The organism is Chromobacterium amazonense (genome assembly GCF_001855565.1).
In the GTDB taxonomy this organism is placed as follows: Bacteria; Pseudomonadota; Gammaproteobacteria; order Burkholderiales; family Chromobacteriaceae; genus Chromobacterium; species Chromobacterium amazonense.
On record NZ_MKCR01000004.1, the window covers coordinates 112,325 to 219,514 of the forward strand.

103 protein-coding genes (1 of these 103 running past the window's edge) are annotated in these 107,190 nt (G+C 62.9%); 51 read left to right on the forward strand and 52 right to left on the reverse strand.

Annotated features, from left to right (window positions below; genetic code table 11):
• A protein-coding gene (rsmH, locus tag BI343_RS03650) for a 16S rRNA (cytosine(1402)-N(4))-methyltransferase RsmH (protein WP_071108701.1) crosses the window boundary here: on the reverse strand, positions 1-417 show its 5' portion. The gene continues 546 nt to the left of window position 1, outside the view; only the first 417 of its 963 coding nucleotides appear in the window; it begins with the start codon at positions 415-417; the stop codon falls past the left edge of the window.
• Positions 414-860, reverse strand: coding sequence for a division/cell wall cluster transcriptional repressor MraZ (gene mraZ, locus BI343_RS03655; protein ID WP_043623778.1), 447 nt, complete (start codon positions 858-860; stop codon positions 414-416). Before mraZ ends, rsmH begins: the two co-directional genes overlap by 4 nt.
• 256 nt (positions 861-1,116) lie before the next feature.
• On the opposite strand from mraZ, the gene BI343_RS19940 reads away from it, so the two are divergent.
• The gene (locus BI343_RS19940) at positions 1,117-1,272 is read left to right on the forward strand and encodes a hypothetical protein (protein WP_169828974.1); all 156 of its coding nucleotides are present in this window, start codon (positions 1,117-1,119) and stop codon (positions 1,270-1,272) included.
• Here the strand turns inward: BI343_RS19940 and gatB are convergent.
• From gatB to gatC, 3 genes are all read right to left on the reverse strand, one after another.
• Positions 1,257-2,684 carry an Asp-tRNA(Asn)/Glu-tRNA(Gln) amidotransferase subunit GatB gene (gatB, locus tag BI343_RS03660; protein WP_071108702.1) on the reverse strand — a complete coding sequence of 476 codons (1,428 nt, stop codon included), beginning with the start codon at positions 2,682-2,684 and terminating at the stop codon, positions 1,257-1,259. The genes BI343_RS19940 and gatB overlap by 16 nt on opposite strands.
• A gap of 159 nt (positions 2,685-2,843) precedes the next feature.
• Positions 2,844-4,295 (reverse strand): Asp-tRNA(Asn)/Glu-tRNA(Gln) amidotransferase subunit GatA, encoded by a 1,452-nt coding sequence (gene gatA / locus BI343_RS03665; protein ID WP_071108774.1) that lies wholly within the window; start codon positions 4,293-4,295, stop codon positions 2,844-2,846.
• Positions 4,296-4,378: 83 nt separating this feature from the next.
• On the reverse strand, positions 4,379-4,666 hold the full coding sequence (gene gatC, locus BI343_RS03670; RefSeq protein WP_043623772.1) for an Asp-tRNA(Asn)/Glu-tRNA(Gln) amidotransferase subunit GatC: 288 nt from the start codon (positions 4,664-4,666) through the stop codon (positions 4,379-4,381).
• 350 nt (positions 4,667-5,016) lie between these two features.
• Between gatC and BI343_RS03675 the strand changes: the two genes are divergently transcribed.
• The 5 genes from BI343_RS03675 (at position 5,017) to rodA (ending at position 10,577) form a co-directional block, all read left to right on the forward strand.
• A complete protein-coding gene (locus BI343_RS03675; RefSeq protein ID WP_043623769.1) occupies positions 5,017-6,060 on the forward strand; it encodes a rod shape-determining protein in 1,044 nt (347 codons plus the stop codon).
• 65 nt (positions 6,061-6,125) lie between these two features.
• On the forward strand, positions 6,126-7,034 hold the full coding sequence (mreC, locus tag BI343_RS03680; RefSeq protein ID WP_071108703.1) for a rod shape-determining protein MreC: 909 nt from the start codon (positions 6,126-6,128) through the stop codon (positions 7,032-7,034).
• A 6-nt stretch (positions 7,035-7,040) separates the two neighbouring features.
• Positions 7,041-7,544, forward strand: a complete 504-nt coding sequence (gene mreD, locus BI343_RS03685) for a rod shape-determining protein MreD (RefSeq protein WP_071108704.1) — start codon at positions 7,041-7,043, stop codon at positions 7,542-7,544.
• Between the two features lie 14 nt (positions 7,545-7,558).
• The gene (mrdA, locus tag BI343_RS03690) at positions 7,559-9,499 is read left to right on the forward strand and encodes a penicillin-binding protein 2 (RefSeq protein WP_043623761.1); all 1,941 of its coding nucleotides are present in this window, start codon (positions 7,559-7,561) and stop codon (positions 9,497-9,499) included.
• A complete protein-coding gene (gene rodA / locus BI343_RS03695; RefSeq protein ID WP_071108705.1) occupies positions 9,480-10,577 on the forward strand; it encodes a rod shape-determining protein RodA in 1,098 nt (365 codons plus the stop codon). Before mrdA ends, rodA begins: the two co-directional genes overlap by 20 nt.
• Here rodA and dinB read toward each other — a convergent pair.
• The 3 genes from dinB to BI343_RS03710 all read right to left on the reverse strand — a co-directional run bounded on the left by dinB (position 10,499) and on the right by BI343_RS03710 (position 12,965).
• Positions 10,499-11,818, reverse strand: a complete 1,320-nt coding sequence (gene dinB, locus BI343_RS03700) for a DNA polymerase IV (protein ID WP_244886561.1) — start codon at positions 11,816-11,818, stop codon at positions 10,499-10,501. The genes rodA and dinB overlap by 79 nt on opposite strands.
• 13 nt (positions 11,819-11,831) lie before the next feature.
• Positions 11,832-12,134: an Rdx family protein gene (locus BI343_RS03705; protein ID WP_043623754.1), complete on the reverse strand. Its 303-nt coding sequence runs from the start codon at positions 12,132-12,134 to the stop codon at positions 11,832-11,834.
• 372 nt (positions 12,135-12,506) lie between these two features.
• Positions 12,507-12,965 (reverse strand): copper chaperone PCu(A)C, encoded by a 459-nt coding sequence (locus tag BI343_RS03710; RefSeq protein ID WP_071108706.1) that lies wholly within the window; start codon positions 12,963-12,965, stop codon positions 12,507-12,509.
• Between the two features lie 192 nt (positions 12,966-13,157).
• Between BI343_RS03710 and BI343_RS03715 the strand changes: the two genes are divergently transcribed.
• Positions 13,158-13,805 (forward strand): MarC family NAAT transporter, encoded by a 648-nt coding sequence (locus BI343_RS03715; RefSeq protein WP_043623749.1) that lies wholly within the window; start codon positions 13,158-13,160, stop codon positions 13,803-13,805.
• Between the two features lie 24 nt (positions 13,806-13,829).
• Here the strand turns inward: BI343_RS03715 and BI343_RS03720 are convergent, their stop codons facing one another.
• Together BI343_RS03720 and BI343_RS03725 are read right to left on the reverse strand one after the other, a co-directional pair.
• Positions 13,830-15,143: a sodium-dependent transporter gene (locus BI343_RS03720; protein WP_071108707.1), complete on the reverse strand. Its 1,314-nt coding sequence runs from the start codon at positions 15,141-15,143 to the stop codon at positions 13,830-13,832.
• Between the two features lie 226 nt (positions 15,144-15,369).
• On the reverse strand, positions 15,370-16,740 hold the full coding sequence (locus tag BI343_RS03725; protein ID WP_071108708.1) for an amino acid permease: 1,371 nt from the start codon (positions 16,738-16,740) through the stop codon (positions 15,370-15,372).
• A 343-nt stretch (positions 16,741-17,083) separates the two neighbouring features.
• Here BI343_RS03725 and BI343_RS03730 point away from each other — a divergent pair, with 343 nt between their 5' ends.
• The gene (locus tag BI343_RS03730) at positions 17,084-17,785 is read left to right on the forward strand and encodes a glycine zipper 2TM domain-containing protein (protein ID WP_083340781.1); all 702 of its coding nucleotides are present in this window, start codon (positions 17,084-17,086) and stop codon (positions 17,783-17,785) included.
• A 59-nt stretch (positions 17,786-17,844) separates the two neighbouring features.
• Here BI343_RS03730 and BI343_RS03735 read toward each other — a convergent pair whose 3' ends face one another.
• From BI343_RS03735 to bioB, 10 genes are all read right to left on the reverse strand, one after another.
• A complete protein-coding gene (locus BI343_RS03735) occupies positions 17,845-18,732 on the reverse strand; it encodes a sterol desaturase family protein (protein ID WP_071108709.1) in 888 nt (295 codons plus the stop codon).
• 130 nt (positions 18,733-18,862) lie between these two features.
• Positions 18,863-19,513 (reverse strand): glutathione S-transferase family protein, encoded by a 651-nt coding sequence (locus BI343_RS03740; RefSeq protein ID WP_043627445.1) that lies wholly within the window; start codon positions 19,511-19,513, stop codon positions 18,863-18,865.
• An 86-nt stretch (positions 19,514-19,599) separates the two neighbouring features.
• Positions 19,600-20,493, reverse strand: coding sequence for a patatin-like phospholipase family protein (locus tag BI343_RS03745; protein ID WP_071108710.1), 894 nt, complete (start codon positions 20,491-20,493; stop codon positions 19,600-19,602).
• Between the two features lie 15 nt (positions 20,494-20,508).
• Entirely contained in the window at positions 20,509-21,060 is a 552-nt protein-coding gene (locus BI343_RS03750) for a GNAT family N-acetyltransferase (protein ID WP_071108711.1), read from the reverse strand.
• 32 nt (positions 21,061-21,092) lie between these two features.
• A complete protein-coding gene (gene bioC / locus BI343_RS03755) occupies positions 21,093-22,001 on the reverse strand; it encodes a malonyl-ACP O-methyltransferase BioC (protein ID WP_043627443.1) in 909 nt (302 codons plus the stop codon).
• A complete protein-coding gene (gene bioH, locus BI343_RS03760; protein ID WP_043627441.1) occupies positions 21,998-22,762 on the reverse strand; it encodes a pimeloyl-ACP methyl ester esterase BioH in 765 nt (254 codons plus the stop codon). Before bioH ends, bioC begins: the two co-directional genes overlap by 4 nt.
• Positions 22,763-22,786: 24 nt before the next feature.
• Positions 22,787-23,404, reverse strand: a complete 618-nt coding sequence (locus tag BI343_RS03765) for a class I SAM-dependent methyltransferase (protein ID WP_083340782.1) — start codon at positions 23,402-23,404, stop codon at positions 22,787-22,789.
• Positions 23,394-26,237, reverse strand: coding sequence for a bifunctional diguanylate cyclase/phosphodiesterase (locus BI343_RS03770; protein WP_083340783.1), 2,844 nt, complete (start codon positions 26,235-26,237; stop codon positions 23,394-23,396). The genes BI343_RS03765 and BI343_RS03770 overlap by 11 nt, the downstream gene beginning before the upstream one ends.
• A gap of 152 nt (positions 26,238-26,389) precedes the next feature.
• Positions 26,390-27,541 carry an 8-amino-7-oxononanoate synthase gene (gene bioF, locus BI343_RS03775; protein WP_071108713.1) on the reverse strand — a complete coding sequence of 384 codons (1,152 nt, stop codon included), beginning with the start codon at positions 27,539-27,541 and terminating at the stop codon, positions 26,390-26,392.
• Positions 27,542-27,655: 114 nt separating this feature from the next.
• Positions 27,656-28,639 (reverse strand): biotin synthase BioB, encoded by a 984-nt coding sequence (gene bioB, locus BI343_RS03780; RefSeq protein ID WP_083340784.1) that lies wholly within the window; start codon positions 28,637-28,639, stop codon positions 27,656-27,658.
• A 92-nt stretch (positions 28,640-28,731) separates the two neighbouring features.
• Between bioB and BI343_RS03785 the strand changes: the two genes are divergently transcribed.
• From BI343_RS03785 to BI343_RS03795, 3 genes are all read left to right on the forward strand, one after another.
• Entirely contained in the window at positions 28,732-29,442 is a 711-nt protein-coding gene (locus BI343_RS03785; RefSeq protein WP_071108715.1) for a ComFC family protein, read from the forward strand.
• A gap of 40 nt (positions 29,443-29,482) precedes the next feature.
• Positions 29,483-29,947 carry a tRNA (uridine(34)/cytosine(34)/5-carboxymethylaminomethyluridine(34)-2'-O)-methyltransferase TrmL gene (gene trmL / locus BI343_RS03790; RefSeq protein WP_071108716.1) on the forward strand — a complete coding sequence of 155 codons (465 nt, stop codon included), beginning with the start codon at positions 29,483-29,485 and terminating at the stop codon, positions 29,945-29,947.
• A gap of 103 nt (positions 29,948-30,050) precedes the next feature.
• The gene (locus BI343_RS03795; protein WP_223253587.1) at positions 30,051-30,860 is read left to right on the forward strand and encodes a septal ring lytic transglycosylase RlpA family protein; all 810 of its coding nucleotides are present in this window, start codon (positions 30,051-30,053) and stop codon (positions 30,858-30,860) included.
• Positions 30,861-31,052: 192 nt separating this feature from the next.
• Here BI343_RS03795 and yihA read toward each other — a convergent pair whose 3' ends face one another.
• Positions 31,053-31,673 carry a ribosome biogenesis GTP-binding protein YihA/YsxC gene (gene yihA / locus BI343_RS03800; RefSeq protein WP_043627427.1) on the reverse strand — a complete coding sequence of 207 codons (621 nt, stop codon included), beginning with the start codon at positions 31,671-31,673 and terminating at the stop codon, positions 31,053-31,055.
• Between the two features lie 92 nt (positions 31,674-31,765).
• Here yihA and BI343_RS03805 point away from each other — a divergent pair, with 92 nt between their 5' ends.
• The 6 genes from BI343_RS03805 (at position 31,766) to BI343_RS03830 (ending at position 38,149) form a co-directional block, all read left to right on the forward strand.
• Positions 31,766-32,380 carry a c-type cytochrome gene (locus BI343_RS03805; protein ID WP_071108717.1) on the forward strand — a complete coding sequence of 205 codons (615 nt, stop codon included), beginning with the start codon at positions 31,766-31,768 and terminating at the stop codon, positions 32,378-32,380.
• 112 nt (positions 32,381-32,492) lie between these two features.
• Positions 32,493-34,514 (forward strand): cytochrome c biogenesis protein ResB, encoded by a 2,022-nt coding sequence (locus tag BI343_RS03810; RefSeq protein ID WP_071108718.1) that lies wholly within the window; start codon positions 32,493-32,495, stop codon positions 34,512-34,514.
• On the forward strand, positions 34,514-35,659 hold the full coding sequence (ccsB, locus tag BI343_RS03815; protein WP_071108719.1) for a c-type cytochrome biogenesis protein CcsB: 1,146 nt from the start codon (positions 34,514-34,516) through the stop codon (positions 35,657-35,659). The genes BI343_RS03810 and ccsB overlap by 1 nt, the downstream gene beginning before the upstream one ends.
• A gap of 135 nt (positions 35,660-35,794) precedes the next feature.
• The gene (locus BI343_RS03820; protein ID WP_071108720.1) at positions 35,795-37,378 is read left to right on the forward strand and encodes a TerC family protein; all 1,584 of its coding nucleotides are present in this window, start codon (positions 35,795-35,797) and stop codon (positions 37,376-37,378) included.
• A complete protein-coding gene (locus BI343_RS03825; protein ID WP_052246899.1) occupies positions 37,365-37,664 on the forward strand; it encodes a GIY-YIG nuclease family protein in 300 nt (99 codons plus the stop codon). Before BI343_RS03820 ends, BI343_RS03825 begins: the two co-directional genes overlap by 14 nt.
• A 143-nt stretch (positions 37,665-37,807) precedes the next feature.
• Positions 37,808-38,149 carry a hypothetical protein gene (locus BI343_RS03830; protein ID WP_071108721.1) on the forward strand — a complete coding sequence of 114 codons (342 nt, stop codon included), beginning with the start codon at positions 37,808-37,810 and terminating at the stop codon, positions 38,147-38,149.
• Between the two features lie 177 nt (positions 38,150-38,326).
• On the opposite strand, the gene BI343_RS03835 is transcribed toward BI343_RS03830, so the two are convergent.
• Positions 38,327-39,163, reverse strand: a complete 837-nt coding sequence (locus tag BI343_RS03835; RefSeq protein WP_071108722.1) for an isocitrate lyase/PEP mutase family protein — start codon at positions 39,161-39,163, stop codon at positions 38,327-38,329.
• A gap of 140 nt (positions 39,164-39,303) precedes the next feature.
• On the opposite strand from BI343_RS03835, the gene BI343_RS03840 reads away from it, so the two are divergent.
• Positions 39,304-40,617, forward strand: coding sequence for a bifunctional transcriptional activator/DNA repair enzyme AdaA (locus BI343_RS03840; protein ID WP_071108723.1), 1,314 nt, complete (start codon positions 39,304-39,306; stop codon positions 40,615-40,617).
• A 163-nt stretch (positions 40,618-40,780) separates the two neighbouring features.
• Here BI343_RS03840 and ybgF read toward each other — a convergent pair whose 3' ends face one another.
• The 9 genes from ybgF to BI343_RS03885 all read right to left on the reverse strand — a co-directional run bounded on the left by ybgF (position 40,781) and on the right by BI343_RS03885 (position 47,486).
• Complete coding sequence (gene ybgF / locus BI343_RS03845) at positions 40,781-41,524, reverse strand: tol-pal system protein YbgF (protein ID WP_071108724.1); 744 nt, start codon at positions 41,522-41,524, stop codon at positions 40,781-40,783.
• A 132-nt stretch (positions 41,525-41,656) separates the two neighbouring features.
• On the reverse strand, positions 41,657-42,178 hold the full coding sequence (gene pal, locus BI343_RS03850; RefSeq protein ID WP_043627451.1) for a peptidoglycan-associated lipoprotein Pal: 522 nt from the start codon (positions 42,176-42,178) through the stop codon (positions 41,657-41,659).
• Between the two features lie 14 nt (positions 42,179-42,192).
• A complete protein-coding gene (gene tolB, locus BI343_RS03855) occupies positions 42,193-43,479 on the reverse strand; it encodes a Tol-Pal system beta propeller repeat protein TolB (RefSeq protein ID WP_071108726.1) in 1,287 nt (428 codons plus the stop codon).
• A 28-nt stretch (positions 43,480-43,507) separates the two neighbouring features.
• On the reverse strand, positions 43,508-44,404 hold the full coding sequence (locus BI343_RS20535) for an energy transducer TonB (protein WP_071108727.1): 897 nt from the start codon (positions 44,402-44,404) through the stop codon (positions 43,508-43,510).
• Positions 44,401-44,814, reverse strand: coding sequence for an ExbD/TolR family protein (locus tag BI343_RS03865; RefSeq protein ID WP_071108728.1), 414 nt, complete (start codon positions 44,812-44,814; stop codon positions 44,401-44,403). Before BI343_RS03865 ends, BI343_RS20535 begins: the two co-directional genes overlap by 4 nt.
• Positions 44,815-44,928: 114 nt before the next feature.
• Positions 44,929-45,594 carry a class I SAM-dependent methyltransferase gene (locus BI343_RS03870; protein WP_071108729.1) on the reverse strand — a complete coding sequence of 222 codons (666 nt, stop codon included), beginning with the start codon at positions 45,592-45,594 and terminating at the stop codon, positions 44,929-44,931.
• Positions 45,595-45,655: 61 nt separating this feature from the next.
• A complete protein-coding gene (locus BI343_RS03875; protein WP_043627403.1) occupies positions 45,656-45,835 on the reverse strand; it encodes a DUF3460 family protein in 180 nt (59 codons plus the stop codon).
• 66 nt (positions 45,836-45,901) lie between these two features.
• Complete coding sequence (locus BI343_RS03880; RefSeq protein ID WP_071108730.1) at positions 45,902-46,489, reverse strand: TMEM175 family protein; 588 nt, start codon at positions 46,487-46,489, stop codon at positions 45,902-45,904.
• 19 nt (positions 46,490-46,508) lie between these two features.
• Complete coding sequence (locus BI343_RS03885; RefSeq protein WP_139165629.1) at positions 46,509-47,486, reverse strand: sensor histidine kinase; 978 nt, start codon at positions 47,484-47,486, stop codon at positions 46,509-46,511.
• Positions 47,487-47,635: 149 nt separating this feature from the next.
• Here BI343_RS03885 and BI343_RS03890 point away from each other — a divergent pair, with 149 nt between their 5' ends.
• The 7 genes from BI343_RS03890 to BI343_RS03920 all read left to right on the forward strand — a co-directional run bounded on the left by BI343_RS03890 (position 47,636) and on the right by BI343_RS03920 (position 54,282).
• Entirely contained in the window at positions 47,636-48,400 is a 765-nt protein-coding gene (locus BI343_RS03890; RefSeq protein WP_071108732.1) for a substrate-binding periplasmic protein, read from the forward strand.
• A gap of 347 nt (positions 48,401-48,747) precedes the next feature.
• Positions 48,748-49,908 carry a Re/Si-specific NAD(P)(+) transhydrogenase subunit alpha gene (locus BI343_RS03895; RefSeq protein ID WP_071108733.1) on the forward strand — a complete coding sequence of 387 codons (1,161 nt, stop codon included), beginning with the start codon at positions 48,748-48,750 and terminating at the stop codon, positions 49,906-49,908.
• Positions 49,901-50,200, forward strand: coding sequence for a proton-translocating transhydrogenase family protein (locus BI343_RS03900; RefSeq protein ID WP_043627395.1), 300 nt, complete (start codon positions 49,901-49,903; stop codon positions 50,198-50,200). The genes BI343_RS03895 and BI343_RS03900 overlap by 8 nt, the downstream gene beginning before the upstream one ends.
• Before the next feature lie 3 nt (positions 50,201-50,203).
• Positions 50,204-51,577 carry an NAD(P)(+) transhydrogenase (Re/Si-specific) subunit beta gene (locus tag BI343_RS03905; protein ID WP_071108734.1) on the forward strand — a complete coding sequence of 458 codons (1,374 nt, stop codon included), beginning with the start codon at positions 50,204-50,206 and terminating at the stop codon, positions 51,575-51,577.
• A 78-nt stretch (positions 51,578-51,655) separates the two neighbouring features.
• Positions 51,656-52,324 carry an META and DUF4377 domain-containing protein gene (locus BI343_RS03910; protein WP_071108735.1) on the forward strand — a complete coding sequence of 223 codons (669 nt, stop codon included), beginning with the start codon at positions 51,656-51,658 and terminating at the stop codon, positions 52,322-52,324.
• 54 nt (positions 52,325-52,378) lie between these two features.
• Complete coding sequence (locus BI343_RS20130) at positions 52,379-53,047, forward strand: DUF4377 domain-containing protein (RefSeq protein WP_071108736.1); 669 nt, start codon at positions 52,379-52,381, stop codon at positions 53,045-53,047.
• A 413-nt stretch (positions 53,048-53,460) separates the two neighbouring features.
• Positions 53,461-54,282 (forward strand): class I SAM-dependent methyltransferase, encoded by an 822-nt coding sequence (locus BI343_RS03920; RefSeq protein WP_071108737.1) that lies wholly within the window; start codon positions 53,461-53,463, stop codon positions 54,280-54,282.
• Positions 54,283-54,309: 27 nt separating this feature from the next.
• Here BI343_RS03920 and BI343_RS03925 read toward each other — a convergent pair whose 3' ends face one another.
• Positions 54,310-55,938, reverse strand: coding sequence for a methyl-accepting chemotaxis protein (locus tag BI343_RS03925; protein ID WP_071108738.1), 1,629 nt, complete (start codon positions 55,936-55,938; stop codon positions 54,310-54,312).
• A gap of 220 nt (positions 55,939-56,158) precedes the next feature.
• Between BI343_RS03925 and BI343_RS03930 the strand changes: the two genes are divergently transcribed.
• Positions 56,159-56,980 (forward strand): HDOD domain-containing protein, encoded by an 822-nt coding sequence (locus BI343_RS03930; RefSeq protein ID WP_043627388.1) that lies wholly within the window; start codon positions 56,159-56,161, stop codon positions 56,978-56,980.
• Positions 56,981-57,105: 125 nt separating this feature from the next.
• Here BI343_RS03930 and BI343_RS03935 read toward each other — a convergent pair whose 3' ends face one another.
• From BI343_RS03935 to BI343_RS03965, 7 genes are all read right to left on the reverse strand, one after another.
• Positions 57,106-58,980: a ribonuclease catalytic domain-containing protein gene (locus tag BI343_RS03935; RefSeq protein ID WP_071108739.1), complete on the reverse strand. Its 1,875-nt coding sequence runs from the start codon at positions 58,978-58,980 to the stop codon at positions 57,106-57,108.
• Positions 58,981-59,161: 181 nt separating this feature from the next.
• A complete protein-coding gene (locus tag BI343_RS03940; protein WP_071108740.1) occupies positions 59,162-59,944 on the reverse strand; it encodes an outer membrane protein OmpK in 783 nt (260 codons plus the stop codon).
• 247 nt (positions 59,945-60,191) lie between these two features.
• A complete protein-coding gene (locus BI343_RS03945; RefSeq protein ID WP_071108741.1) occupies positions 60,192-60,509 on the reverse strand; it encodes an MGMT family protein in 318 nt (105 codons plus the stop codon).
• Positions 60,509-61,159, reverse strand: a complete 651-nt coding sequence (locus tag BI343_RS03950; RefSeq protein WP_071108742.1) for an MBL fold metallo-hydrolase — start codon at positions 61,157-61,159, stop codon at positions 60,509-60,511. The genes BI343_RS03945 and BI343_RS03950 overlap by 1 nt, the downstream gene beginning before the upstream one ends.
• 315 nt (positions 61,160-61,474) lie before the next feature.
• A complete protein-coding gene (locus BI343_RS03955) occupies positions 61,475-63,385 on the reverse strand; it encodes a B12-binding domain-containing radical SAM protein (protein WP_071108743.1) in 1,911 nt (636 codons plus the stop codon).
• An 88-nt stretch (positions 63,386-63,473) separates the two neighbouring features.
• Entirely contained in the window at positions 63,474-63,830 is a 357-nt protein-coding gene (locus BI343_RS03960) for a carboxymuconolactone decarboxylase family protein (protein ID WP_071108744.1), read from the reverse strand.
• On the reverse strand, positions 63,827-64,045 hold the full coding sequence (locus tag BI343_RS03965) for a YgaP family membrane protein (RefSeq protein ID WP_071108745.1): 219 nt from the start codon (positions 64,043-64,045) through the stop codon (positions 63,827-63,829). Before BI343_RS03965 ends, BI343_RS03960 begins: the two co-directional genes overlap by 4 nt.
• A 103-nt stretch (positions 64,046-64,148) precedes the next feature.
• On the opposite strand from BI343_RS03965, the gene BI343_RS03970 reads away from it, so the two are divergent.
• From BI343_RS03970 to BI343_RS03985, 4 genes are read left to right on the forward strand one after another with little or no spacing between them, the layout of a single operon-like run.
• The gene (locus tag BI343_RS03970) at positions 64,149-64,463 is read left to right on the forward strand and encodes an ArsR/SmtB family transcription factor (protein WP_071108746.1); all 315 of its coding nucleotides are present in this window, start codon (positions 64,149-64,151) and stop codon (positions 64,461-64,463) included.
• 2 nt (positions 64,464-64,465) lie between these two features.
• Positions 64,466-64,894, forward strand: coding sequence for a YeeE/YedE family protein (locus BI343_RS03975; protein ID WP_071108747.1), 429 nt, complete (start codon positions 64,466-64,468; stop codon positions 64,892-64,894).
• A 3-nt stretch (positions 64,895-64,897) separates the two neighbouring features.
• Positions 64,898-65,314 (forward strand): DUF6691 family protein, encoded by a 417-nt coding sequence (locus tag BI343_RS03980; protein WP_071108748.1) that lies wholly within the window; start codon positions 64,898-64,900, stop codon positions 65,312-65,314.
• 53 nt (positions 65,315-65,367) lie between these two features.
• Entirely contained in the window at positions 65,368-65,949 is a 582-nt protein-coding gene (locus BI343_RS03985) for a c-type cytochrome (RefSeq protein ID WP_083340785.1), read from the forward strand.
• Positions 65,950-66,095: 146 nt separating this feature from the next.
• Here the strand turns inward: BI343_RS03985 and prfA are convergent, their stop codons facing one another.
• Entirely contained in the window at positions 66,096-67,172 is a 1,077-nt protein-coding gene (gene prfA, locus BI343_RS03990) for a peptide chain release factor 1 (RefSeq protein WP_071108750.1), read from the reverse strand.
• A complete protein-coding gene (gene hemA, locus BI343_RS03995) occupies positions 67,172-68,425 on the reverse strand; it encodes a glutamyl-tRNA reductase (RefSeq protein WP_071108751.1) in 1,254 nt (417 codons plus the stop codon). The genes prfA and hemA overlap by 1 nt, the downstream gene beginning before the upstream one ends.
• Positions 68,426-68,802: 377 nt before the next feature.
• On the opposite strand from hemA, the gene BI343_RS04000 reads away from it, so the two are divergent.
• Complete coding sequence (locus BI343_RS04000; RefSeq protein WP_071108752.1) at positions 68,803-71,451, forward strand: TonB-dependent receptor plug domain-containing protein; 2,649 nt, start codon at positions 68,803-68,805, stop codon at positions 71,449-71,451.
• A gap of 189 nt (positions 71,452-71,640) precedes the next feature.
• Here the strand turns inward: BI343_RS04000 and BI343_RS04005 are convergent, their stop codons facing one another.
• Positions 71,641-72,099: a GNAT family N-acetyltransferase gene (locus BI343_RS04005; RefSeq protein WP_071108753.1), complete on the reverse strand. Its 459-nt coding sequence runs from the start codon at positions 72,097-72,099 to the stop codon at positions 71,641-71,643.
• A gap of 99 nt (positions 72,100-72,198) precedes the next feature.
• Between BI343_RS04005 and parC the strand changes: the two genes are divergently transcribed.
• The 4 genes from parC (at position 72,199) to BI343_RS04025 (ending at position 78,292) form a co-directional block, all read left to right on the forward strand.
• Entirely contained in the window at positions 72,199-74,550 is a 2,352-nt protein-coding gene (gene parC, locus BI343_RS04010; protein ID WP_071108754.1) for a DNA topoisomerase IV subunit A, read from the forward strand.
• Positions 74,550-76,106: a two-component system sensor histidine kinase NtrB gene (locus BI343_RS04015; RefSeq protein WP_043628219.1), complete on the forward strand. Its 1,557-nt coding sequence runs from the start codon at positions 74,550-74,552 to the stop codon at positions 76,104-76,106. The genes parC and BI343_RS04015 overlap by 1 nt, the downstream gene beginning before the upstream one ends.
• Positions 76,099-77,421, forward strand: coding sequence for a sigma-54-dependent transcriptional regulator (locus BI343_RS04020; RefSeq protein WP_071108755.1), 1,323 nt, complete (start codon positions 76,099-76,101; stop codon positions 77,419-77,421). The genes BI343_RS04015 and BI343_RS04020 overlap by 8 nt, the downstream gene beginning before the upstream one ends.
• A gap of 73 nt (positions 77,422-77,494) precedes the next feature.
• Positions 77,495-78,292, forward strand: a complete 798-nt coding sequence (locus tag BI343_RS04025) for a DUF1835 domain-containing protein (protein ID WP_169828975.1) — start codon at positions 77,495-77,497, stop codon at positions 78,290-78,292.
• Positions 78,293-78,753: 461 nt separating this feature from the next.
• Here the strand turns inward: BI343_RS04025 and mnmE are convergent, their stop codons facing one another.
• The 5 genes from mnmE to rpmH all read right to left on the reverse strand — a co-directional run bounded on the left by mnmE (position 78,754) and on the right by rpmH (position 82,659).
• Positions 78,754-80,106, reverse strand: a complete 1,353-nt coding sequence (gene mnmE, locus BI343_RS04030; protein WP_071108757.1) for a tRNA uridine-5-carboxymethylaminomethyl(34) synthesis GTPase MnmE — start codon at positions 80,104-80,106, stop codon at positions 78,754-78,756.
• Positions 80,107-80,317: 211 nt separating this feature from the next.
• The gene (gene yidC, locus BI343_RS04035) at positions 80,318-81,952 is read right to left on the reverse strand and encodes a membrane protein insertase YidC (RefSeq protein WP_071108758.1); all 1,635 of its coding nucleotides are present in this window, start codon (positions 81,950-81,952) and stop codon (positions 80,318-80,320) included.
• A gap of 18 nt (positions 81,953-81,970) precedes the next feature.
• Complete coding sequence (yidD, locus tag BI343_RS04040) at positions 81,971-82,180, reverse strand: membrane protein insertion efficiency factor YidD (RefSeq protein ID WP_043628227.1); 210 nt, start codon at positions 82,178-82,180, stop codon at positions 81,971-81,973.
• Positions 82,156-82,518, reverse strand: a complete 363-nt coding sequence (rnpA, locus tag BI343_RS04045; protein ID WP_043628229.1) for a ribonuclease P protein component — start codon at positions 82,516-82,518, stop codon at positions 82,156-82,158. Before rnpA ends, yidD begins: the two co-directional genes overlap by 25 nt.
• A 6-nt stretch (positions 82,519-82,524) precedes the next feature.
• Positions 82,525-82,659: a 50S ribosomal protein L34 gene (gene rpmH, locus BI343_RS04050; protein ID WP_021477546.1), complete on the reverse strand. Its 135-nt coding sequence runs from the start codon at positions 82,657-82,659 to the stop codon at positions 82,525-82,527.
• 331 nt (positions 82,660-82,990) lie between these two features.
• On the opposite strand from rpmH, the gene dnaA reads away from it, so the two are divergent.
• From dnaA to gyrB, 3 genes are all read left to right on the forward strand, one after another.
• Entirely contained in the window at positions 82,991-84,391 is a 1,401-nt protein-coding gene (dnaA, locus tag BI343_RS04055) for a chromosomal replication initiator protein DnaA (protein WP_043628231.1), read from the forward strand.
• Between the two features lie 45 nt (positions 84,392-84,436).
• A complete protein-coding gene (gene dnaN, locus BI343_RS04060) occupies positions 84,437-85,546 on the forward strand; it encodes a DNA polymerase III subunit beta (protein WP_043628233.1) in 1,110 nt (369 codons plus the stop codon).
• Positions 85,547-85,655: 109 nt separating this feature from the next.
• On the forward strand, positions 85,656-88,046 hold the full coding sequence (gyrB, locus tag BI343_RS04065; RefSeq protein WP_071108759.1) for a DNA topoisomerase (ATP-hydrolyzing) subunit B: 2,391 nt from the start codon (positions 85,656-85,658) through the stop codon (positions 88,044-88,046).
• 177 nt (positions 88,047-88,223) lie between these two features.
• On the opposite strand, the gene BI343_RS19195 is transcribed toward gyrB, so the two are convergent.
• The gene (locus BI343_RS19195; protein WP_083340787.1) at positions 88,224-88,622 is read right to left on the reverse strand and encodes a type II restriction endonuclease; all 399 of its coding nucleotides are present in this window, start codon (positions 88,620-88,622) and stop codon (positions 88,224-88,226) included.
• Between the two features lie 384 nt (positions 88,623-89,006).
• On the opposite strand from BI343_RS19195, the gene dcm reads away from it, so the two are divergent.
• From dcm to BI343_RS04090, 7 genes are all read left to right on the forward strand, one after another.
• Positions 89,007-90,275: a DNA (cytosine-5-)-methyltransferase gene (gene dcm / locus BI343_RS04070; protein ID WP_071108760.1), complete on the forward strand. Its 1,269-nt coding sequence runs from the start codon at positions 89,007-89,009 to the stop codon at positions 90,273-90,275.
• Between the two features lie 10 nt (positions 90,276-90,285).
• A complete protein-coding gene (locus BI343_RS19200) occupies positions 90,286-90,807 on the forward strand; it encodes a very short patch repair endonuclease (protein ID WP_083340788.1) in 522 nt (173 codons plus the stop codon).
• Positions 90,753-92,063, forward strand: coding sequence for a type II restriction endonuclease (locus tag BI343_RS04075; RefSeq protein ID WP_071108761.1), 1,311 nt, complete (start codon positions 90,753-90,755; stop codon positions 92,061-92,063). Before BI343_RS19200 ends, BI343_RS04075 begins: the two co-directional genes overlap by 55 nt.
• Before the next feature lie 35 nt (positions 92,064-92,098).
• Positions 92,099-92,614 (forward strand): hypothetical protein, encoded by a 516-nt coding sequence (locus BI343_RS19535; protein ID WP_139165630.1) that lies wholly within the window; start codon positions 92,099-92,101, stop codon positions 92,612-92,614.
• 373 nt (positions 92,615-92,987) lie between these two features.
• On the forward strand, positions 92,988-93,773 hold the full coding sequence (locus tag BI343_RS04080) for a hypothetical protein (protein ID WP_139165631.1): 786 nt from the start codon (positions 92,988-92,990) through the stop codon (positions 93,771-93,773).
• Between the two features lie 305 nt (positions 93,774-94,078).
• A complete protein-coding gene (locus BI343_RS04085) occupies positions 94,079-94,543 on the forward strand; it encodes an antitoxin Xre/MbcA/ParS toxin-binding domain-containing protein (protein ID WP_071108775.1) in 465 nt (154 codons plus the stop codon).
• Positions 94,540-94,983, forward strand: a complete 444-nt coding sequence (locus BI343_RS04090; protein ID WP_071108763.1) for an RES family NAD+ phosphorylase — start codon at positions 94,540-94,542, stop codon at positions 94,981-94,983. Before BI343_RS04085 ends, BI343_RS04090 begins: the two co-directional genes overlap by 4 nt.
• 195 nt (positions 94,984-95,178) lie before the next feature.
• On the opposite strand, the gene BI343_RS04095 is transcribed toward BI343_RS04090, so the two are convergent.
• Together BI343_RS04095 and BI343_RS04100 are read right to left on the reverse strand one after the other, a co-directional pair.
• Positions 95,179-96,615: a S8 family peptidase gene (locus BI343_RS04095; RefSeq protein WP_071108764.1), complete on the reverse strand. Its 1,437-nt coding sequence runs from the start codon at positions 96,613-96,615 to the stop codon at positions 95,179-95,181.
• A 38-nt stretch (positions 96,616-96,653) separates the two neighbouring features.
• The gene (locus tag BI343_RS04100; RefSeq protein ID WP_139165634.1) at positions 96,654-97,871 is read right to left on the reverse strand and encodes an RCC1 domain-containing protein; all 1,218 of its coding nucleotides are present in this window, start codon (positions 97,869-97,871) and stop codon (positions 96,654-96,656) included.
• A 192-nt stretch (positions 97,872-98,063) separates the two neighbouring features.
• On the opposite strand from BI343_RS04100, the gene BI343_RS19540 reads away from it, so the two are divergent.
• Positions 98,064-98,522 carry a hypothetical protein gene (locus tag BI343_RS19540; RefSeq protein ID WP_139165635.1) on the forward strand — a complete coding sequence of 153 codons (459 nt, stop codon included), beginning with the start codon at positions 98,064-98,066 and terminating at the stop codon, positions 98,520-98,522.
• A 304-nt stretch (positions 98,523-98,826) separates the two neighbouring features.
• On the opposite strand, the gene BI343_RS04105 is transcribed toward BI343_RS19540, so the two are convergent.
• Both BI343_RS04105 and edd read right to left on the reverse strand, forming a co-directional pair.
• The gene (locus tag BI343_RS04105) at positions 98,827-99,453 is read right to left on the reverse strand and encodes a bifunctional 4-hydroxy-2-oxoglutarate aldolase/2-dehydro-3-deoxy-phosphogluconate aldolase (protein WP_071108766.1); all 627 of its coding nucleotides are present in this window, start codon (positions 99,451-99,453) and stop codon (positions 98,827-98,829) included.
• Positions 99,454-99,515: 62 nt separating this feature from the next.
• Positions 99,516-101,348 carry a phosphogluconate dehydratase gene (edd, locus tag BI343_RS04110; protein ID WP_071108767.1) on the reverse strand — a complete coding sequence of 611 codons (1,833 nt, stop codon included), beginning with the start codon at positions 101,346-101,348 and terminating at the stop codon, positions 99,516-99,518.
• Between the two features lie 255 nt (positions 101,349-101,603).
• Here edd and zwf point away from each other — a divergent pair, with 255 nt between their 5' ends.
• The 5 genes from zwf to pgi form a co-directional block, all read left to right on the forward strand.
• Positions 101,604-103,082, forward strand: coding sequence for a glucose-6-phosphate dehydrogenase (gene zwf, locus BI343_RS04115; RefSeq protein ID WP_071108768.1), 1,479 nt, complete (start codon positions 101,604-101,606; stop codon positions 103,080-103,082).
• A gap of 124 nt (positions 103,083-103,206) precedes the next feature.
• A complete protein-coding gene (gene pgl / locus BI343_RS04120) occupies positions 103,207-103,884 on the forward strand; it encodes a 6-phosphogluconolactonase (protein ID WP_071108769.1) in 678 nt (225 codons plus the stop codon).
• Positions 103,865-104,911, forward strand: a complete 1,047-nt coding sequence (locus tag BI343_RS04125) for a glucokinase (RefSeq protein WP_071108770.1) — start codon at positions 103,865-103,867, stop codon at positions 104,909-104,911. The genes pgl and BI343_RS04125 overlap by 20 nt, the downstream gene beginning before the upstream one ends.
• Positions 104,904-105,752 (forward strand): transcriptional regulator HexR, encoded by an 849-nt coding sequence (gene hexR / locus BI343_RS04130; protein WP_043627289.1) that lies wholly within the window; start codon positions 104,904-104,906, stop codon positions 105,750-105,752. The genes BI343_RS04125 and hexR overlap by 8 nt, the downstream gene beginning before the upstream one ends.
• An 11-nt stretch (positions 105,753-105,763) precedes the next feature.
• The coding region (gene pgi / locus BI343_RS04135; RefSeq protein ID WP_071108771.1) for a glucose-6-phosphate isomerase at positions 105,764-107,190 on the forward strand (1,427 nt) is incomplete at its 3' end.

The following is a 107,190-nucleotide window of genomic DNA, read 5'->3' on the forward strand; positions in this document are numbered from 1 at the left end:
GGCGGCGGTCATGCCGCGCGTGGTGTCCATGCGCATGTCCAGCGGCGCGTCGAAACGGAAACTGAAACCGCGGCTGCCGTCGTCGATTTGCGGCGAGGACACGCCCAGATCCATCAGCACGCCGTCGACGCGGCTCACGCCCAGGCGGGCCAGCTCGGCCGACAACGTCTCGAAACCGTTGTGGACAATGTTGAAACGGGCATCTTCCGTCGCCAGTTGTTCGGCGACGGCGATGGCTTGCGGGTCCTTGTCGAAAGCGATCAAGCGGCCGTTCGGGCCGAGCTTCGACAGGATCAGACGGCTGTGGCCTCCGCGGCCGAAGGTGCAGTCGACATATACCCCATCGTCGCGGATGGCGAGCGCGTCGACCGCCTCGGTCAGCAGTACCGTGCGGTGCACGAAGGTAGGGGTGGTCACAGCGTGAAATCTCCAAGGTGTTGGGCCAAATCGGCCTGATCGAGGGCCAGCGCGTCAGCAGTTTGGCTGTCCCACTCCTCGGCGTTCCACAGTTCGAAGCGGTTGCCCATGCCTACCAGGGCAACGTCTTTGTCCAGCGCGGTCAGTTCGCGCAGGCGGGCCGGCAGCAGAATGCGGCCGGCGGCGTCCATTTCCAGCGTCTCGGCATGGCCGAGCACCAGTCTTTGATAGCGTTTCAGGGTGGGATTGCCGGTGGGCAGGGCCAACAGACGGGCCTCGACCGGGCGCCAATTGGGTTCGGGGTACAGCAGGAGGTGGTCCTGGGATTCGAGGGTAACGATGAGCTTGTGGCCGAAAGCGGACAGCAGCGTCTCACGGTGTTTGGCCGGAATAGCCAAACGCCCCTTGCTATCGAGAGACAAGATGCTGACGCCACCAATCATGATTTGAAGAATCCGCTGACCGAGAAAACGGAGCCGTCGCTCCGGAGGGCAATTGCCCCACTTTCACCCACTTTACCCCACTTTTCGCCACTATAAGAAAGAACCGCCCCACGGTCAACATCGGAATTCCCTAATTCGCCTTTTGAGACAATGACTTACGGGAGAGCATAAAAATGGAATGCTTGACAAATCAGGGACTTAAATTCACCTATAAAAGTGGGACATGAAGATTGCGGATCACAAGAGATGCAACACGATGGAAACAATCAATGACGGAAGTATTTGGCTCGGCGACATCTTCAAGAAAAACAAAAAAATCCGCGCGGGGATTTTCATCTTGCATTTAAAAAAACAGCATGGCGGCTTAAATAGCCGCCATGCTGTTCAAACCAAAGCTCAAGCCAACTTTTGACGCAGAATATCCTGCACCTGCGCCGGATTGGCCTTGCCCTTGGACGCCTTCATCACCTGGCCGGCCAGGGCGTTCAGCGCCTTTTCCTTGCCGGCGCGGAACTCTTCCACCGCCTTGGGATTGGCGGCGATGGCTTCTTCCACCATCTTCTCGATGGCGCCGACGTCGGACACTTGCTTCAAACCGTCGCGCTCGATGATCGCGTCAGCGCTCAGATCGCTGTCCCACAGCGCGTCGAACACCTGCTTGGCCAGCTTGCTGGACAAGGTGTTGTCGGCGATGCGCGCGATCAGGCCGGACAAACGCTCGACCGAGATCGGGCAATCGGCGATGTCCTTGCCGTCGCGGTTCAGGCGGGCGGCGATTTCGCCATTGATCCAGTTGGCGGCCAACTTGCCCTGGCCGGAGGCCTTGGCAACGGCTTCGAAATACTGCGCCAGCGCTAGGCTCCCAGTCAGCAACGCCGCGTCGTAGGCCGACACGCCGTAGCTTTCCACGAAACGGGCCTGCATCGCGCCCGGCAGCTCGGGCATCTCGCCCTTGATGCGGGCGATCTGCTCGTCGGAGATGCGCACCGGCAGCAGGTCCGGATCCGGGAAGTAGCGGTAGTCATGCGCGTCTTCCTTGCTGCGCATCATGCGGGTTTCGCCGGTATCCGGGTCGAACAGCACGGTGGCCTGCTGAACTTTGCCGCCGTCTTCCAGGGTGTCGATCTGCCACTGGATCTCGTACTTGGCGGCCTGCTCCAGGAAGCGGAAGGAGTTGAGGTTCTTGATCTCGCGACGGGTGCCGAATTCCTTCTGGCCTTCCGGACGCACCGACACGTTGACGTCCATGCGGAAGCTGCCTTCCTGCATATTGCCGTCGCAGATGCCCAGCCACGTCACCAAGGTGTACAGCGCCTTGACGTAGGCCAGCGCCTCGTCGACCGAGCGCATGTCCGGCTCGGACACCACTTCCAAGAGCGGGGTGCCGGCGCGGTTGAGGTCGATGCCGGACAGGCCATGGAAGTCTTCATGCAAGCTCTTGCCGGCGTCTTCTTCCATGTGGGCGCGCGTCACGCCGATGACTTTTTCCTGATCGCCGACCAGGATTTTCAGCTTGCCGTGCTCGACGATGGGCAGCTCCATCTGGCTGATCTGGTAGCCCTTGGGGAGGTCCGGGTAGAAGTAGTTCTTGCGGGCGAACACGTTCTTCTGGTTGATCTTGGCGTCCAGCGCCAAGCCCAGGCGGATGGCCTTGTCCACCACGGCGCGGTTCAGCACCGGCAGCACGCCGGGCAGCGCCAGCTCCACCGCGGAAGCCTGGGTGTTCGGTTCGGCGCCGAAAGCGGTGCTGGCGCCGGAGAAAATCTTGGAGGCGGTATTGAGCTGCACATGCACCTCGATACCGATTACGACTTCCCATTTCATAGTCGAGTCCTAATCACTATTTTTAGCCACGGAAGCACACGGAAAAACACGGAAAACTGCTGAGGTCGAATAGATCAAGCTTGCGGCTTTGCTCCGCTCCGTGTTCTTCCGTGTGCTTCCGTGGCCAATTCATCGCTTTTTCGTGGCTAACTCATTCAATCACAATGCTGGCGCGCGGGTGTGCCAGTCAGTCGCCTGCTGGAACTGGTGCGCCACGTTCAGCATCCTGGCTTCGGCAAAGTAGTTGCCGATGATCTGCAGGCCGATCGGGCGGCCGTTGGCGGCGAAGCCGGCCGGCACGCTCATGCCCGGTAAACCGGCCAAGTTCACCGACAGCGTGTAGATGTCGGACAGATACATCTCTACCGGATCGGACGACAGCTGGCCCAGGTCGAAGGCGGCGGTCGGCGCCACCGGCCCCAGGATCACGTCGCACTGCGCGAAGGCGGCCTTGAAATCGTTGGCGATCAGGCGGCGGATCTTCTGCGCCTTGATATAGTAGGCATCGTAGTAACCGTGGCTCAGCACGTAGCTGCCCACCAGGATGCGGCGCTTGACCTCGTCGCCGAAGCCTTCGGCGCGGGTCTTTTCGTACATCTCCACCAGGTCCTTGTACTCCTTGGCGCGATGGCCGTAGCGCACGCCGTCGTAGCGGGACAGGTTGGTGGAGGCCTCGGCCGGCGCGATCACGTAGTAGGCCGGGATGGACAGCTCGGTGTTCGGCAGGCTGATTTCCACCGCCTCGGCGCCCAGCTTCTTCAGTTCGCTCACGGCGTTATCGACCGCGCGGGCGACGTCGGCATCGAGGCCGGCTGCGAAGTATTCGCGCGGCAGGCCCACCTTCAGGCCGGCCAACGACTGGTTCAGATCGCGGGTGTAGTCTTCGCGGGCGCGTTCCAGGCTAGTGGAATCGCGCTCGTCGAAGCCGGCCATCACGTTCAGCATCAGCGCGCAGTCTTCGGCAGTCTGGGCGATCGGGCCGCCCTGATCCAGCGAGGAGGCGAAGGCCACCATGCCGTAACGCGACACCACGCCATAGGTCGGCTTGATGCCGGTGACGCCGCAATGGCTGGCCGGCTGACGGATGGAGCCGCCGGTGTCGGTGGCGGTGGCCGCCGGCGCCAGGCGCGCGGCGACGGCCGCGGCGGAGCCGCCGGAGCTGCCGCCCGGAATGGCGTTCAGATCCCACGGGTTCTTCACTGCGCCGTAGAACGAGTTCTCATTGGACGAACCCATGGCGAACTCATCCATATTGGCGCGGCCCAATGTCACCATGCCGGCGGCGGCGCACTGCTCCACCACGTGGGCGCTGTAAGGCGAGACGAAGTTGTCCAGCATCTTGGAGCCGCAGCTGGTCTTCCAGCCCTCCTGGCAGAACAGGTCCTTGTGCAGCAGCGGCACGCCGGTCAGCGCATGGGCGCTGCCCGCGGCGAGGCGCGCGTCGGCCGCCCGCGCCTCGGACAAGGTTTTTTCGCGATCAACGGAGATGACGGCGTTGAGTTGCGGATTCAGCGCCTCGATGCGATCGAGGTACTGGCTGGCCAGTTCTACGCTGGAAACTTGCTTTGCCGCCAATTGCTGCGACAATTGCTTGAGAGTGGCTTGTGTCATTTCGATCAAAATCTTGCTATCCGGATAGTCGGGCCCGGTCGGCAGAATGGAGGGAACCATTGGCGCCGGGACGGCTCACAGGCTTACTCGATCACTTTGGGAACGAGGAACAGGCCTTTTTCCACTTGCGGGGCGACCGCCTGGAAACGTTCGCGCTGATTGGTTTCGGTGACCACGTCGTCGCGCAGACGCAACGACACGTCCTGCGGGTGGGCCATAGGCTCGATGCCGTCGGTATTCACCCCCTGCATCTTTTCGATCAGGCCGAAAATGTTGTTAAGCTGATCCGCCGTGGCGGCGATTTCCGCCTCGCTCACATCGATGCGGGCAAGCTTGGCGATCCGTGCGACATCCTGGTGCGTCAGCGACATGGCTTCCTCGTTAAAACCTTTAATATTTCAAGCTTTATAGGGTATCATACCCCGTTTGATTCTCCCAAGATCGACATTGCGCCACGACGCATTCCGCAGGCATTTTCTGCCACAAGGAAGCATGCGCCGGGGCGCAGAAAAAGCAGGCCTGCTACCGCCGCCCGGGACGTTTCGGACAAGCACCGCAAAGGCCAGCCGACCGGGCGTACCATCCGCCCGCATGACGAAGCCGATTGCGGTGGTTTCATGCCACGCCAAGGGGGCCGCAGCATGGGCCGAAAACAGATGAACTGGATTTACCCGAACGCCGCCGGCGTTCGCCACTGACGAAAACTGACCAGGACCGCCCAATGTTTCGTTCGCTGACCGGATACTTTTCCAACGACCTCGCCATCGACCTTGGCACCGCCAATACCCTGATCTACATGCGCAGCAAGGGCATCGTGCTGGACGAGCCCTCGGTCGTCGCCATTCACAGCGACGCCCCGACCAACAAGAAATCCATCCTGGCCGTCGGCCTGGAAGCCAAGCGCATGCTGGGCCGCACCCCGGGCAGCATCCAGGCCATCCGCCCGATGAAGGACGGCGTGATCGCCGACTTCACCGTGACCGAACAGATGCTGAAGCAGTTCATCAAGAAGGTGAACCCGAACCGCTTCTTCGCCGCCAGCCCGCGCATCGTTATTTGCGTGCCCTGCGGCTCCACCCAGGTGGAGCGCAAGGCGATCCGCGACTCCGCGCTCGCCGCCGGCGCGCGCCGCGTCGAGCTGATCGAGGAGCCGATGGCCGCTGCCATCGGCGCCGGCCTTCCGGTGGAAGAGCCGACCGGCTCCATGGTGGTGGACATCGGCGGCGGCACCACCGAAGTCGGCGTGATTTCGCTGGGCGGCGTGGTGTACTCCAACTCCGTGCGCGTGGGCGGCGACAAGTTCGATGAAGCCATCATCAACTACATCCGCCGCAACTACGGCATGCTGATCGGCGAAACCACCGCCGAGGAAATCAAGAAGACCATCGGCTCCGCCTTCCCCGGCGCCGAAGTGCGCGAGATGGAAGTCAAGGGCCGCAACCTGGCCGAAGGCATTCCGCGCGCCTTCACCGTGTCTTCCAACGAAATCCTGGAAGCGCTGACCGAGCCCTTGAACCAGATCGTTTCCGCGGTCAAGATCGCGCTGGAACAGACCCCGCCGGAACTGGGCGCCGACATCGCCGAAAAAGGCATGGTGCTGACCGGCGGCGGCGCGTTGCTGAAGGACATCGACCGTCTGCTGGCCGAAGAAACCGGCCTGCCGGTGTTCGTGGCGGAAGAGCCGCTGACCTGCGTGGTGCGCGGCTCCGGCAAGGCGCTGGAGAAAATGGATAAGATCGGCACCATTTTCACCAACGTGCCCTAAACTTCCACCAATACCACCGATAAAGCGAGCGAACCCCGCGCCGTCAAGGCGCGGCGGCTGTGCCCATGGATTTCGCCAACACCCCCAGCTTTTTCCGCTCCGGGCCGCCTGCTGGCGCGCGCCTGGCGATGAGCGTTGCCGCGTCCATCGTGCTGTTGATCGGCGACAGCCGTTACGGTTTGATGGAGCAGGCGCGCGAAGCGCTGTCGCTGGCGCTGTACCCGGTTCAGCGCGCCGTGAATTTGCCGGCGCAGGCCATGCGCCACGTCGGCGACTACCTGACCTCGCAAACCGAGCTGAAGCTGGAAAACACCGAACTGCGCGCGCGCCAGATGCAGATGACGGCGCAGCTGAGCCGCCTGCAGACATTGGAACGCGAGCTGAACGAACTGCGCCGGATGAATGAAATCCGCAGCCAGCGCGACGACGCGGCCCAGATCGCCGAGACGCTGTACACCGGCCGCGACCCCTTCTCGTACAAGATCATCATCGACAAGGGCGCGGACGCCAAACTGCTGCCCGGCCAGCCGGTGGTGGACTCGCGCGGCCTGCTAGGCCAGATCACCCGCGTGCAGCCTTTGACGGCCGAGGTGACGCTGATCATCGACAAGAACCAGATGGTGCCGGTCATGGTGGAACGCACCGGCGAGCGCGCCATCCTGTACGGCTATGGCGGCGGCGTGGAGCTGCGCTATCTGCCGCAGAGTTCGGACATCAAGGAAAACGATCGCATCGTCACCTCCGGCCTCGACGGACTGTTCCCGGAAGGCATCCCGGTGGCGATGGTGACCAAGGTGGACCGCAATGCCGGCGCCGCCTTCACCCGCGTCAGCACCCAGCCGCTGGCCGGCGTGCAGCAGACCCGCTACGTGCTGGCCTTGCAAGCCAAGCAAACAGCGGCGCGGCCGGCGGAACCGCCGCCGCTGCCGGAGAAAAAGACCAAGGGCGGCAGAAAGTCCGCCGACGAGGAGTAAGCGCCGATGTCGTTGGACCGACCCAAGGAACTGCTCAAGCCGGTCAAGCGCCGCTTCATTTTCCTGACTTTCGTGCTCGCCGTGCTGATAGAGCTGGTGCCGCTGCCGCACGGCAGCACCCGCTGGCTGCCCGATTTCATCGGCCTGCTGATTCTGTACTGGGTGATCAACCAGCCTCGCCGCGTCAGCATCGGCATCGCCTTCCTGATGGGCATCGTCGCCGACGTGTCCACCGCGGGGCTGTTCGGCCAGCACGCGCTGGCCTACTCCATTACCGCTTTCCTCGCCATGAGCCGCCAGCGCCAGCTGGTGATGTTCAATCTGGGCCAACAGGCGCTGGTGGTGCTGGGCCTGATGTTCACCAACCAGCTCATCATGGTGGTGGTGAGAATGCTGACCGGCTCGGCCTTCGTCGGCTGGAGCTATTTCCTGCCGCCCTTGATCGGCGCGCTGCTGTGGCCGCTGCTGACCAAGCTGATGCTCGTACCTTACCGCCAACACTCGGCATGAAACCTGACTGATCCATGCGCCGCCCAACCCGCTTCAAGAACCCGCAGAACGACGAGGAGCAGTTCGAGCTGCGGCTGGTCATCGCTTACGCGCTGATCATATTGATGTTCCTGGTGCTGCTGTCGCGCTTCATCTGGCTGCAGGTGTTGCAGCACGACCACTTCTCCACGCTGGCGCAAAACAACCGCATTTCGCTGGTGCCCATCCTGCCCAATCGCGGCCTGATCCTGGACCGCAACGGCGTGGTGCTGGCGCAAAACTATTCGGCCTATACGCTGGAGCTGACGCCCAGCAAGATGCCGGACCTGGACGCCACCATCAAAAAACTCAAGACGCTGGCCGACGTGACCCCGCGCGACGAGAAGCTGTTCAAAAAGCTGCTGGCCGAGAGCAAGAACTTCGAATCCATCCCGCTGAAAGTCAAGCTGACCGACGCCGAAGCGGCCCGCGTGGCCTCCCACGCCTGGGAACTGCCCGGCGTGGAGGTCAAAGCGCGGCTGTTCCGCGACTATCCGTACAAAGAGATGACCAGCCATGTGCTGGGTTATATCGGCCGCATCAACCAGAAGGACAAGGAGCGGCTGGACGACGAGGACAAGACCACCAACTACAAGGGCACCAACTACATTGGCAAGACCGGTCTGGAAGCGGTGTACGAGGATGATCTGCATGGACAGGTGGGCTTCGAGGAAGTGGAAACCGACTCCGGCGGCCGCGCGGTGCGCACGCTGCGCCGCACGCCGCCGATCAACGGCAACACGCTGAAGCTGGCGCTGGACATCCGGCTGCAGGAAATGGCCGACAAACTGTTCGGCGACCGCCGCGGCGCGCTGGTGGCGATAGACCCGAACACCGGCGGCGTGCTGGCCTTCCTGTCCAAACCGGGCTTCGACCCCAGCCTGTTCATCGACGGCATCGACAGCCAGACCTGGTCCTCGCTGAACGCCGATTGGCAAAAGCCGCTGGTCAACCGGGCGCTGCGCGGCACCTATCCGCCTGGCTCCACTTTCAAGCCCTTCATGTCGATGGCGGCGCTGGTCACCCATAGCATAGGCATGCACGACATCCGTCCGGCGCCCGGCTATTTCACCCTGCCCGGCTCCAGCCACCAGTTCCGCGACAGCAAGAAGGGCGGCAACGGCATGGTCAATCTGCAACGCGCCATCACCGTATCCAGCGACACCTTCTTCTACAAGCTGGCCTGGGACATGGGCATAGACAAGATCCACCCGGTGGTCGGATCGTTCGGCCTGGGCAGCAAAACCGGCATCGACCTGGACGGCGAGGCCAGCGGCGTGCTGCCGTCCAAGGAGTGGAAGGCCAAGCGTTTCGCCCGCTACAAGCCGGAAGTGCGGCGCTGGTATCCGGCCGATGTGGTCAGCGTCGGCATCGGCCAGGGCTTCAATTCCTACACCCCGCTGCAGATGGCCAACGCCACCGCCATCATGGCCAATAACGGCATCGCCTTCAAACCGCACCTTGTGCAACAAGTGGTCGACTCCAAAACCGGCCAGGTGCGCCTGATTGAACCCAAGCCGGTCAAGCAGCTGCCCTACCCGCAGGAGTACTTCGACTACATCAAGGAAGGCATGCACAACGTGATGATCTCCGGCACCGGCGCGCGCGTCGGCCAGGGGCTGCAATACACCATGGCCGGCAAGACCGGCACCGCCCAAGTGGTGGCGATCAAGCAGGGCGCCAAGTACAACGCCGCAGCGCTGGCAGAGCAATACCGCGACCACAGCTGGTTCATCGCCTTCGCTCCGGTGGAGAAACCGAAGATCGCGGTGGCCATCATCGTGGAGAACGCCGGCTTCGGCGCCGCCGCCGCCGCGCCGGTGGCGCGCGGCCTGTTCGACTTCTATCTATTGGGCAAGGTGCCCAAAGACATGAATGGCCTGCTGAAGACCATCCCGCAGGAAAACGGAGACGTGAGTGAAGACGCCGCTGATTAAGCAAATCTGGCAACAGATCAAGGAACCGCTGGATGGCTGGTTGATGCTGTTTCTGGGCTTGCTGTTCCTGGTCAGCATGGTGCTGCTGTATTCCGCCAACAATCAGTCCTTCGACAAGATAGACAACAAGCTGATCTACACCGCGATGGCGCTGACGGTGATGTGGCTGATCGCGCGAATGCGTCCGCAGAGCGTGATGAACTTCGCGCCGCCGATCTACGCGCTGGGTGTGCTGCTGCTGCTGGCGGTGCATTTCAAGGGCATCACCGTCAATGGCTCCACCCGCTGGCTCAGCCTGGGCGTCACCCGCATCCAGCCGTCGGAAATCCTGAAGATCGCGCTGCCGATGATGCTGGCCTGGTTCTTCCAGAAGAACGAACTGTCGCTGCGCTGGTGGCATTATCTGGTGGCCGCGGCGCTGATGCTGGTGCCGGTAGGCCTGGTGCTGAAACAGCCCGACCTCGGCACCGCCTTATTGATCGCCGCCGCCGGCTTCTTCGTGCTGTTCTTCGCCGGCCTGCCGTGGAAGGTGATCCTGGGCGGCATCGTGCTGGCCGCCGCCAGCATGCCCCTGGTGTGGAACCACCTGCACGATTACCAGCGCAAGCGCGTGCTGACGCTGATCGACCCCACCACCGACCCGCTGGGCACCGGCTACCACATCATCCAGTCCATGATCGCCATCGGCTCCGGCGGGCCTTGGGGCAAGGGCTGGCTCAATGGCACGCAGACTCACCTGGATTACATCCCGGAACGCACCACCGACTTCATCTTCGCGGTGTACTCCGAAGAGTTCGGCCTGGCCGGCAACCTGGTGCTGCTCACGCTCTATCTGCTGATTCTGAGCCGCGCCATGATGATCACCGCCAGCGCGCAAACGCTGTACGGCCGGCTGATGGCAGGCTCCATCACCATGTCCTTCTTCGTCTACGCCTTCATCAATATGGGCATGGTGTCCGGCATCTTGCCGGTGGTGGGCGTGCCCTTGCCTTTCATGTCCTACGGCGGCACCGCTACCGTGACGCTGTTCATCGGCATGGGCATGCTGATGGGCATCAGCAATCTGCGCAGGCTGTAAGCCGCTGGCAAAAGCCCTGATCCTGCGTTGCGCCTCCTTGCCGCACTCAATGTACTGCCTGCATCGGCGCGCCTTGGCTCGGGACTTTCTCCAGCGGCTTGGCGTTGAACAAGCGCGGGTCCCCGCTTGCGCCGTCCGGCGTCAGTCGGCAGCGCGCTGTCCGGCAGCGGCCGGCCGTGGCGGTCGAACAGCCTGAGCTGGCGCGGCAGATCGTGCTCGTCGGCCAGCTTCACGCCGATGCCGAGCAACCGCACCGGCCGCGCGCCGCGCGCGAAGCCGGTGCGCAGCAACTGGGCGAACACAGGCATCGACAAGGCCTGGCCCAGTTGCTCCACCGTGGTCTGGCTGAAATCGTCGAACTTCAACTTGACCGACAAACCCTTGAATTCCGGGTTGCCGTTGCGCGCCAGCCTGGCCTGCAGCCGCTCCACCAGCTCCGGCAGCTTGGACAGGCAACTGGTCAGGTCCGGCAGGTCCTGGGCATAAGTCTCCTCCACGCTGATCGACTTGCGGCTGCGGTCCGGCGACACCGGCCGCTCGTCCACCCCGTGCGCCATCGCCAGCAATTGTTCGCCGAAGCGTCCGAAATGGCGAAACAGGTCGGCCGGCGTCCAGCGCCGCAAATCGCCGCAGCTGTGGATGCCTAGCCTGTGCAAGCGCTCCGCCGTCACCTTGCCCACGCCATGCACTTTTTCCACTGGCAAGGCGGCGACAAAGGCGTCCACGTCCTGCGGCCGCACCAGGAATTGCCCATCAGGCTTGTTCCAGTCGCTGGCCACTTTGGCCAGGAATTTGTTCGGCGCGATGCCGGCCGAGGCGGTGATGCCGACCTCGTCGCGAATCTGACGGCGGATGGCCTCGGCCATCCGCGTGGCGCTGCCCTGCTCGTGCGGCCGGCCGCTGACGTCCAGATACGCCTCATCCAGCGACAAGGGCTCGATCAGTTCGGTATAACGCTGGTAGATGGCCATGATCTGCTGACTGGCCAGGCGGTAGCGCGCCATGTCCGGCGGCAGGATCACCAGCTCCGGGCACAGCCGCAGCGCGCGCGCCGAAGCCATCGCCGAATGCACGCCGAAACGGCGCGCCACATAATTGCAGGTGGCCACCACGCCGCGCGTTTCAGGCCGCCCGCCGATGGCCAGCGGCACCTCGCGCAAGCTGGGATCGTCGCGCATTTCGATCGCGGCGTAGAAGCAGTCGCAATCGACATGGATGATCTTGCGCTGGATGGCGTTCATGGCGATAGGGTTCTCAAGCGGGGCGGTCGCTATGGCCCAGCGGCTTGTCCGGGGCGATGCGGTCGCGCAGCCGCTGCTTGAGCAGCTTCAGTTCCGGAAAGCCGTCATCCTGTTTGCGGTCCCACAGGCACTCGCCGTCTACCTCGACGCGGAACACCCCGCCGCTGCCGGGGCGCAGGGCGACTTCGGACACTTCTTTTTCAAACGTGGTCAGCAGTTCCTGGGCCAGCCAGCCTGCGCGCAGCAGCCAGCGGCAACCGGTGCAGTAATGAATGACGACTCGGGGAAGGAAAGCGGGAGTGGCGGAATCAGACATGGCGGGAAGGCGACGAGACAAAACGAAAGCATAACGCAGAAAAATGACGCCGGCCCCCTGTCTTAATTTGTTTTCGGGTGCATGGCACCCGCTCCTCCATCATTCTCTTTTGTATTGGCAGACTTGGCGCAAAACCAGTTTCGGGAGCCGGCGGCCAGGGTAAAGTCTTGTTCAAAACTCGTCGCAGAACCGAGTGTGCCCAGTCGCAATCTGGCTGTAAAGCGAGCGCTAAGCATATAATTCATTGCTGCAAAGCAATATGTAACTTCGGCGCAACGAAACCCGATACGCATAAAAAACAGCAGCTTGCCCGATTATCCGATGCAAGCTGCCGTTTACCGAGATCCGGCCGGAATAGTCCAGCCGCAACGCTCAGTGGCTATGTTCCGCGGCCGCGCCGCCATCCTGCACGACGACGTCCACTTTCACGCTGCCGGCCTTCTCGAACTTCAGCGTCAGCGGGAAATGATCGCCGGCCTTCAGCGGCTGTTTCAGGCCCATCAGCATCACATGGTAGCTGCCGGGGGCGAACTTGACGGTTTTGCCCGGCGCCAGCTCCACGCTGTCCACTTTGCGCATCCGCATCACGCCGTTGTCGTTGACGTGGGTGTGCAGTTCGGCGGTGTCGGCGCGCGGCGTGCTGGCCGATACCAGCTTGTCAGTCTCCTTGCCCTGGTTTTCCAGAGACAGGTACACGCTGCCGGTGGCGCTGGTTTCCGGCATCGCGCGGCTCCACGGATGGCCGATGTGGATGGAACCGAGCTGGAAAGAATGGGCGGCAACCAGACCGGACAGGCACATGCCCAACAGGGCGGCGGCAAAACGTTTCATCGCGGACTCCATGAAATGATCGAAAATACCTTTGACTGTACCATCGCGCGCCCATCGCGGGGCGCGACAAAATGTCGCAGCCCGTCGCCGATGCAACACCTCTTCATGCCATCGTTTTAAAGCGCGTCTAGTCGCTACCCGCTGGCCGCGGAACCCTCTACAATCGCATGGCTTCTCCATCGGCCCTGCATCATGTTCAAAACGTTGTCGCTGCAATTCCTGTTTGGCGGTCTGCTCAGCCTGATCACCATCACCAATCCCTTGTCCAAGATTCCGCTGTTCATCACGCTGACGCGCGAAATGAGCGACTCGCACCGCGACTCGCAAGCCAAGCGCGCCTGCGTGTTCGCAGCAGCCATCATGGCGGTGAGCCTGTTGGCCGGCAACCTGATCATGGCCGCCTTCGGCATCTCATACGGCGCGCTGCGCATTGCCGGCGGTTTCGTGGTGGCGGTGCTGGGCTACCGCATGCTGTTCCTTTCGCAAGACCCGGGCCAGGCGCCCAAGCAATCCGGCGAGCGCGAGGACTACGCCTTCTTCCCGCTGGCCATGCCCGGCATCAGCGGCCCCGGCACCATCGCGGTGGTAATCGGCATCTCCACCGAAATCGCCGAACTATCCACCTTGCCGGCCAAGGCCATCGCCTTTTTCATGACCTTCGCCGCCATCGGCCTGACCTGCGTCGGCATGTGGCTGACGCTGAAGTCGTCCTTGCTGATCTCGGAGCGGCTGGGCCGCGGCGGCCGCGAAGTGATGACCCGGCTGATGGGCTTCTTGCTGATCTGCATCGGCGTGCAGTTCGTCGGCTCCGGCATCCGCACCTTCATGGCGGGTTCGTGAAACGCCATAGCCTGATTTGCACGGCTACAAGTTGTATACCAGCACCACCCCGATCAGCAGCGGCGCCAACCAGCGGCAACTCAAGCGCATCCACGCCTCAGCCCACGCCGACAGCCGCAGCTGATCGCTGACTGCCGGCCAGGCCACCCGACCGGCAAACAAGGCAGTGCCGATGCACCCCAGCGGCAGCAAGATGTTGCAGGCGGCATAGTCCATCAGCTCGAAGATATTACGGCCAAACAGCTTGCAATCGGCCAGCGGGCCAAAGGACAAAGCCGCCGGCACGCCGGCCAGAAACACCAGCGCAGTGACGGCGAGGGTAGCCTTGCGGCGGCTGACGCCGAATTCGTCGATAGGCAGAATCACCACCACTTCCAGCAACGATACCGCCGAGGTCAGCGCCGCCATCAGCAGCAGAATGAAGAAAACGATGGCGAACAGCTGGCCGTAGGGCAAATGGTTGAACACCACCGGCATCACCATATAGGTCAAGCCCGGCCCGGCCTGCGGGTCCAGACCGAAGGCGTAGATGGCCGGAAAAATCATCAGCCCCGCCAGCACCGAAGTCAGCGCGGTCAACCCCGTGACCCACAGCGCCGAATTGCCCAGCCGCGTGTCCTGACCCAGATACGAACCGTAAGCCAGCATGCAGCCGGCGCCCACCGACAGCGAGAAGCAGGCCAGCCCCAGCGCCTCCACCAGCATGGCCGGCGTCAGCCTGGAAAAATCGGGGCGAAACAGCGCCTCCGCCCCAGCCAAGGCGCCGGGCAGCGTCAGCGCGCGCGCGATCAAGCCCAGCATCAGCAGGAACAGCAGCGGCATCAACACCTTGCCGGCGCGCTCTATGCCCTGCTGCACCCCGCCCACCACCACCAGCAAGGTCAGTCCGGCGAACAAGGCATGGGTGAGCAGCGCCTCCACCGGATTGCCGACGTACTGGCCGAACAGCTGGCCCAGCGCCGACATATCATCGCTCATCACCCGGCCATCAACGGCGCGCAACAGATAGCCCAGGGTCCAGCCGCCCACCACGCTGTAGAAGGCGAACACCAAGAAGCAGCACAACACGCCGCTGTAGCCCAGCAGCTTCCAGCGGCGCGAACCCAGCCTGGCAAACGCGCCCACGGCGCCGCAACCGGCGGCGCGGCCGATGGCCAGCTCGGCCTGCAGCAGCGCCAGGCCCAAGGTAAAGGTAAATGCCAGATACACCAGCAAGAAAACGCCGCCGCCATTCATCGCGGTGACGTAAGGAAACTTCCAGATCGAGCCTAAACCGACGGTGGCGCCGGCCGAGGCCAGAATGAAACCGAGGCGGGAACCCCACTGCGTGCGCTGCATGAATACTCCTGAACTAGCTGAAGCTGCCGCCGCGCGGGGTGAGACTGGATAAAACAAGGCCGCCCTGTGCGGCGGCCCGGAACAACAAACGACAACTCCCCTGGCGCGCCGATCAGCTGCGCCACCACCAGTTGCGGTTGAAAGAGGGAGTGGGTTTCGTTTGCATCATTTTCACAGCATGCCGGTTTTGACGACGCCTCGTCAAGCCCGGCATGCCCTTCAACGATCAGACGTTCTCGCTGGCAAGACGGGCATCGGCGCCGGATTTGCCCTTCAAGCGGAAGCCCACCCACAGCAGGCCCAACCACAAGGGCAGCACGTAAACCGATACCGCCATGCCCGGCGTGAACAGCAGAATGCCGAGGATCATCACCATGAACACCAGGCACGCCCAGTTGGAAACCGGATGCCACAGCGACGGGAACACCATTTTCAGGCCGCCCTTAGCGCGGCGGAACTTCAGATGGGTCAGGCTGATCATCGCCCAGTTGGTCACCAGCGCGGCCACCACCAGCGACATCAGCAAGCCCAGCGCCTCGCCCGGCAGCAGATAGTTCAGCAGCACGCAGGCCACGGTGGCCAGCGCGGAGAACAAGGTGGCGTTGACCGGCACGCCGCGCTTGTCCAGCTTCTTCAGCGCGCGCGGCGCGTTGCCCTGCTCGGCCAGGCCGAACAGCATGCGGCTGGTGGCGTAGACGCAGCTGTTGTAGACCGACAGCGCGGCGGTCAGCACCACGAAGTTCAGCGCGTGCGCGGTAAAGCCGGCGCCGATCTGCTGGAAAATCATCACGAAAGGGCTGCCGCCGGCGGCGACTTTGTTCCACGGATACAGCGACAGCAGCACCACCAGCGAGCCGATGTAGAAAATCAGGATGCGGTAGATCACCTGATTCACCGCCTTGGGGATGGTTTTCTGCGGGTCGGCCGCTTCGGCCGCGGTCATGCCGATCAGCTCCAGGCCGCCAAACGAGAACATGATCACCGCCATCACCATGAACAGGCCGCCGAAACCATGCGGGAAGAAGCCGCCGTCATTCCACAGATTGCTGACCGAGGCCTGCGGGCCGCCGGTGCCGGACAGCAGCAGGTAGCCGCCGAACAGGATCATGCCGATCACCGCCGCCACCTTGATCAGCGCGAACCAGAACTCGGTCTCGCCGTAGGATTTGACGTTGGCCAGGTTGATGGCGTTGATGCAGACGAAACACACCAGCGCGGTCAGCCAGGTCGGCACATGCGGCCACCAGTACTGGACATAGGCGCCCACCGCCGTCAGCTCGGCCATGCTCACCAGCACGTACAGCACCCAGTAGTTCCAGCCGGACAGGAAGCCGGCGAAATTGCCCCAGTAGCGGTAGGCGAAATGGCTGAACGAGCCAGCCACCGGTTCTTCCGCCACCATCTCGCCCAATTGGCGCATGATCAAAAAGGCGATGAAGCCGGCGATGGCATAGCCGAGAATCATCGATGGCCCCGCGGCCTTCAGCACGCTTGCCGAGCCGAGAAACAGGCCGGTGCCGACCGCGCCGCCCAGCGCGATCAACTGTATATGGCGGTTTTTCAGCTGGCGCTGCAAACCGGTATCAACTTCACTCACGATTTATTCTCCTGTGGTGCAGGCGGCGGGCCGCCTGTAAGGTGCAATGTGCATCTAACCACCTGCCGGGCGCACCGTCAAACCGCTGGATACAATATATATGCTCACATTATGATGATTGGTTGCATTTTAGAAATTAAAAACCATTGAATATGGCTTTTTTTGACATAAATTGCCAATAATGGCGCATCACGCTGCAAATTCCCTAGCCAGCACCCTGGCTGCCCCGCCGCTAACGTTTCGTTACCCGTGGTGACAAATGCTGTACACAGTTCTTGCAACTGCCAACTGATAATCGCGTCCAAGCCATATGTGACCGCAGCGTCACTTCAGGGAGAGAATAATGAAACAGTCCGTACTCATCGCCAGCGTGCTGGGCGGCGGCATCGCGCTGGGCGCCATCGGCGTAGCCGGCATCCAGGCACTCAAACCATCCAAGCCGGAAACCGTCGCCGCGGCCAGCGCGCCGCTGGCCCAGGCATCGGCCCCGGCCGTCCAGGCGCTGCCGCCAAGCGCGGCCTCCTCCACGGAGGCTCAGGCGGCCGCCGTAGCGGCCCCGGCCGCGGCAGTAGCGCCCGCTGCGCCGAAACCCGCGCCCAAGCCGGTCCACGCCAACCACGCCAAGATACTGGCCGTGACCCCGATCAAGGAAACGGTGAGCGAGCCGAAGCAGGTTTGCCATCAGGAGCAAGTCGTCCACCAGGCGCCGGTACAGGACAATAACCGCATCGCCGGTTCGGTGATCGGCGGCGTGGTCGGCGGCCTGCTCGGCAACCAGGTCGGCGGCGGCAACGGCAAGAAGGCCGCCACCGTGCTGGGCGCGCTGGCCGGCGGCCTGGCCGGCAACAAGGTGCAGGAAGGCATGCAGGAGCGCGACCAGGTGGCCAGCACCCGGACCATCTGCAATACCGAGAACGTGGACAAGGAAAAAGTCGTCGGCTACAACGTGCGCTACTCGCTGGACGGCAAGACCGGCACCGTGCGCATGGACCAGAAGCCGGAAGGCAAGACCTTGCCGGCCAAGGACGGCAAGCTGCTGATCTGATCCCTCTGACCCCAGCCCGAAAAGCACAAGGCCCGGAAACCGGGCCTTGTGCTTTATGTTCACGCCACCTGACGCGGCGCCTCGACTCGCAAGCGCTGGCGCGCCGCCACCTCTTCCGCCGCCTCCGGCGGGCCGAACAGCGACACCAACCGGTCGCGCCAGTTATCCGCCCGCCAGGCCTCCGCCAGCATGTCGCGCCACTCCACCACGCTGACCCACAGCGGATTGAAGCTGCTCACCGGCTTCACCGTGCCGTATTCGCAGGGATCGCTGTCCCGCTCCTCCACGAAGGTGCCGAACAGCCTGTCCCAGACCACCAGCACGCCGGCGTAGTTGTGGTCGATGTAGCGCGGGTTCTTCGCATGATGCGCGCGGTGGATGGACGGCGTGTTGAAAACGTATTCCAGCCAGCCCAGCTTGGGCACGATCTGGGTATGCACAAAGAACTGGAAGGCGAGATTCAGCAACACCACCGCCACGACCTGCTGCGGCGGAAAGCCGAGCCAGGCCAGCGGCAGCCAGAATGCCCACATCCCGGCAAGCGGATACATCAGGCTCTGGCGGAAGGCGGTGGTGAAATTCATGCGCGTGGAGCTGTGGTGCACGCTATGCGCCGCCCACAGCCAACGCACGCGGTGGCTGACGCGGTGGAACCAGTAGTACAGGAAGTCCTGGCCGAGAAACAGCAGGAAGAAGCTCAGATAGCTGTCGGCAAAATCGAATAGCCGGTGCTGCTGGTAAATCCAGCCATATAAAGGCAGCACGAACACCCAGGCCAGCTTGTCGGCGCCTTGGTGCAGCAAGCCCAGCGCCGCGCAGCAGGCCGAATCGCGCCAGTCGTACACGGACAACCGCCCCTGACGCCGCAGCCTAAACAGCTCCCAGGCGACAAACAGCAAAAAGACCGGCACCAGCGCCAGCAGTATCAGTTCCACCGGAAATTTCATCGATCATCCCCTCGCCAGACAAAGCAAACACTCGATTGGAGTTTAGGCTCTATCCAGCAAGGGCTGTCAACCGCCATGTCATGGCATCCAGGCAGGACCGGCTGACTGTGGCGCGAAAACCATAGCCAGGCTATTCGCGCCTGGCCATATAAGCCGCCAGCGCGGCGTCGCGGTCCGCCCATACGCGGGCCACGCTGGGCCGCTGTCCCAGGCGCTGCAGATAGTCGGCGCAACCCGACAGCCGCAGCGTCATGTCCTCGCCGAGGAAAGTCTGGCTCAAGCGCCCCACCGTCGGCAGGATGCCGGCGGCGCTGAGATCGGCGAAGCTGAAGTCTTCGCCGGCCAGCCACGGCGCCTGCCGCGCCAGCTGCGCCACCGCGCTGATGCCGCGGGCCAGAGCCTGGCGTATTTCCTCGGCCTGCTCCGCGCTAGGCTGGCTGCCTTTCATCATGTGGCCGATCAACGGGGCCGCCGGCCGCATCACATACAGCTCCAACATGGTCATCAGCTCGCGCGCCAGGGCACGGCCGTTCGGGGTCGGCGGCAGCAGCGAAGCGGTGGGATACGCATCCTCCAGCCACTCCAGGATCACCGTCGATTCGGCCAGCGGGTGGCCATTGATCTCCACAAACGGAATCTTGCCCATCGGGCTCTTTTCCAGCAGCCAGTCCTCCTGCGAGGGCGGGGTCAGCACCTCCTGGAAATTCACGCCCTTCTCCAGCAAGGCGATCTTCACCTTGTTGTAGTACGGCGACAAAGACAATCCGTGCAGTTTGATCATGCCATCTCCAAAAAACATTGGGAAAGCGGCGGGGCGGAATGCGGCCCGCCCCGCCGCGACTTGCGACATCATCGCAGCCTACAACCTTATTTAGCCAGCTCCAGGCTTTTTTGCTGCAACAATTTGCGGATTTGCGGCAGCATTTGCTGCGCTGCCTTCTCGCCTTCCAAAATAGCCTGATTGCGCGAATCAAAGTCGGCGGAGCCGATGTCCAGCACATCGGGGCGAATCACCACGTCGGCCTGCTTCAGCTCCAAGGCCAGCGCCGGACCGTTCATGATGTTCAGGCTCTGGTCCAGCATGGACAGGAAGCCGACCGCCTTGCCCGGCTTGGGACGGGCGGTGATGTCCACGGCGATGACGAACTGCGCGCCCATTTCCTTGGCCGCGCTGACCGGCACCGGGCTGACCAGGCCGCCGTCGACATAGCGCTTGCCGCCAATTTTCACCGGCAGGAACACATTGGGAATGCTGGCCGAGGCGCGCACTGCCTGACCGGTGTTGCCTACGCGGAACACCACCTTGCGGCCGGAGTCCAGCTCGGTCGCCACGGCGCCGAACGGCCTGGGCAGTTTTTCCAGCGGCTTGTTGCCCACCTGGGCATTGATCCAGTTCTGCAGCTTCTCGCCCTTCAGCACGCCCTTGGTGGACAGCGTCCAATCGGTCAGGTCGGCCTGGTCCAGCGCCATGGCGCGCTGCTGCAATTGCACGCCGTTGAGGCCGGACGCGTACAGGCTTCCCACCACGCTGCCGGCGCTGGTGCCGGTGATCACGTCGGGCGCGATGCCCGCGCCTTCCAGCACCTTGATCACGCCGATATGGGCGAAACCCTTGGCCGCGCCGCCGCCCAAGGCCAGGCCTATCTTCACTTTCACCGGGGCAGGGGCCGGCGCTTCCGGCGCTTTGGACGTCGAACAGCCGGCCAATAGCGCGGCCAGGCCCAAGGCCAGCCAGGGACGCATTGCTTTCTTGCTTATCATGATTCCATCAGTCTTTCAGACATTGGCGGCCGGCAAGGCCGCCCCAACGGGCGCGGGATCGAGCATCACGTAATTGAGATGCCGCGCGCCCTCCAATTCGAAATACGTTTCGCCATGCACGGCCATGCCGACCCGGCGGTAGAAGCCGATGGCGCGCGCGTTGCCGTGCCAAACCATCAGCCACAAGCGCGGCTGGCCGGGCTGGAGGCGCGTCCATCGCCGCGCCGCGTCCAGCAAACGCCGGCCCAGACCCTGTCCGGCATGGCTTTCCAGCAGATAAAGCCGGTCGACTTCCACCGTCGGGAAATCGCAGCCCTGGCAGGCGCTGTCCAATTTCAACAGCGCGTAGCCGAGCAGATGGCCTTCATCCTCCAGCAGCAGCAGCCGGCGCGCGGGATTGGCGATCAACGCCTCGAAATGGGCCGGCGAGAATTCGGACAGCACATAATCGGCGATGCCGCGGCGGATGCCGCCGCCGATCAAATAAGTATTCAGCCACACCTGAATCGACAGGGCGGCCAGACACGCCGCGTCATCGGGACAGGCGCTGCGGATTTCCACGTCCATGACACAGACTCCGGTTCGCGCCGCCGGTTCGCTCAATCGGCCCGCGGCGCTTTCTTGACGAATTCGATCACTTGCCGGCCATCGTCCGTCATCTTGGCCAGCTTCTTGCCGGTGCCCTTCCAGGCATGGCCGTAGACCACCTCGTAGCTGGCGGGCAGCTTGCCGTCGCGGCGGTGGCGCTCGTACGCTTCCTCCACCTTGCGCCAGGCCTGCTTGCCCATCAGGCCGCGGCCGCGGCCTGCCGTGGCGTTGTGCGCGCCGATGGCTTTGAGGTCGCGCATCACCGCCTTGGCGTCGTCGTAAGTCAGCACGATTTTTTCCATGTCCATCACCGGCTCGGCGAAACCGGCGCGCATCAGCGCGTCGCCGATGTCGTGCATGTCGATGAACTGGTTGACGTGGGTGGCGCCGTCGATGCCGGCAAACGCGCCGCGCAGCTCGAACAGCGTGTCCGGCCCCAAGGTGGAGAACATCAGCAGGCCATCCGGCTTCAGCACCCGGCGCAGTTCGGCGAACATCTTGTCCGGCACGTTGATCCACTGGATGGTCAGGTTGGACCAGATCATGTCCACGCTGTCGTCGGCCAAGGGCAGTTTTTCGATGTCGGCGTTGATCTGCCACGGCTGGCTGGGCTTGAACAGCTTCTTCAACAGGCCGTCGCCCTCGCGGGCGCGTTCGCGCGAGGCCAGCAGCATGGCGTGCGCCAGGTCCAGCTCGATCACCCGCGCCTGCGGATAGCGTTGGCGCAAATGCGCCGCGCCGTAGCCGGTGCCGGCGCCGGCATCCAGAATCACCGCTGGCTGGTGCTTGATGTAATCGAGCCGTTCCGCCATGCGGTCGGACACCTCGCGCTGCAGCACGGCGGCCGAATCGTAACTGGCCGCGGCCTTCTCAAACGAGGCGCGCACGCGCGCCTTGTCGGTGTAAAACGCTTCACTCATGCCTGGGTTTCCAGATGCTCGGCAAGCGCGCGCACAAAGTCCGGCTCATGGGACAGGAAAGGCGCATGCGACGCTTGCGGGAATTCATAAAGGACGGCGTCGCCAAGGGTGTCGGCCAGCCAACGGCCGGCGCCTATCGGGGTGATGGCGTCGCGCACGCCATAGAACAAGGCGGCGGGGCAGCGGATGCGATCCGCCAGCTCGCGGGCGTCGGCTTCCAGCAACAGCTCCAGCGCCGGCAGCAGGCCCTGCGGCCGGCCGTGGGCAAACAGCTCGCCGCGCAAGGCTTTCAGCGTGTCGCGCGCCGCCGGCGCGCCCATCATCTGCAAGGCCAGGAAGCGCTCGAGCGTCTGCTCGAAGGCGCCGTCCAGGCTTTGCGCCACCGCCTCGATCGACTGGCGCGCCTGCGCGTGCGGCCAACTGTCGTCGCGGACGAAGCGCGGACTGGTGGCGATCAGCGCCAGGCTCTTGACGCGATCCGGATGGCGGGCCGCCCAGTGCTGGGCGATCAGCCCGCCGAGCGACCAGCCCACCACATGCGCCGGCAGCGGAAAATGGGCGGCCACGATGTCGGCCACCGCATCGGCGTCGAAGCGCGCCAGCGCCGGCGAGGCGCCATGGCCGGGCAAATCCACCAGATGGACGCAGAAGCGGGCGGCCAATTGCTCGGCCACGCGGCTGAACACTCCGCCGTGAAGGCCCCAGCCATGCAGCATGACCACGTCCGGGCCCTGGCCCAGCGTTTCGACAAACAGATTCATGAACGGTCAGATGGGGGGAAAACGCTATTTTCGCAAGAGTGCGATGTGAAGGAAACCACCTAAGCCGGCGTCTTCGTCGTGAATGCGTTGCAATTTGGTAACGGAAACGATGTCGCCGAGGCGGCGGTTGATGTCGGTGGCGACGAAGCGCGCCACGAGATTGCCGGCGCGGCGCCACAGCGGGGCGCGCGAACGGTCCGCCAGGAACTTGTCGAAGACGGCCACCCGGCCGCCCGGCTTCAGCACGCGCTCCACCTCGCGGATGCAGGCCTGCGGGTCTGGAATCACCGCCAGCACCAGATGCAGCGCCACCGCATCGAAACTGGCGTCGGGAAAGTCCAGCCGCTGGCCGTCCATCTCCAGCGCGCGCACCGCCATGCCCAGCCGCTCGGCGCGTTCCTTCAGCTGCTGCAGCATGGCCGGCGCGATGTCGATGGCGGTGACATGGCGGCAGCGCACCAGAAAATCCAGGTCCAGCCCCGTGCCGGCCCCCACCAGCAGCACCTGCTCCCCCGGCTGCGGATTGAGCAGGCCCAGCGAGCGGCGGCGCTGCGCGGCAAAGCCCTGCGCCAGCTTGTCGTACCAGGGCGCGTACACATCATAGCGCCAACGATTGAAACGGGTCGCCCATTCACGCCGCACTGCGGATGTCCTGTTCAAAACGGGCCAAGCGCTCCCAGTCCAGGCCCTGCGCCGGCGCCGGGGCGGCAAAATAGAAGCCCTGCAGCTTGCTGCACCCCATCTCCTGCAGCATCGCCAGCTGCGCGGCGGTTTCCACACCCTCCGCCACCACGTCCAGATCCAGCGCCTTGGCCAGCGCCAAGATGGCGCGGACGATGGCCGCCGATTCCTCCTTGCGGTCCAGGTCGAACACGAAGGACTGGTCTATCTTCAGCACGTCGAAACGGTAGCGGTGCAGATAAGACAGCGCGGAATAGCCAGTGCCGAAATCATCCAGCGCCAGCTTCACGCCCAGGCCGTGCAGCCCCTGCATCACCGTCGCCGCGGTCTCCGGCTGGTCGATCAGCGCGCTTTCGGTGATTTCCAGATGCAGCATGGCCGGCGGCAGCTGGTAATGGGCGATGCGGCCGCCTATCCAGGCGACCAGGTCCGGATCGTGGAAATTGGCCGACGACAGATTGATGTGCAGCGAAATGTGCTCGTCCACCCGCCCTTCCGCGCGCCAGGCTTGCAGTTGCGCGCAAGCCGCGTTGACCATGTAACGGTCCAGGCGATTGATCAGGCCGCTCTCCTCGGCCATCGGCAGGAACAGCGCCGGCGGGATCAGCCCGCGCTGCGGATGCTGCCAGCGCACCAGCGTTTCGAAGCCGGACAGCTTGCCGGTCTTGGCATCGATGAACGGCTGATAATAGGGAATCAGCTGCTTGTCCTCTTCCAGCGCGCGGCGCAGCTCGGTTTCCAGCGCCAGTTGGTCGGCCTGGTCGATGCGCAACTGATGGCTGAACAAGGTATAGCCCTGGCGGCCTTGCTGCTTGGTGCAGTACATCGCATGGTCGGCGTCGCGTAACAGCTCGTCGGCATTGCGGTAGTGGTCGCGGTCGGCCAGCACCACGCCGACGCTGGCGGTGGAAAAGACTTCGCGCCCGGCCAGGATCACCGGCCGCTCGAACTCTCTGACGATGCGGCGGGCGATGATCTCGCAGTCTTCCGGCCCTTCCATGCCGAACATCACCACGGCAAACTCGTCTCCGCCCAAACGCGCCAGAAAATCATAGTGGCGCAGGCAGGAACGGATGCGCGCGCCCGCCTCGAACAACAGGTGATCGCCGGCCAGGTGGCCCAGGGTGTCGTTGACCAGCTTGAAGCGGTCCAGGTCGATGAACAACAAGGCGAAACGGTCGCCGGAGCCGGCGACGAAGCCATCCCAGGCCCGATTCAGCGCCTTGGCGAAGTAGTTGCGGTTGGGCAGTTTGGTCAGGGGATCGTGCAGGCTGTCGAACTCCAGCTGGGCATTGACTGCGTCCAGCTCGCTGGTGCGCTCTCGCACCCGCTGCTCCAGCTCGGCATAGGCCTGCTGCAGGCTCTCCAGCGCGCGCACCCTCGCCAGCGCCGCGCCGATGTTGTTGGCGACGAACTCCAGCACTTCCTGATCGCGGAAATTGTAGCTGACCTCGCCGTCGTAGCTCTGCACCGCCAACACGCCCAGCAGTTCATTGTCGCAGTACAGCGGGACGCCCAGCCAGCTTTGCGGCTTTGCGCCTCCGTCTTCCACCGCGGCCGGCACCTGGCTGTACGGGTCGACCAGCAGCGGCCGTCCGCTGTGCAGCACCTGTTCGATATAGCCCTGGGCCGGCTTGCGCGGGTGCAAGACCTCGACATATTCGTCGGCGCAATACGGAAACGTGATGCGGTCGCTGAGCTTGTCGTATAAGGCCACCACGCAATTGCGCGCCGACACCATCTCCGACAGCAGCCGGTGCAGCCCGCTGAGAAACGCCTCCAGCGACAGGCTGGAGTTGGATAATTCCGCGATGCGGAACAAGACATTCTGGAACTTCTCCACCTGCTTGCGGCTGGCCACCTCGGCCCGCAATCTGGCATTGGCCCCTTCCAACTCGCAGGTGCGCAGCCAGACCTGACGCTCCAGTTGGCTGCGATACAGCACCCGGTCCAAGGCGAAGCCGACATGGCGCGCGGCGAACATGAACAGCAACTGCTCGGACGAGGTCAGCGCCGCCTGGTCTTCATAGGCATGCAGCATGACCGCGCCGATGGGATTGCCGTCGGCGTTCACCAAGGGCGCGCCCATCCAGAACGCCGGCAACACGGCCGGTTGCGCCAGTTCCTCATCGCGGCACAGCTCGGCAATGCGTTCGCCGGTCAGCACCATGGGCTTGCCGCCGCGCAACAGCCAGGCCGCCAATGCGGCATGCCCGTCATCCAGCGGCAGCATCGCTTGCGGCGAAGGCGGCGCGGGATCGCGCCGGTCGACGTAGAACGGAAAATGCAGGGTGGCGCCGTCGTCGCCATACAGCGCGATGGCGAAATTGCTGGCATCCATCAGCTGCTGCATCAGTTTGTGCAAGCGCGGCAGCAGCCGATCCAGACTGGCGCACTCGCCGGCCAGGAGACTGATTTCAAGCATGGTATCGTTGGCCAGCCGGGCCGCCGATTGCTCGCCGCGCAGCGCGGCGCAATACAAGTGGCCGCCCAAGAGCGCGGCGACGTCGGCCGCCTCCGCCGGCGCCTGTCCGCGCCACACCAGCCAGCCCACCGTGTTATCCGCCATCCGCAACGCCAGCGCGCCGCCATCCGGCCCCGGCAGGCGGCCGCCGGCCAAAGCCTCGGCGCTCGGCAAACCGTCGGCCGCCCCCAAGCTGGCCAGGCGCTGCCAGGTCACGCCGGACAGCCCCCATACCGCGGCGGCGGACAAGCCGCCGCCTCGCCCCAACAGCGCCAAGGCGCGCTCGGCGGCTTGCGCCGGACTTTCCAAATATTCAGCCGTGCTCATCATGTCATTATCGTAGTACGAGTTAGCCGGAAAATCCGCATGCCACGCCCGGGCCGCTTCCCCACGGCCGCGCCTGCTGACGGACATGCAAAAGCCCGGAGCATAAGCTCCGGGCCGATGGATTCGCTGCCGCAGCGCACACGCGCCGCCGGTATTCAATCCTGCGCTTGCAACAGCAGATCGAGCAGCGCGTCCAGCTGCGCTGGCTCATGCTGCGCCGACAAGGAAATCCGCAAACGCGCGCTATTTTCCGGCACGGTAGGCGGACGGATGGCGGGCACCCAAAAGCCTTGCTGTTTCAAGCGCTCAGCCTGCCTTATGGCATGAGCATCTTCACCCATGATAATGGCTTGGATCGGTGTGCGGGAAGCCCTGTCTGCAAGATGCGTGCCGGCCAGCCGCTCGCGGCAGCGCGCCGCCAGTTGCCGCAGCCGCTCGCGGCGGTCGTCGCCCTCGACAATCAGCCGCAGGCTGGTTTCCACCGCGGCGGCCAGCGCCGGCGGCTGCGCGGTGCTGAAAATATAGGTGCGCCCGCGATTGACCAGCCATTCCACCAATAGCCGGCTGCCGGCGACGAAGGCGCCGGCGAGACCGGCCGCCTTGCCCAGCGTGGCCATGTAGATCAGCCGCTCCGAGGCCAGCCCATGCTCCGCCGCCGAGCCGCGGCCGCCGCCCAGCACGCCGAAACCGTGCGCGTCATCGACATACAGCCAGGCGTCGTAGCGTTCGGCCAGCGCCAGCAAGGCCGGCAGCGGGGCCTCGTCGCCATCCATGCTGTACACCGCGTCCACCGCGATCAGCTTGGTACAGGCGCGGCTCGCCGCCAGCAGCTGTTCCAGATGTTCCAGATCATTGTGGCGGAAACGCTGGAAATCGGCGCGCGACAGCAGGCAGCCATCGTTCAGCGAGGCATGGTTCAATTTGTCGGCGAACACCGCGTCGTCGCGGCCGACCAGGCTGGTGATCACCGCCAGGTTGGCGGCATAGCCGGAACCGAACAACAGCGCCGCCTCGCGGCCGACGAAGCGCGCCAGCGCTTCCTCCGCGCGCTGGTGGGCTTCGCTGTGGCCGGTCAGCAGATGCGACGCGCCGCTGCCGGCGCCCCAGCGCTCTACGCCCTGCTGCAGCGCACGCACCAGGGCCGGATGATCGGCCAGCCCCAGGTAATCATTGCTGGCAAACGATAGGTAAGATTGACCTTCAATGACGATGTCAACGCCCTGCGGCGACTCCAGGGTGGCGCGTCGGCGCAGGCGGTGATTCGCATCCAGTTCATTCAGGGCGGCGGACAAATCTTGCAGGCGCATGATGGTTGCACTCTTTTGCGTGGGTTGACCAAACCGCGGCGGCGAACCACCTCGGTACGACACACTATATATAGGTTCGCATTTAAGCAGACAGCGCAGAATTGCTAAAGAATATTACAGGGCCCGCAAGTCCAGTTTGGCCATCAGTGTCTGGTCGGCCAGTACATCGGGGTTGCCCGTGGTCAACAGCTTATCACCATAGAATATCGAGTTGGCGCCGGCCAGGAAGCACAAGGCCTGGGTCGCTTCGTCCATCTCGCGCCGGCCGGCGGACAAGCGGACATAGCTCTTGGGCATGGCGATGCGCGCCGCGGCGATGGTGCGCACAAACTCGGTCCAGTCCAGCCGGCTGGCATCCGCCAGCGGCGTGCCCACCACCTGCACCAGATTATTCACCGGCACCGACTCCGGCTGCGGGTCCAGATTGGCCAGTTGGGCGATCAGCCCGGCGCGGTCGCGCCGGGTTTCATTCATGCCGACGATGCCGCCGCAGCATACCGACAAGCCGGCCTTGCGCACTTTGCCCAGCGTCTCCAGCCTGTCCTCGTACTCTCGAGTATGAATGATATCAGCATACTTGTCGGGCGCGGTATCCAGATTGTGGTTGTAGTAATCCAGACCCGCGTCTTTCAGTTGTTCGGCCTGGCCATCGCGCAACAGGCCGAAAGTGGCGCAGGTCTCCAGCCCCAACGCCTTCACCTCGCGCACCATGTCCAAAGTCTTGGCCAGATCGGCATCCTTCGGCCCGCGCCAGGCGGCGCCCATGCAGAAGCGGCCCGCGCCATTGGCCTTGGCCTGCCGCGCGGCCGCCACCACCTCGTCGACCGTCATCATCGGCTGATCGGCTACCGGCGTGTCATGGTGCAGCGACTGCGGACAATAGCCGCAATCCTCCGGACAGCCGCCGGTTTTGATCGACACCAGCGTCGACAGCTGGATTTTGGTTGGATCGAAAAACTGCCGATGGATCTCTGCCGCGCGGAACACCAGCTCCATGAAAGGCAGCCCGAGCAGGGCCTCCACCTCGTCCACGCTCCAGTTGGCTTGTTCCGGGTGCGGCGCGGCCGGGCGCTTGAACTCCATCGGTACAGTATGCATCGTACGCTCCATTCATCTAATGTCATTACAGGGGGACGCATTGCCCATCCCGCCGATAGGGCGGGCGGCAAAATCTTGGAGGGCCAGGCCCGATGCTGTCAAACTTAATTACATCAACAATTGACAACTGCTCACTAATTAAGCAGAACTGCCTGCTTTGCGGACAATCCGGCACGCGCCGCGGCCTATGTCCACCTTGCCGCGACATGCTGCCCGCCCTGCCCGCTGAACAGTGTCCGCGTTGCGCCGAGCCGACGCTTGGCGGCATGCTGTGCGCCCACTGCCAACGGCGTCCGCCGCACTTCGACGCGCTACACGTTCCTTATCTTTTTGACTACCCCCTGAGCGGGCTGATTCATGCCTTCAAGTATGGCAAACGGCTGCCTTTGGCGGGGGTTTTGGGCGGCTTGCTGAGCGATTTCGCACGGGGCTTCGGCCATGAATACGACTTTGTCATTCCGGTTCCATTGGCAAATGAACGACTTGCGAAAAGGGGCTTCAATCAGAGCGGCGAGCTTGCCAAAGCGTTCGCTGGTACAATAAATACCCGTTTTTCGGATAATCTGTGTTGGCGAAAATACAACACAGCGTCGCAGGCCTCGCTCGGCCGCGCCGAAAGACTCACAAACGTGCGCCATGCGTTCGGCGTAAAACGCCGCTGCGACGGGCTTTCCATCGCCATCATCGACGACGTCGCCACCAGCGGCGCCACCCTCTCCTCCCTGGCTCGAGAGCTCAAAAAACAGGGTGCGAAACGGGTCGACGGATGGGCGCTGGCCCGGGCGTTTTCCCCAAAAACTTGACCAAGATTTTGATTCCTTGGAACAATCCAGCCTGCCAACGATGTTCACTGTTGTTCTATTTCAGCCGGAAATTCCGCCCAACACGGGCAATGTGATCCGTTTATGTGCCAACACCGGCTGTGAACTGCATCTGGTCAAACCGTTGGGCTTCCCGCTTGAGGATGCCAAGTTGCGGCGAGCGGGGCTCGATTATCACGAGTATGCCCGCGTCGTGGTCCACGAAGATTGGCCTGCTTGTCTGCAGGCCCTTCACGGACGACGGATTTTCGCCGCGACGACGAAAGGCGCCACGCGCCATGACCGGATTTCCTACCAACCCGGGGACGTTTTTCTGTTCGGTCCCGAATCCCGCGGCTTGCCGCAAGAGGTGCTGGCTGCCCTGCCGGCGCAACAAAGGATTCGCCTGCCGATGCGTCCCGAGTCGAGAAGCCTCAACCTCTCCAATGCCGTCGCTGTGACGGTGTATGAGGCTTGGCGCCAAATCGACTTCGCAGGGGGGGCATAGCAGTTCGCAAGGTTGGCCCAACAGCATAGGGAGGTTTATGCAACCTGTACTCCGATGGCTGTGGCTTGTATTTGTCAGTCTCGTGCTTGTGGCCTGTTCCACCGTGAAGACGGCCAGTGCCACAAACCAGTCGGCTACGCCGACAAACAAGAAGACCGTCGCCAAGAACGGGGCTTATTTCCAGAACGATGGCCCGGCCGATCATATCCCGGTCAACCTGAATCTGGTGCCCGACGCCGTGCCGCAGGAAGAGCCGCTGATCAAGTCGGCCAACCTGCCGTACTCTGCGCTGGGCATGAGCTTCCGTCCTGACGTGCGCGAAAAGCCTTACCACGCCACAGGCCGTGCCTCTTGGTACGGCAAACAGTTCCACGGTCGCAAGACGACCTCGGGCGAACGCTATGACATGTTCGCCATGACCGCAGCGCACCCGACGCTGCCGATCCCGAGCTATGCCCGGGTGACCAACCTGACCAACGGCAAGTCCGTGGTGGTCCGCATCAATGATCGCGGTCCGTTCCACAAGAGCCGTTTGATGGACCTGTCGTTCGCAGCCGCCTACAAGCTTGGCTTCGTCAAGCAAGGCAGCGCCAAGATCGCGGTGGACCGCGTCTGGCCGGCCGCCGACGATACTTATGTCGCTTCGGCGCAACCGGTGACCGAACCGGTCCGCGAACTGAAGGCAGGCGACAATCCGAAATATCTGCAGCTGGGTTCATTTACCAAGCTGGCCAACGCGGAAGCGCTGCTGCAGAAGATGCTGGACCAGCTGGATGACAAATATGATTCCAAGCTCGGCATCGTCAACCAGGAAGGCCTCTACAAGGTGCGCCTGGGCCCGTTCCCCTCGGACGAGGCCGTACGCACCGTAGCGGAGAATCTTCACGTCGAAACCGTGATCTCCAGCTTGTAAGGCTGACTGCTGAATCGTATGGCACAGGGCGAAAGGCGAAGGATGCATCCTTCGCCTTTTTTCATGCCCACCGCCCAAGAAAAAACCCCGGCCTTTCGGACCGGGGCAATGCCTAAATATCAACGATTCAGGCCCCGCTCAGGGAGCCAAGCGGGAGGTGTGAACACCTTATGCTTAGGGGGCGGACCGCGATCAAAGTTCCTGCTGCGGCTCGTCCACCGGCGGCAAGGCGTCGAACCAGCCCTTCACGACCTGCTCCACCTCGTCCACCCCGGCCTTCTTCAGGCTGGAGAACATCTGCACGCTGACGGCCGGATAATCGGCCAGCTCGCGCTTCACCAGCGCCAACACCTTGGCCTGCTCCTGGCGCGACAGCTTGTCGGCCTTGGAGAGCAGGATATGCACCGGGCGGCCGGTTTCGCGGAAAAAATCCAACATTCTGCGATCAAGTTCCTTAAGCGGGTGGCGAGCGTCCATAATCAACAGGAGGCCGATCAGGCTCTGCCGCGTCTGCAGGTAGCGACCCAGCAGCTCCACCCAGTGCGCGCGCACCGCCTCCGGCACCTCGGCGTAGCCGTAGCCTGGAAGGTCCACCAGGAAGCACTCCTCGCCCAGCTCGAAGAAGTTGATGTGCTGGGTCCGGCCCGGCGTCTTGGACACGTAGGCCAGGCGCGTGCGGTTGGCCAGCGTGTTGATCGCGCTGGACTTGCCGGCATTGGAGCGTCCCACGAAAGCGACCTCGGCGCGCGTGGCCGGCAGATCCTTCATGTGGTTGACGGTGGTATAAAATCTGGCGTTCTGAAAAATCGACATGGTAGTAAGGTTGAAATCAGTTGGTATAGAATAACAGGTTTGGAATTGCTACTTTTACAGATATTTTAGGGCTCACCCCTAAAGGAGCGACCATGAAACGAATTATGCTGTTGGCGATGGCAACCTTTTCCCTGGCCGGCTCAGCGCTGGCGGCCGCTCCGGGCCCGCAGGGCGACCCGGCGAAAGGCAAGCAGATCGTCGATACCGTCTGCGCGGCCTGCCACGGAGTGGACGGCAACAGCGCCGCGGCGGCCAACCCCTCGCTGGCAGGACAGAGTTCCCAATATCTGTATAACCAGTTAAAAGCATTCAAGAGCGGCCAGCGCAAGAATCCGACCATGCTCGGCATGGCGTCCACGCTGTCCGACGACGATATGCGCAACGTCTCGGCCTACTTCAGCGAACAGAAGCCCAAGGAGCGCGAGGCCGCCGACAAGGCGCGGATGCCGCTGGGCGCCAAGATTTACCGCGTCGGCAACGCCGCCACACATGTGCCGGCCTGTATGGCTTGCCACGGCCCGGCCGGCAAGGGTCTGCCCGACGAATTCCCGCGCCTGGGCAGCCAGCATGCCGCGTATGTCGCCAAGCAACTGGCCGACTTCAAGGCCGGCGCCGATCGCAAGAATCCCATCATGTACGACATCGCCAGCCGCATGACGGACGAGGAGATGAAGGCCGTCGCCGAATACATCTCCGGCCTGCGCTGAGCGCCATGCCCGCCCGGCACGCCTCCGCCAAGCGCGCGCAGCCGCAACTTTGCCGACCCGGCTCGTTCAAAAGGGAAGCCCCAGGCGGGCTTCCCTTTTTGTGTTCCCGACCATGAATAAAAATCAACGCCGCCATTCCACCGTCCACGCGCTGTATGAGCTGCTCAGTTCGATGCGTTTCGCCATCGGCCTGTTGACCATCCTGGCCATCGCCTCGGTCATCGGCACCGTGCTGAAACAGAACGAACCGTATCCTAACTATGCCTTCGAGTTCGGCCAGTTCTGGTTCCAGGCCTTCGAACGGCTGGGCTTGTTCGACGTCTACCATTCCGGCTGGTTCCTGACCATCCTGGCCTTCCTGGTGCTGTCCACCACGCTGTGCGTGCTGCGCAACGGCCCGGGCTTCATCAAGCAAATGCGCTCGTTCCGAGAAAAGGCCAGCGACGGCTCGCTGGCCGCCATGGCGCACAGCACCGCTTTTACCGCCGAGCAGGCCGATCCGCAGCGGCTGTACGGCTATCTGCAGGCCCAGGGCTTCCGCTGGCGGGAGACCGAGCGCGGCAGCGGCGTGCGGCTGATCGCGGCCAAGAAGGGCGCGGCCGGCAAGCTCGGTTACTTCTTCGCCCACATCGCCTTGATCGTCATCTGCGTCGGCGGGCTGATAGACGGCAACCTGCCGCTGAAACTGGCGGAAATGGCCGGCCGCATCGTGCCGGAAACCCGCGACATTCCGCAAAGCCAGATTCCCGCCGCCAGCCGCCTGAGCACCGCCAACCTGTCGTTCCGCGGCAACGTCAACATCGCCGAGGGCAAGAGCGCCGACGTCACCTTCCTGAACTCCGGCAACGGCTATCTGGTGCAGGAGCTGCCGTTCATCGTCTCGCTGAAGAAATTCCATGTCGACTACTACAGCAACGGCATGCCCAAGCTGTTCGCCAGCGACATCGTGGTGACCGACAAGGCCACCGGCAAGCGCACCGAGGCGACGGTCAAGGTCAACCATCCGCTGATCGTGGACGGCGTGGCGATTTACCAATCCAGCTTCGGCGACGGCGGCTCGCCGCTGCGCTTCTCCGCCTGGAACCTGGCCGCGCCGCAGGCGGCGCCGGTGCCGCTCGCCGGGGTATCGATGAGCAGCCAGCCGCTGCGCGCCAACGGCAAAGACTACACGCTGGAATTCGGCGAGCTGCGCGTATTCAATATCGAAAACATCGGCAAGCCGGACGCGGCCGACCCCACCCTGCGGCAACGCATGCAGGACGCGCGCGAAGTGAAGCACGAAAAGTCGCTGAAAAACTTCGGCCCCTCCGTCAGCTTCAAGCTGCGCGACGCCCAAGGCCAGGCGGTGGAGTACCTGCATTACATGGCGCCGATCGAACAGGACGGCGCGCAATATCTGATGGCCGGCATGCGGCGCACCCCGGCGGAGCCGTTCCAGTACCTGCGCCTGCCGCTGGACGACGATATGAAGCTGGACCGCTTCATGCGCCTGTACGCCGCGCTGCGCGATCCGGCGCTGTACGACGAAGCGGCGGCCCGCGCCGCCAGCAAGGCCCAACAGGGCGGCGTGATCGACGCCAAGCTGGCCCGCCAGTTCGGCGACAGCGTCAAGGGCGTGCTGCAACGCTTCGCCGACAACGGCTTCGCCGGACTGGAAAAATTCCTGGACGAACGGGTGCCGGCCGACAAGCGCCAGGCGGTGGCGCAAACCTATATCAAGATCCTGCAAGGCGCGGTGATCGATGTCATGGCGGTGGCCGATGAGAAAGCCGGCGCCAAGCCGCTGGCCGCCGACGCCGCCCACTACCGCTTCCTGCTGGACGGCCTGGTGGCCGCCAGCGGCCTGCATGACTACGGCGCGCCGGTCTTCCTGCAGCTGGACGGTTTCGACCAGGTGCAGTCGTCCGGCCTGCAGCTGACCCGTTCCCCGGGCAAGATCCTGGTGTACTTGGGATCCGTCCTGCTTGTGCTCGGCATCGTGCTAATGTTCTATGTGCGGGAGCTAAGACTGTGGATACGCCTGGATGGCCGCCATCTGCGGGTGGCCATGACGTCGAATCGACACAATCGCGATCTGGATACCGACTTTCAGCGTCACGTCGACGCCATCCAACACCTGACAAGGGGAGCCTGATGGAGCTTGTCAATTCCGCTTACGCACGCATGCCGCTATGGCGGCGGCTGAACCTGTGGGACTGGGCCTATGCGCTGCTGATCGTGGCGGCCGCCGGCTATGCCTTCAAGCTGTACCACCTCGATATGGACGGGTACGAGCAGGCCATTCTGGCCGGTTCGGCGCTGGGCCTGATCGCGCTGGGCTGGTTCTGGAAAGCCTGGCGCTGGTATTTCCCGCTGGCCGGCGCCTTGGCGCTGGCCGCCATCCCGCTGTACCAGCATGATCTGGCGCGCGGCCAGCAGGCGTTCTGGCTCAAATACGCGCTGTCCAGCCAATCCGCCATCATGTGGATGTGCACGCTGTTCTTCCTCGCCACCGGGGTCTACTGGGTGGCGCTGCTGCGCCGTTCGGACTCGCTGGCGCGCATGGGCGGCGGCCTGACCTGGTCCGCCGCGGTGATGGGGCTGGCCGGCCTGTTCGTGCGCTGGTATGAGAGCTATTTGATCGCGCCGGACGTCGGCCACATCCCGGTGTCCAATCTGTACGAAGTCTTCGTGCTGTTCACGCTGATCACCGCGCTGATGTATCTGTACTACGAGGCCAAGTTCGCCGCGCGCCAGGCCGGCGCGCTGGTGCTGCTGGTGATCAGCGCCGCGGTCATCTTCATCCTGTGGTACACCTTCGACCGCAAGGCGCATGAGATCCAGCCGCTGATCCCGGCCCTGCAATCGTGGTGGATGAAGATACACGTGCCGGCCAACTTCGTCGGCTACGGCGCCTTCTCGCTGGCGGCGATGTTGGGCGTCGGCGAGCTGATGGCGCAGAAGGGCTGGCTGAAAGACCGCCTGCCCAGCGCCGAGGTGCTGGACGAAATGATGTACAAGGCCATCTCGGTGGGCTTCCTGTTCTTCACCATCGCCACCATCCTGGGCGCGATGTGGGCGGCGGACGCCTGGGGCGGCTACTGGAGCTGGGATCCGAAGGAAACCTGGGCGCTGATCGTCTGGCTGAACTACGCCGCCTGGCTGCACATCCGCTTGGTCAAGGGCTGGCGCGGCGCGCCGTTGGCCTGGTGGGCGGTGATCGGCCTGGCCGTCACCTCCTTCGCCTTCCTCGGCGTCAATATGTTCCTGTCCGGCCTGCACTCCTACGGCGGCTTGTAATCCTTCCCGGTTATCATGCGCGCCCCGCCTAAAACGGGGCGTTTTGCATTTCTCCGGCCCGGAACGATGGCATTTGGTATCCTTGTAACGCTTTTATCGATTTTTTATCCCTTTTAAGGAACGTTCTACACCATCATGGACTTATCGTGGCTGTCCGACCCCGCCGCCTGGCTGGGCCTTTTGACGCTGATCATCCTCGAGATCGTACTCGGCATCGACAACCTGATTTTCGTGGCCATCCTGGCCGAGAAACTGCCGCCGGAACAACGCGATCGCGCCCGCATCACCGGCTTGTCCCTGGCGCTGATCATGCGGCTGGGCCTCCTGGCCAGCATCTCCTGGCTGGTGACTCTGACCACGCCGCTGTTCTCGGTCTGGGGCCAATCGTTCGCCGGCCGCGACCTGATCATGCTGGGCGGCGGCATCTTCCTGCTGTTCAAGGCCACCACCGAGTTGCATGAACGGCTGGAAGGCGTGGAGCATGCCAAGGGCGCCACGCAACGCGCCTATGCCGCCTTCGGCACCGTGGTGGCGCAAATCCTGGTGCTGGACGCCGTGTTCTCCATCGATTCCGTCATCACCGCCATCGGCATGTCCGAACATCTGCCGGTGATGATGCTGGCCGTCATCGTGGCGATGATTCTGATGATCGCCGCCAGCAAGCCGCTGACCGCCTTCGTCAACGCCCACCCCACCGTGGTGATGCTGTGCCTGGGCTTCCTGCTGATGATAGGCTTCAGCCTGATCGCGGAAGGCTTCGGCTTCCACATTCCCAAGGGCTATCTGTACGCGGCCATCGGCTTCTCGGTGTTGATCGAAGCCTTCAACCAGGTATCGCAGGCCAACCGCATCCGCTACCTGAACCGCACGCAAAGCTTCCGCGAACGCACGGCCAACGCCGTGCTGAGCCTGATGGGCAGCCGCTTGGCCGATAGCGCGGCGCCGGAGGCCAAGCCAGAAGCCGGCCCGCAGCCGGTGGAAGACACCGCCTTCGGCCACAACGAGCGCGCGATGATACACAGCGTACTGACCCTGGCCGAGCGGCCGATCCGCGTCATCGCCACCCCGCGCGCCGACATCCACCGTCTGGATTTGAGCCAACCGGAAGCAGCCCAGCGCAAAGCCTTGCGCGACAGTCCGTACTCGCGCCTGGTGGTGATCCGCAGCGGCAGCATCGACGAGCCGCTGGGCATCGTCGCGCGCAAGGACCTGCTGGCGCAGTTGCTGGACGGCCGCCCGCTCGACATCGACGCCGCGCTGCGCCAGCCGCTGGTGCTGCCGGAAACCGTCACCGTGCTGAAGGCGCTGGAAAGCTTCCGCCAGCACGCCGCCGACATGGCCTTCGTGGTGGACGAATTCGGCAGCCTCGAGGGCATCGTCACCCAGAAAGACCTGATGGAAGCCATCGCCGGCGAATTCCCGGAAGAGCACGAGCGCCACGAGCTGCCGGCCATCGTCGTGCAAGACGACGGCAGTTACGATGTGGAAGGCAGCCTGGAGCTGGTCACGCTGGAGCAGTACCTGACGCTGGGCGATTTCGAGGACGAGGACTTCCACACCGTAGCCGGCCTGCTGATGGACTGCCTGGAACGCATCCCGCGCGAGGGCGATGAAGTGACGGTTGGCGACTGGAAACTGCGCGTCACGGCGCAGAAGGGCAACCGCACCGAGCGGGTGCGCATCAGTCCCGCCGCCAGCGACTTCGATGCCGGCATCTAAACCCTGCCAGGGCCAGCCCAGGCCCTGGTTCCTCTATGTGCTGCGCTGCGAGAGCGGCGCCCTGTACACCGGGGTCAGCACCGACGTGGCGCGCCGCTACGCGCAACACGCCGCCGGCAAGGGCGCGCGCTACACCCGCCTCAATCCGCCGGTCTCCATCGAAATGGTGGTGGAATACCCGGACCGTTCGGCCGCCCTGCAGGCCGAACATGCCTTCAAATGCCTCTCCAGCGCTGCCAAACGGGATTTTCTAGCCCGGCACGGCCATGACGAACACGCAAGCTGATCCCGTCCGCGCAGCAATGATGAACAGTCGTAAAACAGCGGCCGTTTACATATATGTACATATGTCTTGACCCAGCCCGACTCCCCGCCCTGGCATAGGCTGGGTTCAGGTAATCCTTACCTGAACCCATTCGGGAGAACATCATGAAAAAGCTCGCTCGCCACATCCTGTCCGCCACTCTGCTCTGCGGCCTCGCCTTCGCCAGCGCCGCCCAAGCCGACGAAACCCAATGGCAAAAGCACCACCCGCGCCGCGAGGAGGTGAACAAGCGGCTGGCCCACCAGAACAAGCGCATCGACCAGGAAGAAAGAAGCAAAAAAATCAGCCAGGCCGAAGCGCGCAAGCTGCACCGGGAAGACCAGAACATCCGCCAGCAGGAACGCGACATGGCCAAGCTAGATCACGGCCACATCACCAAGCCGGAACAAAAAGTGCTGAACCAGGAAGAAAACCAGGTCAGCCAGCAGATCCGCAACGGATCCTAAACACCGACAACATTGTCGCCACCGGCAAAACGCGCCGGCGCGCGCCTGGCCGCCGCGCCAAGGCTGTTGACGTTTGCTGATCCAGAGAGCATGGCCGGGCGGGCCGCGGCCCATCTATCTGTGGATAAAAAGCAAATTTCGGCCGCCCTGTGCATAAGTCATCCGCAAGCTGCGCGCTCAAGCCCTCTCAAACAGCGCCTCCGCCTCGGCAAAGCCGTAATGGTGTTCCGCCATAGCCGTCCAAACACCCGCTCGCGCCTCGTCCGCCATCCGCCGCGCCAAACCCATCACCGCCAGCATGGGACCTACGCCCAAGCTGACCCGGGCGACGCCGGCATCGAACCAGTCAGACGCGCCGGCCACGCCAGGCAAGGCCATCAGATTCAGCGGGCCGTTCAAACTGGCGGCCAGGCGCCTGGCCTCGCCAGGATCGGCCAGGCCAGGCACAAACACCATGTCCGCGCCGGCCGCCAGGTAAGCGTTGCCGCGCGCCAGCGTTTCGGCGAAGCGCCGCTCGGCGCTCAGGCTCAAGTCCAACAAATAGGTATCGACGCGGGCATTGATCCACAACGGCGCGTTCAACGCGTCGGCCATCTGTCTGGCGGCTGCCAGGCGCGCGCATTGCGACTCGATAGAGAACAAGGGCTGAGCCAAAGCGCCATGGCCGTTGTCCTCCAGATTGACGCCAACCGCGCCGGCCTCCATCGCCCCCCGCGCGGTCGCGGCGACATCCTGCGGCGACAAACCATAGCCTGCCTCGATGTCGGCGCTGACAGGGACGTCCACGCTACCAACGATGGCGGCGATCTCGCTCAGCATCGCCTCGCGTCCTATGCGCTGAGCATCGCGCCAACCTCGGGCGTAGGCGATGCCGCCGCTGGTGGTAGCAAGGGCGGGATGGCCGGCGGCTTCGAACAACCGGGCGCTGGCGGCGTCCCAGGCATTGGGCAGCAGCAGCTTGCCTTGAATGTTGAGTTGGCGGAAATGCTGGAACTGGGTCAGCGGCGCGATCATGACGACTCCTGTTGTGGGAAACGCCGTCATCGTCTCGCAAGCATCGCCCGCCTGCTGGCGGATTCCGGACGTGGACAGCGCCCGCCATTCGGGTCCGAAAACCGCTGGCTGCGACGGGGAATTGGCGCGATCATCAGGCGATGGAATTCGATCCCGATACTTGCCATCGCGCCCTGGCCAGCCGCGATGCCCGCTTCGACGGCCGCTTCTTCATCGGCGTGCGCACCACCGGCATCTACTGCCGGCCGATCTGCCCGGCCCGCACCGCCAAGCGCGAAAACATCCTGGTCTACCCCACCGCGGCGGCGGCGCAGGAGGCGGGATTCCGTCCCTGCCTGCGCTGCCGGCCGGAAGCCGCGCCGGATTCCGGCGCTTGGCGCGGCGTATCCAACAGCGGACACTCGCATACCGTGGCGCGCGCGCTGGCGCTGATCGAGCAGGGCGCGCTGGATGAAGCCAGCCTGACAAACTTGACCGACAAGCTGGGCGTGGGCGAGCGGCAATTGCGCCGGCTTTTCGCGCAATATGTGGGCGCTTCGCCGCAAGCCGTGGCGCAAACGCGCCGGATACTGCTGGCCAAGCAGTTGATCCATGAAACCCGCATGCCGCTGACCGACATCGCCTTTGCGGCCGGTTTCGGCAGCGTGCGTCGTTTCAACGAGGTATTCCAGCAGCTGTATCGCCGTCCTCCTGGCGCGTTGCGCCGCGACGCCGACGCCGCCGCAGCGGCGTCAGACCATATCAGCCTGCTGCTGCGCTACCGTCCGCCCTACCACTGGCCAGCCATGCTGGATGACTTGCGGCGACAGGCTGTTCCCGGCTTGGAAGCCGTGCGGGATGAATGCTATGTCCGAGCCATCGCCCAGGATGGCGAATGCGGGGTGCTGACGGTCAGCCACGAACCGCGCAAGCACGCCCTGCGTGTCGGACTGCATCTTCCCCGTCTGCGCGCCTTGCCGCAGCTGCTGGCGCGCGTCAGGGCCATGTTCGACCTTGCGGCGGATATGGAAGCGATAGAACGTCAACTGGCGCGAGACCCCTTATTGGCGAAGCTGGTCCCGCGGCAAACCGGCTTGCGGCTGCCCGGCGTCTGGGAGGGCGAGGAAATCCGCTTCCGCATGCTCTCAATTCCGGACAGGCTGGCGTGGCTGGAAAAGCGCGGCCTGCCGCTGTCCCATCCAACCTTCCCCACCCTGCGCTTCGCGCTGCCGGAATCAATCGAGCCGCCGCCGGACGGGCCAGACGAACTGCCGCCGGAGTCTGACTGGCAGACCGCCCTGCGCGTACTGGAAGGCAAAGGCGCTGATTTGTCGTCCGCCAGGATGGAAAGCTGGCGCCCGTGGCGCGCCTATGCCGCGCGCCACTTGCTTATGGCAGGGAACAAGGATGACGCATGCGAAACCGCCGCCCCCGCTCAGGGGCCCCAGGAATACGCCTTGCGCGCGCGTTCTTGACCCGAGCGCAACACCAGCGCGGCGCCGGCCAGCCATAGACTGAATCCCGCTGCGGCCAGACTACGCCTGCGCGCAGAACGGCTGTCTTGCTGGAACAGGCAGGAGGCAACGAGGGGAGGCGAAGCGGCGCGCTCCCGCGCGGCGGCGGGAACGCGCGGAGACATTACATTCTGGCCAGCGCTTGCTTGGCCTTCAGCGCGGCGTCGCTCTTCGGATACAGCTTGATCAGGCGGCGATAGGTGTTCTTGGCCTGATCCACCTGGCCCAAATCGCGTTGGCAGTTGCCGATATTGCGCAGCGCGTCCGGCGCGAAATGGTTGTTGGGATATTGCTCGACGAAGCGGCGGTGGATGTCGATGGCGGCGTCGTACTGGCGCAAGGCGGTGTGGGCGACGCCCAGCCAGTAAGTCGCTTCGGCCGCTTGCGGCGCTTGCGGATTTTGCTGGATGAACAGCGACAGCGCGTTGACGGCATTAGGAAAGTCGCGCGCGCGCAGCAGATTCAGCGCCTTGTCGTAGTCCGGCGAGGCCTGGCTGTCGCCGGCGGCCTGCTGCTGCGCGGCTGCGGCCGGTTGCGAGGCGTCGTGCTTGCCGGTGCCTTCCAGGCGGCCCAGGCGGCCGTCCAGATCGTTGTACAGGTCGTTCTGCCGCTTCTGCGTGGTTTGCAGATTGTAGTTCAGCACTTCGATGTCGCCGCGCAGCTTGGCGACTTCGGCCTTCAGGTTATCCACTTGGCTGACCATTTCCAGCAGCTTTTCATTGGACAGCTTGCTCTCCACCGCGGCGATGCGCGTCGTCGCCTGCTGGCTCACTTGGTCCAGTTGGCGGCGGGTGGCTTCCAGGTCGCTGGTGCTGGCGCAGCCAGCCAGCGTCAACAGCAAGGCGCTACTGATGGCGATGCGATTCATGGGCTTTCCGATGGATGAAGACTGCCGGATATCATAACGGTTTGGCCGCCGCTTGGCAGCGGCCACTTAGATATGGATATCCGGCAGGAGTGACAACGGCGGGCGGCCTATGCGGCCCCCCGCGGCAGGCGCTTAATGGCCCTGATAAACGATGTCGGCGCGACGGTTCTCGGCATAGTCGGCGTCGGTATGGCCGGTAGCCTTAGGCTTTTCCTTGCCGAAGCTGACCGCTTCCAGCTGGCTTTCCTTCACGCCCAGCACTTCCATCGCGTGCTTCACGCTCTCGGCGCGGCGCTGGCCCAGGGCCAGGTTGTATTCGCGGCTGCCGCGGGCGTCGGTATTGCCCTGGATGATCACTTTCTTGTCCGCCTGGCCCTTCAGGTACTCAGCGTGGTTGGCCACGGTGGTCTTGCCTTCGCCGTCAACGGCGGAGGAATCGAAGGCGAAGTAGACGCTGCGCTTGGCCAGCGGGCTGTTCGGGTCGTTCAGCGGGTCCATCGCCGCATTGCTCTGGGTGGCCGGAGCCGTTACCGGAGCCTGGGTCTGCGGGGCTTGGGTAACCGGAGCGGCCGGGGTTTCGGCCGGTTTGGTGCTGGCGCAAGCGGCCAGCAGGGTAGCGACTGCAGAAGCAAGGGCGAGTTGTTTCAGATTCATCATTTGGCTCCCGATCAAGGATTGTTGAATGGACCCCATGCCGGGTCCTGTACATCACCGTTAAGCACTGCCAGTTTCACCTTGCTGCTGCCGTCGGCGGTGGCCGCGTACAGCACGCTCTGCCCGCCGACAGCGCTGGAATACAACACCATTCGGCCGTTCGGCGCGAAGCTGGGGCGCTCACTGTAACTACCATCTGACAATAGACGCGTGTCATTAGTTGCCAAATCCTGCGACATCACACGGAAATTGCCGGCGGAACGACGAATATAGACCAATGTCTTGCCATCGGGCGACAATTTGGGCGAAACATTGTAATTGCCTTCCCAGGTGACGCGCTGGGCGTCGCCGCCGTTCACCGGCACGCGGTAGATCTGCGGATTGCCGCTGCGGTCGGACACGAAATACACCATGGAACCGTCCGGACTGAAGGCCGGCTCGGTATCGATGCCGCCGTTGTACATCAGCCGCCGCGCCGCGCCGCCGTCGGCGCTGATAATGTAGATTTGCGAATTGCCGCTTGTGGTCAGCACCACGGCCAGCTTGCTGCCGTCCGGGCTCCAGGCCGGCGCGGAATTGCTGCCCTTGAAGTTGGCCACGGCGCGACGCTGGCCGGTGGCCAGATCCTGCACCCATACCACCGGTTTCTGGCTGGCGAACGACACATAAGCGATATAGCGGCCGTTCGGACTCCAGCTAGGCGAGATGATGGGCTCGGTCGAGCGTAGGATGGTCTGGCTGCGCTGGCCGTCCACGTCGGAAATCTGCAGCGCGTAGCTGCGGCCGCTCTTCAGCACATAGGCGAGCCGCGTGTTGAAGAAGCCCTTCTGCCCGGTAATGGCCTCGTAGATCAGGTCGGCGATGGCGTGCGCCACTTGGCGGCTGCGGTCCGGCGTCACCGTGAACTCCCCGCCGGTCAGCTGCTTCTGCTGCGACACGTCCATCAGCCGGAAGCTGATCTTGATCTGGCCCCCAGCCGCGTTCTCCACCTTGCCGATGGCGATGGACTGCGCCCCGGCCGCCTGCCACAGCGGATAGCGCACGTCCGCCGGGGCGAACGGCACATTGGCGACGGCGGACGGGTCCACCAGGCGGAGTGCGCCGGACAAGGCCAGGTCATTGCGGATCACCGGCGTCAGATTGCCCTGGGTCGGCCCCTCGTCCTTGAACGGCACCACGGCAATGGCGTGGCGGCTGGCGCCGCCGCCGACGATCTCGATGTTCAGTTCGGCGCGCGCGCTGCCGGCGACCAGCATGGCCGCCACCAGCACGCCCCGCAACAGGGCTTTCAAACTGGGCATGTTTTCCTCAAGTCTTCGCTTTGTCCGTTCAACGCGGACGGAATTTCAGGACAAATGTCCGGTAACCATCATTGAAATTGGCGCCGGCCGGCAGTTTCGGGAAAGTCTTGGCTTCCCACACCGCTCTTTGCACGGCATCGTCGTAAGCCGGCACGCCGCTGCTCTTCACCAGCTGCACCGACTTCACTTCCAGCGTGGGCAGCAGCGTCACCCGCAGCTGCGCTTCCGGATTGCCGGCCATGGCCGGCGGAATCTGCACCAGCGGCGTCACCTTGGCCTTGACCAGGTCTATCCAGCCGGCGCTGACGCCGGAGCCGTTGACCGCGCCGCCGGCCACGCCGTTCTTGCTGCCGGCCTGATCGCTGCGCGCGTTAGGCTTGCCGCTGGTGCGCGCGCTGTCCAGGCTGGACAATAAATCATCCGCCTCGCTGTTATAGGCTTTGGCGGTCCGGTGTCCAGGTTTCGCCGCCGGCGGCGTCTGCGCGGCCTTGGGTTCTTTCTTCTCCGGCGCCTTCTGCGCCGGCTTGGCTTTGTCGTGCGGTTTCGGTTCCGGCTCGACGGGCTTAGGTTCCGGCTTAGGCTTTTTCGGCTCCGGCTTGGGTTCGGCCGGCGGCTTGGGTTCCGGCTTGACCACTTCGGGCTTGGGCGGGGTTTTCTTGCCCAGATTCACCTCGGCCGGCGGCATCGCCACCGCCGGTTGCGGCTCGGGCGCCGGTTCCAGCGCGGGAGGCGGCGTCACCGGCGCGGCAATCGTCGCCGGCGGCGGCGGCGCGGTCGTCCACAGCTCCAAGGCCAGCGGCGCGGGATTCTGCGGCTGCGAGGACTGAAAACCGCCCCACAGCAGCAGGCCGATCACCACAGCGTGAAACAGCGCCGAGGCGATCAGGGTCCAGGGACGCAGCGAGGAAGACGATTGCGAACTCATTGCTTCGGCGTTTGTTTGACGGTCAGCGCCACGCGCTTGATGCCGGCCTGGTGCAGGCGATCGGCGATCTTCACCACTTCGGCGTATTTGAGGTTGGCATCGGCGGAGATCGCCACCGGACGCTGTTCGTTGCCGACCAGGGCCTGCAACTGGGTGGCCAGATCGTCCAGCGAGTCGACGCGGCTTTTCTGCTCGCCGTCTATCAGCTCGATCTTGCCGGCGGCGTCCACGGTGACTTCCAACGGCCGCACATCGATGGACGCGGCCTGGGACACGCTGGGCACATCGATCACGCCGGGGGTGAACATCGGGGCGGTGACCATGAAAATCACCAGTAGCACCAGCATCACGTCGATATAGGGCACGACGTTCATCTGGTTCATCTGGCGGCGGGGACGGCGATTCAGCATGACGGATTCAGATTCGGCTCGGTCAAATGGCCATCATAGCATCGGCAACGGTGTCGATGCTGCGGCCAAAACGTTTCAGACTGCGTGGATTCATCGAAAGTTCATGCCACGCGTTTAACGCCGCGTGCACAGCGTCAAGCCATCGCCTATCGGCAGCACGCACATATTGATGCGCGGATCGGCCTTCAGGCTGGCGTTGAAGGCATGCACCAGATGCACGCCCGGCGGATCCTCCGGCTTGGGCGCCACCACGCGGCCGGACAGGAAGATATTGTCGATGGCGATGACGCCGCCCGGCCGCACCAGTTCGAGGCAGGCTTCGTAGTAATCGCGGTAGCTGGGCTTGTCGGCGTCGATGAAGGCCAGATCGAAACTGCCGGCGCGGCCGGCGTCCAGCAGCTCGCGCAGCGTGGCGAGCGCGGGTTGCAGCCGCAAGTCTATGCGCTCCGCCACTCCGGCTTTTTGCCAATATTCGCGGGCGATGCTGGTGAAGGTTTCGCTGACGTCGCAAGCCACCACCGCACCGTCCTCCGGCATCGCCAGCGCCACGGTCAGCGCGCTGTAGCCGGTGAACACGCCGATCTCCAGATAGCGGCGCGCGCCGATCAGCCGCGCCAGCCAGCCCATGAACTGGCCTTGGTCCGGCGAGATCTGCATCTTGGCCAGGCGATGGCCGGCGGTGAATTCGCGCAGCTCGCGCTGCACCGGATGTTCGGTGACGGCGATGTCGAACAGATAATCGGAGAGGGCGCTGTCCAGCGCCACGGTGCGGCGGGTCATGATGGGCTTTCCAGAAATGACAAAACGCCCGCATGGGGCGTCGATCGGATCCGGCCGGGGCTTATTCCGGCTGGTAGACGTAAGGCTTCTGCGGCACGCGCGACTCCTTCCAGCGACGCTGGTCGTCCAGGTCGACCTGGCGGTCCCACAGCGTCAGGCGCAGCTCGCGGCGCTCGTTGTCCACTTCCGGGTTCTTTTCCAGGAAGCCGTTGATGAACTTGGTGAAATCGGACTGGTACATGGTACCTACCCCCTGATGGATGGATAGCGACATTTTAAACGAATACGGCTGCCGCCGCCACGCGCTTCAGCCTCCGCCCTCCTCGTACAACATGCACTCGATGCGCCGGTCCGGCACCAGCCACATCAAGGCCACCGCCAGGTACAGCGCGCCGGCCAGCCAGGGATGCCACCAGGCCAAGGCGATGGCCAGCACATAGCACACGGGCGAGAGCTTGCCTTTGATGTCGCCGCCCAGCGCCTCCGACAGCCGCGTGCGGTTGCCGGGCAGGCACAACAGCGCCTGCTGCATGATCCACCAGGCGATGGAGCACATCAGCAGCACCGCGCCGTACAGCGCCACCGGCAGCGGCTCGTAGTGGTTCTGCCCCATCCAGCCGGTGACGAAGGGAATCAGCGACAGCCAGAACAGCAAGTGCAGATTGGCCCACAGCACGCGGCCGTCGATGCGGCGGGTGGCATGGTAGAAATGATGGTGGTTGTTCCAATAAATGCCGACGTAGACGAAGCTGAGCAGATAGCTCAGAAACACCGGCAGCAACGGCGCCAGCGCCTGCCAGTCGGTGCCATGCGGCACTTTCAGCTCCAGCACCATGATGGTGATGATGATGGCGATCACGCCGTCGCTGAACGCCTCCAAACGATTCTTTTCCATGCATGACTCCCGAGTTGTCTCATTCAGCCGCCCGCCGGTACGGCAGGCGCAGGCGCGTGTGGTAGCGGTCGCCGCGGCGCTCGGTCGCCAAGCTGGCTTCGGCGTCGAAAAACAAGGCCAGGCGCTCGCGCAGATTGGACAGGGCCATGCCGCTGCCTGGGCTGGCGGGGTCGGACTCGTCCGGCACCGGGTTATCCAGCGCCAGCTCCAGCAAGCCGCCGGCCAAGCGTGCCGCCACCCGGATCTCCACCTCGCCGGCCAGCCGTTCCGCGCCGTGATAGACGGCGTTTTCCACCAAGGGCTGCAGAATCAGCGGCGGCAGCGCGGCATCCTGCGGCGCATCCAGCTGCCAGGCCACGCGCAAGCGCGGCCCCAGGCGTTCGGACTCTATCGCCAGATACATCCGCGCCAACTCCACCTCGCGCGCCAGCGTCGACGCGCGCGCCGGGTCCGCCATCTGCGCCCGGAACAGGTCTGACAGATTCTCCAGCACGCTTTCCGCCTTGGCGGGCTGCAGCCGGATCAGCGCAATCGCCGCGTTCAGCGTATTGAACAGGAAGTGCGGCCGGATGCGCGCCTGCAAGGCCGCCAGCCTTGCCTCGGCCAGCGCCGGCGACAAGGCGCGCTGCCGCAGCGACAGATAATGCAATAACAGCACCGCCGCCAGCACGGCCACCCACGGCGCGGCCCAGCCTTGGCCCAGTTCGCCGTGCAGCGCGTACTGGCACAGCGCGAAACAGCCGCCGGTCAGCGTCAGCGCCCACAGCGGCCCCAGCCTTTGCCTGGCCAGCCATGGATGGGCCAACGCCAGCAGCGCCAGCGTCAACAGGCTGCCGGGCACGATGGCCAGCGCCGTCTGCAGCCAATGCCACAAAGGCTCCGGAGCGCCCAGCGCCAGCAGCCCATCGGCGAACAACAGCAGCAAAGGCAATAGCAGAACGCGCAGCATCACGCCCAGATTGCGGAAATCGGGCAATGGCGTCATCAGGGATAGCAAGCGGCCTCCTCAACCGTGGCTCATGTCGCGATCATAGCAAGCCAGCCGGCGAGCCGGCGCGACAGATTCATACGAATCAATACATTCGATCAGAAAATATTCCGCACGGTGTATAACTTTAGGATGAGTCGATCCGAACCGAGTCCGCCATGAAATTCTTGCTGGCCGTCCTGCGCCTGCTGTGGCTATGCGCATGGGCCGCTTCCGCGCTGGCTGCCGAGCTGCTGATCTCCACTGGCGAATACGCGCCATGGAGCGGCGAGCAATTGGCGCAGCAAGGCTTCGTCAGCCGGGTGGTGCGCGAGGCCTTCGCCCGCGAAGGCATACAGGTGCGCTTCCATTTCATGCCGTGGGCGCGGGCGCTGGAATCGCTGCGCAACGGCGACGTGGGGGCCAGTTCCTTTTGGTACGACGATCCGGCCAAGGCGCAGGAATTCCTGTACAGCGAGCCGATCTCCGAGCACCGCGAATTGCTGTTCCACCGCAAGGATCTGGCGATGCCGCGCTGGCAGAAGCTGCGCGAGCTGAGCACCCTGCGCTTCGGCGCCACACGGGGCTACACCTATACCGCCGAATTCCGGCAACTGGCCAAGCAAGGCGTGTTGTCGGTGGAGGAAGCCAATGACGACAAGACCAATCTGCTGAAGCTGCTGGCCGGCCGCATAGAACTCTTCCCCTTGGACGAATTTACCGGCTGGCAACTGCTGTCCTCCGACGCTTTCCCGCGCGGCGCGCACGATCTGGTCACCACCGAAGCCCGCCCGTTCAGCATCCAGTACGGCCACTTGCTGATGCAGCGCTCGCCGCGCAACGAGCAACTGATGGCCCGCTTCAACGCAGGCCTGGCCAAGCTGCGCGCCGACGGCACGCTGGAGCGCTTCAAACTGGACCTGTATCGCGGCAGCGGCCAATAGACCGCCTCTGATCCGGCGCAAACTTTTGCGGTTTACGCGGTTTTCCCGGCTTTACACCGCGGCGGCGTGACGATTACGGTGGTTCCCCGGCGCCGCCAGGCCTCCGCGCGCCGCACAAACCAATTTTTATGACATTTGAATACCAATCCGTTTTAATCATGGCAAACCGCCTCCGCCCTGCACCGTTTCCCGCCCTGGCCACTATGTCAGACGATATACGGTAGCCAATATATGGCTTGCATAATGCACTGCAACATGCTTTTAATCATTTTCAAACAGCCGTTCGAAAACGCCGCGCACGGCCGTTCAAGATCCTGAATTCCCATCCATTTGCAGGAGATCCAGAGATGCACATCGCCATACCAGCCGAACGGCTGGCCGGAGAACACCGTGTCGCGGCCACGCCGGAGACGGTAAAGAAACTGGCCGCCGCCGGCCATACCGTCGCGGTGGAGGCCGGCGCCGGCAAGGCCGCGGCCATCCCCGATGCCGCCTATCGCGAGGCCGGCGCCAGCATCGTCGAACAGCGCCCCGCGCTGCTGTCCGGCGCCGACATCGTGCTGTGCGTGGGCTCGCCCGACGCCGCCGACCTCGACGCGCTGAAATCGGGCGCCGTGTTGGTGGGCATGTTGTCGCCCTACCACAACCCGCTGCTGCCGCAACTGGCGGCCAAGGGCGTGTCGGCCTTCGCGCTGGAGCTGCTGCCGCGCACCACCCGCGCGCAGAGCATGGACGTGCTGTCCAGCCAGAACAATATCGCCGGCTACAAGGCCGTGCTGCTGGCCTGCCAGTTCTATCCGCGCTTCATGCCGATGCTGATGACCGCCGCCGGCACCGTGAAGGCGGCCCGCGTGCTGGTGCTGGGCGTAGGCGTGGCCGGCCTGCAGGCCATCGCCACCGCCAAGCGCCTGGGGGCGGTGGTGGAGGCTTACGATGTGCGCCCCGCCACCCGCGAGCAAGTGGAATCGCTGGGCGCCAAGTTCATCGAAGTGCCGATGAGCGACGAGGAGAAAGCCGCCAGTTCCGGCGTCTACGCCCGCGAGATGACGCCCGAGTTCCTAGCGCGGCAGAACGAACTGCTGGCCAAGCGCGCCGCCGCCGCCGACATCGTCATCACCACGGCGCTGATTCCCGGCAAGCCGGCGCCGGTGCTGCTGCCCGCCGCCAGCGTGGCGGCGATGCGGCCGGGCTCGGTCATCGTGGACCTGGCGGCCGAATCCGGCGGCAACTGCGAACTGACCCGCCCCGGCGAGGCCTGGCAATCCGACAACGGCGTGCATCTGGTGGGCCTGACCAATCTGCCCTCGATGGTGGCCGCCGACGCCTCCAGCCTGTACGCGCGCAACCTCCTGACCTTCCTCGGCCTGCTGCTGAGCGCCGAGGGATTGAACATCGACCTGGAAGACGACCTGCTGGCGGCCACACTGATCACCCATCAGGGCGAACTGCGCTTCGGCGCCGCCGCCAAGCCCGCCGCGCAAACCAATAAGGAGCCGCAACATGGTTGATCCCTTCATCACCAGCCTCACCGTCTTCGTGCTGGCCGTCTTCGTCGGCTACCACGTGGTATGGAACGTCACCCCGGCGCTGCACACCCCGCTGATGGCGGTGACCAACGCCATCTCCGGCATCATCATCGTCGGCGCCATGCTGCAGGTGGTGGACGTGGGCGGCCAGGAAATCACCCTGACCTCGGTGCTGGGCACCATCGCTATTTTCCTCGCCAGCATCAATATCTTCGGCGGCTTCCTGGTGACCCAGCGCATGCTGGACATGTTCAAGAAAAAGAACAGGGGCTAAGCGATGCAGAATATTTCAGCGATTCTTTACCTCGTCGCCGCGGTCCTGTTCATCCTGGCGCTGAAGGGGCTGTCCAGCCCGGCTTCGGCCCGGCGCGGCAATCTGTACGGCATCGTCGGCATGGCCATCGCCGTGCTGACTACCCTGCTGATCCTGGACAAGCCGGTGCTGGCGCTGATCGCCGGCGCCATCGCCGCCGGCGCCGTGATAGGCGGCTGGAAGGCGCGCACGGTGGAAATGACCGGCATGCCGGAGCTGGTGGCCGCCATGCACTCGCTGGTGGGCCTGTCGGCCGTGCTGATCGCCGTCGCCGCCATCTTCCACGCCGGCGTGGAGCACACGCCGGTGCAAAAAGTGGAGCTGTTCATCGGCGCCTTCATCGGCGCCATCACCTTCACCGCCTCGGTCGTCGCCTACGGCAAGCTGTCTGGTCGTTTTGGCGCCAAGGCGGTGAGCTTCTCCGGCCAACACCTGCTGAACCTGATCCTGGCGCTGGCCATGCTCGGCTTCGGCATCGCCTATTTCGCCACCGACAGCCAGGCCGCCTTCCTCGCCATGCTGGCCGTGGCGCTGGTGCTGGGCGTGACGCTGATCATCCCGATCGGCGGCGCCGACATGCCGGTGGTGGTGTCCATGCTGAACAGCTACTCCGGCTGGGCCGCGGCCGGCATCGGCTTCACCCTGAACAACCCGGTGCTGATCATCGCCGGCGCTTGCGTCGGCTCGTCCGGCGCCATCCTGTCCTACATCATGTGCAAGGCGATGAACCGCTCCATCGTCAGCGTGCTGCTGGGCGGCTTCGGCGCGGAAGTAGCTGCCGGACCGGCGGCCGGGCCGGGCGAGGCCAAGCCGTACAAGGCCGGCAGCGCCGAGGACGCCGCCTTCCTGATGGCCAACGCCGACCAGGTGGTGATCGTGCCGGGCTACGGCCTGGCGGTGTCCCGCGCCCAGCACGCCTTGCAGGAGTTCGCCGAGCTGCTGCACGAAAAAGGCGTCAGCGTCCGCTACGCCATCCATCCGGTGGCCGGCCGCATGCCGGGCCACATGAACGTGCTGCTGGCCGAGGCCGAAGTGCCGTACGAGCAGGTGCTGGAGATGGAAGAAATCAACGCCGACTTCTCCACCACCGACGTGGTGCTGGTGATCGGCGCCAACGACGTGGTCAACCCCGCGGCGCAGAAGGACAAGGCCAGCCCGATTTACGGCATGCCCATCCTTGAAGCGCACAAGGCGCGCAACGTCATTGTGGTGAAACGTTCGATGAGCGCCGGCTATGCCGGCCTGGATAACGAACTGTTTTACATGGATAAAACCATGATGGTGTTCGGCGATGCGAAAAAAGTGGTGGAAGACCTGCTGAAAAACGCCGTACATTGACGACGCCGCCCGCGCTGAGCAACGCCCGCCGCTGGCGGGCGTTTTTGCATTCTTCGCTCGACAAGAACAGGAGACAGCATGCCCTCCCTCAGCGCCCTTCTCATCAGCGGCAGCATGATGCTGCCGACGCAAGCCCTGCCCGATCTGCAACACACCGAATGGCGGCTGCAATCGCCGGCCCAATCCGCGCCGCTGCCGACGCTGAGCATCGCCGACAACCGCATCAGCGGCTTTGCCGGCTGCAATCGCTTCACCCTGGGGATAGACCATGACGGCAAGCACCAGGTAGCCACCACCCGCATGGCGTGCGCGCCGGAAACCATGCAGCGCGAACAGGCGCTGTTGAGCCTGCTGGGCGCGCCGTTCCGGCTGCTGCCCTCCGACGACCGCCAGCACCTGACCTTGCAGGCCGGCAAGACCGAATACCGCTTCGAAAGGGTCGACGCCGCGGCGGCGCAAGCCGCTATCGCCGCCAAACCGGCCGCAGCGGCATGGCAACCCGAATCCGGCGAGCAATACTGGTACGTCACCAGCGGCGCCTGCGCCAGCGGCATCTGCCTGCAGCTGCGCAGCCGCGAAGACCAGCCATGGCAGAGCTATGCCGGCGCCATCAGCGGCTTTCAAGCCGAGCCGGGCCGCCGCTACTACCTGAAACTGCAGGGCGAGCCGGCGGCCGATGGCGGCCAGCCGACGCTGCAGCTGGTCAAGGTGATCTATCAGGAAACCGTCACGCCGATAGCCGATTGACGGAACCCACGGCGCGCGGCGGCGTCTGACTTCCATTTACATTAGGAAAATACGATGAACCATCGCCTGATCCTGTCCTCCCTGGCGGCGGCCCTGCTGGCCGGCTGCGCCGGCACCCAAGGCCCCGCCGGCTCTGCCGCCGCGCCCACGCTGTCCCAGCTGCAAGGCGAGTGGAAGCAGCTGGATGCCGGCCCGGCCGCCGCCAGCTTGCAGATCGCCGAGCAGCGGCTGTCGATCAAGGCCGGTTGCAACGGCATGTTCGGCCCGGCCACGCTGGAAGACGGCAAGCTGCGCGCCAAGCCGCTGGCGGCCACCATGATGATGTGTCCGCCGGAGGCGATGCAGCGCGACGCCGCGCTGAGCCGCCAGCTGGAAGCGGGCATGCCGGTCAAGCTGGAGCAGGGCCAGTTGCTGCTGGGCGAAGGCAAGGACGCGATGCGCTTTGAAAAACTGCCGCAGGGCGAGATCAAGTTCATCTCCGTCGCCGCCGAACGCAAGCCGTGCAGCGGCGTCGCGCCGATGCAATGCCTGCAGGTGCGCGCCGACAAGAACCAGCCGTGGCAGCTGCATTACGGCGAGATTGAGGGTTTCCAGCCGGAACCGGGCACCGCCTATCGCCTGCGCGTCAAAGAGGTGAAGGTTGACAATCCGCCGGCCGATGCCTCGTCCATCCGCTGGATTCTGGACATGGTGGTGGAACAAGAAGTGGTGAAGAAGCCTTGATAGCCTGCTTACGATCTTACGAATAGGTTTGGGATTGGGCTTGTGAGGGGGAAGAACGCCACGTATGCGATGAGCACCGGTCCCTTCAAGCCTGCCGCCGGGTGGCTGGCCCGAGGTTTTAAGCGGCTGCCTGTTTGAGCCCCGCGACGTTAGCGCGGGGCGAGTTCAGCCGCGCCTCGGGCCTGACGGGACCCGGCGGGGAGCCGCAGGCCAGGCTTGCAGGGTGGCCTTTAGGGGTGGAGGGGATATTTGGCCAAGCAAATATCCCCTCCCTGTCCGCCGGGCAGCCCCGGCTATGAAAATCATTATCCGCGCAGCGGATGCAAAACCATGATGATTGCGGGCAGATTCCGGCTCGGGCGCGGAATGGCCGCTCTGCTACAATCGCGGCATTGAAATTGCAGGAGGCCGCCATGAGCCTGATTCCCGAAATCAAACCCCAGCAATCGCTGGAGCTGCTCAAAGAGCTGCACATCCTCACCCGCGACGGCAAGATCAACCAGGACACCCGCCGCAAGCTGAAGCAGGTCTACCACCTGTACCAGTTCATCGAACCCTTGATGACCGACGTGCTGGAGAAAAAAGGCGCGATGACGCTGGCCGACCACGGCGCCGGCAAGTCCTACCTCGGCTTCATCCTGTACGACCTGTTCCTGAAGGACAAGGCCGCCGGCCATATCTACGGCGTGGAAACCCGGCAAGAGCTGGTGGACAAGTCGCGAGAGCTGGCCGAGCGCCTGGGCTTCGAACGCATGGGCTTCCTGAACCTGACGGTGGAGCAATCGATCACCTCTACCGAACTGCCGGAGCAGGTGGACATCATCACCGCGCTGCACGCCTGCAACACCGCCACCGACGACGCCATCCGCTTCGCGCTGGCCAAGGACGCCCAGTACATCGTGCTGGTGCCGTGCTGCCAGGCCGAGGTGGCCGCCGTGCTGCGGCAGAAGAAGAACGAGACTTTCGGCAAGACGCCGCTGTCCGAGCTGTGGCGCCACCCCATCCACACCCGCGAGTTCGGCAGCCAGCTGACCAATGTGCTGCGCTGCCTGCAGCTGGAGGCCCGCGGCTACCAGTTGACTGTCACCGAGCTGGTGGGCTGGGAACACTCGATGAAGAACGAGCTGATCATCGCCAAGAAGACCGGCAAGGGCAAAGCCAGCGCCCGCGAGCGCCAGCTGGCCATCCTGGACGAACTGAACCTGATGGATCTGCGCGAGCGCTTCGCCTACTGATCGCGCCCCGCTGGCCCTACATGCCGGCTAAAGCCGGAAGCGCGCCGTGACGCTTTGCAGCGCGTGCGACAACTCGTTGAGCTGGCTGGAGGTGGTGGCCAGCTCTTCCACCGTGGCGCTGTTGGACTCCGCCATCTGCGATACTTGCTCCATGTTCTGAGCCAGACTCAGGCTGGCGGTGCGCTGCTCGCCCAGCGCGCCGGTGATGGTGGAAATGGTATCGACGATGGACAGCGTGCTGCCCTCGATCTCGCCCATGGAGTCGCTGGCCTCGCGCGCGCTGCCGCTGACGGTTTCCACGCTGGACAGGCTCTGATCCATGCTGCCCACCACCTTCTCCACCCCTTGCTGGATGGCGGAAATCATCTGGGTGATTTCCTGGGCCGAGCTGGCGGTGCGCTCCGCCAGCTTGCGCACCTCGTCCGCCACCACGGCGAAACCGCGGCCCATCTCGCCGGCGCGCGCGGCCTCGATGGCCGCGTTCAGCGCCAGCAGATTGGTCTGGTCCGCCACATCGCGGATCACCGTGACGATATTGCCGATGCGCTGCACCTCGCCGGTCAGCGTGCGCATTTCTTCCGATGTCGCAGCCACGGCCTCGCTGACGGAATGAATCTTGCCGACCGAGGCCTGCACCGCCCGTCCGCCGCGGGAGGCGAGCTGGCCGGCTTCCTTGGCCTGGCGCGCCGCCTCTTCGGAATTATCCGCCACATGATTGATGCTGACTGTCAGCTGCTCGATGGTGGCCGCCGCTTCGGACGTGGCCTCGGACTGGCGCTGAGCGCCGGTGGCCACCTGCTGCGCCATGCTGGCCAGCTCATGGGCGGAGTCCGACACCTGGCTGGCATTGCTCTGGATGCTGGAAACCACTTGCCGCAAACCCTTGCGCATGTTCTGGATATTGCGGGCGATTTCCACCGCCTCGTCGCGCGACTCGGGCAGGTCCTCATCCGCGCCGCTCAGATCGCCCTGCTCGATATGCCGCACCAGCTGCACGGATTTGCGCAGCGGGGTGGTCACCAGGTTGGAAATCGTTAAGGCGATGGCCACGGCCACCAACACCGCCAAGCCGGCGGAAACCAGCATGATGGACAAGGCCTGGTTATAAGCGGATTTGCTTTCGTCCAGCGCCTGTTGCACTTTGTCATGCTGATAGGCGGTCAATTCATCCAACTGCTGTTGAAAAGCGGTGATGGCTGGGGCAAAACGTTTTTTCAGGAAGGCCTGGGCTTCAGCATTTTTATTGGCTCTAGCCAGCGCGTATAAAGGATCGTACAACGGCGTCAAGGCCTCGCGCGCCTGCATGACCTTGGACAGGATACCCCGGCCTTTCGGGGCCACCACCACCTTGTCCAATTCGCTCAGAATAGCCGTATTTTCCGTCTTCAAACCCTCTATCTTGGCAATGCTGGCCTCGATGTCCGGCGCTTCCGTCGCAATGATCGCGTCGCGCATCAGTCTGGAGATGTTCAAGGTGGAGACGATCAGCTTGTTGCACATCTCCACCTTGGGGTAGCGATTGCCGGTGATTTCTTCCTGCTTGTCCCTTATCGCATTCAACTTGAGAATGGCGGAAACCACGATGGCGATCAGAATCAGAATCAGCAAGCCATAGCCGGCCAATAGCTTCTGCTTGACGGTAAGCTGGGATAGCATGGTTTTCTCTCCGACACGACGGCGGCCATTTCTCAGGGCGTGCTTAGCACCGCGTACTACCACGCCTGTCAGCTTGCAACATAGTCGCTAGGCGGTGGCGGCGCAAAATAAAACCCCTTGTCCGCTTGCTCGCAACGACCTGAAATGGCGTATTCCCCCTTACTTTCACAGAGCCATTGCCTAAGCTCAAACCAGTGACCGAGCAAACGGGAGAGTGCGGATGCAAGTGGCGGAAATCTTCGACAAGGCGTCAGGCAAGCTGCCGATGGTGCCCAAGGTGGTGCAGGAGCTGATGGCCAGCTTCCATCGCAACGACATCAATATCGGCGAAATCACCAATATGGTGATGCATGACCAGGTGCTGAGCGCGCGCGTGCTGCGGCTGGCCAATAGCGCCCGCTTCGGCAGCAGCCGGCGCATCGGCTCGCTGGACGACGCCGTGGTGTTGCTGGGCTTCGACAACCTCAGGGTGCTGGTCATCGCTTCCGGCATCACCGGCGCCACGCTGGGCATCACCGGCTTCGACATGAAGGCTTTCTGGCTGCGCTGCTTCGCCATGGCCAATACCTGCAAACTGCTGGCCAAACTGTGCGGGCTGGACCCGCAGCTGGGGTATACCTGCGGCCTGCTGTCGAATATCGGCGAACTGGTGCTGTTCGTCGCCGTGCCGGAACAGGCGCAGCAGATCGACCGCATCGTCGCCGGCGGCACCGACCGCATCGCCGCCGAGCGCATGCTGCTGGGCATGGATCTGACGGTGCTGGGCGCCGAACTGGCCCGACGCTGGAATTTCCCGGACGAAATCCAGGAAGCCATCCTGAACCAGCATGATCTGCTGAACGAGGACGCCTCGCCGTTCGCGCTGCTGTTAGGGCTGACCAGCTGCATCGTCTCCGGCTTCCGCCACGGCATGCCGACCGAAGACATGCTGGCCAGCCTGCCGGAACGGGTGCTGGAGCGGCTCAACCTGGACAGCGAACGCATGGAAGCCTCGATCGAGCAGCTGCAGCAAGCCAGCACGCTGGTGGACGAATTATTCTAAGAGCGGCATTTCGGCTCCGCGAGCCGCGGCAACAAGAGCATGGCGGCCCGCCGCCTCGCCTGGAGCGCCGACGCAAAAACGCCGCCGGGCCTCACGACCCGGCGGCGCTTTACCAGAACGGGGAATCAGTTCTCCTCGTCGTCCGTTTCCGCCTCGACATGATCCAGGCGGCCGGTGTAGCGCAGCTCCACCTCCTGCGTCAGCAAGTCCACCTTCACCACCGACAGCTGCACGCGGTCGCCGCGCGCCAGTTCCGGCAGGCCCGGGATGCGCAGGCGCAGCGGCAGGCCATCGATGCGCACCAAGTCTTCCTTGATCACGGTGGCGGTCGGCGCGGTAATGTTTTCCTGCAGCAGATACTTCAGGCACCAGTAATGCTCCATCTTGTCCTGGAAGGACAGATAGGCGCCGTAGGTGGCGTCGAAGTCGCGCAGGATGGCGAACAGCATGGCGTCGCCCTGAGGGAACAGCGGCTTCTCGCCGCGTATCATCGCCGCCAGCTGGCGCTGGTTGATGAAGTCGCTGGCGCGCCTGAGCGGCGAGGTACTCCAGGCATACTGCGCCACGCCCAGGCCCATGTGCGGCTCCGGGCGGGTAGTCATGCGCACCTTGCCCATGCTCTGGGCGCGGTACATGGCCGGAATGTCGGCCTCGGCCAGCATGCGGCCCCACTCGCTGTTGGCCAGGATCATCAGTTCAGACACCAGCTTGTCCATCGGCGCGCCGCGTTTGCGGATGGTGATGGTTACATGGCCATCGCTCACGTCGATGTTGTAGTCGTGCTGCACCGGGCGCGTCGGGTCGTATTTGCCGCGGCGCTTCTCCAGCGCCTCGGCGAACTGCCACAGCCACACCAGCTCGCGCTTGAACGGGTAGTCCACGCCCGGATCGTTGGCCAGCGTCTCTTCGTTGAACACCTGCTCCAGCTCGGCGTGGCGCAGGTTGGCGGCGATATGGACTTTTTCGATGCGGTTTTCAAAGGCCACCGGCTCGAATTCCGGCGTCACCTCGGCATACAAGGAAAACGCCGGGCAGTCGCGGCCTTCCTGCAGCGTGAACGCCTGCACCACATCGTCCGGCAGCATGGTGATCTTGTCGCCGGGGAAGTAGGCGGTGGACAGCCGCGACAGCACCATTTTCTCGATGTCCGAATCCACCGGCACGCCCAGCGTGGGCGCGGCGATGTGGATGCCCACGCGCTTGTTGCCGTTGGGCAGGTCTTCCACCGACAACGCGTCGTCGATCTCGGTGGTATTGGCGTCGTCGATGGAGAAGGCGCGCGCGCTGGAAACCGGCAGCTCCGGCAGCTCGGCCGGCGGCGCGTACTTGCCGAAGCCGGCGCCCTTGGGGAAGTACTCCATCAGGAAGCCGGCCATCAGGTAGTCCGGCACCGACGGGATGCCGCCCACCTTGTCGGCCAGCCGCAGCGGCGGCAGGCCGGTTTCGCGCGAAGCCTGGTCGAAGGCTTTGAATTCCAGCGTGTTCTTGTCCGGCTTCCACAAGAGCTGCATCAGTTGCGAACGGATGGCCTCTGGCAAAACGCCGGACTTCAGCTCGCCAACCCAGCCGTCGATCTGCTCCTGCTCGCGCTTCTTGCGCTCGATGCCGGCCAGCGCGGCCTGCAGCGCGTCCTGCGGCGCCTTCTTGTAGCGGCCCTTGCCCTTCTTGTAGAAGTACATCGGCGCGCCGTGCAGGCGGCCGATCAGCGCGGCGGCCTCGACGGCGGACGGCTCATGGCCGAAGTAGTCGGCGGCCAGATCCTGATAGCCGAACTCGTCGTCCGGGCTGCATTCCCACAGGAAATCCAGGTCGATGTCGGCCGCCAGCTTGTCGGCAGCCGGCAAAAAGTCCGCCAGCGGCGAATTGAATTCCAGGAACACGTTGGCGCTTTTGATCTTGGCGCGCTTGCCGTGCTGGGTATCCACCTGCAGGCTGGCGTCGCTGCGCGACACAATGCTGCCAACCTTGAAACTGCCGCTTTCTTCGTAAAAAACGTTCATCAAAACATGCCAGGCCGTTGAATTTAAGGGCGGATTATAGCAGCTCGCCCCACCTGCTGGCGCGGCATCTTGCCCAGGCGCGCGCCGGATGCAAAAAACAAAACCCCCGCGCAAGGCGGGGGCAGACAGGGGCGGCAAGCCGCCATCCCGGCCCGCGCGTAGCGGGCGAGGATCCTTCTTATTAGAAGTTGTACTTGACCGAGTAGATCACGGCGTTTTGGTAAGCCGTGCTACCCAGTTTTTGATCGGCGTAGCGGTACTGAATACCAGTGGTCACTTCCTTCACCGGCGTCCACCACAGCGCGATGGCGCCGTTTTGGCCTACGCGAGGACGGTCGCCGCTCTTATAAGCGCCGATAAACTTGTCCTGACGATTGAACTCGGTTTCATGCCACTGAGTGATCATCATGTTCTGGCCGAAAGCCTGGAACGGGTACAGCAGGACATAGCCGGTCATGAAACCGTTGTAGCCAGAAGCAGAACCCGGTGGCATCAGCGCATCCATCTGGTTGTGCACACCAATGAACGGCTTAATGTTCAGCTTGCCAAAGGTCAGATCGGTGCCCAGACCCAACACGCGATTCTGTGTGAAAAAGTGGCGATCCGCCGGGCCATTGCCACGGGTATCGTATACGTGGCCATACAGTTGCACCGGCACGCCGCCAATTTCAGTCATGTTGTAGCGGCCAACCACTTTGGTGGTGAAACGGCGGTCACGGCCTTCGGTATTGCCATTGCCTTTGCCCGGGTTTTCAATATCGAAGAAACCATACAGCTCGCCCCACTTGCCGCCCATGCCGCCTTCGGCTTCCAGGTAAGCAAAATCTTTCTTGCCACTTTGCTGAGTGGTGCGATCAGACCAATCCAGCCAGTTGACGCTGACGTTTTTGAAAGAGTAATCGGCGTGAGCCAGAGTAGAGGCGGCCAACAAAGACAAGGCCAGCAGCGACTTGCGAGTATTCATTTGTTTCACCAGACTATTTTCGTGTAGTAAGCAGCCGACAAGCGTCGGCGAGCGCCGCGCAGAATAGTCTCTGAAATGGCCTTGTGCAAACGATTTGTCACACTTCTGTCGCTTTTTTGCAAAGAAATTTGTTTTTTCTGTAGCGAAATGACGTCAGAATTACAAATTGTTGGCTTAATGCCACACGAGATTATCTCCACGTGGAGATAAGTATCTGAGCCAGCGCCGCTTTCTGGTTTGTTTCAAGTCAAACTACCTCGACCGGCCACTCGCAAATCCGTATATCGACTTTGCCATTGACATGGAATGCCACACCCTCTTCCTCCAGCAACACGCGCTGCCAGTCGGCCTGCTCGCTGCCGGGACGGGATAGCCGCCCGCCGGCGCCGACCACGCGGTGCCAGGGCGCGGAAATGCCTTCCGGTAGATGGCCCAGCAGGCGGCCCACATGGCGCGAGTGACGCGGATAGCCGGCCAGCTCCGCCAGCCGGCCGTAGGTGACGACACGCCCAACCGGCACTTGCGCAAGCAGCGCCAACACGCGGCGGGCGAATTCCGGCGGCATCAGCGGTAGCGCGGATTGGCGACGTAGGGGTTGTCGCGTTTCTCCGCGCCTATCGTGGTCAGCGGACCGTGGCCGGGGATGACCACGGTGTCGTCCGGCAGGATGAACAGCTTTTGCTGAATGGCGTCTATCAGCTGTTGGTGATTGCCCATCGGGAAATCGGTGCGGCCGATCGAGCCCTGGAACAGCACGTCGCCGGCCACCAGCAGGCCGGCCGTCGGGCTGTAGAACACCACGTGGCCAGGCGTGTGGCCGGGACAGTGGATCACCTGCAGCGTTTCCTGGCCGATGGCGACGGTGTCGCCCTCTTCCAGCCAGCGCTGCGGCGTCAGCGGCTCGCTGCGCGGGAAGCCGAACATCTGCCCCTGAGTGGGCAGCTGGTCCAGCCAGAAGCTCTCGGCGCGTTGCGGTCCTTCAATCTGCACGCCCAGTTCCTCCGCCAGCTTGGCGGCGCCGCCGGCGTGGTCGATATGGCCGTGGGTCAGCAGCAGCTTCTCCACCGTCAGGCCCTGGCTATCCACCCAGGCGCGAATCCGCTCGATGTCGCCGCCGGCATCGACAATGGCGGCCTGGCGGCTGACGCTGCACCACAGCACGCTGCAGTTCTGGGCAAACGGGGTGACCGGGATCACGTGATATTTCAGGGCCATGGCAATGCTCGCGGACAAAAGTCGGAATCGTACATTCTGGCATGGCCGCCCGGGTTTGGGGAGGGGCGCGGAGACGGTGCGACGGGATAACGCGCGCAAGGGCTTATGGCCTGCCCGCCCTACAAGACGAGCCCGGCCAGGATGGTTAGGGAGGAACCCCGTAGGGCGGATGCCCCGCTAGCGGGGCGACCCGCCGAACCATATCGACAAGGGAACGGCGGCAAAGGCGTACCTCCCGGCCTTAGCCGGGATTCCGCCCTTCGGGGAAAAGGGCGCGACGGGAAGGCGGATCGCCCGCCCTGCCGGGCATCCGCCCTACTGGTAGAGCGCTCGCTCGATGAAGTTGCGCGGCACCTTGGGCTTGGGCACGCGGATATCGAACCAGCCGCGCACATCGCCGTCCAGGCCGATGCCGTGCATGAAGTTGTACAAGGCCTTGTTCAGCGCGCGGCCCATCAGCTCATGATCGGTGCCGGTGGGATCGATGAAGCCGACATCGTTCTTGGCGAAGTTACCCGGCGGCAGCGGCACCAGCTTGACGCCGTATTCTTCCGGATTCTGCCCCACCGGCGAATGCACGGTGCAGGCGAAGCGGTGGAAGAAGCCGGACTGGATGCAGCCGGTGTCGAACAACTGGCGCACGTATTCCAGCGCGTCCACCGTGTCCTGCACCGTCTGCGTCGGGAAGCCGTACATCAGGTAGGCGTGCACCAGCACGCCGGCCTCGGCGAAACCGTGGGTGACGCGCGCCACCTGCTCCACCGATACGCCCTTTTTCATCAGCTTGAGCAGGCGGTCCGACGCGACCTCCAGGCCGCCGGAGATGGCGATGCAGCCGGACTCGGCCAACAGCTGCGCCAATTCCGGCGTGAACGACTTCTCGAAGCGGATATTGCCCCACCAGGAGATGGACACCTTGCGCCGCAGCAGCTCTTCGGCCAGCGCCTTCAGCATCTTGGGGGGCGCGGCTTCGTCCACGAAGTGGAAGCCGGTCTGGCCGGTCTCGGCGATGATGGCCTCGATGCGGTCCACCAACAGCTCGGCCGACGCCGTCTCGTAGCGCGAGATGTAGTCCAGCGTCACGTCGCAGAAGCTGCATTTCTTCCAGTAGCAGCCGTGGGCGATGGTCAGCTTGTTCCAGCGGCCGTCGCTCCACAGCCGGTGCATAGGGTTCAGCATGTCCAAGAGCGACAGGTAGCGGTCTATCGGCAGGCCGTCCCAGGTGGGGGTGCCCACTTCGGAGAACGGCACGTCGGCTTCCTGCAGGTTCACATAGCGCACCGCGCCGTCCTGGCGCAGGAAGGTGCGCGCCAGCCGGCTGACGCCGCGCTTGCCTTCGAGATGCTCCATCAGCGCCAGCAGCGGCTTCTCGCCGTCGTCCAGCGTCACGTAGTCGAAGTAGTCGAACACGCGCGGCTCGGCCAGCTCGCGCAGCTCGGTGTTGACGTAGCCGCCGCCCAGGCAAATCTTGATGTCCGGCCGGTGGCGCTTGATGGTCTGGGCGATGCGGAAGGCCGCGTACACCGCGCCCGGAAACGGCACCGAGATCAGCACCAGCTGCGGCTGGTGCTTCTCCACCGCCTCGCGCGCGAGCGCGGCCAGCGTGTCGTCCACCCAGTTGGGCTCGGCCGCCAGCGCCTTGGTCAAGGGTTCGAAGGTGGGTTGCGACAGCGCCAGCGATTCGGCGTAGCGGACGAACTCGAAGCGCGGGTCCACCGCCTCGCGCAGCACGTCGGCGATATCGTTCAGGTACAGCGTGGCCAGGTGGCGGGCGCGGTCCTGGGTGCCCAGCGCGCCGAAGGCCCAGGCCAGCGGGTCGCCGCCGTCCGGATCGTCCGGGTCGACGTACACGTCCAGCGACGCGAAGCGCGGGCCTTCCGGCAGGTAGTTGCGGCCGGCGATGCGGTAGGACAGCGTGGCGTCGCGGCCCTGCAGAAAGCCGATCACCGCGTCCACCGTCGCGGCGTAGCGCTCGTAGGAGATGTCGAACTGCATCATGCAGTCCGTGCGCTGGCGCATAGGGATGCGCCGCACATGCTCGCGCAAGGTGGCCATGCCTTTCCTGGAGAACAGCTTCAAGACCAGCGCCAGCGCCAGATCCTCCTGGAACGCGGCCACGCCGCGCGAGCGCAGGAAGCCGGTGAGGTAGGCGGTGGACGGGTAAGGCGTGTTCAGCTGCGTCATCGGCGGGATGAGCGACAGCACGCGCGGGGAAGAAACAGGCATGGGGCGTGAAATCCGGGCGGTGGTTCAAAAAGCATAGCCGGGCTTGCGCCCGGCCATGAAGAATTGTCCCACAGCGGACGATGCGAGACTAGGCGTGCTTGGCGCTGAACTGCTCGAAGGCGGCCAAAGCGTTGGCGGAATACATCAAGGACGGCCCGCCGCCCATGTAGACCGCCATCGCCAGCGTCTCTTCCACTTCTTGCTTGGTGGCGCCCAGCTTGACCAGCGCCTGGGCGTGGAAGCCCAGGCAGCCATCGCAGCGCGCGGCCACGCCCAGCGCCAACGCGATCAGCTCCTTGGTTTTCTTGTCCAGCACGCCGTCGCGCGTGGCGGCGCGGGCCAGATCGTTGAACCCCTGCATCACTTCGGGCGCGTCGGCGCGCAAGGTGGCCAGGTGCTTGGAGATGGTTTGGGTCAGCTCGGGATAGTTGACATCACCGCTCATGGTTTTTGCTCCGGTTGGGATGGGGATGACGAGGCGCGGCAACTGGACCAGCCAAATGGCAAATAGGCCGGGCAGAAGCGGAACAAGCCGGTTGCCAGCGGCGCCAGGCCCAGCCACCCCCAAGGGCCGATCGCGCCGATCGCCGCGCCGACAATCAACGCCGCGCCAACGGCAACGCGCAACGCTCTATCCAAACCGCCCACATTGCTTTTCATATCTGCCTCCTGTTCCGATGCGCCATCGAGAAAGTTGATATCTTGATTTATATAATATCAATTGATATATTGAAATCAAGCCACAACCCTGCAAAGCTTCGCCATGGATACACCCATTCTTGCCCTTTCCGACATGCGCGCCGCCGCCGGCCAGGCCTGCGGCCTGCTGCGCGCGCTGGCCAATGAAGACCGCCTGCTGCTGCTGTGCCAACTGAGCCAGGGAGAAAAATCCGTGGGCGAGCTGGAGGAGACGGTAGGCATCCGCCAGCCCAGCCTGTCGCAACAACTGGGCGTGCTGCGCAACGAGGGCCTGGTGACCACCCGCCGCGACGGCAAGCGCATCTTTTATTCCGTGGCGGACGCCAACGCCCTGGCCGTGCTGGCTACTTTGTACCAGCTGTACTGCCCCAAGGAGTGAGCATGGCGCTGGACTGGACCCATTTCACACCGTGGAGCGCGCTGGCCGGCGGCGCGCTGATCGGCCTGGCCGCCGCCTGGCTGATTGTGCTGAACGGCCGCATCGCCGGCATCAGCGGCATCGTCGGCAATCTGCTGGCGCCCGGCGCAGACAAAGGCTGGCGGCTTGCCTTCGTCGCCGGCCTGGTGATGTCGCCGTGGCTGTACCGCGTGTTCGCCGCGCCGCCGGACATCATCGTCGATAGCCGGCCGTGGCTGCTGATCACGGCGGGCTTGCTGGTCGGCTTCGGAACCCGGCTGGGTTCCGGCTGCACCAGCGGCCACGGCGTGTGCGGCTTGGCTCGCCTGTCGCCTCGCTCGCTGGCCGCCACGCTGGCCTTCATGGCGGCCGGCTTTGCCGCCGTCTGGCTAGTCCGTCATTTCGGGGGATAAAACATGAAGCACATGATAAGCGCCTCGTTGGCGGGACTGATCTTCGGCATCGGCCTGATCGCGGCCGGCATGGCCAACCCGGCCAAGGTGCTGGCTTTCCTGGACATCACCGGCCGCTGGGATCCTTCGCTCGCGCTGGTGATGGCCGGCGCCATCGCCGTGGCGCTGCCGGCCTTCGCCTGTGCTAAACGGCGCGAGCGATCGCTGCTGGGCGAGGCCATGCAGTTGCCGACATCGCGCCGCGCCGACCGCCGCCTGCTCGCCGGCAGCCTGATCTTCGGCATAGGCTGGGGGCTGGCCGGCATCTGCCCCGGCCCGGCGCTGGTGCTAGCCGGCAGCGGCCTCGCCGATGGCCTATTGTTTCTGCTGGCCATGCTGGCCGGCATGGCGCTTTACCGCGCTTGGGACGCGCGCGGCTGACGCGGCGGCGGCGGGCGGCTATACCTTCATCATCGCCCTGTTCGGAGCCGCGCATGAAAGCCCTCACCCTCGTTTTGGCCCTGAGCGCCGCGTCGACGGCGCTGGCCGCGCCGCCAAAACTCGCGCAGCAACTATGCGCCGCCTGCCATGGCATTGACGGCAACGGCCCGCCGCCGACACCCAGGCTGGCTGGCCAGCAGGCCGATTACATCGCGCAACAGCTGGATTGGATGCGGCTGGGCCAGCGCGATGACGGCGGCGCGCACAAAGCGGTGTGGGATCGATTGAAGAACGATGCCGACATCCAGGCCATCTCCCGCTACTACGCCGCGCAAAAACCCGCTCCGCAGCCGGCCAAGTCGGCCGATCCGGCGCTGCTGGCCAGCGGTCGCAAGTTGTACACAGAGGGCAACCTGGCCGTGGGCGCGCCGCCTTGCTTCACCTGCCATGGCGAGCAGGGTGAAGGCGGCAGCGCCGCGCCGCGGCTGGCGGGCCAGCACGCCGCCTATCTGGCGCAAAGAATGAAGGTATCCGACACGCCGCAGCCGCCGGCGCGGATGGAGATGCAGGAAATCCTGAAAACGCTGAGCCAGGACGACGTCAAGGCGCTGCTGGCCTATATGGCCACGCTGTAGACGGGAAAAAGAAAAGGCCACCCAGCGGCGGCCCCAAGTTTCGGAGAAAAACGGGCTCCGGCCTACACTGGCCAAGAACATGCGGGCCATGCGGCCCGCCGTTTTCCGGGGGTGATTCTAACGCCGACAAACCCCAGCGGCAATCCTCAATCGCCCAGCGCCGCCAATAGCTCGGCCTGCTGTTCGGCGATCAGCGCGTCCGTCAGCTCCTGCAGATCGCCGTCCATCACATAATCGAGCTTGTACAGCGTCAGATTGATGCGGTGGTCGGTGATGCGGCCTTGCGGGTAGTTATAGGTGCGGATGCGCTCGGAGCGGTCGCCGGAGCCGATCAGGCTCTTGCGCTCGGCGGCTTCCTTCTGGTTCTTCTCGCGCAGCTGGATGTCGTAGATGCGCGCCGCCAGCACCTGCATCGCGCTGGCCTTGTTTGCGTGCTGCGAACGGCCGTCCTGGCACTCCGCCACAATCCCTGTCGGAATATGGGTGATGCGCACCGCCGAGTCGGTCTTGTTGATGTGCTGGCCGCCGGCGCCGCTGGCCCTGAAGGTGTCGATGCGCAGGTCGGCCGGGTTCAGCACCACTTCGGCAATCTCGTCCGCCTCCGCCATCACCGCCACCGTGCAGGCGGAAGTGTGGATGCGGCCCTGGGTCTCGGTGGCCGGCACGCGCTGCACGCGGTGGCCGCCGGATTCGAACTTCAGCCGCGAATACGCGCCCTGGCCGATCAGCCGCACGATCACTTCCTTGTAGCCGCCGAGGTCCGACTCGCTGGCGGAGACGATCTCGACCTGCCAGCGGTTGCGTTCGGCGTAACGGGTATACATGCGCAGCAGGTCGGCCGCGAACAAGGCCGCCTCGTCGCCGCCGGTGCCGGCGCGGATTTCCAGGAAGATGTTCTTGTCGTCGTTGGGGTCCTTGGGCAGCAGCAGCTTCTGCAGCTCCAGGTCCAGCGCTTCCAGCTTGTCCTTGCCTTCGGCGATTTCCGCTTGCGCGAATTCCTTCATTTCCGGATCGGCCAACATCTCTTCGGCGGCGGCGATATCGCCCTCGCACTGCCGATAGGCGGCGAAGGTTTCCACCACCGGCGTCAGCTCGGCGTGTTCGCGGGTGAGTTTCCGGAAGGCTTCCATGTCCTGGGTGGCCGTTTCGCTGGCCAACAGGTGGGTCACCTCTTCCAGACGGTCGGCCAGCTGCGCGAGCCTGGCCGCAATAGACGCTTTCATTACGACTCCGGGTGTAAACGGTAAAGCCGCGCGATGGTTTGCACCTGCGCGTCATGCTCCGCGCCGCTGCCCGAGGACAAAGCCTGGGTCGGCGGGTGCATCAGTTTGTTGGTCAGCTGGACGGACAAGGCCTCCAGCACTTTTTCCGGCGCGTCGCCGCGCGCCAGTTGTTTCATCGCGCCTTCCAGCGCGTGGCGGCGGGTGCGCTCCGCCTCGTCGCGCAGGGCGCGGATCAGCGGCACGGTTTCCCGCTTCTTCAGCCAGTGGTTGAACTCGGCCACCCGGCTCTGGATGATGGCCTCGGCCTCGGCCGCGGCCTGCTGCCGCGCCTCCTTGCCCACCTCCACGATGCCGGCGATATCGTCCACGCTGAACAGGAATACATCGTCCAGCTTGTCCACCTCCAGCTCGATGTCGCGCGGCACGGCCAGGTCCAGCATGAACATGGGACGGTGGCGGCGCGCCTTGATCGCCCGTTCCACCATGCCCTTGCCGATGATGGGCAGCTGGCTGGCGGTGGACGTCACCACCACGTCATAGCGCGCCAGCGCCTCCGGCAGCTCCGCCAAGGTGATGGCGTTGCCGCCAAACTGTTCGGCCAGCTGCTGTCCGCGCTCCAGCGTGCGGTTGGCTACGGTGATACAGGACGGATTGCGCGCCGCGAAGTGCGTGGCCACCAGCTCTATCATTTCTCCGGCGCCGACGAACAGCACGTTCAGCTCGCTCACCGACGGGAAAATCTGCTCGGCCAGCTTGACCGCCGCCGCCGACATCGACACCGAGCTGGCGCCGACCGCGGTGCTGGAACGCACTTCCTTGGCCACTGCGAACGTGCGCTGGAACAGGCCGTTGAGCAACGTGCCCAGCGTGCCGGCGCTTTCCGCGCTGCGCACCGCGTCCTTCAACTGGCCCAGAATCTGCGTCTCGCCCAGCACCATGGAATCCAGCCCCGATGCCACGCGGAAAGCGTGCCGCGCCGCTTGCCCAGCTTCCAGCCGGTACAGATACGGCTCCACCTCGGCGCGGCTCAGCCCGTGAAACTGGCACAGCCAATCCAGCGCGGCATGCGGATCCGTGCTTAGGCAATAGATCTCGGTGCGGTTGCAGGTGGAGACGATAGCCGCTTCCCGCGCGGCCTGCGAGGCCACCAGACTATCCAGGGCGTGCGGCAGGGTTTCCGCCGGGAATGCCAGCTTCTCCCGTATCGACAACGGCGCGGTGTGGTGGTTGAGTCCGAGGGCAAGCAGATGCATGGGCGAACAATGCCGCAGACGAAAACAGGACATTTTAGCCTAACTGGGTCGCGCCGTCCCGCGCTTGCCCTTGGCCTACCCTCTGCCAACGCTTGTCATCGGCGAAAGATGACAAGAATGTTGCATGGTCGAGACACGAACCAAAAAAATTACGCACATTCTTGCTAACAAATAAACGCAAATAATTTCATAAGCTTAACAATTTTCACACAATTACACATGGTTCAACCGCGCAAATCATGCCGGGCGAATGCCTTGTCATCTCTTCCATTCAATGCCATTTTCATGGATCGCCAATTATGTTGCAGCCATGAGACTGCGACGATACGCACCGCGCAGACAGGCGCGGACGCCGTGATGACAAAGGAAGAGAAGAAATGAAGGTCAAGATTCTGGCCCAGGCGATCGCCGCCATCGGCCTCTTGGGAAGCGGCGTTGCCCACGCCGCGGATGATGCAGGCAATCAACTGGAACGGGTGACGATTACCGGTTCCAACATCAAGCGGATCAATAAGGAAGGCCCGACGGCTGTTGAGACTATCAAGCGAGCCGATATCGAAAAAAGCGGCGCTAGTACGGTTGTCGAGTTGCTCGAGAAAGTTCCGTCGATTACTAGCGTGATGACCGGATCCAGCCAAACTTCTTTTGCAAAGGGTGCGGCTTCCGCTTCTTTGCGAGGCATGGGCGAGAAATATACGCTGGTCCTGTTGAATGGGCGTCGCATTGCAAATTACGGTTTTGCCAATGGCGCTTCAAGTACCTTTGTCGATTTAAACAGTTTGCCACTACAAGCTATCGAACGGGTTGAAATCTTGCGTGATGGCGCTTCTGCGATCTATGGCTCAGATGCGGTCGCTGGTGTAGTCAACTTCATTACCCGGAAGAATTACCAAGGCACGGACGTTAGTGTGCGCAATGCAGGTAATCAGGGGGGCGATGGGCAGGCTATATCTGGCAATATCACAACGGGCATCGGCGATCTGGACAAGGATGGCTATAACCTGCTGGTCACTGCCGATTTGTTCCATCGCGAGGCCAGCTTCAAGCGAGATCATGATTTGACCCAGACGGCTGATTATCGCCGTTTTGGTGGCACCCTCGGCTACCTGTCGACCTTGTATCCCGGCTCTGTGCGCGATATCAAGGTCTCTGACTCTCAAGCTATTCCAGGTTGTCCGCCTAATCGCATCGGTTTGAACGTTTCGGGGTTGACTCGTTGTTTGTACGATCCGGCCCAATATCAGGAGATTGAGCCGCGCACATCGCGTTTCGGCATTTCCACCGTGCTGACCAAAAAGCTTTCTGCTGATTCCGAGCTTTTTGCGGAATTAGGGTTCAACCACAATGAGACTATCTATCATCAAGATTATCCATTTTTTGATAGCGCGACGGGGCGTTTGAACCCCAGCGCCGGCATGTATCCTGGCAAGTCGCCTGACCCCGCAGTCAACGTCATTGGCGGCGGCGTCAATCCTGTTCAGGTGTACCGCGCGGTGTACGAAAATGGCCGGGTCCAGGATACGACTACCGGCGACAGCTACCGGGGCGTATTCGGCTGGCGTGGCATGTGGCGCGGCTGGGATGTGGAGAGCGCGCTCAGCGCCAGCGAAAGCAGTGTGAAGACGGATCGTACCAATCAGCTGCTGAAGGACGCTACCGTCAATGCCTTGCAAAATGGCAACCGGGCACTGGGCACGGGCTATGATCCGTTTGTCATGAACAACCCGTTGTCGAATGTATTGCCTTTGCTGACGACAACCCATCGCAAGGCCACTTCCAAGTTGCAGGGCCTGGATTTCAAGATGGGCAACGGGGAAATGTTCGATTTACCTGGCGGCAAGGCCGGCTTCGCCTGGGGCGCGCAGTATTCGCATGAATCGATCAATGATCAGCCCGATCCCCAGACCGTTGCGAACAACATCATCAATACCGGCGCGACCATGGCTAAGGGCAGCCGCAATGTCTATTCGCTGTACGGCGAATTCAGTTTGCCGCTGCGCAAGAACCTAGAAGTGCAGCTGGCGCTGCGTGGCGACCATTACAGCGATTTCGGCAATACCGTGAATCCCAAGGTGGCGTTCTCCTACAAGCCATGGGATCAGCTGTTGTTTCGCGGCAGCGCCACGACCTCGTTCAAAGCGCCGACCCTGCCGGAAGAGTATGCATCCACCCAGGCTTACGACAATAGTCTGATCGATGTGAAACGCTGCCGGATTATGGGAGGCAGCTATTGCAAGGTGTCATCTACACGGGTGAATATTACTGGCGGTTCAAACTTGAAGCCCGAGAAAGCGACGAACCTGTCGTTTGGCTTTGTGCTGCAACCGACCAAGAACCTCTCCGCTAGCGTGGACTTCTACTCGGTTCGCTCAAGAGACACCATCGATACGATTACGACCAGCTATATCATGGCCAATGAAGGCCGCGGTGGTCCGGGCAAGGTTTACCGTGATCCGGCGCTGCCGGGAGATTTGGCCAAATATCCGGGTTTGCAGCCTGGGGATGGCGCGGTCAATCTGATCGATGTGCCTTATGCCAACCTCGGAAGCACGATCACCACCGGCTATGATGTCGGGCTGCAATACGAACTGTCTTTGGGTGGATACGGCAAGCTGCGTTTCCGTGATGATTTGAACAACATCATGAGTTTCCGCAAGTCGGACACGCAAGATGGCGCGGCAGTCAATCAACTGGACAATATCTATCAGCCTAAGTGGCGCAATGTATTCTCCACCACTTACAGCTATGATCGTTATGACGTGATGTTGACATCCCGCAGCTATGCCGGGACCCGGGATGTGCTGGACAGCTCGTCTCAGGACGCGTCGTCGCGCATACCATCTTACACGATGTGGGATCTGGCCTTTACCGCTCGCCCGCTCAAGAACCTGGTAGTGAATGCCGGCGTCAACAATGTGTTTGGTAGGTCGGTGCCATTCTCCGTAGCTGCGAACGACTTTGTCGGTAGCACTCAGGATCTGTATGGTCGTTCGTATTTTGTCAGCGCACGCTATACCTTCAAGTAAGTCGCTCCGGTCTTGATAGAAAGCCGCCCTTCTGGGCTAATGCCGTTCACTTAAGGATTTTCGGGCGACTTTTCTGGCCTTGAGAGCACAGGAATCCACAAAAAAAGCACCGTTTCCCATGCATGGAGACGGTGCTTTTCTCTTAAGTGAACGGCATTAGCCCTTCTGGGCGGCTTTTTGTTTTTCCGCTCACTCCCGCCTCATATCCACATGCATGATTCCGCCATCGTCATACGGCTCCGACACCGGCTTGAACCCAAACGATTCATACAAGCCGCTTGCCTCGCACTGCGCCGACAGCATGATGGGCTGGCCGGCAAAGTGGATTTGGCACTGCGCCACCGCCTGCGCCATCAACGCCTTGCCCAAACTCTGGCCGCGCGCCTCCGGCGCCACCACCACCCGGCCAATGGCTGCGGCGTCCGGGTATTTCTCTCCCGGCGCGATTAAGCGCGCGTACGCCACCAGATTGCCGGCCTCATCGCGGCCGGACAGGTGCAGACAGTGGGTGTCCACGCCGTCCACATCGCCATAGATGGACTGCTGCTCCACCACGAACACCTGGTCGCGCAGCTGCAACACCTGATACAGCGCCAAGGGGGTGAAACCGTCAAAACCGTGGCAATGCCACGCTATCCTGTTTGCCATAGTAGAATCCCTCCCATTCCTGACACAGCCGTCTGCGATGCTATAGCATGCATGCAGGCGCCATGCCTCAATCCAGATCAAGACGATAGCATTTAATATATGAGCGACCACGACCTCTTCGACCCGCCGGCGCCGGCCGGCGACCTCACGCCGCCGCCCCCGGCCCCGCCGCAAGCCATCAGCGGCGACTGGATCCCGCTGGACCTGTACGCGGAGCGCGCTTATCTGGAATACGCGATGAGCGTGGTCAAGGGCCGGGCGCTGCCGGAAGTGGCGGACGGCCAGAAGCCGGTGCAGCGCCGCATCCTGTACGCGATGCGCGACATGGGCCTGGCCCACGGCGCCAAGCCGGTGAAATCCGCCCGCGTGGTCGGCGAAATCCTGGGTAAATACCACCCGCACGGCGACAGCTCGGCCTACGAGGCGCTGGTGCGCATGGCGCAGGACTTCACGCTGCGCTACCCGCTGATCGACGGCCAGGGCAACTTCGGCAGCCGCGACGGCGACGGCGCGGCCGCCATGCGTTACACCGAGGCGCGGCTGACGCCCATCGCGGAACTGCTGCTGTCCGAGATCGACATGGGCACGGTGGATTTCGTTCCCAATTACGACGGCGCCTTCGAAGAGCCGGCCCTGCTGCCGGCCCGCCTGCCCATGGTGCTGCTGAACGGCGCATCCGGCATCGCCGTGGGCCTAGCCACGGAAATCCCGCCGCACAATCTGACCGAAGTGGCCGGCGCCTGCGTGGCGCTGCTGGACAATCCGGCGCTGGAAACCGCCGATCTGATGCAATACATCCCCGGCCCGGACTTCCCCGGCGGCGGCCAGATCATCACCCCGGCGGCGGACATCCAGTCCGCCTACGAAACCGGCCGCGGCAGCGTGCGCGTGCGCGCCAAATGGGAAATCGACAAGCTGGCGCGCGGCCAATGGCGCGCCATCGTCACCGAACTGCCGCCCGGCTCTTCTGCGCAGAAGGTGCTGGCGGAGATCGAGGAGGCCACCAATCCCAAGCTCAAGGCCGGCAAGAAGCAGCTGTCGCAGGATCAGCAAAACCTGAAGAAGCTGATGCTGGACCTGCTGGACCGCGTGCGCGACGAGTCCGATAGCGAAAACCCGGTGCGCTTGGTGTTCGAACCCAAGTCCAGCCGCCAGGATCCGGACGAGTTCATGAACATCCTGCTGGCGCAAACCAGCCTGGAAGGCAACGCCTCGCTGAACCTGGTGATGATAGGCCTGGACGGCCGCCCGGCGCAGAAAGGCTTGAAATCCATCCTGACCGAGTGGATAGACTTCCGCCGCGCCACCGTCACCCGCCGCCTGGCCCACCGCCTGGCCCAGGTGGACAAGCGCATCCACATCCTGGAAGGCCGGATGATCGCCTTCATCCATATCGATGAAGTGATCCGCGTCATCCGCGAATCGGACGAGCCCAAGCCGGACCTGATCAAGGCCTTCGGCCTGACCGAGATCCAGGCCGAGGACATCCTGGAAATCCGTCTGCGCCAACTGGCGCGGCTGGAAGGCTTCAAGCTGGAGAAGGAGCTGTCCGATCTGCGCGAGGAGCGCGAAGGCCTACGCCACATCCTGGACACGCCGGACGCGCTGACCAAGCTCATCCGCGATGAAATCCAGGCCGACGCCGCCAAATACGGCGACAAGCGCCGCAGCGAGATCAAGGCCGCCGAGCGCGCGGTGCTGACGCAAACCACCGCCGACGAGCCGGTGACGCTGATCCTGTCGCAAAAGGGCTGGATCCGCGCCCGCGTCGGCCACAACGTGGAGCTGGAAACGCTGAGCTTCAAGGACGGCGACGCGCTGGCGGCCGTGGTGGAAACTCGCACCGTGTGGTCCGCCATCGTGCTGGACCACAACGGCCGCGTCTACACCATCGATCCGGCCACGGTGCCGACCGGCCGCGGCGACGGCGTGCCGGTGGCCTCGCTGGTGGACCTGCAGGATGGCGCCAAGCCGGCGCAGCTGATTTCCGGCCGCGATGCCGACCGCTTCGTGGTGGCCGGCAGCGGCGGCTACGGCTTCATCGCCAAGATCAGCGACATGGCCGGCCGCGTAAAAGCCGGCAAGGCCTTCATCACGCTGGACGCCGGCGAAACCGTGCTGGCGCCGGTGCCGCTGCCGGCCGCGCCGCTGGAAACGCTGCAACTGGTGGCCGCCAGCGACAGCGGCCGCCTGCTGGCCTTCCCGGCGACCGAGCTGAAAGAGCTGGCCAAGGGCCGCGGCCTGATGCTGCTGGCGCTGGACGACGGCGCGCGCATGACCGCCATCGGCCTGGTGGCCGGCGGCAAGGCGCTGCTGTCCACCACGTCGGTGCGCGGCAAGGTGGCCGATGAAAAGCTGGCGCTGGAAGAGTTTGTCGGCAAGCGCGCCAAGAAGGGCAAGCTGATGCCGAAGAAATGGTTGATCAGCGCCATCCGCGAGCTGCCGATGTGATGAAACTGACAGCCCAGCCGCAAGCCCTGTCGCCGCGCGCCGCCCTGTTGTTCGTCAACGGCTTCCGCGCGCTCTTGCTGCTGGTGCTGTTCTCGCTGTCGCTGATCAACGGCGACAGCGGTCACGCGCTGATCGAGGGCGGGCCGCATTTCTACCTATGGAGCAGCGTCTACCTGCTGCTGATCGGCATCTGGTATCTGCTGCGCGAAGGCAGCCTGGGCGACACCCTGCAACTGACGCTGGCCATCGCCGCCGACATCGCCATGATGGTGTGGCTGATGGCGATGAACGACGGCGTGCGCGGCGGCTTCGGCCTCTTGCTGCTGCCGTATCTGGCTGCGGCCGGCCTGCTGTCCACCGGCCGCTACGCGCTGTTCTACGCCTCCATCGCCACGCTGATGCTGCTGAGCTACGCCGGTTTCGAAAGGCTGCTGGGCAATGCCAGCCAGGCGGACCTGTCGTTCAGCGCGCTGCTGTCCGCCGCCGGCTTCATCACCGCCATCGCCACCTGGCAGCTGGGCCGGCTGGCGCGCGCCTCGGAAGCGCTGGCGGCGCAGCGCGGCGGCGAAATCGCCAATCTCAACCACCTGAACGAACTGATCCTGCAAAGCCAGCGCGACGCGGTGGCGGTGCTGGACGAGGCGGGCCATCTGCACCAGTTCAACCGGCAGGCGGAGCGTTATTTCAGCCAGCTGCAGCGCGGCCAGCTGATGCCGGAGCTGTTGCCGCTGGTGCAGCGCTGGCGTGACAACGGCTACCCGGCCCTGTCCACCTTCGTCCAGCACAATGTGCGCGGCCGCCAGCTGGTGGGCCGGCTAGTGCCGGTGCCGGTGCCGGAAGGCCAGCTGCGCGGCGTGGTGCTGTTCATGCGCGACATGGCGGACATGGCAGAAGAAGCCAAGCGCGTCAAATTGGCCGCGCTGGGCCGCCTCACCGCCAACATCGCCCACGAAATCCGCAACCCGCTGTCCGCCATCAGCCACGCCGGCGACTTGCTGGCGGAGGACGAAACCGACCCGGCGCGGCAGCGGCTGTTGCGCATCGTCCAGGACAACGCCCGCCGCATCAACGGCATGGTGGAAGACGTGCTGACCCTGGGCCGGCGCGACCGCGTCAAGACCGAAACCATCGATCTGCCATCATTCATCGCCCAGCTGCTGGAGCAATTTGCGCTGGTGCAGCCGCAATCGGCCGGCGCCATCGTCTGCCAGCTGCCAACCCCTTGCAAGCTGGCCTTCGACCGCGGCCACCTGGCCCAGGTGCTGAGCAACCTGCTGGCCAATGCCTGGCGCCACGGTAGCCAGGGCCGCGGCTCGGTGCGGCTGGAGGCCGGCACGGCGGAACACCACCTGATCCTGCGCGTGATCGACGATGGCCCCGGGGTGCCGGAGACCGAGCAATCCCGCCTGTTCGAACCCTTTTTCACCACGGAAAGCGCCGGCAGCGGCCTGGGGCTGTACATCGCGCGCGAGCTGGCCGAAGCCAACGACGCGCGTTTGGAGTACACCCCGCCCGGCGGCGTGTTCCGGCTGATCTGCCGACTAGCCCATGACTAAGACACCCCCGCGCGTATTGATCGTCGACGACGAACCGGACATCCGCGAACTGCTGGAGCTGACCCTGCTGAAAATGGGCCTGACGCCGGTCTGCGCCGGCAGCGTGGCCCAGGCCAAAACGGCGCTGGCGACGGGCCGCTTCGACTTGGCGCTGACCGATATGCGGCTGCCGGACGGCGAAGGCCTGGAAGTGGTGCGCCACATCGGCGAAGCCGGGCTGGACCTGCCGGTGGCGGTGATCACCGCCTATGGCAGCGCCGACAACGCGGTGCAGGCGATGAAGGCCGGCGCCTTCGACTATCTGCAAAAACCGGTCAGCCTGGCCCAACTGCGCAGCCTGGTCAAATCGGCGCTGAAAGTGGACGCGCCATCGAACAAGCCGGCTCAGCAACAGCGGCTGCTGGGCGAATCGCCGGCCATTCAGGATGTATTGCGGCTGGTGGACAAGCTGTCGCGCAGCCAAGCCGCGGTGTATATCAGCGGCGAATCCGGCACCGGCAAGGAGCAGGCGGCGCGGCTGATCCATGAGCAAGGCCCGCGCGCCGGCAGGCCCTTCGTCGCCGTCAATTGCGGCGCCATTCCGGAAAACCTGATGGAAAGCGAGTTTTTCGGCTACCGCAAGGGCGCCTTCACCGGCGCCGACGCCGACCGCGACGGCTTCTTCCAGCAGGCGCAGGGCGGCACGCTGTTTCTGGACGAAGTGGCAGACCTGCCGCTGGCCATGCAGGTAAAGTTATTGCGCGCCATCCAGGAGCGGACCGTGCGCAAGCTGGGCAGCGCGCAGGAGGAGATGGTGGACGTGCGCATCATCTGCGCCACCCACCAGGACCTGGCGGCCAAAGTCGAAGACGGCGGCTTCCGCCAGGACTTGTACTACCGCCTCAATGTGCTGCCGCTGCGCATGCCGCCGCTGCGCGAGCTGCGCGAGGACATTCCGCTGTTTGCCGAACGGCTGCTGCAGCGCTTCGCCAGCCACGGCCCCACGCCGCAACTGAGCGCAGACGCGCGCCAGGCGCTGCAGGACTACGCCTACCCCGGCAACTTCCGCGAGCTGGAAAACATCCTGGAACGCGCCGTGGCCCTGGCCGCCGCCCCCGTCCTGTCGCGCGAGGACCTGCAGCTGACCCCCTGCGCCGAATACAGCCCGGAACCAGGCAGCGACGAGCCGCTGCAAGACTATCTGGACCGCGTGGAGCGCGAAGCCATCGTCAAGGCGCTGGAAGCCACCCGCTACAACCGCACCCAGGCCGCCAAGCGGCTGGGGGTGACGTTCCGCTCGCTGCGCTATCGGATGGAGCGCTTGGGGGTGAAGTAAACCCCGCGTAAAACCCCTCACGCCAGCCATCAGCAACGGTATGCTTGGGTCGGTTTGTATCCAATCGACATTGATGATGACACCTCTTCGCCACTTGTGCTGGGGCGACAGCGCCGCCGGCAACCTGAAGCAACGCAACCGGCTGCTTGGCCTGTCCCAGCCGGTCACCGCCATGATGGAAGACTTCCGCATTGGGGAGCTGGCCGACGCCGATGCGGCCAAGCCGCGCCAACGCATCGCCTGGCTCAAGCGCCTGTGGGCCGCGCAGTGGTGGTATGAAGCGGAAGAGTACGAAACGCCGTTGCTGCTGCATCAGGCGGAGTGCCACGGCCAATTGCTGGAGGCGCTGCAAGCGCCGGCGCCGCTGGTGATCTGGATGGGCAACAACGCGCACGACCGGCTAATGCTGGCCATGGCCGCCAGCGTGGCAGCGCCCGCCACGCCGCTGCTGGTAGCGGACATCACCGGCCAGGTGGCTTTCCAGCACGAGGGGCTTTACGCGGTGGGGATGTGCCCGCCGGAAGCCTTGCTGGATATCAAGCCGGTGGCGCTGGACGCCGCCGCTCGCGCCGCGCTGGCCGCGCAATGGGCGCACTGGAAAACGCGCGAGGCCGGCTGGCGCGAAACCGCCTCGGACGGCGGCATCGTCCAATACCCGCTGGATCATCTGGACCCGCTGTTGCTGGCCAGGCTCTCCCGCACGCCGCAATCGGCCAGCCGCGTAGTGGGGGAGGTCATGGGCACGCATCCCGGCATGGTGCCGGACAATTTCCTGTTCTGGCGGCTGGACGCGCTGCGCCAGGCCGGACTGGTGGTCTTTACCCCGGTTGACGGCCCCAAACCGCAAGCGCCCCTCGTCGCCCTGGCTTGAGCAGGACGCGCCACGGCGAAGACCGCCATAGGATGGCGGAACGCCCGGCTAAGCCGGACTTCCGCCCTACGGCTTCGATGCAAAGGCGGGAGAAGACCACGCCGAGTTCGGTAGGGCGGATGCCCCAACGGGCCGATCCGCCCCGCTCCGCCATGGTCAACTGCGGCGGAACGCCCGGTTGGCCGGGCTTCCGCCCTACGGGTCTATGCAAAAGCGCGAGAAGATCACGCCGAGTTCGGTAGGGCGGATGCCCCGGTGGGGCGATCCGCCGCGCCCCGTCATGGTCAACAGCGGCGGAACGCCCGGCATGGCCGGGTTTCCGCCCTACGGGTCGATGCAAAAGCGGGAGAAGATCACGCCGAGTTCGGTAGGGCGGATGCCCCGACGGGGCGATCCGCCGCGCCCCGTCATGGTCAACTGCGGCGGAACGCTCGGCCTGGCCGGGCTTCCGCCCTACGGCCTTACTTGCCAATACAAAAGCGGGAGAAGATCACACCCAAGAGGTCATCGGCGGAGAATGCCCCGGTGATCTCAGACAGCGCGTTTTGCGCCATGCGCAGTTCTTCGGCGAAGATTTCCACCTGCTCCCAGTCCGCTTCGGCCAGTTCCAGGTGGTCGGCGGCGCGGGCGATGGCGTCCAGGTGGCGCTGGCGAGCCAGGAACACGCCTTCGTCGGCGCCGCTGAAGCCTATCATTTCCAGCAGCTTGGCTTTCAACAGGTCCACGCCCTGGTGAGTCTTGGCGGACAGGCGCACCAGCGGGTGGCCGTCTTCGTCGGCGATGCCGGCCGGCTCCTCGGTCAAGTCCACTTTGTTGAAGACATGCACGCGCGGCAGGCCGGCCGGGATGCGCGCCAGGATGGCCTGCACTTCTTCGGTCAAGCCGTGGCGGCTGTCGGTCAGCACTAGCGCCAGATCGGCGCGCTCCACCGCCTGCCAGGTGCGCGCTATGCCTATCTTCTCCACCACGTCGTCGGTTTCGCGCAGGCCGGCGGTGTCGATGATGTGCACCGGCACGCCGTCGATGACGATTTCCTCGCGCACCGTGTCGCGGGTGGTTCCGGCGATATCGGTGACGATGGCGATGTCGTCGCCGGCCAGCGCGTTCATCAGGCTGGACTTGCCGACATTGGGCTGGCCCACCAGCACCACGTGCATGCCCTCGCGCAGGATGGCGCCCTGCTTGGCCGTGGCCTGCACCCCCACCAGCTGCGCGCGCAAGCGGCGCAGGCGGCCGATGGCGTCGGCCTGCTTGAGGAAATCGATCTCTTCTTCCGGGAAGTCCAGCGTGGCTTCCACCAGCATGCGCAGGTTGATCAGCTCGTCCACCAGGCCGTGCACCTCGCGCGAGAACGCGCCCTTCAATGACTTCAAGGCGCTGCGCGCTGCGGTTTCGCTGCTGGCGTCGATCAGGTCGGCCACGCTTTCGGCCTGCGCCAGGTCCAGCTTGTCATTCAGGAAGGCCCGCTTGGTGAACTCGCCCGGCTCGGCCAGCCGCGCGCCCAGCTCCACGCAGCGCGCCAGCAGCATCTTCATCACCACCGGCCCGCCGTGGCCCTGCAGCTCGATCACGTCCTCGCCGGTGAAGCTGTTGGGGCCGGGGAAGAACAGCAGCAGGCCGTTGTCGATGGCCTGTCCCTGGCCATCATAAAAGTCCGTGTACGTGGCGTAGCGCGGCTTGGGCGTCTTGCCATTGGAAATGGCCTGCGCAAACGGCAGCAAGTCCTTGCCGGAGACGCGGATCACGCCGACGCCGCCGCGGCCGGGAGCGGTGGCGATGGCGCAGATGGTGGCGGGGGTGTAGCTGAGGTTCATTGCCATTCCTTGGATTTTGAGCCACGAAATCCACGAAAGGACACGAAAGAATGATCGCGGGCCGGAAGCCGTCCCGGCGCCGCCTCGGAGGCGATTCGCGTTCGTGTTCTTTCGTGGGGTTCGTGGCGAATTGTTTAGAGATCTTTTCCCAGATTATCCAGCAAAAAACCCGGCCAGTGGCCGGGTTCCATCAGCAATTCGGACGGGGCGCTCAGGATTGCAGCGCGGCCTTGTTGCTCTTTTCGATCTGCTTGTTGATGAACCACTGCTGCGCAATCGACAGCACGTTGTTCACCACGTAGTACAGCACCAGGCCGGCGGGGAAGAAGAAGAACAGCGCGGAGAAAGCCAGCGGCATGATCTTCATCATCTTCGCCTGCATCGGGTCAGCCGGCGGCGGGTTCAGGAAGGTCTGCAGGAACATCGTGGCCGCCATGATGGCCGGCAGGATGAAGTACGGGTCCGGGCGGGCCAGGTCGGTGTACCACAGCACCCACGGCGCTTCGCGCAGCTCCACGGAAGCCAGCAGCGACCAATAGAGGCCGATGAACACCGGGATCTGGATCAGCATGGGCAAGCAGCCGCCCAGCGGATTCACCTTCTCGGACTTGTACATCTCCATCACGGCCTGCTGGAACTTCATGCGGTCGTCGCCGTATTGTTCCTTCATCCGTTCCAAGCGCGGCGCCAGGGCCTTCATCTTGGCCATGGAGCGGTAGGACGCGGCGGTCAGCGGGTAGAACACGGCCTTCACGGTCAGCGTCAGCAGGATGATCGCCCAGCCCCAGTTGCTCACCAGCGCGTGCAGCTTCACCAACAGCCAGAACAGCGGCGAGGCGAAGATGTAGAAGATGCCGAAGTCCTTGGCATACTCCATGCCGTCCGCCACCTTGGAGATGATGTCGTACTCTTCCGGGCCGGCAAACAGCGGCAAGCTCACGCTCAGGCTCTTGCCCGGAGCGATGACGGAATAGTCAACCAGCGCGGCGGCGGAGTTCAGGCCGTTGGTCTGGGTCAGCTCGAAGCGGCAGGACTTGTCGTCCTTGCACACGCTCTTGCCGTCCAGCGGCTGCAGAATCCAGGCCGACATGAAGTAGTGCTGCACCATGGCCACCCAGCCATCGGTGGTGGTCTTGGCGTAGTCACCCTTGCCCTTGGCCAGATCGTCGAAGCTCACCTTCTGGAACTTGTGCTCCGAAGTGAACACGGCCGGGCCGGTGTAGGTGTGGGCAAAGCGGCCCTCGCCTTCCGGCGCCTGGCTGTCGCGCAGCAAACGATAGTAAGCGGTTGGCGCAACCGGAGCGGCGCCGCCGTTCACGATGTCGTAACGCACGCCGATCTCGTAGCTGCCCTTGGTGAAGGTGTACACCTTGCTCACCTTGACGCCATTGGCGTCCGGCGCGGTCAGCTTCACTTCCAGCTTGTCGCCGGTCATTTCGTAGCTGGGCTTGTCGGCGGTGAAGACGGTTTTATGCGTCGGCAGGGCCGGGTTGCTGGCTGCGATCAGGCCGGTTTGCGCCACATAAGTGTGCTTGGCGTTGTCCTGGAACAGCTTGAACGGCTGGTTGCGGTCTTCGGCCTCGCCGTGCTTCAGCAGAGACAGCGAGCGCAGGTCGCCGCCCACGGTATCGATCTCGGCTTCAACCAGGTCGGTCTTGACGCGAATGCGCTGACCATGGGTCAACTTGTTGGCGTCGGCAGGCTGCGCGGCGCTGGCAGCGCCGGCCGCGGCCTCGGTCTTGGCCACTTGCTGTTGCGGGGTGTGCTTGGGCATGAAGTACTCATTCCACCCAAACAGGATGCCCACGGACAGTACAACAAAGATAATCAGTCGCTTGGAATCCATCTCTCGATACCGGAAAGTTCAGGGAACCGGGTCATAGCCGCTGCCGCCCCAGGGATGGCAACGGCAAATGCGTCTGGCGGCCAATGCGCCGCCCTTCAGCGCGCCGTGTTTTCTCACCGCCTCGATCGCGTAGCTGGAACAGGTGGGCTGGAAGCGGCAACGCGGTGCCAGCCACGGGCTGATAGCCAGCTGGTAAAAACGGATCAGGAGGATGAGGATGCGCGACATCGTGCCAGTTTAGCAAACAGAGCCGACAAAGCCGTGACGGCCTCGGCGCGCTGTTCGCGGGCAAACGCCGTTTTTGCTCGCACTACGTAGTCCACGCCGCCCAGCTCCTGCTGGTTCAGGCGGAACCACTCGCGCACGCAGCGCTTGATGTAATTTCGGCGCACCGCCCGCTTGGCCACCTTCTTGCCCACGACCAAACCCACGCGGGCATGGTCCAGGCCGTTGGGGCGGGCATACACCTGAAAGAACGCATTGCTGCGTTGTTGCCGCAAACTAAAAACGGATGAGAACTCATCCGTTTTTAACAGCCGGTGCGCACGGCGAAAGCGGTAAGCCACAAGGACTTAGACGGCCAGCTTCTTGCGGCCCTTGGCGCGGCGAGCGGCGATGACAGCGCGGCCGCCACGGGTCTTCATGCGGACCAGGAAGCCGTGAGTGCGTTTGCGACGGGTATTGGAAGGCTGGTAAGTACGTTTCATGATATGGGTTTCCTGTTTCGAAACGGAAATAAACGCGTGATTTGACTCGAAATCCGCGGCTTTGTCAACGAGGAATTTTCTGCAGGCCTGTGGATAACTTTGCAAAAAAACGTTAGAATGTGGGGGTTTATCGCTGTCGACCGGCTGCACAACAAATGAACGCACCCAGGGCCCACAGGCCCGCCGCGTTTGCCACACCGCAGCCTGCCGGCCGCTTCATGCCGAACATCCGCCGCTTGCGCGCCGCCCTTTCCGCGTCGCGAGCGGCCCATCCCGCTGTTGCAAGCCGAGCGCGCTCAGCGGGTTTTTCGCTTTCACATGCGTGTATGTAATGACCGAACTGGATCAATTCTGGCCTGCCTGCCTCGCCCGACTGGAGGCCGAACTGTCTTCGCAACAGTTCAATACCTGGATCAAGCCGCTCAACGCCGAAGCCGGCGATGAAGGCATTGCGCTGTTCGCGCCCAACCGCTTCATCATGCAGTTCATCAAGGACCGTTTCCTCGCCCGCATTGAGGAACTGGCCGTGGAACTGATTGGCGAATGCCCGGTGGAGCTGCGTCTGGGCGCGCCTTCCGCCCGGCCGCTGCAGCCGGCTGCCAGCATCCAGCCCAAGGCCAAGGAGCCGAGCAAAGCCGCGCCCAGCGCTTCGCCCGCGCCGTCTCCGGCCAAGCAGGCCGCGGTCAAGGCGATTGGCGGCAGCCATGAAAGCACGCGCCTGAACCCTTCCTTCACCTTCGATACGCTGGTGACCGGCAAGGGCAACCAGCTGGCGCGCGCCGCCGCCATGCAGATTGCCGAGAATCCGGGCGACCAGGCTTACAACCCGCTGTTTGTCTACGGCGGCGTGGGCCTGGGCAAGACTCACTTGATCCAGGCCATCGGCAACCATGTGTTCCAAAAAAACCCGCAGGCCAAGATCCGCTACATCCACGCCGAACGCTACGTGGCCGACATCATGCGCGCCTACCAGCACAAAGCGTTTGACGAATTCAAGCGTTACTACCACTCGCTGGACCTGTTGCTGATTGACGACATCCAGTTCTTCGCCGGCAAAAACCGCACCCAGGAAGAATTCTTCTATGCCTTCAATGCGCTGATCGAGGGCGGCAAGCAAGTCATCATGACCTGCGACAGCTACCCCAAGCAGATTGAAGGGATGGAAGAGCGGCTGATTTCGCGCTTCTCCTGGGGCCTGACCGTGGAAATCCAGCCGCCGGAGCTGGAAATGCGCGTGGCCATTTTGATGAAAAAGGCCGAGGCCGACAGCATCAAGCTGGAGCACAACGTGGCCTTCTTCATCGCCCAGAATGTGCGCTCCAACGTGCGCGAGCTGGAAGGCGCGCTCAAGCGCGTGGTGGCGTACGCCCGCTTCACCAACCAGAACATCACGCTGGAACTGGTAAAGGAAGCGCTGAAGGATATTCTGGCCGCCGGCAATCGCCAGGTGACGGTAGACGCCATCCAGAAAACGGTGGCGGAGTACTACAAGATCAAGCTGTCCGACATGCACAGCAAAAAGCGCAGCCGCGACATCGCCCGGCCGCGCCAGGTGGCCATGGCCCTGGCCAAGGAGCTCACCCAGCTGTCCTTGCCCAATATCGGCGACGCCTTTGGCGGCCGCGACCACACCACGGTGCTGCACGCCTGCAAAACCATTAATGAGATGCGCGAAAACGACGCCGACATCGCGCACGACTACGAAGCGCTGCTCGCGATGCTGCGCAATTAATCGAACCATGAAACGACTCTTCACCATCTACTGGGAGCCCGCCACATGCTGATCCTGCAAGCCGAACGCGATGCCCTGCTCAAGCCCCTGCTGGCAGTCACCGGCATTGTCGAGCGTCGCCACACGCTGCCGATTCTGTCCAACGTCCTGATCGAGAAGAAGGGCGGACAGGTTGGATTCCTGGCCACCGACCTGGAAATCCAGATCACCACCGCCAGCAGCGACGAGCTGCCGGGCGAAGACTTCCGCCTCACCACCTCCGCCAAGAAGCTGCAGGACATCCTGCGCGCCATTCCGGGCAATACCATGGTGACGCTGGAACAGCTGGACGGCGGCCGCCTCACCCTGAAGGCCGGCAAGAGCCGTTTCAACCTGCAAACCCTGCCGGCGGAAGACTTCCCGCTGCTGTCCGTGGGCACCGCCTCCGACGCCAGCTTCAGCCTGAGTCAGCGCGAACTCAAGCGCCTGATCTCCCAGGTGCAGTACGCCATGGCCGTGCAGGACATCCGCTACTACCTCAACGGCCTGCTGATGCAGACCGACGGCAACCAAGTGCGCCTGGTGGCCACCGACGGCCATCGCCTGGCCTTTGCCAGCGCCGACGTCACCGCCACTCTGCCCAAGGCCGAGGTGATCCTGCCGCGCAAGACCATCATCGAGCTGTACAAGCTGCTGCAAGACAGCGACGACGAAATCAAGATTGAAGTGCTGGCCAACCAGGTGCGCTTCAGCTTTGGCGCCACCGTCATCATCAGCAAAGTGGTGGACGGCAAGTTCCCGGACTACAACCGCGTCATCCCGCTGGACAACGACAAGATCTTCCTGATCGAACGCCTGGAATTCCTGCACGCGCTGCAGCGCGCCGCCATTCTGGCCAACGAGAAGTTCCGCGGCGTGCGCCTGGTGCTGGCGCCGGGCAAGATGTCCATCCTGTGCACCAACAGCGAACAGGAAGAAGCCGAAGAAGAACTGGAAATCGCCTTCCAGGGCGATGGCCTGGAGATTGGCTTCAACATCAACTACCTGCTGGACGTGCTGACCAACCTTCCGGCCGACACCCTGCAGCTGGCGTTTGGCGACTCCATCCGCAGCGCGCTGTTCACCATTCCGGATGTCAGCAACTTCAAGTACATCGTGATGCCGATGCGCATCTGACGCGGCAAACGGAGTCAGCGGGCGGCCTAGCGCCGCCTCCCGGATTTAAGAATGACCGGCCACGCAGCCTGTTTCACCCCGGCGGCGCGGCCATATGGAAAGTGTGAGTATGAGCGAACAAGAATACGGCGCGGACAGTATCAAGGTGCTTAAAGGCCTGGATGCGGTGCGCAAGCGCCCCGGCATGTATATTGGCGATACCTCCGATGGCACCGGCCTGCACCACATGGTGTTTGAAGTGCTGGACAACGCCATTGACGAGGCGCTGGCCGGCCATGCCGACACCATCAAGGTCACCATCAATCCGGACAACTCCGTATCCGTGGAAGACAACGGCCGCGGCATCCCCACCGACATCCACCCGGAAGAAGGACGCTCCGCGGCGGAAGTGATCATGACCATCCTGCACGCCGGCGGCAAGTTCGACAGCAACAGCTACAAGATCTCCGGCGGCCTGCACGGCGTGGGCGTATCCGTGGTCAACGCGCTGTCCGATTGGCTGAAGCTCAAAATCTGGCGCGACGGCAAGGTGCACGAGATGGAATTCCGCCGCGGCGACGCCGTGGCCCCGCTCACCGTCACCGGCCATACCAGCCATCGCGGCACGGAAGTCACCTTCTTTGCCAGCGAAGAAACCTTCGGCCACATCGAATACCACTTCGACATCCTGGCCAAGCGCATCCGCGAACTGTCCTTCCTCAACCAGGGCGTGGGCATCCAGCTGATCGACAAACGCACCGGCAAGGAAGAAAACTTCGCCTTCTCCGGCGGCGTGGCCGGCTTTGTGGAATACATGAACCGCAACAAGACCGTGCTGCATCCCAAGGTGTTTTACGGCTTTGGCGAAAAAGACGGCATGAGCGTGGAAGTGGCCATGCAGTGGAACGACTCCTACCAGGAAAACGTCCAGTGCTTCACCAACAACATCCCGCAGCGCGACGGCGGCACCCACATGACCGCGCTGCGCCAGGTGATGACGCGCACGCTGAACCAGTTTATCGAAGAGAGCGAAGCGGCTAAGAAGGCCAAGGTGGACACCACCGGCGACGACATGCGCGAGGGCCTCACCTGCGTGCTGTCCGTCAAGCTGCCGGACCCCAAGTTCTCCAGCCAAACCAAGGACAAACTGGTTTCCAGCGAAATCGGCCCGGTAGTCAACGAAGTGATCAGCGAAGCGCTGAAAACCTATCTGCTGGAAAACCCCAACGACGCCAAGATCATCTGCGGCAAGATCGTGGAAGCCGCCCGCGCCCGCGAAGCCGCGCGCAAGGCCCGCGAAATCACCCGCCGCAAGGGCGTGATGGACGGCCTGGGCCTGCCCGGCAAGCTGGCCGACTGCCAGGAAAAAGACCCGTCGCTGTGCGAACTGTACCTGGTGGAGGGTGACTCCGCCGGCGGCTCCGCCAAGCAAGGCCGCGACCGCAAATTCCAGGCCATCCTGCCGTTGAAGGGCAAAATCCTCAACGTGGAACGCGCCCGCTTCGACAAAATGCTGCAAAGCCAGGAAGTGGCCACCCTGATCACCGCCATGGGCTGCGGCATCGGCAAGGACGAATACAACCCGGACAAGCTGCGCTACCACCGCATCATCATCATGACCGACGCCGACGTGGACGGCGCGCACATCCGCACCCTGCTGCTCACCTTCTTCTACCGCCAGATGACGGAGCTGGTGGAGCGCGGCCACATCTACATCGCCCAGCCGCCGCTGTACAAGGCCAAGCACGGCAAGCAGGAACGCTATCTGAAAGACGACGGCGAACTCAACCAATACCTGCTGCAGCTGGCGCTGGAAAAAGCCGAACTGATCCCGGCCGAGGGCGCCGCCCCGCTGTCCGGCGAAACCCTGGGCGAAATCGCCCGCCAGTTCCTGCTGGCCCGCGCGGTGATGGAACGCGAAAGCCGCGTGATCGACCCGCTGGTGCTGGAAGCCATGCTCAAAACCGGCCCGCTGTCGCTGGAAAGCCAGCAACAGGCCGACCACACCGTGGCGGAGCTCTCCAAGCACCTGCCGGCCGAAACCATCGACCTGCAACTGCTGCGCGACGAAAAGAACGACGGCTACCTGATCAAGATCATCCGCAAGCTGCACGGCAACGTGCTGGTGACGGTGCTGGACCAAAACTTCCTGGACAGCGGCGACTACGCGGAACTCAAGAAAACCGGCAGCCTGCTGGGCGGCCTGCTGCGCGAAGGCGCCCACGTCAAACGCGGCGAAACCGTCAAGCCGGTAAGCGAGTTTGGCGAAGCGCTGGACTGGCTGCTGGCGGAAGTGAAAAAGGGCATGAACATCCAGCGCTACAAAGGCCTGGGCGAGATGAACCCGGAACAGCTGTGGGAAACCACCATGGACCCGGCCGTGCGCCGCCTGTTGAAGGTACGCATCGAAGACGTGATGGGCGCGGACGACGTGTTCACCACTCTGATGGGCGACGAAGTGGAGCCGAGACGTCAGTTCATTGAAGGCAATGCGCTGATTGCGCGGAACATCGACGTGTAAGGATATAGGATCCCACGAAGATCTAGATTTTTCCCACTTTTCTAGATTTTTGGGATTTCACGCACCGCCTGCGTAGCAAGAAAGATGGCCTCCCAGCTTTGGAGGCCATTTTTATTTTTGGCTAAAGTTGGCTGCCTACATTGAACTAAAGAAGATTTTGTTTGTATCAATTATTCCTTAGCTTGCCTTTGTCCACTGTGTAATATTGGGACTATGTTCACTTGATCCCTGCTTTATCAGAATGAAGTGAAGATTGCCACCATTATCATAGCCAATTAATATGTTATCACCTTCTTGGGCATGCATCATGACCTGATTTGTTTGAAAATAAAGCCTGTACTCTGTACGGGTTGGATGTTCTTCGCGTGCATCATACCATGTAACATTTGCAACATCTGTAATGCTTTGCCCTCTAATTGAAAAAAAAGCAGATTTTACAATTTTTTCAACCCCAAATATATTTTTTAACTCTACCACTCCATTAAATTCATGTTGATTGGATCTTTCTGGCCGTGCTTCAACAGCAGAAAGCATTTTGATACAAGAAGGGTTTAGGTTAAGTGGCTTATTACTCATAAATATTCTTTACTATTTAGTAGGTTGATATTTTATAGCATTGATTTTTTAATTAGCATGCGCTAACTCGACGCGTCAGATTTATCGTGCACACCTCCCTAATCTTTATCAGAACCAAAAAATAAAAACTCTTACCACTATTTAAAATGGTCCTAAAATTTTATAAAATGCAAAATGCATTTTTTACAAAATGACAATTGGCATATGCCATATTATGCCAATTTTTATAATAATTTCCAGTCAAAAGGTCGTGGATAACCAACCAGCCTCACCCAACTCAAAGGCTGAGAAGATGCCAACTGTTCCCTAGCATTTGCGTAGTACCTCAGTTAAAATGTGTTCAACAGAGGACGATATGTCCGCATTTTGCCCCAGAGAACCCGAATGAACACTCCCGACTCCCTCCAAATCAAGGCAATGTTGGATGAGATCCTGCACCTACGGACTCAAACAGAGGTTGCCTCCGCGCTCCAAGTCGATGCGAGAACTGTCCGTCGATGGAAGGCTGGTGACTGCTTACCTCCCTCCTACCTAGCGCATGCATTACGCCAGCTTCTACCACCTTCGCTTCCTTTCGATAACAACGCCTCGGACTTCACCTTCATCGATCTGTTCGCCGGCATAGGTGGTATCCGCCAAGCTTTCGAAAGTATTGGTGGTCGCTGTGTCTTCACCAGTGAATGGGATAGTTATGCTCAAAAAACCTACGCCGAAAACTATAATCGCGATCAGCACCAACTGAACGGCGACATTACCAAAGTTCATGCCGCCGACATCCCTTGTCATGACGTACTTCTGGCGGGCTTCCCCTGTCAGCCATTTTCCATTGCAGGCGTTTCCAAGAAAAACGCCTTAGGCCGCGCTCATGGCTTTCAGGATGAAACGCAAGGAACCTTGTTTTTTGATGTGGCGCGTATCATTGATGAAAAACGTCCGCGCGCATTCCTGCTGGAAAACGTGAAAAACCTGCTGTCCCATGACAAGGGCCGTACTTTTGACGTAATCCGTCGCACCCTGAGTGAGGAACTGGGCTATCACATTCACTGCAAAGTGATTGATGGCGCACATTTCACACCACAGCACCGAGAACGGATACTAATTGTCGGTTTCCGCGAACCTGTGGCGTTTGACTGGGATGCACTACCGTTACCCCCCAAGGGCAATATCCGACTCGGCGAGATCCTTCACCGTACTGACGGCAGCGAGCCCCTGTTGCCATGGGATGGTGATCGTTTCTTCGACCATGAGGCACGCAAGGTGCAAAACAAATACACTCTCACCCCCAAACTATGGGCCTATCTGCAAGCTTATGCCGAAAAGCACCGTGCCAAGGGCAATGGCTTCGGCTTTGGCCTTGTGGGTGCAGACAGTGTCACCCGCACCCTATCGGCCCGCTATTACAAAGACGGTTCGGAAATCCTAGTTTATCAAGGGGAAGACAAGAATCCTCGTCGTCTGACCCCGCGTGAATGCGCCCGACTGATGGGTTTCCCAGACACCTTCCGCATACCGGTCTCCGATACCCGCGCTTACAAACAGTTTGGCAATTCGGTGGTGGTGGACGTGATGGCTCATACGGCCAGATTGATGCATCAGTTCCTGATTATGGAAACCCTCGAGCCAGAGCTACCACTGCAAGCTGCAATGGCCTGACATAGTCAACATGACCGACATCGTCGACAAGACTACCCGCAGTCGGATGATGTCAGGTATCCGAAGCAAAAACACCAGACCGGAAGTCTTGATCCGCAAAGCTCTGCACGCACAGGGCTTCCGGTATCGCCTGCATCAACGGGGCCTGCCAGGTAAACCCGACCTCTGCTTCCCCAAGTACAAAGCAGTGATACTCATCCATGGTTGTTTTTGGCACGGTCATACCTGCCGCTATTTCAAGATCCCTCAAACCCGCACTGACTTTTGGCTGGACAAGATCAATGGCAACCGGCAGCGCGACACCAGACAATTGATGCAATTAAAGCAAGCCGGATGGAGGGTGCTGGTAGTCTGGGAATGCACAATACGGAAAAAACATCTCCAGACAAAGGACATGCTGATTGACTGTATTGCCAACTGGCTGATAATGGGCAACTGTGACTCACAAATCGATGAAATCGGCATCCAGCCCTTGCCATGTTTGAAGACAGAATCAGTGACTACACCGAAGGCGTTGCCGCCAAATACCTGAGTGCCGTGGACGCAGAGCCCGGTAAATCCCATCAGCACGAAATCGGCGGCCTGCCTGCAGCTGGCTTCCGCGAATGGCTGGGAACACCCGGCAAAGAAGAAGAATATCGCTTCAGAGCACGCCAGATTTACATCCCAGATGATGATGACGAGCCCATCATCTGCGATAGCCATGTCACATGGTATGACTGCTGCCGCAAGGTAGCACACCGTGGCCCAGAGTACCGACTTTACTACCATGATAGCCCAGTAACCACGCGTATAAGCGAAGGGGACTTCTTCCTCGTAGCCAAACTGAGTGAGGAAGCCCTCCCTCTGCAGGATCTCACCCTGCCGGCAGACGGCGCAGTACTAAAACCAGGTAGCTTGCTGATGGTATTTGCCCCCGCTGGCAGTGCAGCCGAGCGGCAATTACGCCAGCTATTTGGATTGGGGAATGTAGGTGAACGTTTCAAGGCCGGAGAACTAGCTGCGGGAACCCTGCTATTGCCACTAAGGATGATGCTGGAGACTCTCGGCATCGAACTGAACAAGCCTGCTCGTTCAGATGACGAATGGATCAGACGATTGCTTACGGCCTTTGGTGGTAAGACCTTCCCTGCGACTTCCGACTTTTCGGCATTTGCGCGCGATAGCATTGCCGAGCAGACCGATGCACTAGCGGATCCGGACAACACCTTGATGGCATGGATGGACCACGAAGAAAAGCTGTTTCGCCTTTACGAACGCCACCTTGTACAAATACAGCTGCGAAGCGGCTTCGGTGAGCATGGCGACGATGTAGATGCTTTCATTAGCTATTCCCTGAGTGTACAAAATCGTCGTAAATCTCGTGTTGGCCATGCCTTTGAAGGACATCTCGACACCCTGTTCCGACTCCACGGGCTACAGTTCCAACAAGGCCGGGGCAAAGGCAATGTGACCGAGAACAATGCCCGGCCCGACTTCATATTTCCTTCATTTGCCGCCTACCACGACTCAAAGTTTCCGGTTGATAAGCTGATAATGCTGGGGGCAAAAACTACTTGCAAAGACCGCTGGCGGCAAGTTCTAAGCGAGGCTAGTCGTATTCTATCCAAGCATCTTATTACCCTCGAAGCTGCTATCAGTGAGTCCCAAACTGACGAGATGACAGCCCATCAGCTTCAGCTGGTGCTCCCAACCAGCATTCATGCTACCTACACAACTCGACAGCAAATGCAAATTCAGGATCTAAATGATTTTATCCTGCATGTAAAAGCTACTCAGTCCACCTAATAAACTGTATTAAGAGTATGAACGAAGAGAAATTGTTGATCGACTGGATTCACAGGGTAGAGCACGATCTTGACAAATGCCAGCCAACCAAAAGACTCCACTCATTGGTAACCGAGATCTATTTCGAACAACATCTTTCCATGTCGAGTAGTCTTAATCTTCCTTCAGCAATTGCATTTGGTTGGATAAAAAGATACAACAGAGAAAAACAATTTACAGAATGGTTTAAAATTGCTTCACAAGATAGCATACCGAAGAAACAGCCCAGTCTTCGCTTTATTAAAGAAATGGCTTTCCATCAACCACAGGATAGATTTTATCTAATCGAGCACCGGATTGACTATAGTCATGAAAGTATACTGCCATTAGTAATTTTCAAAGTAAGAAGCCTACTTACCATTGACGGAAGAGTTGGTGCATTTCCAACAGAAGAAAGTCTGCAGCTTTCCAAAAAATTTACTCAAAATTCTAGTAATAAGCTAAATCAACTAATCTCGACAGAACCCATACACGAGATCGAAAAGTGGCTAAAATTACTAAGGAAGGTCTGAACAACCTGCCACGCAAACAGAAATGCAATTTCTCGCGGGGCTTCGGTTGCATTAGACCTTCCCTAGAATCTATCAAACCCAAGTTGCAACACCATAAAATAGAAAACCAAAGAAATATTGGGTCTCCATTTCACGTATCGACTTACTTCTTTCAGACCATTCAAAATCAGGCTATCACAAATCCAGATAAAGATATTCGTCGCAAGTAGTACGACAACGGATCAATTTATTTCCTGATTGCATACTGTTCTATCGCCCTGTTTCAGCCACATCCACCCCACATTATATTGGCGGCCAAACAAAGCCAGATCCTGGCAATAAAAGGAGGATGGAGATATTGCAAATATCTTATCCAGGATAAAGCGGGGCTAACATGTCTAAACTCGGAAGGTCTATTATTATTGACCCAACCGCACTCAACCAGGAGAATCAAGACAATTTGATTGAGGATTTATATCCTATTCATGCAGAAATCTTCGATGGCGTCAGCAAACTGGATTTTGCCAATTATGTGGTCAAGTCCAGCGCGCCTCACACACGCATCTTGCTGCACCGTGACCAGCAAGAAAATATCGTCGGCTATTGCGCCATACATTTCTTTGAAGAACAGATGGAAGGCCAGGCCGTCACCATCATTCGCATGGAGGCTGGGCTTAAGCGGGAATACCGTCGTGGCAACCGCAATGCGCCATTTGTGATAAGCCAGCTGCTGGGCTACCGTTTGCGCCAACCGCTGCGCAAAATCTACTACCTGGGCGCGCTGGTCCACCCATCCAGCTTCATGCTGTTGAGCAAGTACGCGCGCCAGGTCTGGCCCAGCCCGCGCTACCCGGACGACAGCCGCTACCAACGCATCGCGGCCCACCTCACCCAAGCCTTCCGGCTACAGCCGGTGGCTAACGCGCAACCTGGCGTGGTGCATGTGGGCTGGCGCACTCGCGACGACGAGGCCGACCAGAGAAAATGGGCGGCAATTCCGCACCAGGCCGCGCAATTCTATTTAAGCCGCAACCCCGGCTACGTGGCCGGCCATGGTTTGCTGACGCTGGTGCCGGTCAACACGGCTTGCGTATTGCATGCCATCCGGTCCCTGCTGTCAGACCGCTGGGCACGCTTGTGGCAACCGCGCCAAAGCGGAAGCGCCGCCAGAGCGCATTAAGAGTCGCGCCCCCATAAGCCATGCGCAAAAGCCAGTCCCACTAGGTAGCGGGCCTGGCTTTTCTTATTCGGCATGACAAACCACGACGATGCGCCTTCTGTAAGCGCTTACCTCAAGCGCAACTTGCGGTTTTTTAGGCTGTACCGCATCGCCAAGCACAATGGAATTTCAATATTTGCCATTAATTCTTTTATCGTGGCGTGAAGGAGATGGCATCATCCATCCTTTTCTCCAACCGGTCCTCCCGCTTGCGTCGTTTTGGCAAAATGCCGATACTAAATAGGCAATTGCCTATGGAGGCCTCCATGTCCCAACCCTTGTTCAAACCTTCGCCCTCTGCGCTGCCGGAACAGCCTAGCGGCCCGGCGCTGCGGTTTGCCCGCTTGTCCCGCATCATCGGCCAGCCGCTGCAATCCGACCTGGAAGTGGCGCGTTACGTCGCCAACGGCGCGGATACCGGGCTGATAGAACAGCTGACCGGCCAAGGCCTGACGCGCAAGGAGCTTGAGTTTGTGATTCCGGCGCGCACGCTGTCCCATCGCATCAAGAAACACGAAAAACTCAGCCGCGACGAATCCGAGCGCGGCGTGCGCATCGCCAGCCTGCTGGCGCTGGCGCAACAAGTATTGGGGGAGGAAGCTACCGGCTGGCTGCGCCAGCCGCTGCGGCGCTTCGACAACGCCAGCCCGCTGGAGATGGCGCAAACCGAGCAGGGCGCGCGGCTGGTGGAAAACCTGTTGATCCAGATAGACGAAGGCTACGTCGCGTGATTGGCTGGCGCATCAGCCATTACGCGGACCTGAACGGATTGGGCGGGCTGCGCGCCGACGGCCGCTGGCACCACGCCGGCCGACCCATTGTCTATCTGGCGGACCATGCCGCCAGCGCCATGCTGGAAATGCTGGTGCACAGCGAATTGCGCCGGCTGCCTGCCAGTTTTCAGCTGCTGAAGGTAGAGCTGCCAGACGACAGCCTGCTGGACCTGGACCCGGCTGCACTGCCGCCGGACTGGCGCGCCCGGCAGGAGGAAACCCGCAGGATGGGCGACGATTGGCTGGCGCAGTCGCCCAGCGCGCTGCTGCGGGTGCCCAGCGCCCTGGCGATGGATGGCCAAAACCTGCTGCTGAATCCGCAGCACCCGGATGCGGCGCGCTGCCGTATCCTCCAGGTGATAGACGCGCCGCTGGACACGCGGCTGCGCCAGCCTTAAGCCAGAACAAAATAAAAAAAAACCGGCCGCCAGGGCTAATGCCGTTCACTTAAGAGAAAAGCACCGTCTCCGTGCATGGGAAACGGTGCTTTTTTTGTGGATTCCTGTGCTCTCAAGGCCAGAAAAGTCGCCCGAAAATCCTTAAGTGAACGGCATTAGGCCGCCAGGGCCGGTTTGCTTCTTCAGACGCGACGATCAGCGATAAGCCTGGGCCGCTTTCACCGCAGCAGCGGCATCCACCAAACCGGCGGAGCAGCCTTCGCAAGCCGCAGCCGGCGTACGCGAGGTTTGAATCAGCAATTTACGGGTCGCACGCCAATCCAGCTTGGGATTGACGGCCAGCATCAACGCTACCAGGCCGGACACATGCGGGGCAGCCATGGAGGTGCCGCGATCCGGGCCATAGCTGTCGTTGCCTGGCGTCGTCTTGCCATCGTTGAAAGTGGAAATGATCCCCGGGTCTTTGCCCAACCAGTCCCCACCCGGCGCGGTCACGGCTACCATTGCGCCATAGTTGGAATACGATGCGATGCCGCCATTCATGCCGTTGGCCGCTACCGTTATCACCCCCGGGCAACTGGCCGGAGCAAAATCGCGGGTATTGCGCATGGCGTTGCCTGCCGCCACCACCACAATCCCATTGCGCGTCGCCACCTGCTGGATCACATCGCGATAGGTCTGGGTGCAGGGTTGAGCGCCGCCCAGCGACATGCTGATCACGCGAGCGGGGTTGGCGTTGGCTGGCAAACCAGGCACGGCGCCGCCCACCGCCCACAACATGGCGTCGGCGATGTCGGCATCGGTGCCGCCGCAGCGGCCCAACACGCGCAAGGGCAGCAGCTTGGCCTGCGGCGCCACGCCAGTCAGCCCTTGTCCGGCGCCGCCCGCCGCCGCGATGGTGCCGGCCACATGGGTGCCATGCCAGGAGGAGGGCTGCCCCGCCACGCCCTGGCCGCACTCGTTATCGGCATGCCAATCGCCCTGATCCTGGGCATTGGCTTGACGCGCCGTCTTGCCATCCGGCCCTATCGGGAGACGCGCTTCGGCGGGAGAGGAAACAAAGTTATAACCCGGCTGCAGCAAGCTCGGCAGCAGATCCTTGTGCGGGCGATAGCCGGTATCCAGCACCGCCACGGTGACGCCTTGTCCCTGGGTGATATCCCATGCCGCCGGCAGATTCAGCGAGCCAGGCTGGCTGGCGCTATCCTGCATATCCCATTGCAGCGCGGCGTAGTTAGGGCTGGGAGGAACAAAATTGGCTTTTTTGATGAAGTTAGGTTCGGCGTACTCCACCGATGGGTCTTGCTGCTTGATGCGTTGCGACAACGCCCGCGCTTGACTGGCGCTCATCGGCTTGCCGCTGTTGAACACATAAGCGCCGGTGCCCATTTGGTGATCGAACTGCAACGGCAGGCCTGTGATGCTTTGCACCTGCTGCGTGCGCTGGGAAAAGTCGGTTGGGCGGGCGGGCAAGGCCTGGCCACGCGGCAGGCTGGCGGCCTGCCTGGCCAGCTGGTTTTGAGAACTCTGCTTGTATTTGACGATGATGCCGGCAGCCTCTGGGCCGCTGGGCGCGGCTGCAACCATGCCACTGAGGCCGGCAAGCAGCAGGCTGGAAATCAGTTTTTTCATTTTCACGGAAAGCTCCTTCAACTTGCTATGCGGGCCATTCAGCTTTTCAGATACGGGATGGTGGTCAGATTAGCCGGCAGTGCGCCGCCGCCTGCCGATGGGCTGCCCCAGTTCACCAGCTTGCCATCCTTGGCTACAGCCAGGAATCCCCCCAGATCGGTGCTGTAAATGGCGCGGATGTTTTGCAGCTTGGCCTGCACCGCCGAACTATCGCCGCCATGAGCCGCCGCTCCCCAAGTCACGACCGTGCCGTCCTTCTTCAGCGCGGCGAAGGCGTAATCGTTGGCAAACAGGGCGACCACATTGTTGAGTTGAGCTTGCACCGCGGAAGCATCCCCGCCGCGCGTTTCATCGCCCCAGGCCACAACGGTGCCGTCTTTTTTCAAGGCGGCGAAGGCGGTTTCCGTGCTGGCAACCGTTGCCACATCGCGCAGCTGCGCTTGCACCGACGCCACATTATTGCGCTGGCTATCGCCCCAGCTCACTACCGTGCCATCCTTTTTCAAGGCGGCGAACGCCGTTTTGCTGGCAAACAGCTTGGCCACATTGGACAGGCCGCCGGAGAAGCCGCTCAGGTCGGCGCCACGGTCCTGGAACAGGCTGCCAATGGTGCTCACCAAGCCGTTCTGGCTCAACGCGGCAATCACGCTGCGATTGCTGAGCAGCGACAAGTTGGACTGGGGCATCGGCTCGGTGCCGGTATAGAAATTCTCGGTATCCCAGTTAAGACCCCATGTCACCACGCTGCCGTCCTTTTTCAAGGCGGTGAAGCTGTAATCGGTAGCGTAGATTTTCACCACATTATTCAACTGGCTGGCCACGGCCGACGCATCGCCGCCGGCTGCGGGATCCCCCCAGGCCACCACCGTGCCATCCTTCTTCAGCGCGGCTGCGGCGCCCTCGCTGTACACCACGTCTGCGATGTTGTTGAAGTTCGCCAACGAAGCCGCGGTAAAGAAGGTTCCCATTGAGCTGGAGCCACCGTTGCCGTCGAAGATCTGCTCCATATTGCCCCATGCTGTAGCGCTGCCATCGCTGTTGAGCGCGACGAAACCACGCTTCAGCGGCCAGATGCGGCTCACCTTGCCCAGCGGCGCCACTGGACCGAAATCGGTGCTACCTACGCCTCCATTAGCATCCTTGTTGCCACCCGAGGCAGGGCGCCCCCAGGTCACCACGGTGCCATCGGCTTGCAACGCAGCCCAGGCACGCTCGCTGCCGGCCACCTGCACCACATTGCTCGGCTGCGCTTTCAAAATAGACGTATCGCCGCCTAGCCGGTTGCTCCCCCAGACCGCCAGAGAGCCATCGCCATTCAACGCGGCGAATACTGAAGATGAGGTGAATACTTTTTGCGGAGCCAGCGTCTGAACCACTGTCTTGAAACCGCAGCTTGCGCGGACCAGCAGCGGCGAACTGGGATCGGGATCGTCAATATAACTTCCCTGTTGAACCGCGCTCTGGTTATAGCTTTGCCATGTCAGCTGCAAATCACCCTGGCAATTGTTGCTTACCGCGGTCAGCGTGCCGCCGCGCGCGCCAAACACGTCCAGCGTCAGTTGGTTGCCGCTACCGACCAAATTGCTGGTATTGCTATTGCTGGCGCCACCATCTCCGCCGCCTCCGCCACCGCACCCTGCCAGCGCGCCGATCAGGCCAGCGCCCAGCGCCAATGCGCTGAGACGCCATGGAACTTGCGTCCGTGTCATCACATTTCCCTTTTCTCGATTGCAGACCACCATTTTTGTTTAATGCTCAAGGCATTAAACAAAATGTATCAGCATGAAATAAAAATGGAAAATGTTTGTAACACGAAGGCATTATTTCGTGCATTTTCGCAACAATTTTGTCTATTCTTGCCAGCGAAACACAAAATAAAAACAGTAAGATATACCAAAAAAAGTTGAAAAATTCACATATAAGATTGCATAAAATCGAAAGTTAGTTCAATTTTCCAAAAAAATCCGCCACCATAGACAATTACGCCAGACAAGCTCTTCCCGCAGCAATGCCATATGCCCGCACGGCCAAGTCGGCGCTTCACAATTCTTTGCGCAAGCGCGGCGTGGAAAATTAGAGTCAATTCACCAAAAATCTTCTGGAAAAAAATAATTAGCTGAAACGGTTATTTCAATATTCTCATGCGCAATGAAAAACGCCCCGCAGCAGTAGCTGCAGGGCGGTTGAAGTGTGTTGCGCAGGTAGCGCTGATCAGCTGCGGGAGAGCTGGGTTGCCTCGCGCGCCAGCTGGGTGATGCGGTCCCAATCGCGGGCGGCGATGGCGTCATCCGGCGTCAGCCAGCTGCCGCCGACTGCCAGCACATTGGGCAGCGCCAGGTATTCCGGCGCCTTCTTGATGTCGATGCCGCCGGTGGGGCAGAAGCGCAGGTCCGGGAAGGGGCTGGCCAGTGACTTCAGCAGCTTGACGCCGCCCACCGCCTCAGCCGGGAACAGCTTCAGCGTGTTGAAGCCCTCGTCCTGCGCCCACATGGCTTCGGACGGCGTGGCGATGCCAGGGATCAGCGTTAGGTTGGACGCGCGCGCGGCCGAAGCCAGCTCGCCGGTGAAGCCCGGGCTGATGCCGAATTGCGCGCCGGCGTCCACCGCCGCTTCCAGCTGGGCGCGGTTGCGCAGGGTGCCGGCGCCGACGATGGCTTCCGGCACTTCATCGCGCATGCGGCGCATGGCAGCCAGCGCGGCCTTGGTGCGCAGCGTCACTTCCAGCACCTTGATGCCGCCGGCCACCAGGGCGTGGGCCAGGTCCACCGCCACGGCGGCGTCGTTGACGATGATCACCGGCACCACCGGGCCTTGGCGCAATACAGTCAAAGCATCCATTTCAATCTCCTGTTAGCGGGCACCGCGTGGTCGCGCGGCGCACTGCAAAATCGGTTACCGGGTCAGTTCCAGTCCGGATGGCGGAAGCTCATCGCGCCGGCCTCGGCATGGTCGGCCACGTGGCGGAACACCGCAAACAGCTCGCGGCCGATGCCGTATTCATTGTGCGCCAGATCGGCCTGAGCCTGCTCGCGCGCCGCCCATTCGGCGGCGTCCACCAGGGCCGCCAGTTCTCCGGTTTCGGCATTGACGCGGATCAGGTCGCCATCCTTGATCTTGCCGATGGCGCCGCCGGACAGCGCTTCCGGCGACACGTGGATGGCGGCCGGCACTTTGCCGGACGCGCCGGACATGCGGCCGTCGGTCACCAGCGCCACTTTGAAGCCGCGCTCCTGCAGGATGGTCAGCGCCGGGGTCAGCTTGTGCAGTTCCGGCATGCCGTTGGCGCGCGGGCCCTGGAAGCGGATCACCGCGACGAAGTCTTTTTCCAGCTCGCCGCGCTTGAAGGCCGCCAGCATGTCGTTCTGGTCGTGGAATACCACCGCCGGCGCTTCCACCACGCGGTGCTCGGCCTTCACCGCCGACACCTTGATCACGCCGCGGCCGATATTGCCGGCCATCAGCTTCAGGCCGCCATCGGCCGAGAACGGATTGGCAGCCGTGCGCAGCACGCTGTCGTCGCCGCTGACGGCGGGCGCGTCGCGCCATTTCAGCTCGCCGTTGTCCAGCCACGGTTCCTGCGTGTAACGCGACAGGCCACGGCCCATCACGGTGCCCACGTCTTCGTGCAGCAGGCCGGCGGACAGCAGCTCGCGGATCACGAAACCCATGCCACCGGCGGCATGGAAGTGGTTCACGTCAGCCTTGCCGTTGGGGTAAGCGCGCACCAGCAGCGGGATGATGGCCGACAGTTCGTCGAAATCGTCCCAGTTGACGTCGATGCCGGCCGCGCGGGCGATGGCCACGATGTGCATGGTGTGGTTGGTGGAGCCGCCGGTGGCCAGCAGGCCGACGATGGCGTTGACGATGGATTTTTCATCGATCATCTCGCCCACCGGGGTGAACTGTTCGCCCTGGGCGGCGATCTTGGCGCCCTGGGCCGCGGCGGCGCGGGTCAGCGCCTCGCGCAGCGGGGTATTCGGGTTGACGAAGGCGGCGCCCGGCAGATGCAGGCCCATGATTTCCATCAGCATCTGGTTGGAGTTGGCGGTACCGTAGAAGGTACAGGTGCCGGGGCCGTGGTAAGACTGGCACTCCGATTCCAGCAGCGCGTCGCGGCCCACCTTGCCTTCGGCGTACAGCTGGCGCACCTTGGCCTTTTCGTCGTTGGCGATGCCGGTGGTCATAGGACCGGCCGGGACAAACAGCGCCGGGAGATGGCCGAAACTCAGCGCGCCTATCATCAGGCCCGGTACAATCTTGTCGCACACGCCCAGGTACAGGGCGGCGTCGAACATCTGGTGGGACAGCGCCACGGCGGTGCTCATGGCGATCACGTCGCGGCTGAACAGCGACAGCTCCATGCCGGGCTGGCCCTGGGTGACGCCGTCGCACATCGCCGGCACGCCGCCGGCGAACTGGGCGGTGGCGCCGGCCGCCAGCGCGGCCTCTTTCAGCCAGGCCGGAAAGGCGGCCAGCGGCTGATGGGCCGACAGCATGTCATTGTAGGAAGACACAATCGCCAGATTGGGACGGTGCTCTTCCTTCAAGTGGATTTTCACCGTATCAGGCATCGCCGCGAAGGCGTGGGCCAGGTTGGTGCACGACAGATGGGCCCGCTCCACCCGGCCTTGCTGGGCAGCGGCGCGCACGCGAGCCAGGTAGGCGCTGCGGCGCGGCTGGCTGCGCGCAATGATGCGGTCGGTAACGGCGGACAGGGTGGGATGCAAAGCCATGGTGACGTTCCGTGTTGAATTGATGCAAATAGTAGTTTTACTACACGCAAAACGCAAGGCGAACTACGTAGCGCCCGCGGCGTCTAGTGGCGACTATCCTCTTTTCCAAGAACGATTTCCAGCAAATCGCCCCAAATTTTGAGCCAAGGCAAAAGGTGTTGCAAAAGCGGCTCTGTCCGAGGCTTTGCCGTAGACATCAAGTGGCTGGATGGTAATATAACTACATCTAATTAAACTTCGAGATGGAAGATCAGGATGGAGACTCGTTCTACCCCTACCCCTGCCTTCGACATGGTGCTGTTCGGCGGCGCCGGCGATCTGGTCATGCGCAAGCTGCTGCCTTCCCTCTATCAGGCGCACGCCGCCGGCCTGCTCAATGAGCAGGGCCGCATCCTGGCGCTGGGCCGCAAGGATTTGAGCCGCGACGATTACCTGGCTTCCGTCGAGAAACAGTCCCGCATCCATATCAAGGCTCACTTCGACGCCGCGGCCTGGCAAAGCTTCTGTGCCCGCGTCGACTACCTGAAAGTGGACGCCTCGCAGGCGGCCGACTTCCCGGCGCTGGCCGAGAAGATCGGCAACGACGCCGGCAAGGTGGTGGTGTGCTACCTGGCCACCGCGCCGAACCTGTTCGCCGGCATCTGCGAAAACCTGGCCGCAGTGGGCCTGAACCGCGACAACGTGCGCGTGGTGCTGGAAAAACCGCTGGGCACCGATCTGGACTCGTCCAACGAGATCAACGACGACGTAGCCCGCTTCTTCCAGGAAGACCAGCTGTACCGGATCGACCACTACCTGGGCAAGGAGTCGGTGCAAAACCTGATGGCCATCCGCTTCGCCAACGCGCTGTTCGAGCCGCTGTGGCGCCGCGAGTGGATCCACGACGTGCAAATCACGATCTCGGAAGAACTGGGCGTGGGCAGCCGCGGCGACTTCTACGACGGCACCGGCGCGCTGCGCGACATGGTGCAGAACCATCTGCTGCAGCTGTTGTGCATCGTGGCCATGGAGCCGCCGGCCAACCTGGAAGCCGACGCCGTCCGCGACGAGAAGCTGAAGGTGCTGAAGGCGCTGCGTCCGTTCACCGAGCAGGAAGTCGCCACCAAGACCGTGCGCGGCCAGTACAAGGCCGGCGCCGTCGGCGGCCAGCCGGTGGTGGGTTATCTGGAAGAGGCCGGCATTCCGGAACACAGCCAAACCGAAACCTTCGTCGCCATCAAGGCCGAAATCGACAACTGGCGCTGGGCCGGCGTGCCCTTCTTCCTGCGCACCGGCAAGCGCATGCAGGAACGTCTGGCGGAAATCGTCATCAACTTCCGCGACGTGCCGCACCAGGTATTTGCCGGCCCGCTGGGCGGCTGCCACCACGCCAACCGCATGGTGATCCGCCTGCAGCCCGATGAAAGCATCCGCCTGTACTTCCTGGCCAAGGAACCGGGCGACACCATGCGCCTGCAGCCGGCCTACCTGGACCTGGACTTCTACAAGGCCTTCAAGGTGCGCCGCGCCGACGCCTACGAACGCCTGCTGCTGGACGTGATCCGCGGCAAGCTGGCGCTGTTCATGCGCCGCGACGAGCTGATCGAGGCCTGGCGTTGGGTGGAACCGATCATGGACACCTGGGCCGCCAGCACCAACAACCCGCCCAAGCAGTACACCGCCGGCAGCTGGGGGCCGGCCGCATCCAGCGCGCTGCTGTCGCGCGACGGCATCAGTTGGCACGAGGAGTGTTAAGGTAGGGCGGAAGCCCCCTGCGGGGGCGTTCCGCCTTTTTGCTTTCCATGCGACAGGCACGTTGCGGCGGAACGCCCGGCCACGCCGGGCTTCCGCCCTATACAGAAATCAACGAGGTACGCCCATGAACTGGTTGGAATTTCCGGAAGCCAAGCAACAGACCGACGCCCTGGCCAACAGCGTGGCCTCGCGTTTATCGGCCGCCATCGAAAGCCGCGGCAACGCGGTGCTGGCGGTGTCCGGCGGCAAATCGCCCATCCCGTTCTTCCAGTTGATGGCGGAAATGGCCATAGACTGGAAACGCATCACCATCACGCTGGTGGATGAGCGCTTCGTCGCGCCGGACCACCCGGACAGCAACGCCGGCTTGGTTCGCGCCCACTTGCTGCAGAACCGCGCCGCGCCGGCCCGCTTCCTGCCGCTGGTGCGCGAAGCCAAGGACATAGCCGCCGAAGTGGCCGCCGCCTGCCGCGACTTTGTCGCGCCGGACGTCGCCATCCTGGGCATGGGCGAAGACGGCCACACCGCCTCACTATTCCCCGGCGCGCCGGAGCTGACCGCCGGCCTGGACCCGGCAAACGCGCACCCCATCCTCGCCGTGACGCCGCAGACGGCGCCGCACCGCCGCATATCGATGAGCTACGCCGCGCTGCTGCAATCGGGCAGCCTGATCCTGTCCATCCAGAGCGCCAAGAAGCGCGAAATACTGGAAGCCGCCAGCCGCGCCGTCAGCGACACGCTGCCGATCAGCCACTTCCTGGCACAAGACAAGGTGCCGCTCGATGTCTACTGGTCTGCCTGAAACCTGGCCGCGCCTGCTCGGCGACGTCGGCGGCAGCAACGCGCGTTTCGCGCTGGAAACCGGCCCCGGCGTCATCGAGGACATCCTGACGCTGCCCACCGCGCGCTACCCGACGCTGGAAGACGCGCTGCGCGACTATCTGGCCCAAACCGGCGCCCGCCGCGTCGCCCATGCCGCCATCGGCATCGCCAATCCGCTGAACGGCGACCGGGTGACCATGACCAATTGCCATTGGTCGTTTTCGATTGAAGCCGCGCGCCGCGCGCTGGGCTTGTCCACCTTGCTGCTGCTGAACGACTTCACCGCGCTGGCGCTGGCCTTGCCCAAGCTGCCCGCCAAGGAGCTGACGCAAATCGGCGGCGGCGCGCCGCGGCCGGACTCGCCGCTGGCGCTGATCGGCCCCGGCACCGGACTCGGCATGTCGGCGCTGGTGCCGCATCCAGGCGGCTGGCGCGCGCTGGCCGGCGAAGGCGGCCATGTCTCGTTCGCGCCGCAGGATGAGCGCGAGTCCGCGGTCTGGCGCTACGCCGCCGCGCGTTTCGGCCATGTCTCGGCCGAACGCCTGCTGTCCGGCCCCGGCATCAGCCTGATCCACCAGGCGCTGTGCGAACGCGACGGCGAGGACGACGCCCCGCGCGAGCCTTCCTGGATCAGCGCGCAAGGGCTGGCCGGGCGCGACGCGCGCTGCCGCGAAACCCTGGAAATCTTTTGCGGCGCGCTGGGCTCCGCCGCCGGAAATCTGGCCCTGACGCTCGGTGCCCGTGGCGGGGTATACATAGGTGGTGGTATTGTGCCGCGTCTAAGCGGTTTTTTTGAACAATCCCCATTTCGCCGCCGCTTCGAGGACAAGGGACGGATGTCGGGCTATCTGGCCGACATCCCGGTTTACCTGATCACCAGCGCCTATCCCGCCCTGCAGGGCGTGGCCGCCTATCTGGCGGACCATCTGGCGCCGCGCAGCGACCCTTCCCCGGTGGACGTTTCCACCTCTCCTCGCGGCGGCTCAGCAGGAGACATGCATGCTTGATCGCATCCGTGGCCAACTGGAGATGCTGTCCTCGGCCGAGCGCAAAGTGGCCGAGCTGGTGCTGGAACAGCCCTACACGGTGATCCAGGCCGCCGTGGCCGACATCGCCAAGAGCGCAGGCGTCAGCCAGCCCACCGTGATCCGTTTCTGCCGCACCGTCGGCTGTTCCGGCCTGCCCGATTTCAAGCTGAAGCTGGCCGGCAGCCTGGTGACCGGGGTGCCCTACGTCCACTCCAGCGTGCGCCCGGAAGACCCGACGTCCGAAATCGTGGCCAAGGTGTTCGACAACACCGTGTCGGCGCTGCTCAAGTGCCGCAACGACGTCAACCCGCAGGCCATAGAAGCCGCCGTGCGGCTGCTGACCGACGCCCATCGCATCGAATTCTACGGCCTGGGCAACTCCGGCATCATCGCCGCAGACGCCCAGCACAAGTTCTTCCGTTTCGGCATCCCCACCGTGGCTTATTCCGACACCCACATCCAGATGATGGCGGCATCGGTGCTGGGCCCGGACGACGTATTGGTGGCGATTTCCAGCTCCGGCCGTACCATGGAGCTCTTGGAAGCGGTGGACGTGGCGCTGTCCGCCGGCGCCAAAGTCATCGCGCTGACCACCAGCGGCTCGCCGCTGGCGCGCCGCGCCACCGTGTCGCTGATCGCCGACACGCTCGAAGACAATGAAACCTACAGCCCGATGATTTCGCGCATCGTGCATCTGGTGCAGATAGACATCCTGGCGGTCAGCGTGGCCCTGCGCCGCGGACCGGGACTGATCCGCCAGCTGGAAAAAACCAAGCACAGCCTGAAGAACCGCAGGCTGGACAATAAACAAGCGGAATAGGACGAGATATCATGAGTGAACTGACCGAACTCCCAGCCTGGCAAGCCCTGTGGGACCACTTTGCCGAAGCCAAGCACCTGCACATGCGCGACCTGTTCGCCTCCGATCCGGAGCGAGCGGAGCGCTACTCGCTGGAAGTGGGCGGACTGTTCCTCGACTATTCCAAGAACCGCATCACCGACGCCACGCTGATGGGCCTGATGGAGCTGGCGCGCGAAGCCGGCCTGCCTGCGCGCATCAAATCCATGTTCAAGGGCGAGAAGCTCAACCGCACCGAGCACCGCTCCGCGCTGCACATCGCGCTGCGCAACCGCACCAACTCGCCCATCATCGTCGATGGCGAGGACGTGATGCCGCAGGTCAATTCGGTGCTGGAGCGGATGGGCCGCTTCGCCCACGCCGTGCGCTCCGGCGACTGGCTGGGCTTCACCAATCAGCCGATCACCGACATCGTGAATATCGGCATCGGCGGCTCCGACCTCGGCCCGCTGATGGTCTGTAGCGCGCTGAAGCCGTTTGGCCATCCGCGGCTGAACATGCACTTCGTCTCCAATGTGGACGGCGCCCAGCTGAAGGAAACGCTGAAGAAGGTGCATCCGGAGACCACCCTGTTCGTGGTGGAGTCCAAAACCTTCACCACCCAGGAAACGCTGACCAACGCCCTAACCGCCCGCGAATGGTTCCTGTCGCACTCGCGCGACGAAGGATCGGTGGCCAAGCACTTCGTCGCCGTGTCCACCAACCAGAAGGCCGTGGCGGACTTCGGCATCGATCCGGCCAATATGTTCGAATTCTGGAACTGGGTGGGCGGCCGCTACAGCCTGTGGTCGGCCATCGGCCTGCCCATCATGCTGTACCTGGGCGAGGAAAACTTCACCGAGCTCTTGAACGGCGCCCACATCATGGACCAGCACTTCATGAACGCGCCGTTCGAGCAGAACATGCCGGTGCTGCTGGCCATGATAGGCATCTGGTACATCAACTACTATGGCGGCGGCAGCCATGTGATCGCGCCGTACGACCAGTACCTGCATCGCCTGCCGGCCTTCATCCAGCAGCTGGACATGGAGTCCAACGGCAAACAGGTGACGCTGTCCGGCCAGCCGGTCAATTATGAAACCGCGCCCATCATCTGGGGCGAAACCGGCATCAACGGCCAGCACGCCTTCTTCCAGCTCTTGCACCAAGGCACCCACATCTCGCCTATCGACCTGATCGCCTCGCTGGAAAACCGCTCCAGCCTGCCGGGCCACCACGAGATCCTGCTGGCCAATGTCTTCGCCCAGGCCGAAGCCTTCATGCGCGGCAAGACCGCCGAGGAAGTGCGCGCCGAGCTGACGGAACAGGGACTGAAGGGCGAGGCGCTGGAAGCGCTGGTGCCGCACAAGGTATTCGGCGGCAACCGCCCGACCAACACCTTGCTGATGAGCCGCCTCGA

What these genes read in the sequence shown, in the direction of transcription:
- BI343_RS03745 (WP_071108710.1), bottom strand. Translation starts at nt 20,493, where the DNA reads ATGATAAGCAAGAAAGCAATGCGTCCCTGGCTGGCCTTGGGCCTGGCC.
- zwf (WP_071108768.1), top strand. Translation starts at nt 101,604, where the DNA reads ATGGAGACTCGTTCTACCCCTACCCCTGCCTTCGACATGGTGCTGTTC.
- BI343_RS03960 (WP_071108744.1), bottom strand. Translation starts at nt 63,830, where the DNA reads ATGAGCGGTGATGTCAACTATCCCGAGCTGACCCAAACCATCTCCAAG.
- pgl (WP_071108769.1), top strand. Translation starts at nt 103,207, where the DNA reads ATGAACTGGTTGGAATTTCCGGAAGCCAAGCAACAGACCGACGCCCTG.
- BI343_RS03900 (WP_043627395.1), top strand. Translation starts at nt 49,901, where the DNA reads ATGGTTGATCCCTTCATCACCAGCCTCACCGTCTTCGTGCTGGCCGTC.
- BI343_RS19940 (WP_169828974.1), top strand. Translation starts at nt 1,117, where the DNA reads ATGGAAACAATCAATGACGGAAGTATTTGGCTCGGCGACATCTTCAAG.
- BI343_RS03975 (WP_071108747.1), top strand. Translation starts at nt 64,466, where the DNA reads ATGGCGCTGGACTGGACCCATTTCACACCGTGGAGCGCGCTGGCCGGC.
- gatA (WP_071108774.1), bottom strand. Translation starts at nt 4,295, where the DNA reads ATGACACAAGCCACTCTCAAGCAATTGTCGCAGCAATTGGCGGCAAAG.
- parC (WP_071108754.1), top strand. Translation starts at nt 72,199, where the DNA reads ATGAGCGACCACGACCTCTTCGACCCGCCGGCGCCGGCCGGCGACCTC.
- BI343_RS03810 (WP_071108718.1), top strand. Translation starts at nt 32,493, where the DNA reads ATGAATAAAAATCAACGCCGCCATTCCACCGTCCACGCGCTGTATGAG.
- pal (WP_043627451.1), bottom strand. Translation starts at nt 42,178, where the DNA reads ATGAATCTGAAACAACTCGCCCTTGCTTCTGCAGTCGCTACCCTGCTG.
- BI343_RS04015 (WP_043628219.1), top strand. Translation starts at nt 74,550, where the DNA reads ATGAAACTGACAGCCCAGCCGCAAGCCCTGTCGCCGCGCGCCGCCCTG.
- BI343_RS03930 (WP_043627388.1), top strand. Translation starts at nt 56,159, where the DNA reads ATGCAAGTGGCGGAAATCTTCGACAAGGCGTCAGGCAAGCTGCCGATG.
- bioB (WP_083340784.1), bottom strand. Translation starts at nt 28,639, where the DNA reads ATGCATACTGTACCGATGGAGTTCAAGCGCCCGGCCGCGCCGCACCCG.
- BI343_RS03830 (WP_071108721.1), top strand. Translation starts at nt 37,808, where the DNA reads ATGAAAAAGCTCGCTCGCCACATCCTGTCCGCCACTCTGCTCTGCGGC.
- mreD (WP_071108704.1), top strand. Translation starts at nt 7,041, where the DNA reads ATGTCGTTGGACCGACCCAAGGAACTGCTCAAGCCGGTCAAGCGCCGC.
- BI343_RS03950 (WP_071108742.1), bottom strand. Translation starts at nt 61,159, where the DNA reads ATGGCCCTGAAATATCACGTGATCCCGGTCACCCCGTTTGCCCAGAAC.
- BI343_RS03785 (WP_071108715.1), top strand. Translation starts at nt 28,732, where the DNA reads ATGCTGTCAAACTTAATTACATCAACAATTGACAACTGCTCACTAATT.
- BI343_RS04025 (WP_169828975.1), top strand. Translation starts at nt 77,495, where the DNA reads ATGATGACACCTCTTCGCCACTTGTGCTGGGGCGACAGCGCCGCCGGC.
- BI343_RS03905 (WP_071108734.1), top strand. Translation starts at nt 50,204, where the DNA reads ATGCAGAATATTTCAGCGATTCTTTACCTCGTCGCCGCGGTCCTGTTC.
- yihA (WP_043627427.1), bottom strand. Translation starts at nt 31,673, where the DNA reads ATGTCGATTTTTCAGAACGCCAGATTTTATACCACCGTCAACCACATG.
- BI343_RS04075 (WP_071108761.1), top strand. Translation starts at nt 90,753, where the DNA reads ATGTTTGAAGACAGAATCAGTGACTACACCGAAGGCGTTGCCGCCAAA.
- BI343_RS03865 (WP_071108728.1), bottom strand. Translation starts at nt 44,814, where the DNA reads ATGCTGAATCGCCGTCCCCGCCGCCAGATGAACCAGATGAACGTCGTG.
- BI343_RS20130 (WP_071108736.1), top strand. Translation starts at nt 52,379, where the DNA reads ATGAACCATCGCCTGATCCTGTCCTCCCTGGCGGCGGCCCTGCTGGCC.
- BI343_RS04085 (WP_071108775.1), top strand. Translation starts at nt 94,079, where the DNA reads ATGTCCCAACCCTTGTTCAAACCTTCGCCCTCTGCGCTGCCGGAACAG.
- ybgF (WP_071108724.1), bottom strand. Translation starts at nt 41,524, where the DNA reads ATGAATCGCATCGCCATCAGTAGCGCCTTGCTGTTGACGCTGGCTGGC.
- BI343_RS03955 (WP_071108743.1), bottom strand. Translation starts at nt 63,385, where the DNA reads ATGCCTGTTTCTTCCCCGCGCGTGCTGTCGCTCATCCCGCCGATGACG.
- BI343_RS03920 (WP_071108737.1), top strand. Translation starts at nt 53,461, where the DNA reads ATGAGCCTGATTCCCGAAATCAAACCCCAGCAATCGCTGGAGCTGCTC.
- BI343_RS03825 (WP_052246899.1), top strand. Translation starts at nt 37,365, where the DNA reads ATGCCGGCATCTAAACCCTGCCAGGGCCAGCCCAGGCCCTGGTTCCTC.
- BI343_RS20535 (WP_071108727.1), bottom strand. Translation starts at nt 44,404, where the DNA reads ATGAGTTCGCAATCGTCTTCCTCGCTGCGTCCCTGGACCCTGATCGCC.
- edd (WP_071108767.1), bottom strand. Translation starts at nt 101,348, where the DNA reads ATGGCTTTGCATCCCACCCTGTCCGCCGTTACCGACCGCATCATTGCG.
- dinB (WP_244886561.1), bottom strand. Translation starts at nt 11,818, where the DNA reads ATGAACGCCATCCAGCGCAAGATCATCCATGTCGATTGCGACTGCTTC.
- bioC (WP_043627443.1), bottom strand. Translation starts at nt 22,001, where the DNA reads ATGAGTGAAGCGTTTTACACCGACAAGGCGCGCGTGCGCGCCTCGTTT.
- BI343_RS03750 (WP_071108711.1), bottom strand. Translation starts at nt 21,060, where the DNA reads ATGGACGTGGAAATCCGCAGCGCCTGTCCCGATGACGCGGCGTGTCTG.
- hemA (WP_071108751.1), bottom strand. Translation starts at nt 68,425, where the DNA reads ATGCATCTGCTTGCCCTCGGACTCAACCACCACACCGCGCCGTTGTCG.
- prfA (WP_071108750.1), bottom strand. Translation starts at nt 67,172, where the DNA reads ATGAAAGCGTCTATTGCGGCCAGGCTCGCGCAGCTGGCCGACCGTCTG.
- bioF (WP_071108713.1), bottom strand. Translation starts at nt 27,541, where the DNA reads ATGCGCCTGCAAGATTTGTCCGCCGCCCTGAATGAACTGGATGCGAAT.
- BI343_RS19200 (WP_083340788.1), top strand. Translation starts at nt 90,286, where the DNA reads ATGACCGACATCGTCGACAAGACTACCCGCAGTCGGATGATGTCAGGT.
- BI343_RS03945 (WP_071108741.1), bottom strand. Translation starts at nt 60,509, where the DNA reads ATGCCGCCGGAATTCGCCCGCCGCGTGTTGGCGCTGCTTGCGCAAGTG.
- gatB (WP_071108702.1), bottom strand. Translation starts at nt 2,684, where the DNA reads ATGAAATGGGAAGTCGTAATCGGTATCGAGGTGCATGTGCAGCTCAAT.
- tolB (WP_071108726.1), bottom strand. Translation starts at nt 43,479, where the DNA reads ATGCCCAGTTTGAAAGCCCTGTTGCGGGGCGTGCTGGTGGCGGCCATG.
- BI343_RS04125 (WP_071108770.1), top strand. Translation starts at nt 103,865, where the DNA reads ATGTCTACTGGTCTGCCTGAAACCTGGCCGCGCCTGCTCGGCGACGTC.
- BI343_RS03940 (WP_071108740.1), bottom strand. Translation starts at nt 59,944, where the DNA reads ATGAATACTCGCAAGTCGCTGCTGGCCTTGTCTTTGTTGGCCGCCTCT.
- BI343_RS03985 (WP_083340785.1), top strand. Translation starts at nt 65,368, where the DNA reads ATGAAAGCCCTCACCCTCGTTTTGGCCCTGAGCGCCGCGTCGACGGCG.
- dcm (WP_071108760.1), top strand. Translation starts at nt 89,007, where the DNA reads ATGAACACTCCCGACTCCCTCCAAATCAAGGCAATGTTGGATGAGATC.
- BI343_RS03710 (WP_071108706.1), bottom strand. Translation starts at nt 12,965, where the DNA reads ATGAAACGTTTTGCCGCCGCCCTGTTGGGCATGTGCCTGTCCGGTCTG.
- yidC (WP_071108758.1), bottom strand. Translation starts at nt 81,952, where the DNA reads ATGGATTCCAAGCGACTGATTATCTTTGTTGTACTGTCCGTGGGCATC.
- dnaA (WP_043628231.1), top strand. Translation starts at nt 82,991, where the DNA reads ATGACCGAACTGGATCAATTCTGGCCTGCCTGCCTCGCCCGACTGGAG.
- BI343_RS03715 (WP_043623749.1), top strand. Translation starts at nt 13,158, where the DNA reads ATGTTCAAAACGTTGTCGCTGCAATTCCTGTTTGGCGGTCTGCTCAGC.
- BI343_RS03875 (WP_043627403.1), bottom strand. Translation starts at nt 45,835, where the DNA reads ATGTACCAGTCCGATTTCACCAAGTTCATCAACGGCTTCCTGGAAAAG.
- mrdA (WP_043623761.1), top strand. Translation starts at nt 7,559, where the DNA reads ATGCGCCGCCCAACCCGCTTCAAGAACCCGCAGAACGACGAGGAGCAG.
- BI343_RS03835 (WP_071108722.1), bottom strand. Translation starts at nt 39,163, where the DNA reads ATGATCGCGCCGCTGACCCAGTTCCAGCATTTCCGCCAACTCAACATT.
- BI343_RS04080 (WP_139165631.1), top strand. Translation starts at nt 92,988, where the DNA reads ATGTCTAAACTCGGAAGGTCTATTATTATTGACCCAACCGCACTCAAC.
- BI343_RS03965 (WP_071108745.1), bottom strand. Translation starts at nt 64,045, where the DNA reads ATGAAAAGCAATGTGGGCGGTTTGGATAGAGCGTTGCGCGTTGCCGTT.
- BI343_RS03735 (WP_071108709.1), bottom strand. Translation starts at nt 18,732, where the DNA reads ATGAAATTTCCGGTGGAACTGATACTGCTGGCGCTGGTGCCGGTCTTT.
- rpmH (WP_021477546.1), bottom strand. Translation starts at nt 82,659, where the DNA reads ATGAAACGTACTTACCAGCCTTCCAATACCCGTCGCAAACGCACTCAC.
- BI343_RS03870 (WP_071108729.1), bottom strand. Translation starts at nt 45,594, where the DNA reads ATGACCCGCCGCACCGTGGCGCTGGACAGCGCCCTCTCCGATTATCTG.
- ccsB (WP_071108719.1), top strand. Translation starts at nt 34,514, where the DNA reads ATGGAGCTTGTCAATTCCGCTTACGCACGCATGCCGCTATGGCGGCGG.
- BI343_RS03805 (WP_071108717.1), top strand. Translation starts at nt 31,766, where the DNA reads ATGAAACGAATTATGCTGTTGGCGATGGCAACCTTTTCCCTGGCCGGC.
- BI343_RS04105 (WP_071108766.1), bottom strand. Translation starts at nt 99,453, where the DNA reads ATGGATGCTTTGACTGTATTGCGCCAAGGCCCGGTGGTGCCGGTGATC.
- gatC (WP_043623772.1), bottom strand. Translation starts at nt 4,666, where the DNA reads ATGTCGCTGACGCACCAGGATGTCGCACGGATCGCCAAGCTTGCCCGC.
- mreC (WP_071108703.1), top strand. Translation starts at nt 6,126, where the DNA reads ATGGATTTCGCCAACACCCCCAGCTTTTTCCGCTCCGGGCCGCCTGCT.
- mnmE (WP_071108757.1), bottom strand. Translation starts at nt 80,106, where the DNA reads ATGAACCTCAGCTACACCCCCGCCACCATCTGCGCCATCGCCACCGCT.
- BI343_RS03895 (WP_071108733.1), top strand. Translation starts at nt 48,748, where the DNA reads ATGCACATCGCCATACCAGCCGAACGGCTGGCCGGAGAACACCGTGTC.
- BI343_RS03935 (WP_071108739.1), bottom strand. Translation starts at nt 58,980, where the DNA reads ATGAACGTTTTTTACGAAGAAAGCGGCAGTTTCAAGGTTGGCAGCATT.
- BI343_RS03840 (WP_071108723.1), top strand. Translation starts at nt 39,304, where the DNA reads ATGGAATTCGATCCCGATACTTGCCATCGCGCCCTGGCCAGCCGCGAT.
- BI343_RS03705 (WP_043623754.1), bottom strand. Translation starts at nt 12,134, where the DNA reads ATGTCTGATTCCGCCACTCCCGCTTTCCTTCCCCGAGTCGTCATTCAT.
- dnaN (WP_043628233.1), top strand. Translation starts at nt 84,437, where the DNA reads ATGCTGATCCTGCAAGCCGAACGCGATGCCCTGCTCAAGCCCCTGCTG.
- BI343_RS04020 (WP_071108755.1), top strand. Translation starts at nt 76,099, where the DNA reads ATGACTAAGACACCCCCGCGCGTATTGATCGTCGACGACGAACCGGAC.
- mraZ (WP_043623778.1), bottom strand. Translation starts at nt 860, where the DNA reads ATGATTGGTGGCGTCAGCATCTTGTCTCTCGATAGCAAGGGGCGTTTG.
- BI343_RS19195 (WP_083340787.1), bottom strand. Translation starts at nt 88,622, where the DNA reads ATGAGTAATAAGCCACTTAACCTAAACCCTTCTTGTATCAAAATGCTT.
- BI343_RS03880 (WP_071108730.1), bottom strand. Translation starts at nt 46,489, where the DNA reads ATGGAAAAGAATCGTTTGGAGGCGTTCAGCGACGGCGTGATCGCCATC.
- BI343_RS03740 (WP_043627445.1), bottom strand. Translation starts at nt 19,513, where the DNA reads ATGATCAAACTGCACGGATTGTCTTTGTCGCCGTACTACAACAAGGTG.
- hexR (WP_043627289.1), top strand. Translation starts at nt 104,904, where the DNA reads ATGCTTGATCGCATCCGTGGCCAACTGGAGATGCTGTCCTCGGCCGAG.
- BI343_RS03675 (WP_043623769.1), top strand. Translation starts at nt 5,017, where the DNA reads ATGTTTCGTTCGCTGACCGGATACTTTTCCAACGACCTCGCCATCGAC.
- gyrB (WP_071108759.1), top strand. Translation starts at nt 85,656, where the DNA reads ATGAGCGAACAAGAATACGGCGCGGACAGTATCAAGGTGCTTAAAGGC.
- BI343_RS03770 (WP_083340783.1), bottom strand. Translation starts at nt 26,237, where the DNA reads ATGATGAGCACGGCTGAATATTTGGAAAGTCCGGCGCAAGCCGCCGAG.
- BI343_RS04095 (WP_071108764.1), bottom strand. Translation starts at nt 96,615, where the DNA reads ATGAAAAAACTGATTTCCAGCCTGCTGCTTGCCGGCCTCAGTGGCATG.
- yidD (WP_043628227.1), bottom strand. Translation starts at nt 82,180, where the DNA reads ATGTCGCGCATCCTCATCCTCCTGATCCGTTTTTACCAGCTGGCTATC.
- BI343_RS03970 (WP_071108746.1), top strand. Translation starts at nt 64,149, where the DNA reads ATGGATACACCCATTCTTGCCCTTTCCGACATGCGCGCCGCCGCCGGC.
- BI343_RS03980 (WP_071108748.1), top strand. Translation starts at nt 64,898, where the DNA reads ATGAAGCACATGATAAGCGCCTCGTTGGCGGGACTGATCTTCGGCATC.
- BI343_RS03720 (WP_071108707.1), bottom strand. Translation starts at nt 15,143, where the DNA reads ATGCAGCGCACGCAGTGGGGTTCCCGCCTCGGTTTCATTCTGGCCTCG.
- BI343_RS03730 (WP_083340781.1), top strand. Translation starts at nt 17,084, where the DNA reads ATGAAACAGTCCGTACTCATCGCCAGCGTGCTGGGCGGCGGCATCGCG.
- BI343_RS03890 (WP_071108732.1), top strand. Translation starts at nt 47,636, where the DNA reads ATGAAATTCTTGCTGGCCGTCCTGCGCCTGCTGTGGCTATGCGCATGG.
- BI343_RS03925 (WP_071108738.1), bottom strand. Translation starts at nt 55,938, where the DNA reads ATGCTATCCCAGCTTACCGTCAAGCAGAAGCTATTGGCCGGCTATGGC.
- BI343_RS04000 (WP_071108752.1), top strand. Translation starts at nt 68,803, where the DNA reads ATGAAGGTCAAGATTCTGGCCCAGGCGATCGCCGCCATCGGCCTCTTG.
- BI343_RS04005 (WP_071108753.1), bottom strand. Translation starts at nt 72,099, where the DNA reads ATGGCAAACAGGATAGCGTGGCATTGCCACGGTTTTGACGGTTTCACC.
- bioH (WP_043627441.1), bottom strand. Translation starts at nt 22,762, where the DNA reads ATGAATCTGTTTGTCGAAACGCTGGGCCAGGGCCCGGACGTGGTCATG.
- trmL (WP_071108716.1), top strand. Translation starts at nt 29,483, where the DNA reads ATGTTCACTGTTGTTCTATTTCAGCCGGAAATTCCGCCCAACACGGGC.
- BI343_RS03910 (WP_071108735.1), top strand. Translation starts at nt 51,656, where the DNA reads ATGCCCTCCCTCAGCGCCCTTCTCATCAGCGGCAGCATGATGCTGCCG.
- BI343_RS03820 (WP_071108720.1), top strand. Translation starts at nt 35,795, where the DNA reads ATGGACTTATCGTGGCTGTCCGACCCCGCCGCCTGGCTGGGCCTTTTG.